Raw genomic sequence first — 115,343 nt, 5'->3', positions numbered from 1 at the left:
GTTCTCCTTGGCATGGCATCGCGGCACGGCGGCGCCGGACGGGACGTCGACTACGTCATGACCATTATCCCGCTGTCCGGCTGCGCCGCGACTCGGTAAGTAAACGGACGAATCCGGCCGGTTATTCCATTCCGCCCCGCAATTCAGTGCCATTCCTCCCATGAGACAGACCGGGAACCCCAAAAAAACGCGGCATGACATTGCTGTCATGCCGCGTTGTGCGACCCGTTGCGCGCGGCAGGCGATGAACCGTCGCCGCGCGCGCCGGCCGGTTACCTCGGCAATGCGCCCGTCACCGCCTGCAGCAGCGTCGACACCGGTGCGAGCGGGTTGTTCGCCGAGTTGTTGCCCGAGTGCGGAGTGACCGACAGGCTCGGCGTGGAACCCAGCGCCGTGCCCAGCGTCGTGCCGGCCGCATTGACGACCGTCGCCGTCGCGTTGCCGCCCGTCGACAGCAGCGAACCGGCTGCCCCCGCCGTGCTGCCCGCCGCGCTCGCGCCCGAGCCGAGCAGGCTGCCGCCCGCTGCAGCCGTCGAACCGGCCGCGCCCGACAACGCGCCGGCCGCCTGCCCGAGGGCCGCCGGACCGTTCGCCAGGGCACCCGTCACCGAACCGAGCGCACCGGTCAGCGCGGCGGCCGGGTTGCTGCCGCCGGTCAGGCCGCTGACGAGGTTCGTGATCGGCGCGATCGGGCTGCTGCCGCCTGCGCCCGACAGCGTGCCGACGACCTGGTTCACGACGCCCTGCACCGGCGCCAGCGGGTTCGTGCCGCCGAGGCTGCCGAGTGCGCCCGTCACCGAACTGACCGCGTTGCTCAGTGCGCCGGCCGGGTTGCTGCCGCCGAGCGTACCGACCACCTGGTTCACGACGCCCTGTACCGGGGCCAGCGGGTTCGTGCCGCCGAGGTTGCCGAGTGCGCCCGTGACCGAGCTGACCGCGTTGCTCAGTACGCCGGCCGGGTTGCTGCCACCGAGCGTGCCGACGACCTGGTTCACGACGCCCTGTACCGGCGCCAGCGGGTTCGTGCCGCCGAGGTTGCCGAGTGCGCCCGTGACCGAGTTGACCGCGTTGCCCAGTGCGCCGGCCGGGTTGCCGCCCGTCGGCAGCGCGTTTTGCAGGCCGCTGACGAGGTTCGTGATCGGCGCGATCGGGCTGCCGCCGCCGGCGCCCGATAGCGTGCCGACGACCTGGTTTACGACGCCTTGTACCGGAGCCAGCGGGTTCGTGCCGCCAAGGCTGCCGAGCGCGCCCGTCACCGAGTTCACAGCGTCCGTCAGTGCGCTGGCCGGGTTGCCGTTGCCGAGCGTGCCGGCGAGTTGCGTGACGGCGCCTTGCACCGGTGCCAGCGGGCTCGACGCGCCACCGATGTTGCCGAGCGTACCCGTGATCGTATTGACCGCGTTGCTCAGCGCACCAGCCGGATTGCCGCTGCCCAGCGTGCCCGTGACCTGGTCGACGACGTTCTGGATCGGCGCCAGCGGGTTCGTGCCGCCAACGTTGCCGAGTGCACCCGTCACCGTGCCGAGGGCGCCGGTCAGTGAGCCGGCCGGGTTGCCGCCGCCAAGCGCACCCGTTACTTGATTCACCACGCCCTGAACCGGCGCCAGCGGATTCGCGCCGCCGCCGACGTTGCCCAGTGCGCCCGTCACCGTACCGATTCCGTTACTCAGCGTACCCGTCGCCGTATTGAGCGCGCCGGTCAGTGCAGCAGCGGGGTTGCCGCCACCGAGCGCTCCCGTCACTTGATTGACGACACCTTGAACCGGCGCCAGCGGGTTCGACCCGCCACCGACGTTACCCAACGCACCCGTGACCGTACCAAGGGCGCCGGTCAGCGCGCCGGCCGGGTTGCCACCACCGAGCGCCCCCGTCACTTGATTGACGACACCTTGAACCGGTGCCACCGGGTTCGACCCACCACCGACGTTACCCAACGCACCCGTGACCGTACCGAGGGCGCCGGTCAGCGCGCCGGCCGGGTTGCCGCCACCGAGCGCCCCTGTCACTTGATTGACGACACCTTGAACCGGTGCCAGCGGGTTCGCACCGCCGCCGACGTTACCCAGCCCGCCCGTCACCGTGCCGACCGCATTGCTCAACGTCCCCGTCGCCGTATTCAGCACGCCGCTCAACGCACCGGCCGGGTTGCCGCCACCGAGCGCTCCCGTCACCTGGTTCACCACGCCTTGTACCGGCGCGAGGGGCGTCACCGCGCCGCCACCGCCGCCGAGCGCGCCCTGCAGCGCGTTCACCGCGCCCGACAACGCCTGCGCCGGGTTGCCCAGCGACGTCTGAATCGCGCCGGCCCCACCCGTCGCAACGGTGACCGAACCCAGCGGCGACGTGCCGGTCGCGGCCAACCCGATCGATACGCTGTTGGTCGGCGGATTCACGACGACTTGCGGAATCGGCAGCGCATCGAGCGGCCCGGCGACAGCCGAACCGGAAACCAGTACCCCGAACACCGTCGTGACCGACAGCGCCACACCCGTCAATTTAAAGTTTTGTCTCATCCTTACCCCATCTCGTTGGCACTACGTTGATAAAGCATGGGGATGGATTGCACGAAGTGTGCCATCCGGATAAAACGGATTGATTCGTTGGCCTATTGCAAGCCAATAACCGTTTTATATGGATTTCCGGGAAAATAAACGGGTCGCGCAGCCGCAATCATCTGACGATAATTGCGTCGGGCGCTCGGATGTAACGTAACGTTTGCGAGGCCGGAAGTAACGTGTTCCGGTACATCCCGGGTCACATCGGAACGTCCGTTGCGAAACGTCGCCGGATGGCCCGGACGGACCACCTGCTGCGCATTTCATCTTCATGAAAATGCATTAATAAATCGCGTGTTTTCTGTTTTGCTTATTTCGCGATTTCTTTCCGGTCAATTGCGCAGATCATTTCCGGCTGCAAGACTTCACTCAATACGGACAGCCGAATGAAAAACTGTGACGGCCGCACACGCGGCGGCCGTCGTATCGCAACGGGCTCAGCCGAAGCGCGCGGGCCGGTACGGATGGGGATCGATGAAGGTCGGCGCGCCCGTCATCATCTCGGCGAGCAGACGCCCGGTCGCGGGGCCGAGCGTGAGCCCGTGGTGACAGTGGCCGAACGCGAACCACAGATGACGATGGCGCGGCGCAGGTCCGATCACGGGCCGCATGTCGGGCGTGCACGGCCGCATCCCGAGCCACGGCGCCGGATCGAGCCGCTCGCCGATGCCGAACGCGTCGCGCGCCAGCGGCTCGGCACGCGCGAGCTGCACGCCGGTCGGCGGCGCGCCGCGCAACGCGATCTCGACGCCGGTCGTGAGCCGCAGGCGGCCGCCTTCCATCGGCGCGACGACGAAACCCTCCTCGGTATCGCACACGGGCACGTTCAGCGGCGCGCGGGTCGGCCGGTAATGCATGTGATAGCCGCGCTTCGCGCGCAGCGGAATCCGGTAGCCGAGCGGCGCGAACACGTGATCGGACCACGGCCCGAGCGCAACCACGGCCGAACGGGCCGCAATCGGCCCATGCTCGGTATCGACCTGCCAGCCGTCGCGCACCTGCGCGAACGTCGTCGCGTCGCCGCGTACGAACGTGCCGCCGTCGCGCTCGAACAGCCGCGCGTACGCCTTCGTGAGGCCGCCGGGGCTCGACACCGTCTTCGGGTCCTGCCAGTGGAATGCGCCGCAGAACGCGTCGCCGATGCCGGGCTCGCGTTCGCGCAACGCGCGCGCGTCGAGCACACTCATCCGCAACCCGTGCGCGTCGGCCACCCGCTGCTGCGCGCGCGTTTCCGCGTCGAACAGCGCGGGCGAACGGAACGCCTCGAGCCACCCGCCGTCATGCACGAGCGGCTGCGCGTCGGTGCGCGCGATCAGCGCGTCGTGCTCGACGACGCTCGCCGCGACGAGCGGCAGCATGTCGCGTGCGGCGGCCGCGAGCCGCTGCGGCGACGATTCACGCCAGAAACGCGCAAGCCAGCCCGCATACGCGGGCAATGCTTTGTAGTCCCAATAGAGATCGACCGAGCGGTTGCGTGCGTAGCGCAGCAGCGTGCCGAGCCGGCGCGGGAACGCGTACGGCACGACCGACGAGCGCTCGATCAGCCCCGCATTGCCGTGGCTCGTTTCCTCGCCGGGCGCGCGCCGGTCGACGAGCGCGACACGCAGCCCGCGATCCTGCAGATGCAGCGCCGACGACACGCCGACGATGCCGGCCCCCAGAACGATGACGTCGAAATCCATGCTTCCCCGTACTGCGTCGAGATTCGGTGCGACGCGCGCCGGCACCGCGGCCGGCGCGCGGCCTGGCTTACTTCGCGACGATGTCGCGCTTGAAATACTTCTGCGACAGCGCGCTCAGCGTGCCGTCCTTCTTCAGCGCGTCGAGCGCGCCGACGATCTTTGCCTGCAGCGCCTTGTCGCCCTTGCGCAACCCGAAGCCGGTGCCTTCGCCGAGCGTCGCGGGATCCTTCAGCGGCTCGCCGACGATCTGGTAGTCGCGGCCGGCCGGCTTGTCGAGGAAACCGTCCTGCGCGGTCTGCGCTTCCTGCACGGCCGCGTCGAGACGACCGGCGACGAGATCGGCATAGATCTGGTCCTGGTCCTGATACGACACGACGTCCACGCCCGCATTGGCCCAGTGCGCCTTCAGGAAATCCTCCTGCGACGAGCCCTGCAGCACGCCGACGTGCTTGCCGCGCAGGCTCGCGGCATCGGGCCGCAGCGGCGAGCCGCGGTGCGCGACCATCACGATCGGCACCACGTAGATCGCCGGCGTGAAATCGATGCTCTGCTTGCGCTTCGCGGTGATGTTCATCGCCGAATTGATCGCATCGAACTTGCGCGCCTGCAGCGCCGGGATCAGCCCGTCGAACGCATTCTCGACCCACACGCACTTCATGTTCAGCTTCGCGCAGACGGCATTGCCGACGTCGACGTCGAAACCCTGCAGCTGGCCGGCCGGCGTCTTGCTCTCGAACGGCGGATAGGCGGCTTCGATCCCGAAGCGCAGCGTGGTCTGTTCCGCGTGGGCGGTGACGGCCGCGCACGCAAGCGCCGCGACGGCGCAGAGGGAAAGCTTCCAGTTCATGACGATGTCCTTCGATTCCGGATTGAGGCGATGAAGACCGTTCGCGCGACGCCGTCGCCGGGCGCCGGATCGGCATGCGATGCATGCCGGCCGCCGGGCGGCAACATGCCGGTCCGCATGCTAAATATAGACTCTTAGTCTACTATAGACTATAGGGGATACGATAATCGTGGCCTCGCTGCTGCCCATCGAGATCCCACCGATTACGCAAAATTCCGTTGATTCATCGAGGTTTTTTCGACTGACGGCGGCTCGGGCCTGTCCTGAAAAGAAAAATTCACCCGACTTCTTTTGTCTATATTAGACTTTTAATCCATCACGAACATCGCCGGACGCCCGCTTTCGAGACTGTCCTGTCCGGCCCCGACCGGAGAAGTTCCATGACGCAACCCGCCCCGACCCTGCCGCTGACCGTCGACGAAGCCGCGGTGCGCGCGGCGCTGCCGTCGCTCGACGTGCTCGGCACGCTGCGCCGCATGTTCGCGTCGCTCGCATCGGCCCGCGCGGTGCAGCCGCCGCAAACCCTCACGCTGTTCCCCGAGCAGGCCGGCGATTTCATCACGTATCTCGGCGCGCTCGCCGACGAGCAAGTGTTCGGCGCGAAGCTGTCGCCATACGTCGTGACGGGCGGCAAACCGATCGTCACGGCGTGGACCGCGCTGATGTCGATGCGCACCGGCCAGCCGCTGATGTGGTGCGACGCGGGGCTGCTGACGGTCGAGCGCACGGCCGGCACGACGGCGCTCGCGGTCGACTGCCTCGCGCCGCGCGACGCGCGCCGGCTCGCCGTGATCGGCGCGGGCGCGGTGGGCCTCGCGCATCTGCGCCATACGGCGGCATTGCGCGACTGGGCATCGATCAGCGTCCATTCGCCCGCGCTCGCCGGCGACCCGGCGCTGCAGGCGACGCTCGCGCGGATCGATCCGCGCGCCCGTGCGGCCGCCAGCGTCGAGGCGTGCGTGCGCGACGCGGACGTCGTGATGCTGTGCACGTCGTCGGGCACGCCGGTGCTCGCCGACGGCATGCTCACGCGCCCTGCGCTCGTCACCTCGATCAGCACCAACGTCGCGCGCGCGCACGAGATCCCGCCGGCATGGTTGCCCGACATGGACGTGTACTGCGACTACCGGCACACGACGCCCGCGAGCGCGGGCGAGATGCAGATCGCGGCGGCCGGGCACGGCTGGACGCCGGAGCGGATCGTCGGCGACCTGCCCGCGCTCGTCGCAGGCACCTGCGCGGCGCCGTCGCGCATGCGTCACGCGTTCTTCCGCTCGATCGGCCTCGGGCTCGAGGACATCACGATCGCACACGCGCTGTACATGCATCTGACGCGCGCATGAGCGGCACGCGCACGCGGGGCCGATACAATGGCGCAACCGCCGCGGCGGCAGCGCGGGGGCGCACGGGCGAGCCGGTGGACGGCACGCCGGCGCGCCGTACCGACGCACCGCCCGGCCCCCGCTCACCCGAGATGGCGATTCCGATGCGCAAGAAGCAATCCCCCGTCAAAGACCTGCTGCTCACCCGCTACGCACCGATCGCCGACGGCATCGCGGCGCTGTTCTTCCCGTACGCGGAAGTCGTGATCCACGACCTGCACGACCAGACCGTGCTGTACCTCGCGAACAACCTGTCGAAGCGCGAGGTCGGCGACGATTCGGCGCTCGAGGAAATCGATCATTCGGCGCGCGAGCGCGTGATCGGCCCGTACGAGAAACTGAACTGGGACGGCCGGCGCATGCGTTGCGTGAGCAACGTGCTGTTCGACGACGAAGGCCGGCCGGCCGGGATGATGTGCATCAACTTCAACATCGCGGTGTTCGACGACGTCCGCGCGACGCTCGACGTGTTCATCAAGGGCGCGGGCATCGTCGCGCAACCGGACGAGCTGTTCCGCGACGACTGGCAGGAGCGCATCAACACGTTCCTGCACGGCTGGCTGCGCGAGCGGCAGGTCGGCCTGAACGGCCTCACGCGCGAGCACCGGCGCGAGCTCGTCGAGGCGCTTTATGCGGAAGGCGCGTTCCGCGGCAAGAGCGCCGCGAACTACGTCGCGAACGTGCTCGGGATGGGGCGCGCGACCGTCTACAAGCACCTGAAGCATCTGAAGGAAACGCAGGGCGACGTGTGAGCGACGTGTGCTGCGGGCGTGGTTGCTTGGTTGCTTGGTTGCTTGGTTGCTTGGTTGCTTGGTTGCTTGGTTGCTTGGTTGCTTGGTCGCCTGGTCGCCTGGTCGCCAAGCTTGCGGCCTTCACTGCTCCCCGCTCGCCGTTCGCCGTTCGCCGTTCGCCGTTCGCCGCTCCCCGTTCACCGTTCACCGTTCACCGTTCACCGCTCCCCGTTCACCATCACCGACATCGGCCCCGCTACCGGTTCGCGCGGTCCGTGACTATGCTTCGTGATACGTCGGGGGCCGGCCCGTTCCACCCGGGCCAGCCCACGGCGTAGCGTCGAAGCACAAAATGCTATAGTCCCGGTTACATTTATTTGCCGCCCCGGACCGCCCATGACGACCACCCCCGCCCCGACTGCCCGCCCGACCCTGACCGTCGAAATCTGGTCCGACCTGATCTGCCCGTGGTGCTGGATCGGCAAGCGCCGCTTCGACGAGGCGCTCGCCGCATTCGCGCACGCGGAGCACGTCGACGTCGCGTTGCGTGCGTACCGGCTGATGCCGGGCCAGCCGGTCGAACCGGTGGAGGCGATGCTCGCGGGCAAGTACCGGATGTCGCCCGCGCAGGTCGACCAGATGTTGCGCCAGGTGACCGACGCGGCAGCGAGCGTCGGGCTGAGCTACGACCTGCCCGGCACGTTCGTCGGCGACACGCTCGACGGCCATCGGCTCGTGAAGCTCGCGGAAGCCACCGGCCGCGCCCATGCGCTGACCGAGCGCCTGTACCGCGCTTATTTCTGCGAGCACGGCTCGCTGTTCGACCATGCGGCGCTGATCGACTTCGCGGTCGAAGCGGGGCTCGAGCGCTCGGCCGTCGAAGCCGTGCTGCGCAGCGATGCATACCGTGACGAAGTCGAGGCCGACATCGCGCGCGCCGCGCAGATCGGCGGACGCGGCGTGCCGCTGTTCGTGTTCGGCGGCCGCTACGCGGTATCGGGCGCGCAGCCGGCCGACGTGTTCGCGCAGGCGCTCGAGCAGGCATGGCGCGACGGCGCCATCGTCGAATTCGCCGGCGACGACGCCGCCGCATGCGGCCCCGACGGCTGCGAACTCCCGCCGCGCGGATAACGTCCGGCGCGGCGCGACACGCGCCGCCGCTACGCGTCGCTCCTGCCACAAACCGGCAGGAAGCGCACGCGAACGACGTCTACAATTCAGCCTTTCAAATAACGATCTGAGAGAAGGCTGCCAGCCCATGACCCACGGGATCCACGGCGAGAAGCGCTGGTACGCGCTGATCGTCCTCTGCCTCGGCGTGCTGATGATCGTGCTCGACAGCACGATCGTAAACGTTGCACTGCCGTCGATCAGCACCGACCTCCATTTCACCGAGACGGCCCTCGTGTGGGTCGTCAACGCCTACCTGCTGACGTTCGGCGGCTGCCTGCTGCTCGGCGGCCGGCTCGGCGACCTGTACGGCCAGCGGCGCATGTTCCTCGCGGGCCTCGTCGTGTTCACGCTCGCGTCGCTCGCCTGCGGCCTCGCGCAATCGCAGACGATGCTGATCGCCGCGCGCGCGGTGCAGGGCTTCGGCGGCGCGATCGTGTCGGCCGTGTCGCTGTCGCTGATCATGAACCTGTTCACCGAGCCAGGCGAACGGGCGCGCGCGATGGGCGTCTACGGTTTCGTCTGCGCGGGCGGCGGCAGCATCGGCGTACTGCTCGGCGGGCTCTTGACGAGCACGCTGTCGTGGCACTGGATCTTCCTCGTCAACCTGCCGATCGGCATCGCCGTCTATGCGATGTGCGTCGCGCTGCTGCCGCGCCTGCGCGCGCCGGCCGGCGCCGCGCGGCTCGACGTCGCGGGCGCGATCACCGTGACCGCATCGCTGATGCTCGCGGTCTACGGGATCGTCGGCGGCAACGAGGCCGGCTGGCTGTCTACGCAAACCGTCGTGCTGATCGGCGCGGCCGTCGTGCTGCTCGCGCTGTTCGTCGCGATCGAGGCGCACGTCGCGCATCCGCTGATGCCGCTCACGCTGTTCGCCGCGCGCAACGTCGCGCTCGCGAACGTGATCGGCGTGCTGTGGGCGGCCGCGATGTTCGCGTGGTTCTTCCTGTCCGCGCTCTACATGCAGCGCGTGCTCGGCTACGGACCGCTGCAGGTCGGGCTCGCGTTCCTGCCGGCGAACCTGATCATGGCCGCGTTCTCGCTCGGGCTGTCGGCGCGGATCGTGATGCGTTTCGGCATCCGCGGCCCGATCGCCGCCGGCCTGCTGATCGCGGCGTGCGGCCTCGCGCTGTTCGCGCGCGCGCCGGCCGACGGCAGCTTCGTCTGGCACGTGCTGCCGGGCATGACGCTGCTCGGCATCGGCGCGGGCGTCGCGTTCAATCCGGTGCTGCTCGCCGCGATGAGCGACGTCGATCCGGCCGATTCCGGGCTCGCGTCGGGCATCGTCAACACCGCGTTCATGATGGGCGGCGCACTCGGCCTCGCCGTACTCGCGAGCCTCGCGGCCGCGCGCACCGATGCGCTCGCGGCGGCACACGCCGCACCGCTCGACGCGCTGAACGGCGGCTACCACGCCGCGTTCGCGGTCGGCGCCGCATTTGCGGCCGCGGCCGGGCTGCTCGGCCTCGCGCTGCGCATCCGCCGCCAGGACGCCGTTGCGGGCGCCGGCCCCGCGATGCATTGACGGCCGGCCGGCCTGTATCGGGGCGAGCTCCGCCCCGCCGCACCCGATGGCCCGCCATCGGCGTTGCGACCCGGCAACGCCGGCACGTCGCCCCGCCCCGCCCGGTCCCGCGCCTGTTCAAACGTTCGTTTGACCCGCCGCGAACGGCCCGTCCGGCCGGCCTCCCCGGCCGATTTTTAACGTAGTCGTACACCGAAGCGCCACTTTTGCGACAATGGCAGACTTTGATGCGCGCGCCGCGGCCGCGCGCCGCCGCCGAACGCCGCATAACCGCCTGCTTCCGATGTCGCTTCCCCATATCGATCTGCTGTACTCCCTGTCCGGCCTGTTCGTCGGCGTTCTCGTCGGCCTGACGGGCGTCGGCGGCGGTTCGCTGATGACGCCGATCCTCGTGCTGCTGTTCGGCGTCCACCCCGCGACGGCGGTCGGCACCGATCTGCTGTACGCGGCCGCGACCAAGGCCACCGGCACCCTCGTCCACGGACTGAAGGGGTCGATAGACTGGCGCATTACCGGCCGGCTCGCGGCCGGCAGCGTCCCGGCCGCGGCCGTCACGCTGTGGCTGCTGCACACGCACGGGATGAACTCGCCCGGCACCGCGCGGATGATCCAGCTGGTGCTCGGCATCGCGCTGCTGCTCACGTCGCTCGCACTGATCTTCCGGCCGCAGTTGACCGCGCTCGCCGCGCGCAACCCGCTCCCGCCGAATCCCGCGCGCACGTTCTGGTCGACCGTGCTGACGGGCGCCGTGCTCGGCGCGCTCGTGTCGATGACGTCGGTCGGCGCCGGCGCGATCGGCGTCACCGTGCTGTTGCTGCTGTACCCGCTGCTCGCGACCGCGCGCATCGTCGGCTCCGACATCGCGCACGCGGTGCCGCTCACGCTCGTCGCCGGCATGGGCCACTGGCTGCTCGGCTCCGTCGACTGGTCGATGCTGCTGTCGCTGCTGCTCGGCTCGCTGCCCGGCATCGTGCTCGGCAGCCTGCTGTCGGCGCGCGCGCCCGAGCGGCTGCTGCGCAACCTGCTCGCCTCGACGCTCGTCGCGGTCGGCGTGCGACTCGTGCTCGCGTAAGCGGCGCGGCTGGCGCCCGCCACGGCAGACATCGCCGTCTTCCCGCCCCTGATGGAAGAGATCGGCACGATTTGTCGGTGGGGAATTTCCGGCAAATCCTCGATACAGGGACATGCATTCCCCTTTCGAGGATCAAGCCGCGGCGAATCTCACGCGGACCCGACAATGCCCCGTCGGTCGACGACTCACGGGCACCGTGGAAGATCACAGCATCGCGAGCCGCATGCGCGATGTGCTGCATGACCGGCCAGCACGCGACGCCGGCACCCCGCCGCAAAAAACAGCCCGACCGGCCTGCGCCGATCGGGCTGTCGTCCATCCGGGGCCTCGCGAACTCGGGCCGCCCGGCGCACGGCCGGGCAGCGCAAGTCGCTCGCGATCCTTACTGCCCCTGCTGCTTCAACTGCTGCTGCTTCATCTGTTGCGTACGCGCCTGCAGTTTCAGCACGCGCTGCAGCGCGGTACGGTTCGCTAGGATCCCGTCGTAGAAGTTGCCGAGGTCGCCCTTCAGCGCGGTCCGCGACGCGTCGTTCAGGTAGATCATGTGGCCCGACGGATAGTTCTTGATCGTCAGGTTCTGCGCCTTGAGCGTCGGATCGAGCGGCATCTGCGCGAGCGTCAGCTCGGTCTGGTGGAACGGCGTGACCGCATCGAAATAGCCGTTCGCCGACAGCACCTTCAGGTCCGGGTTCACGCTCATCGTCGCCGCGAGGTCGCCGGCCGTGTACAGCGTATTGCCGCCGCCCCTGTTCGCGCCGGTCGGGTCGGTGTGGCTGAAGTCCCAGTTGTTGAAGACCTGGTCGTTCAGGTCCACGAACGACGACGTCGACGTGTACTTGAGGTCGGTGTTGATGTAGCTGTTCCACAGCACCGTGTAAGCGCCGCCGACGTTCGTGATCGACGGATCGTTGCTGCCCGAGTTCGGCAGGATGTACGGCGCGATGCCCTTGCCGGTGAAGTTCGCGCGACCGTCGTACTGGCCGATCTGCGTGCCCGGCACGAGCGTCAGGAAGAACGTGTACGGCGGGTTGTCGTCCGACGACGGCACGTTGCCGAGCGCGGCCGGGTTGCCGAACGTCTGGATCAGCGACGTCGGATCCGTGCCGATGTACGAACCCATCTGCTGCGCGGTCTGCAGGTTCAGGTTCAGCCGCACGTTCACGAAGCCGCCGTCCTGCGGGTTCGGCTTCTGCGCGAGCGGCGCGAGCGTGTTGTCCGCGTAGTTGCGGGCCTGCACCATGTATGCGTCGAGATCGGTCGGCGTCGGGTTGAGCGTCGTCTTCTTCCAGTAGAACGCGTCGGCCGCGAGCGTCGGGAAGGTACCAGGCGCGGACAGCGCATTCGCATAGTCGAGGATCGACGACTGCAGCGTGATCCCGTTCAGGTCGATGCCGTCCTCATGCAGCACCCACGACACGACCGCGCTGCGCGCGGTGCCGTACGACTCGCCGTACAGGAATTTCGGCGAGTTCCAGCGCGAGTACTTGGTCAGGTAGCGCTGGATGAAGCGGTCGATCGAGTGTGCGTCCTGGTCGGTGCCCCAGAAATCCTTGTTCTTCGCCGGGGCGATCGCCGCCGAGTAGCCGGTGCCGACCGGGTTGATGAACACGAGGTCGGTGCGGTCGAGCAGGCTGTCCGGGTTGTCGAGCAGCTTGTACGGGGCCGGCGGCGTGAAGTTCGGGAACGACGACTGCAGGCGCTTCGGCCCGTACGAGCCGAGCAGCAGGTAGACCGACGACGAGCCGGGGCCGCCGTTGTAGAAGAACGTGACCGGACGCGGCTTCGACGGGTCCGGATTGTCCTGCGTGTACGCGACGTAGAACATCTTCGCGTTCGGCGCCGACGTGATCGGGTCGATCGTGGTCAGGTGCCCGGTGGTGGCCGTGTACTGGACGGTCTTGCCGCCGATCGTGACCTGGCGGTGCACGACTGCGGCCCCTTCGGTCGAATCCGTGACCGCGTCGTTCGGCCCGGTGCCGTACACGTCGTTGTCGACGTACGGCTGGTCGGCCGGGACGGCGGCCGTTGCATTGGTGCTGGCCGACGTGCTGCCGTTCGACGTCGTCGCGGCTGCCGCGGTGGCGGCGGTCGGGCCCGATCCGTCGTCGCCGCCGCACCCCGTGACGAGCAGCGCCGCGGCCGCGGCTGCGGCGAGCGGCACGCTCAGCGTCGTTCCAAATAGCGCGAAACCGTCTTTCAAGGACTTCAGTGTCGTCATTATTGCCTCTCGAACAGAACGATAAATACCGCCGGTCGCAAAGGATCATTTGCGCCGGCGCTCCGCACCGGGAGCGCATTCGTTTTGCGATGCACCCCGAGTTTTTTACCGGATCGGCGAATACCGACCGGCATGATTTACCCCACCCATATTCCGCGATCGCACAATGGAATCAATTCCATTGCAAACGACGATTCAATAATGCGCGGCACTGCGAATTCGCCCTCAATCATCCGCACGCGCGATAAACCGTAAGCAAAAGCATCCCACGCAAAGCCCGCCGGACAAGGCGCCTTCGCTTCGAACAGACGAACGATTCCCTCGGCAAAATGTCGGTCAATCGCGAAATGGCGACCAACCGCAACTCGAGCCGATTTAATAAAATCGAAAGGATCGATTAACTATACGGAAAGGAATATTGTCTTTACGGGAATTTATTAAATTAAGTTAAAATATCGGCGTATAATAGATTCCGGATTTTCCGCCGTAAAGCGATAATTTGTTACAGCGCATGCTATTCGGACCAAGGGCAATGCGGGACCGATTCCAGACGCTGAAAATAAAAAGCCGGACGAGCGTCCGGCTTCCGTATCGCGGTGGGGCCGGTGCCGTCAGAGCGGCACATCGATCGCGCCCGCGCCGGCCGTGATCGCGTTCGCGCCGGGGGACGCCGAGATCGGCGGCAGGTTCGCGCTCGTCAGCGCCGGCGCGGCGCCCGGCGTGCCGCCGCGCGGCAGCGTGCGGACCACCTGTGACGGCGGCAGCGCGGCACCGTTCTTCAGGTGCCGCCACATCAGGTTCAGCGCCTGCAGGTTGTAGTAGTGGACCGGCACGAAGCGCGTGTCGAAGCCCGCGACGGGCAGGAACGCATCGAAGTGCTGCCCGTTCGTCACCTCGTAGAACACGAGCTGGCTGCGGCCACCTTCACTGATGCCGTTCTGCGCGACGTACGCGCGCGACGCGTGATTCACGGGCACGAGCGCGTCGCTGCGGCCCTGCACGATGATCGCCGGCTTGCCCTGCAGGTTCGCGTTCACGCGCACCGCATCGACATTCGCCGGCATGTCGAGCATCCCGTTGGTCCACAGCTGGCGCAGGCACAGCGCGCCCGCGAAACTCGCGTCGGGCGTCGCGAGCCGGTGGTCGACACCCGCGCCGGTGTTGAACACGAGATTGACGCCTGCCGTCGGCGGCACGCCGTTGCCGAGGCCGAACACGGCCGGCATCGGCGACGCGGCGGGCGGCGCCACCGCGCCCGTCGCCGCATTGGTGGTCGCGAAGCTGAAATTGCACAGGTTGTCGGTCACGCGCGAGCGCGTGTACGCGTTCGCATAGGTGACCGCGATCGCCGGAATCGCCTGCGAATCCCACATCGGCGCCTGCAGCAGGTCGGAATCCGCGAGATAGCCGGCCGCGTGCAGTTGCGCGAGCGCGTCGGCGGCCTGGCTCTGCGTATCGGCCCCCGACACGAACCCGGCGGCGGCGAGCGTCGCGCAGCGCTGCGTGCGGATCGACTGCGTGGTGGCGGCCGGCAGCGCGCTCAGGTACGGCGCGCCCGCGAGCGACGACGACGCGGCCGCACACGGCTCCAGCAGGTTCGCGAGCGTCGCGTAGTCGGCCAGCGGCCGGCCGAACGACGGCACCGGCTGGCCGCCCTCGCGCACGACCGCGTTCGGCGCCATCCGCACGTTGACTTGCGGCTCGCCGACCACGACCGCGGTAATCCAGCGGCGCGTGTCCTGCTCGGCCGCCGCGAGCGCCGCGCCGCCGCCGTTGCTGACGGACGCGGCGATCGTCGTGATGTCGCCCGGGCGGTAGCGCACGCCGTGATGCGAGCCGTCGACGAGCGGTCCGAACTGTTCGTTGAGCGCCCAGTACGCGAATTCGACCGCCTGCAGCGTCGCGTGCCCCCAGTCCTGCTCGGGATTCTGCTGCGAATGCGCATGCTTGAACGCGTAGCGGTTCGGGAAGCGGTTGTTGAACGCAGCCAGGTCGCTGCTCGTCACGTTGGCGGTAAAGAGACTCGCATTGCCGCCGAGCACCGCGTCGGCGAGCGTTCCGTCGATCAGCGTGATCGTGTCGGTGCCGAGCTCGTGCGCGCCGTTGCCGCCGCCCTTGTCGTTGTACGCGACCGCGCAGCCGCGCTTGAGGCCCCACTCGCCGGCCGCCGAGATCGCGCCGTACACACCGCGCGAACCGGACGACGTCGCGGTGACGATGCACGGCTGCGCGGGGTCGAAGCTCGCGGGCACCTGCACGAGCAGCGTCACGTTCTTGCGGCCGCTGCCGTCGTCGGAATACGCGAGATATTCGGTGCCGGGAATCTTGCCTTCGCCGAGCGTGTCGTTGCCGTCGAGGTCGACGTTCGGTCCCCAGAAGCGGCCGTAGCCGCCGTTGGCGCTCATGTCGACGAGCGCGCGGTAGTTCGACCAGATCGCGAGCCGGCGCAGCTCGGCGCTCGTCGGCCGCGACGGATTCGCGAACGTCGGCGCGGTGGCGGCGGCGAGGCCCGTCTTGCCGAGACCGGCCGTCAGCAGATCGTCGCCCGTACCGTCGTAGGCGGTGGTGCGCACGCTGCCGGACACGAACCCGGGCAGCCGGTTGCGTTCGGACGACTCGTCGCCGTTGCAGGCGCCGAGCAACGTGATCGCGGCCAGCGCCGCGCCCCAAAGAATCCGACTGCCCCACCCGTGCGTTGTCATTGCCGCCCTCTCGATATCGTTATCGGTGCGCCGCTGCGTCGTGCGCGGCTCGCGGCCTGTCGGGAAAACGCCGGGCCGCCCAAGGCTTTCCGCCCCGAAGGAAGTTTCCTTGGGGGACGCCCGCTCGGGGGCCTGGCGCGAAGCGGCGGGCCCGGGGGCATTCGAAAGTGCAAACGGGCCCCGGCACGCCGGGGCCCGCGTGAAAGCGGGCGCGCGGCGCTGGCGCGCCGCCGCCCGGCATCATTGCTGCTGAACCGTCAGCTTGTTCGTGACCGACGTCACGCCCTTCACGCCCTTCGCCGCCTCTTCCGCCTTGTCGATCTGTGCCTGGTCGGGCACCGTGCCCTCCAGCAAGATCGCGCCGCCCTTCGAGCGCACGACGATGTTCGCCACGTCGATGCCGCCGGCCTTCGTAATGGCCTTGCGCACCGCGTAGCCGAGCTGGCGGTTGGCCTTCTTCGCGGCCTTGGCCGCCGCCTTCGGCGAGCTCGCTGCCGCGGCCGGCGCTTCGGTGGCCGCCGCATCGCTCGACTGCGCGTACACGCTGCCCGTCAGACAGGCCGCCACGGCCGCAACACCCAACGCTCTCAACACGATCGACTTCATGCTATCTCCTTGTAACTCCGGACCGGCCGTGCACAGTACGGCCGGATACCCCCAAAGGCAGCCGGCCCGCGCGCGAACGGGCGGGACGGCCGATGATTTCCACGGCGATGCGAGAGAGGCGACACGGGCCGGCGGCCGGCGCGCGCGTATGCGGGCCGGCCGGGCCGGACAGCCGCCGGCCGGGCGCGCCCGGTCTCATAACGTGCCGGGTCGTGCGCGAATCGGGCGCGGCTGCGTCGCACAATGTAATCCAGCGCCAGCCGAAGCGCAAAGCTTTTGACGCGTGGCCGCCCGCCATCCGCCCGCGCGCGCGCGTGTCCGCCGCCGCGCGACGGCGCCGGACTCGCGCACGCCGGGCGAAACCGGGTACCATCGCCGCCAGAACGCGCATCGCATGCCTTGTCCGCGACGGCCGTCATCGCTGCGTCACGCCCGTGTCATCCGCCGACTCCATGAAGCCAGCCCGCCCCCGCCCGCCCCGCCGCATCCTCGCCCGCTTCGTCGCGGTGTCGTGGCGCGACCTCGCGCTGTCGATCGGCCCCACCGTGCTGCTCGCGGTCGCGGCGGTCTGGTTCGCGGTCAAGCTGATCCAGCCGGCGCCGCCGTCCACGCTCGTGATTTCGTCCGGCCCGCCCGGCAGCACCTACTGGAACGCCGCGCAGAAATACAAGGCGATCCTCGCGAAGAACGGCGTCACGCTCGACGTCCAGTCATCCGAAGGATCCGCGCAGAACCTCGCGCGGCTGTCGAATCCGGACGCGCCGGTCGACGTCGGCTTCGTGCAGAGCGGCATCGGCCCGAAGGAGCGCGATGAACACCTGGTCTCGCTCGGCAGCATCGGCTACGTGCCGCTCGCGATCATGTACCGCGGGCCGGTGGTCGCGCGCCTGTCCGACTTCAAGGGCAAGCGGCTCGCGCTCGGCGCGGAAGGCAGCGGCGCGCGCGAATTGAGCCTGGCGCTGCTGAAGATGAACGGCATCGTGCCGGGCGGCTCGACCGAGCTGCTGCCGACCGCCGGCGAGGACGCCGCGGCCGCGCTGCTCGACGGCAAGATCGACGCCGCGTTCCTGTCCGGCGACTCGACGCAGATCCCGGTGATGGCGAAGCTGTTCCGCGCGCCCGGCGTGCACGTGTACTCGTTCACGCAAGCCGAGGCCTACGCGCGGCGCTTTCCGTACCTGACCGCGATCACGCTGCCGATGGGCGTCTACGATCTCGGCCTCAACCTGCCGCCCGCCGACATCCACACGGTCGCGCCGACGATCGAGCTGGTCGCGCGCGATACGCTGCACCCCGCGCTGTCCGACCTGCTGATCGAGGCCGCGCGCGAAGTGCACGGCCACGCGACGATCCTGCAGCACGCGGGCGAATTCCCGTCGGCCGTCACGCGCGGCTTCCCGCTGTCCGACGACGCGGGGCGCTATTACAAGTCGGGCAAGTCGTTCCTGTACCGGCGGCTGCCGTTCTGGGTCGCGAGTCTCGTCGACCGGCTGCTCGTCGTCGTGGTGCCGCTGATCGTCGTGCTGATCCCCGGGCTGCGGCTGGTGCCGTCGCTGTACGGCTGGCGCGTGCGTTCGCGCATCTACCGCTGGTACGGCGCGCTGATCGCGCTCGAGCGCCGCGCGCTCGGCGAGCATACGGCCGAAGAGCGCGTCCAGCTGCTCGACGAACTCGACGACATCGAGGAAGCCGTGAACCGGATGAAGATGCCGCTTGCGTACGCGGGGCAGTTCTACGTGCTGCGCGAGCACATCGGCTTCGTGCGCGAGCGGCTCACCGCGCACGATCACGACACCGCATCGGTCACGCCGGGCACACCCGGCGCCGGCGGCCGTGCAGCGGCGCGCGGCGGCGCGGCGGCGCCGGCCGGCGAGCCCCCCCGGGCGACTCCCGGTTCCGCATGAGCGGCCGATCCGCGATCATTGCTGCATCCGCGCGGTTGCATCCGCGCGCCGCCACGTAACATGAAGGCCGCCGCCAGGCGCGCACGCCCCACCCTCTGGAGATCGCCATGACAACCGGCCTCGACACTGCCCAGCCTGCCTGGTTCTTCGACTTCGTGTCGCCGTTCTCCTACCTGCTGCTCGAACAGCACGACAAGTGGCCCGACGTGCCGTTCGACCCCGTCGCCGTGTCGCTGCCCGACCTGCAGCGCCACTGGGGGCAGCGCCCGAGCGCCGACGTGCCGGCCAAGCGCGTGTTCACGTACCGCCACGCGCTGTTTCGCGCCGAACAGCTCGGCATCCGCTTCAAGATGCCGCCCGCGCATCCGTTCGACTCCGACAAGGTGCTGCGCCTCGCGATCGCGCTGCGCGCCGACATCGCGACCGTGCTGGAAATGTTCCGCTTCATCTGGCACGACGGCAACGATCCGTCGACGCCGGACGGGTTCGCGGCGCTGTGCGAGCGCGTCGGCGTCGGGCATGGCGACGAGCTGATCGAATTCGAGGAGACGAGCGCGCAGTTGCGCCGCAACACCGACGACGCGATCGCGCTCGGCGTGTTCGGCGTACCGACCTTCTGGATGAACCAGCAGCTGTTCTGGGGCGAGGACGCGCTGCCGATGGTGCTGTACTGCGCGCGCACGCCGAACTGGCTCGAGTCGCGCGAGGTCAAGCGGATCAGCGTGCTGCCGAAGGGGCGCACCTGATGGCCGGTATCACGCACGGCAACGTGCGGCTGCGGTAAGGTTACGCTTCTCCCGAACACCGCTCGCCGATGGAAGACGACGATCGTACCGCCTCGCTCGATATCTGGCTCGTGCGCGTATTGCGCACGCTGCTGCTCGAGCGCAGCGTCACGCAGGCCGCGCTGCGGCTGAACCAGACCCAGCCCGCGATCAGCACCGCGCTGCGCAAGCTGCGCGAGACGCTGAACGACCCGATTCTCGTGCGCGGCAAATCCGGGATGGTGCCGACCGAGTACGGCGCGTCGCTGCTCGGTGCCGCGTCGCGCGCGCTGCGCGAGGTCGACTTCATCGCGACGCCGCACGGGGACTTCGATCCATCGTCCGCGCGGCGCACGTTCCGCGTCGCCGCGCCCGACTACCTGAACGATTTCTTCATGCCGACGCTGATCGAGCGCTTTCGCGACGCGGCGCCGCATGCGCATCTGGAAATCGACTCATTGAATCCCGCGCTCGATCACGCGGAGGCGCTCGAATCGGGCGCGCTCGATCTCGTGATCGGCAACTGGCCGAAGCCCGACCCGCGGTTCGCGCGCCAGGACCTGTTCTCCGACACGATCGTGTGCCTGATGCGCGACGCGCATCCGCTCGCCCGCGAACCGCTCACGCGCGAAGCGTACGCGTCGGCCGCGCACGTCGCGCCGACGCCGTACACCGGCGACAAGCGCAACGCGATCGAGATCGGCCTCGCCCGCGCCCGCCTCACGCGACGGATCGTGACGACGCTGCCGTACTTCGGCATCGTGCCGCAGGTGCTGCTGCAGTCGGACCTGATCTTCACGACGACGCGCCGCTTCGCGACGCACTACGCGCAGCTGCTGCCGCTCGTCGTCGTCGCGCCGCCCGTGCCGTTCCCGCGCATCAAGAGCTACCTGCTCACGCACCCGCACCCCGATCGCCCGACCGACATCGCGTGGCTGTGTGCGCTGATGCAAAGCGTGTCCGACGAGCTGACGGCCGCACGCGGCCGCAAGCGCTGAAGCGGCGCTGAACCCCCGCGGAATCGCCCGCGCACGATCACGCGGCGCGGCCGCTCAGGCCGTGCAGAAGGTTTCCTGCAGATGGGTCCAGCGCACGACGCCTGCCGCGTCGCGCGCGAACACGGCGGTCGCGCGACGCGCGGGCAGTTCGCCCGACGCCGCCTGCTGCGCTTCGAGATAGGTGAGCACCGCATGCGACGCGTCTGCCGCGAGCACGCGGATGTCCGACAGCGTGATGCGCAGCCCCGGCTTCGCGCCGCCGAGCTTCGCGAACAGCGCGCGCGTGTCATCGCGGTCGAACGCGCGACCGTCGGTCATGATCATCGTGAATTCGGCGGAGAAAGGCGCGAGCAGCGCATCGAGCGCCGCGGGGGAAGTATCGGCGCCGGAGAGCCAGCGCTCGATGACGACGAGGCTCGCATCGAGCGCGTCGAGATAGACCTGATGATCGGACATGGTGCCTGCACGAAAGGACGCGCGGCCCGCTGCCGCGCGATCCGTGCAGTGTAGGCAAAAACGCGCGGACGTGGGTCGGGCGTGCCGGCCCTGATCGTTACCGCGCGCAGCGCGCGTCGTCGCGCAAGCGCCCCGCCGCGGCTGCCTTCGCGTCGGCCACCGGCATGCCCGAGCGGGCCTGCAGCAGTTCCGCGCAGACGGCCACCGCGATCGCGCCGGGCGCCTTGTCGACGATGCCCGCGACGCCGATCGGACATACCATCTCGGTGAGCCGCGCCGGATCGACGCCGCGCGCGGCGAGCCGGCGCTCGAACTTCACGCGCTTGGTACGCGAACCGATCATCCCGAAGTACGCGAAGTCGCGCCGCCGCATGATCTGCACGGCGAGCGAGAAGTCGAGCGCGTGGTTGTGCGTCATCACGAGGAAGTACGCGCCGGGCGGCGCCGCGTCGACGACGGCCTCGGGTATGTCGGTCGGCTCCGGCTGCACGTTCGGCGGGCATTCGTCCGGGAACAGCTCGTCGCGCGTATCGACCCACTGCACGACGCACGGCAATGCGCCGAGCAGCGTGACGAGCGCATGGCCGACGTGCCCCGCGCCGAACAGCACGATGTGCATCGGCGCGGGCGTACCGGTCGCGCGGTTGCGCTGGCCGGTACCCTGCGCGAATGCCGGGGTCGTCGCGGTGCGAAACGAACGTGCAGGCCCGTTCATCTCAACCTGCCTGACCGGCGCGCGCAGCACGCACCGCAGTGATCGCGCGCAGGATCGACTCGCCGGTGGCTGGCGCGTCGAGCGGCGGATTCACCCGGTAGTCGCCGACCGCGGCAATCGCGTCGCGCACCGCGAAGAACACCGAGAACGGCAGCAGCAGCGGCGGTTCGCCGACGGCCTTCGAACGATGGATGCTGTCCTCCACGTTGCGGTTCTGGAACAGCCGCACGTTGAATTCGGGCGGCGTGTCGTTGACCGTCGGGATCTTGTACGTGGACGGCGCATGCGTCATCAGCTTGCCGCCCTTGTTCCACCACAGCTCCTCGGTCGTGAGCCAGCCCATCCCCTGGATGAACGCGCCTTCGACCTGGCCGATGTCGAGTGCCGGGTTCAGCGATGCGCCCACGTCGTGCAGCGCGTCGACGCGCAGCGTGCGCATCTCGCCCGTCAGCGTGTCGATCACGACCTCCGACACGGCCGCGCCGTACGAGTAGTAGTAGAACGGCCTGCCCTGCAGCTTCGACTGATCCCAGTACAGCTTCGGCGTCGCGTAGAAGCCGTCGGACCACAGCTGCACGCGCGCGAGATACGCCTTCGCGATCACCTCGCCGAACGGCACGCTCGCGCCGCCGATCCACACGAAGTCGTTGCCGAACTTCACGTCGGCCGCATCGACCTTGCCGTCGCCGAACTGCTTCGCCGCGAACGCCGCGAGGCGCTCGCGCAGCTGGCGCGCCGCATCCTGCGCGGCCTTGCCGTTCAGGTCGGAGCCCGTCGACGCAGCCGTCGCGGACGTGTTCGCGACCTTGCTCGTGTCGGTCGCCGTCACGCGGATCCGGCCGAAGCGGATGCCGAGCTCGTGCGCGACGACCTGCGCGACCTTCGTGTTGAGCCCCTGCCCCATCTCCGTGCCGCCGTGGTTCACGAGCACCGAGCCGTCGGTGTAGATGTGCACCAGCGCGCCGGCCTGGTTGAAGTGCGTGACGTTGAACGCGATGCCGAACTTCACCGGCGTGAGCGCGATGCCCTTCTTCAGCACCGTGTTGCGTGCGTTGAATTCGCGCACGCCCGCGCGCCGCGCGCGGTAGTCGCTCGTCGCCTCGAGTTCGCCGAGCAGTTCGTGCAGCACGTTGTCCTCGACCGTCTGCCCGTAAGGCGTCACGTTGCGCTCGGTCTTGCCGTACAGGTTCGCGTAGCGCACGTCGAGCGAATCGCGGCCGAGCGCGCGCGCGACGTCGTCGAGGATGTACTCGATCGCGAACGCGCCCTGCGGCCCGCCGAAGCCGCGGAACGCGGTGTTCGACTGCGTGTTGGTCTTGCCGCAATAGCCGGCGATGTCGACGTCGCCGAGCCAGTACGCGTTGTCGAAGTGGCACACCGCGCGCGTCATCACCGGGCCCGACAGGTCCGCCGAGAAGCCGCAGCGCGACGTCATGTCGAGCGCGACGCCGTCGAGGCGGCCGTCGTCGTCGTAGCCGACGTCGAAGCGGTAGTGGAAGTCGTGCCGCTTGCCGGTGATCATCATGTCGTCGTCGCGGTCCGGACGCAGCTTCACCGGACACAGCAGCTTCCACGCGGCGAGCGCCGCGCAGCATGCGAACAGGCCCGACTGCGATTCCTTGCCGCCGAACCCGCCGCCCATCCGGCGGCATTCGACCAGCACGTTGTGCGACGCGACGCCGAGCACGTGCGCGACGAGGTGCTGCATCTCGCTCGGGTGCTGCGTCGAGCAGTACACGTGCATCCCGTCGTCGTCCTTCGGCACCGCGTACGCGATCTGCCCTTCCAGGTAGAACTGCTCCTGGCCGCCGAGCAGCATCTCGCCCGACTCGCGATGCGGCGCGGCGGCGAGCCGCGCGGCCGCGTCGCCGCGCGCGAGTTTCAGCGGCGGGATCACATAGGTTTCGGCCTGGCGCGCTTCCTGCGCGGTCAGGATCGCGGGCAGCTCCTCGTAGTCAACCTGCGCGCGGCGCGCGGCGAGCCGCGCGGTTTCGTGCGACGTCGCGACGACGATGAACATCGGCTGGCCGACGAACTGCACGATGCCTTTGGCGAGTACCGGATCGTCGTGGATGATCGGGCCGCAATCGTTGACGCCGGGGATGTCGTCGGCAGTGAACACGGCGACCACGCCGGGCGTCGCGCGCACCGCGTCGAAGTTCATCGACACGATCTTCGCGTGCGGCTTCGCGGACAACCCGAGCGCCGCATGCAGCGTGCCCGCGACGAGCGGGATGTCGTCGGTGTAGGTCGCGCGCCCGCTCACGTGCAGGTGCGCGGATTCGTGCGCGCGCGAGACGTGCACCTGCGCGGCGTCGGCCTGCGGGTCGAGGGTGTTCAGGAACGGTTCTGCTTGCTGGTTCATGTTCGGTGTTCTCCCTCGTCAGACGCGCGCCGCGTCGTCGGCAACTTCGGCGGCCACTTCACGCACGTTCAGCGCCTGCGGCGGCAGCGGGTCGTGCGGGCGCGTCTCCAGCCAGAATCGGTACATCAGGTTCTTCGCGGTATCGAGGCGATACGCGCTCGTCGCACGCATGTCGGTGAGCGGCTGATAGTCGCGCTCGAGCGCCTGCATCGCGGCCTGCGCGCTGGCTTCGTGCCACTGCGCGCCGTCGAGCAGGCTTTCCGTATGCGTCGCGCGCTTCGGCGTCGCGGCCATCCCGCCGAACGCGATGCGCGGCTCGCGGATCAGCTCGCCGTCCGCGATGAACGCGAACGCCGCGCACACCGCCGAAATGTCGGAGTCGAAGCGCTTCGACAGCTTGTAGGTGCGGAACTGCAGCTTCGCGCGCGCGCCGGTGCGGGTCGGCACCTTCAGGCCGACGACGAATTCGTGCGGCGCCATGTCCTTTTGCTGATAGCCGGTGTAGAGCGCCTCGAGCGGCAGCTCGCGCACCGTGTCGCCGCCGCGCAGCACGACCCGCGCGCCGAGCGCGATCAGGCCCGGCATCGAGTCGCCGATCGGCGAGCCGTTCGCGACGTTGCCGCCGATCGTCCCCGCGTTGCGGATCGGCAGCGACGCGAAGCGCTTCCACATTTCGGTCAGTTCCGGATACGTGCCGGCGAGTGCCGCATAGCCGTCCTCGACCGTCACGCCCGCGCCGATCTCGATCCAGTCGTCGCCGTGCACGATTTGCTGCAGTTCAGCGATCTGGCCGACGTAGATCAGGTCGTCGAGGCGACGCATCTGCTTGGTGACCCACAGGCCGATGTCGGTACTGCCGGCGAGCAGCCGTGCATCCGGGCGCTCGACCTTCAGCGCGGCCAGCGCGTCGAGCGTGCGCGGCGCGGCGAAGCGCGCGCCGTCGAGCGTCGTGTAGTCGAACGTGTCGTCACGCTTGAGCGACGCGAGCGTGCGGGCCAGCGCGGCCGTATCGACCGGTGCCGTGGGCGCCGGCGCACCGAACATCTGCACGGCCGCATCGACGATCGGGCGATAGCCGGTGCAGCGGCACAGGTTGCCGGTGAGTGCATCGGCAATCTCGGTGCGCGTCGGCACGTCCTTCGCCTTCGCGCACGTGCCGGCGCAGCCTTCATGGCCGTGCTTCTCGTACAGCGCCCACATCGACATCACGAAACCGGGCGTGCAGAACCCGCATTGCGAGCCGTGGCAATCGACCATCGCCTGCTGCACCGGATGCAGCGAACCGTCCGGCTGGCGCAGGTCTTCCACCGTCAACAGCGCCTTGCCGTCGAGCGTGGGCAGGAACTGGATGCAGGCATTGACGGCCTTGAACGCGACCGTACCCGTGTCGGTCAGCTCGCCGACGACGACCGTGCACGCGCCGCAGTCGCCTTCCGCGCAGCCTTCCTTGGTGCCGGTGCAGTGCGCATCCTCGCGCAGGTACTGCAGCACGGTGCGGGTGACGTCCGCGCCGCTGACTTCGCGGACCGCGTGACGATGGTAGAAGCGGATCGGCTCACTCATGTCTCTATCGTTCTTCCGGTGGGGGCAAGGCGGCCTGCGCGGGGCGCTCGACCGACGTTTCTCTGACAGTTTGCACGCTATCACCGTCAAATTCCGCAACCCATAGCCCATCACGCATGGGGCCCATATAACTGCCGCGATATGCGCGCCGCGGCCGCCCGGCAGGCGTCGGGCGCGTTGCCCGGCCTGGGTTCCGGCCTGCCCGCAGCGGTCCGTCAGCCATTCTTCGACGATGAAAATGGGTCGCGATTAACTAAATGGTACCTGCGTGAAAACCGGTTCCATGGGAAAATCCCGATTCCGTTTTTCGCCGCTTTCCGTTCCGTTTCGCCCATTCGATCCGACCCCATGTCAACCGATTCCGCCACACCGCCGCGCAGCGGGTTTGCCGTCACGCTGCAAATCGTGTCCGTCGTCTGTTTCACGTTCATCTGCTACCTGACCATCGGCCTGCCGCTCGCGGTGCTGCCGGGCTTCGTCCATGACGACCTCGGCTTTTCCGCGATCGTCGCGGGCGGCGCGATCAGCGTCCAGTATTTCGCGACGCTCGCGTCGCGCCCGCTCGCCGGGCGCTTCGCCGATACGCTCGGGCCGAAGCAGACGGTGCTGCGCGGGCTGATCGGCTGCGGCGTGTCGGGCGTGCTGCTGCTCGTCGCGCTGCTGCTGGCCCACTGGCCGGTCGCGAGCCTCGTGCTGCTGGTCGCGAGCCGGCTCGTGCTCGGCGTCGGCGAGAGCCTGTGCGGCACCGGTGCGATCCTGTGGGGCATCGGGCGGGTCGGCGTCGCGCACAACGCGAAGGTGATCTCGTGGAACGGCATCGCGACCTACGGGGCGCTCGCGCTCGGCGCGCCGGTCGGCGTCGCGATCGCGCACACGCTGAATCCGGCGCTGATCGGCGTGATCGTGATCGCGCTCGCCGCGATCGGCTTCTATCTCGCGCGCCTGATCGCTTCCGTGCCGCTCGTGCACGGCGAACGGATGTCGTATGCGAGCGTGTTCACGCGCGTGCTGCCGCACGGCCTCGGCCTCGCGCTCGGCTCGGCCGGCTTCGGCTCGATCGCGACCTTCGTCACGCTGTACTACGCGGCGCGCCACTGGCCGAACGCCGCGCTGTCGCTGACCGTGTTCGGCACGCTGTTCATCGGCGCGCGGCTGCTGTTCGCGAACACGATCAAGACCCACGGCGGCTTCCGCGTCGCGATCGTGTCGTTCGCGTTCGAATGCTCGGGCCTCTTGCTGCTGTGGCTCGCGCCCGTGCCGCACGTCGCGCTCGTCGGCGCCGCGCTGACCGGCTTCGGCTTCGCGCTGATCTTCCCGGCGCTCGGCGTCGAGGCCGTGGCGCTCGTCCCGCCGGCGAGCCGCGGCGCGGCGCTGTCCGCGTATTCGGTGTTTCTCGACCTGTCGCTCGGCATCACGGGCCCGCTCGCCGGCTATGTGGCCGGTGCGTTCGGTTATCCGCAGGTGTTCCTGTTCGCGGCGGTGGCCGCGGCGGCCGGCGTCGCGCTGTCGATGGTGCTGTACCAGCGGCAGGCGCGGCTCGCGGGGAGCGGCGCGGCGGCTTGAGTCGTGCTGCCGCGCGCGCAACGCCGTTCAACGCAGCAACACGTTGAAGTCGCGCAATACGCGGACGGCTTGAGGATGACGCCGGAGCGGAACGGCGTCCCGGAGCGAGAGCTTGGGTTCGGCACGATCGAAGAGCACGAGGGCTTCCGACGTGTTCAGATGGCGCGACATGTACAGAAAGCCGTCGACCCGCCGCTGATGCCGGTGGACGGCCAGCGACCACTGCTGCGGAACGTCGTACGGCACGATCGTCGACAACGCACCGTCGCCGCCAAGGTTCTTCAGCGGCAAGCCATGCAGGACGGCCACGGCCAACGGCGCACCGTCGAATGAAAGCACGTACCGATCGAGCTCGGTCGTGACGAGCGGGAAACCGCCCAGCACCAGATCGGCGACTTCGTCGTGCAGCACCGTCTCCGCGAATGCGCAATGCAGATCGAAACCGAAATAGCTGGTGCCGAACCGCCGCCGCGGCCGCGGATCGTCGAAGCGGTTGCCGCCGGACTTGCCGAAGTACGGCTCGCCGGTTGCGAATCGCGAGATCCGGACCAGCGCCGCAGGCGCCACCTCGCGGATCGTGAGCGTCGCGCTCGCGAAATGCTTCCCCGGCACCGTCAACACCCGCGCCTCCTAGCGTCCCGCAAACGCTGCGGCCGCACGCTCGACCTCGTCAAGCTTCCCGCGCGACAGCGCGACCAGCGGCGTGACGTTGCCGAGTGACGCCTTGGGTGTCATGAAGAACTGCCATTTGCTCCATCCCGGCAAGGCTCCGAGACGCTGAGTCACCTTCCCGAGCGTCTTGCGATCGATGTCGCCCGCCAGATAGAACGCCGGGTAGTACTGCGCGGCGCCGACGTCGACCGTGAAGATGCGCCCCGACGCCACCGCCTTGCTGAGCGCCTGCCGCGTCATGCCGAGCTCCGTCCAGATCCGTGCGGCCGGCAACAGCCTGCCGTCGGCAACCAGCGCGTGTCGTTCAGCCTGCGCGTGCCGCTCCAGATCGGCGACGGTGACGCCGGTGCGCGTATCGGCCGCCCCCTTCTTCCGGCCGGACGGCTTCCTGTCGCGCGTCGCGGCGGCCGCGATACCGAACGTGATCGTGCCGGCCAGATCGATGACCTGCGCGATGCCTACCTTGAACAGGTGCCCAAGTTGCTCGTCCGACAGCCTGAGCAGCGCACGGGCGCGATCCGGCCCGAGCATGGTTGCCGCGCCGACGGCGCTGCGCAGCGCCTCCTCGGTCTCGATATCGAGAACCGTGGCCGAACCTTCGAGCGCGTGAGCGTGCGTGACCATCATCACCTCCTGATGCAACCGGAGGATCAAGCCTAGTCCCGATTCGAAATCAAGTCAACCAAGTCAACTTTTCCGCGCAATGTCCGGAGAGTGCCTGATGCCCCGGTCAAGCCGTGCGCAGGAACAACCGGCGCGTCAGGTCGAACGCAACGAGATTGCCGGCCAGCACGAGCAGCAGCCCGATCACCGCGAGCGGCGACCACTGGTAGCCCTCGAAGACCGTCGACACGGCCAGCGCGACGATCGGGAACAGCACCGTGCAGTACGCGGCGCGCTCCGGCCCGATCCGCCCGACGAGCGTCAGGTACGCGGTGAACCCGATCACCGAGCCCGGCACGGCCAGATAGACGAGCGCGCCGAGATAGCGCGGGCTCGGGTCGATCATGAACGGCAACCCGGCCACCGCACTGCCGACCGTCAGGATCGCCGCGCCGATCAGCATCGCCCAGCCGTTGGTCGCGAGCGGATGCAGCCCCATCGATTGCATCCGGCTCGACAGCAGGTTGCCGGCCGAGAAGCACATCGTGCCCGCGAACGCGATCGCGAGGCCCGTCCAGGTCGCGTGATCGTCGAGGTGGCCGGCCATCTGCTGCCAGAACAGGCAGGCGATGCCGGTCAGCCCGAGCAGCGCGCCGGCAATCGCGGACGGCCGCAGCGGGCGGCCCATGAACAGCCGGCCGTTGATCGAATTCAACAGCGGCGCGGTCGAGAAGATCACCGCGACGAGGCCGCTCGGCACGACCTGCTCCGAGTAGTAGAAGCACAGGAAATTCAGGCAGAACAACGCGAAGCCCTGCGCGACGAGGTAGCGCCACGCCTCGCGCGGCGGACGCACCGGCCGGCGCATCACGCGCAGCAGCGCGAACAGCACGGCGGCCGCGAGCCAGAAGCGCCACGCGATCGACACGGGCGGCGGCACGGCGCCGAGCTGCCATTTGATCGCGATCCAGGTGGTGCCCCAGATCAGCACGGTGACGAAATAAAGCGACAGGTTCATGGCGGCAACGAAGCGAAACGAGTGAAACGGACTCAGACTGTGCCGCCGCCCCGCCCGCGCGGATTGTCCGGAATTGCGGTCTTTTTCGGGCGGCCGCACGGCGCGCCGCGCGCGCGCTTATACTCGTCGCACCATGAGTCCGCCCCTGTACGCCCCGCCCGCCGATCACGCCGCCGCCCTTGCCGGCGGTGCGATGCCGTTCGGCCTGCACTCGGTGTGCCGCACGCTCGCCGAGGCGAACGCGACGCTCGAGCGCTTCACGTGGCTCGGCGATCATCTCGCGATCGCCGAATGGACGCGCATCACCGACGAAAGCGAGACGATCTACGAACAGCCGGGCCACCACACGCTGTCGTGCTATCTAGACGGCGGCTACCGGACGGAGCGCGAACGCGTGCCGCGCTACGGCGCGCCGAGCCTGCTGTGCGCACTGCCGGGCGACCATGAATCGCGCTGGTGGGTGCGCGGCGAGATGCACTTCATCCACCTGTACTTCCTGCCCGAGCACTTCACGCAGCGCGCGATCCGCGAACTCGATCGCGAGCCGCGCGAGCTGAAGCTCGCCGACCGCACCTATTTCGAGGATGCGCGCGTCGCGGCGCAGTTCCGTTCGCTTGCGCTGGAGCGCTGGGACGATGCCGACGGGCGGCTGCGCGTGAACGAAGCCGCGCACGACGTATTGAGCCTGCTGCTGCGCGGCCAGAGCACGACGCGCACCGACGTGCCGTTCCGCGGCGGACTCGCGCCGGCCGTGCGCCGCCGCGTGCGCGACTACATCGACAGCTACCTGTCGCAGCCGCTGACGCTCGGCGAACTGGCAGAGGTCGCCGCGCTGTCCGAATACCACTTCTCGCGGATGTTCCGGCTGTCGTTCGGCCGCGCGCCGCACGCATGGGTGGCCGAGCAGCGGCTCGCGCGGGCGCGCCTGCTGCTGCGCACGACGGCGCTGCCGCTCGCGCAGGTCGCGGCCGAATGCGGCTACGCGAACGCCGGCCACTTCAGCCATCGCTTTCGCGACGCGCACGGCACGACGCCGAACGCGTACCGGCGCGCGATGCAGGGCGGCTGAGCCCCGCGCGCACCTTCAACGTGCCGGCTGGCGCAGCGCACCCGGCACGCTTCGCCGTCTCCCTGCTTACGCGCCTCGCTGCGACAATTCCTGCTCGAGCGCGGCCACGCCGGCCGGCAGGTCCACCGGCACCTTCAGGTCGATCATCGTGCGGCCGAACGCGTGCAGCGTGCGGAACAGGTTGTGTTCGCGACACTGTTCGCCCATCTGCCCGATCCGCACGATCGGCAGCCCGAACGAGCCCGAGATCTCGACCTGGTACTGCTTCGAGATATGGCCGCACACCATCCCGGGCGTGAGCCCTTCGGGCGTCTCGATCCCGACCACCGAATTGAGCCGGCAGTCCTTCGGCGCATAGAGCGCGAGCCCCATCGCCTCGACGCCCGCCTGCAACGCGAGCGAGCAGCGCAGGTGGCGCGCGAAGCGGCTTTCGAGCGTCTCCGCGCAGACGAGCCGCAGCGCCTCGTGCAGCGCGAGCACGCCCGACACCGGCGCCGTGTAGTGGTAGCCCGCGTTGTGCCAGAAGTTCTCCGCGAGCGCCATGTCGAGGCACCAGTGCGCGTTCGGTTCCGGCCGCTGCTTCATCCGGTCCCACGCGGCGTCCGAGAACGCGATCAGCGATACGCCGGGAATCGACGACAGCCCCTTCTGGCCGCCCGTGATCACCGCATCGATGCCCCACGCGTCCATCTCGAGCGGCATCGTCGACAGCGTGCACACCGCGTCGACGACGACCAGCGCGCCGGCCGCCTTCGCGAGCGCCGCGATGTCGCGCAGCTCGCGGTTCCACACGGTGTTCGACGTCTCGCCCTGCACGATCGTGACGATCTCGGGCCGCTCGCGCGCGATCGCGTCCGCGATCTCGTCGAGGCTCGCGACCGAGCGGTCGGCCACTTCGAGCGTGGCGACGTCGGCGCCGACGCGCGTGGCCATCTCGGCCATCCGCGCGCTGAAGAAGCCGTTGCGGATCGACAGCACGCGCGTGCCGCGCCACGCGAGGTTCGAGATCGCCATTTCCATCGCGGCGGAACCGGGGCCGGCGACGCCGAGCACCCACTTCGTGCGGGTCTGGAACACGTAGCGCGCCATCTCCTTCACCTGCTCGATGATCTTCGCCATCGTCGCGCCGAGGTGGTTGATCACGATCGTGTTCGCCTTCGCGACGGCGGCCGGGATCGGGACCGGGCCGGCCCCCATCATCAGCAGCGGTTCTTCGGGCAGGATCGCGTCGAGCGGCACGACGACGGGACAGGGAATCGGCGAGTAATCGATGGACATGGCTGGTAAAAGAGGAACGGAGAAAACGCTCGGACGTCGTTCGCCGCACGGCACGGCGAACTGATCGATCATTCCGCGTTCCGCGCCCGTGCGCAAGAGGCACGCGCGCCCGGACAGCGTGACGCTGGCCCGGTCGACGGACCGGGCCAGCCTGCCGCGCCCGCGCCGCACGACCGGGTTTCGTATTGCCGCGGCATTGCCGGCCGCATGCGAAACGGTTCCACCGGACGATCGATGCCCGCGATTTTCTCCGGCAATATTGAGACGCGCATCCTGACGCCCGAGTTCAGCATGCCGCATGCATCTACCGGAATACCGGTCACCACGACAAAAATCGCGCGACTGGCATCGGCACACGAAAACCAGACTGGCACAAAAACATCCACTATCGCAGCATCTATTGGTGAGCGATTTCACCCATTACCGCACGACGTCGCATCTAGACCGAATCAACATGTTGATTTATATGAGTAATATTAAAATACAAGGCGGACCTTCCGAATACACACCGGACTAACCCAGGTGCATGCCAGCGCCCCCGATCCGTTAAATCGATACCCGCGATTTCGATTTTACGCAAGCCGCCCCTTTTCTCAGGTTGACGATATCGCTTCCGTAATGAACAATCGTCTGCAGAATCGAAAACCGATTTTTCGAGACGAACGAGACCCGGGGGTTGCGCGACGGTTTTCCAGGTCGTTTGACGAGAAATCCCAACCAAAATCAATCAACCGGGCCAGAAATTCGCGAGCCATGAACCAGATTCAGACCATGCGTGTGTTCGTCTGCGTCGCCGAGCAGCAGAGCTTCCGGCGGGCGGCGCACCATCTAGGCGTGTCCAACGCGCTCGTCACGCGCTCGATCGCGATGCTCGAGTCTCACCTGAACACGCGGTTGATCCACCGCACCACGCGCAACCTGTCGCTGACCGAGGCCGGCCTGCGCTACCTCGACGGCTGCCGTGCGCTGCTCGAGGAATTCGACCACCTCGAGGCATCCGTCGCGCACGCCGTGCGCGAGCCGGCCGGCACGCTGCGCGTCGTCGCATCGGGCCTGCTGTCGCCGCTCGCGCTGACGCCGCTCGTCAGCAGTTTCCGGCACCGCTACCCCGAATTGCGCGTGCAGCTCACCGTCGCCGAGGGGCCGCTCGACGTGCTCGATTCGGGCTACGACGTCGGCATCGTGACCGGCAACCGGCTCGACGGCAACCCGACGCTGATCGGCCACGCGCTCACGCCGAACCCGTTCGTCGCCTGCGCGGCGCCCGCCTATCTCGAACGGCGCGGCGAGCCGCGCGCACCCGACGACCTGCCGGGCCACGACTGGGTCGCGCTCGCGCCGCACCAGCATGCGCCCGCGTGGCGGCTGGTCGGCCACGACGGCGTCACGCATTCGGTCACGGTGCGCCCGACCTGCACGGTCAACCAGCTGGCGCTCGTGCACGCTGCAACCGTCGCCGGGTCCGGCATCGCGGTACTGCCCGAGCCGAGCGTCGCCGACGCACTCGCCACCGGCACGCTGGTGCGGCTGTTGCCCGCTTACCGGATCGACGACCCGGACGCGCAGCTGTCGCTCGTCTACCCGAACCGCCAGTACGTGCCGGCCCGCACACGCAGCTTCGTCGAGCATGCGCTCGAGCATTTCGGCGCGCAGGCGGCCCGCGAGCGGACCGGCTACGGCTTCCTGCACACGCCCGATCGCGCCGAGATCGTCGCGGGCCGGCAGACGGGCCTGCAGTAAACTGCACGCGACAGCCATCGGAGGTGCAGCGTGCGCGTGATCCTGTTCAGCAGCCGGCAGTACGACGACGAATCGTTCACCGCCGCCAATCGGTCATTCGGTTATCGGCTGCACTTCCAGCCGTCGCACCTCGACGCGGAAACCGCGATCCTCGCGCACGGTTATGAGGTCGTCTGCCCGTTCGTCAACGACACCGTCGACGCGGCCGTGCTCGAACGGCTCGCCGACGGCGGCACGCGCCTGATCGCGCTGCGCTCGGCCGGCTTCAACCATGTCGACCTGGCGGCCGCCGAGCGGCTCGGCATCGCGGTCGTGCGGGTGCCCGCGTATTCGCCGCATGCGGTCGCCGAACACGCGGTCGCGCTGATCCTCGCGCTCAACCGCCGGCTGCCGCGCGCGGTCGCACGCACGCGCGAAGGCGACTTCTCGCTGAACGGCCTGCTCGGCTTCGACCTGCACGGCAAGACCGTCGGCGTGATCGGCACGGGCCTGATCGGCCGCGTGTTCGCGAAGATCATGATGGGCTTCGGGATGCATGTGCTCGCACATTCGATGCCGCCGTACGACGACGAACTGATCGCGTACGGCGCGCGCTACGTCGAGCTCGACGAACTGCTGCACCATGCCGACATCATCAGCCTGCACTGCCCGCTGCTGCCGTCGACGCACCATCTGATCAACGCGCAGACGCTTGCGCGGATGAAGCACGGTGCGATGCTGATCAATACCGGCCGCGGCGGCCTGGTCGATGCGCCGGCGCTGATCGGCGCGCTCAAGAGCGGCCAGCTCGGCCATCTCGGGCTCGATGTCTACGAGGAGGAAAGCGGCCTCTTCTTCGAAGATCACTCCGACCTGCCGCTGCAGGACGACGTGCTCGCGCGCCTGCTGACGTTCCCGAACGTGATCGTCACGTCGCACCAGGCGTTCTTCACGCGCGAGGCGCTCGCCGAGATCGCGCACACGACGCTGCTGAACATCGAGGCGTGGCACGCCGGCACGCCGACCAACGTCGTCACGACGGGGCGCTGAGCCACGTCGTTCCGCACGGCGTTGGCGGAGCGTTGGCGCGGCGCCTGAGCGCACGCGATCCATCAACGATTCGTCAATTTATTTCGACTGATGTAACGCCGCGCGCGCGGCGTCTGCTATCGTTGCGCCGACCTCTCCCTGCTTCTGCCGCTCATGCGTTTCGACGACTCCGCCATTGCCGCGGTCTACCGCGCCATCTTCGAACGGCGCGACATGCGCCACTTCACGCCGGCACCCGTCGATCCGGCCACGCTCGCGCGGCTGCTGCGCGCCGCGCACCACGCGCCGAGCGTCGGCTTCATGCAGCCGTGGCGCTTCATCCGCATCACCGATCCCGCGCTGCGCACCGCGATCCATGCGCTGGTCGAGGCCGAGCGCCGCGCAACCGCCGACGCGCTCGGCGAGCGGCAGGACGAATTCATGCGGCTGAAGGTCGAAGGCGTGCGCGAATGCGGCGAACTGCTGGTCGTCGCGCTGACCGACGACCGCGAGCGCCACGTGTTCGGCCGCCGCACGCTGCCGGAGATGGACCTCGCGTCGGCCGCCTGCGCGATCCAGAACATGTGGCTCGCCGCGCGCGCCGAAGGGCTCGGGATGGGCTGGGTGTCGCTGTTCGATGTCGACGCGCTGCGCACGTTGCTCGGCATGCCGGCCGGCGCGAAGCCGATCGCCGTGCTGTGCGTCGGGCATGTCGACGCGTTCTATGCGAAGCCGATGCTCGAGGAAGAGCGGTGGGCCGCGCGGATGCCGATCGAGGCGTGCCTGTTCGAAAACGGCTGGGATGCGTCGGCGGCCGGGGTCGCCGAGGGCAAGGCAACCTCCGACGCGACCTGCGGATCGTCGCCGTCGCCCGAGGTTGCCGCAGCGGACGACCGCTTCGGCTCGACACCCGCCTGCGCCGTGTCCGACCGCTGACGGGACGCACGAAGCGCGGAACGGCCGCTTCGCCGGTCTTGCTCCGACCCGATATTATGGCTCGCTCTCGCTCTCGCCTTCGCCCTTGCCTTGCCACCGAGCGCTGAGCACCGAGCACCGAGCACCGAGCACCGAGCACCGCCAAATCCCACAGTTTGGGCGCACCTTGGCCGTCACCCGTCGCACGCCGGCAACAACCATTTTGGCCCCGAGCATAGGGGTTTTCACTGAAGTAGAATCGCGGCTGATATCTCCTCGCCTCGCCCCTTCCGCGCATGCCGCGCCGATCTCGGGCCGCGGCCTTTTCCGTAGCCCACCGCGATGCCATTACCTCTTTTCGCCCTTGCCGTCGCCGCATTTGGAATCGGTACCACCGAGTTCGTGATCATGGGGCTGCTGCCCAACGTCGCCCGCGACCTCGGCGTGTCGATCCCGGCCGCCGGGATGCTCGTGTCGGGCTACGCGCTCGGCGTGACGATCGGCGCGCCAATCCTCGCGATCGTCACCGCGAAGATGCCGCGCAAGCGCGCGCTGATGGGCCTGATCGGGCTGTTCATCGCGGGCAACCTGTTCTGCGCGATCGCGCCCGGCTATGCGGTGCTGATGGCCGCGCGGGTCGTCACCGCGTTCTGCCACGGCGCGTTCTTCGGGATCGGCTCGGTGGTCGCGAGCAACCTCGTCGCGCCGAACCGCCGCGCGCAGGCGATCGCGCTGATGTTCACCGGCCTCACGCTCGCGAACGTGCTCGGCGTGCCGCTCGGCACCGCGCTCGGCCAGGCGTACGGCTGGCGCGCGACGTTCTGGGCCGTCACCGGCATCGGCATCGCCGCGGCCGCCGCGCTCGCGGTGTGCCTGCCGAAGCACCTCGCGATGCCCGACACCAGCATCACGCGCGAATTCAGCGTGCTGAAGCACCCGCAGGTGCTGATGGTGCTCGGCATCAGCGTGCTCGCGTCGGCGAGCCTGTTCAGCGTGTTCACGTACATCACGCCGATCCTCGAGGACGTGACGGGCTTCTCGCCGCGCCAGGTCACCTACGTGCTGCTGCTGTTCGGTCTCGGCCTGACCGTCGGCGGCACGCTGGGCGGCAAGCTCGCCGACTGGCGCCGGATGCCGTCGCTGATCGCGACGCTCGCGCTGATCGGCATCGTCCTCGCGCTGTTCGCGGGCACGATGCACCTGCCGTTCGCGGCACTCGCGACGATCTTCGTCTGGGGCATCCTCGCGTTCGCGATCGTGCCGCCGCTGCAGATCCTGATCGTCGATCGCGCGAGCGACGCGCCGAACCTCGCGTCGACGCTGAACCAGGGCGCGTTCAACCTCGGCAACGCGACGGGCGCGTGGCTCGGCGGGATGGCGATCGGATCCGGCGTGTCGCTCGTGAACCTGCCGTGGGTCGGTGCAGCGATGGCGGTCGCTGCACTCGCGCTCACGCTGTGGTCGGCGTCGCTCGAACGCCGCCCGGTGAGTGGGCCGACCGGATACGTATGACGCGCGCGCGGCGGCGACGCGCGGCGGCACGGCGCGCGTCCGCGCCCGCGCACCGCCGCGATCGTTGCGCACGCAACCCCATTCGATCCTGACGGCCTTCATGGACCTTTCAGGGGCCACGGTGTAGCATCGCGGCCGATGAAAGCCATTCTCAATCGTGATTTCCTCGCGCTGATCCTCAGCGTCGCGGTGGTCGGTCTCGGCACCGGCGCCACGATGCCGCTCACCGCGCTCGCCTTGACCGAAGCCGGACACGGCACCAACGTCGTCGGCATGCTGACGGCCGCGCAGGCCCTGGGCGGCCTCGCGATCGTCCCGTTCGTCACCGCGCTCGCACGGCGCATCGGCGCGCGCCGCGCGATTGTCGTGTCGGTCGTGCTGCTCGCCGCGGCCACCGCGCTGATGCAGTTCACGTCGAACCTGATCGTGTGGGGCGCGCTGCGCGTGCTGTGCGGCGCGGCGCTGATGCTGCTGTTCACGATCGGCGAGGCATGGGTCAACCAGCTCGCCGACGACTCGACACGCGGCCGCGTGGTCGCGATCTACGCGACCAATTTCACGCTGTTCCAGATGGCGGGCCCGGTGCTCGTCAGCCAGATCGCCGGCGCGACGCACATCCGCTTCGCGCTGTGCGGCGCGCTGTTCCTGCTCGCGCTGCCGGCGCTCGCGACGATCCGGCGCGCGCCGCTCGCCGGCGACGACGCACATCACGCAGCGCACGACAGCTGGTTCGCCGTGCTGCCGCGCATGCCCGCGCTGATCATCGGCACGGGCTTCTTCGCGCTGTTCGATACGCTCGCGCTGTCGCTGCTGCCGCTCTATGCGATGGATCACGGCGTCGCGAGCGCGACCGCCGTGCTGCTCGCGTCGATCATGCTGTTCGGCGACACTGCGATGCAGTTCCCGATCGGCTGGCTCGCGGACAAGCTCGGCCGCGAACGCGTGCACCTCGGCGCCGGCTGGATCGTGCTCGCAGGCCTGCCGCTGCTGCCGTTCGTGATCGCGAACCCGTGGCTGTGCTGGCCGCTGCTGTTCGTGCTGGGCGCGGCGGCCGGCAGCATCTACACGCTGTCGCTCGTCGCGTGCGGCGAACGCTTTCGCGGCGCGGCGCTCGTCACCGCGAGCTCGCTCGTGTCGGCGTCGTGGAGTGCCGCAAGCTTCGGCGGTCCGCTGGTCGCCGGCGCATTGATGGAGCAACTCGGCAGCAACGCGCTGATCGGCGTGCTGGTCGTCTGCGTCGCCGCGTTCGTCGCGGCAGCGCTGTGGGAACGACGCGCCGCGTTGCAGCGCGCGGTCTGACGTTGGCGTTGGCGTTGGCGTTGGCGGTGGCGTTGATGCTGATGCCGATGCCGATGCTGATGCCGATGCCGATGCCGATGCCGACACCGACGCGCACGCTGGCGCAGACTCAAACACCCTGACACTGAAACGCGTGCGCAGCATCACCCACCCGCACGCATCGGCGCACACGCGCGCCACTCGCCGACAAAACGAAAACGGCCCACTTAATGCGGGCCGCCCTGTCCTTCCGGACTACGCGCTACATGTCGCGCCGCGATCCGTCACGCGCCCCGCGCGGGAAGGATCTTGCCGGCACAGGTGCCGAAGCCGACGCGATAACCATCGCCCTGGCACCACCCGGCGAGCGTGAGCTCGTCGCCGTCCTCGATGAACGCGCGGCTGCCGCCGCCGTTCAGCGCGAGCGGCTCCTTGCCGTTCCACGTCAGTTCGAGCAGGCTGCCGAACGAATCCTTCGTCGGCCCGCTGATCGTGCCCGAACCCATCAGGTCGCCCACGCGCGTGTTGCAGCCTGCGACCGTGTGATGCGCGAGCTGCTGCGCCATCGTCCAGTACATGTGCCTGAAGTTGGTGCGGCAGATCGACGTCGCTTCGGCCGCACCTTCGGCGCGCAGCGTCACTTCGAGCGCGATGTCGAATGCATGCTTGCCCGCGTGCCGCAGATACGCGAGCGGCTGCGGCGACTGTTCGGGCTGCGCGACGCGAAACGGTTCGAGCGCGTCGAGCGTGACGATCCAGGGCGAGATCGTCGTCGCGAAGCCCTTCGAGTTGAACGGGCCGAGCGGCACGTATTCCCACTGCTGGATGTCGCGCGCGCTCCAGTCGTTCAGCAGCACCATCCCGAAGATGTGCGCTTCGGCATCCTCGCACGCGATCGGCTCGCCGAGCGCATTGCCGCGGCCGACGATGAAGCCCGTCTCCAGTTCGATGTCGAGCTTGCGGCACGCGCCGAACACCGGACGCTCCTGGTCGGGCAGCTTCAGCTGCCCGTTCGGGCGCCGCACCGGCGTGCCGCTCACGACCACCGACGATGCTCGGCCGTTGTAGCCGATCGGCATCTCCGACCAGTTCGGCAGCAGCGCATTCTTCGGATCGCGAAACATCGAGCCGACGTTGGTCGCATGCTCCTTCGATGAATAGAAATCGGTGTAGCCGGGAATGTCGACCGGCAGGTGCAGCGTCGCGTCGCGCTGCGCGACGAGCGCTTGCGCGCGCAACGCGGCGTCATCGCGCAGTCGCGCGTCGTCGCGCGAAAACAGCGTCGACAGCTGCACGCGCACGCTGCGCCACGCATCGCGGCCGAGCGCGATGAACGCATTGAGCGTCGGCGCGGCGAACACGTCGGCGCCGGCCGGCAGCGTCACGAGGCCCGCACGCGCGAGCGCGGCGAGGTCGACGATCTGGTCGCCGAGCGCGACGCCCGCGCGGCGCGCCGGTTGCTTCGCATCGCTGAAGATCCCGAACGGCAGGTTCTGGATCGGGAAATCGCAGGCGGGATCGTTCGCCGTCTCGACCCAGCTCTTGCGAGCCGGGTCGAGCGTCGCGCGCCAGTCTTGGGTATCGCTCATCGTTGCTCCGGATTGAAGTGTTTCCTGATGCCTTGCCAGCATTCGAAGTAGTCGGCCTGCAGCTGCGCCGTGTCGAGCGCATAGCGCGTCGGCCGGATCAGCGTGCGGGTTTCGAACATGAACGCCATCGTCGCGTCGACCTTGTGCGGCTTCGTCGTGTCGCTCGCCGACGCCTTCTCGAACGTGTCCGCGTCCGGCCCGTGGCCCGACATGCAGTTGTGCAGGCTCGCGCCGCCCGGCACGAAGCCTTCGGCCTTCGCGTCGTACGCGCCGTGCACGAGCCCCATGAACTCGCTCGCGACGTTGCGGTGGAACCAGGGCGGGCGGAACGTATCCTCGGCCGCGAGCCAGCGTGGCGGGAAGATCACGAAGTCGATCGTGTCGACGCCCGGCGTGTCGCTGGGCGACTGCAGCACGAGGAAGATCGACGGATCGGGATGGTCGAAGCTGATCGAGCCGATCGTGTTGAACAGGCGCAGGTCGTATTTGTACGGCGCGTAGTTGCCGTGCCACGCGACGACGTCGAACGACGAATGGCCGATGTCCGCGCGCCACAGGCGCCCGTTCAGCTTTGCGACCAGCTCGAATGCGCCCTCGCGATCCTCGTACGCGGCCTGCGGCGTGAGGAAATCGCGCGGGTTCGCGAGCCCGTTCGAACCGATGGGGCCGAGGTCAGGCAGGCGCAGCAGCGCGCCGAAGTTCTCGCAGATGTAGCCGCGCGCATCGCCGTCCGGCAGCGCGACGGAAAAACGCACGCCGCGCGGAATCACCGCGATCTCGAACGGCTCGACGTCGAGCCGGCCGAATTCGGTCGCGATGAAGAGCCGCCCCTGCTGCGGCACGATCAGCAGCTCACCGTCGGCGCTATAGAAAAAGCGGTCCTGCATTGAGCGGTTCGCCGCGTACAGGTGGATCGCACAGCCGTTCATCGCGGCCGCCGAACCGTTGCCGGCCATCGTCACGAGCCCTTCGACGAAATCGGTCGGCTCGACCGGCATCGGCAGCGGATCCCAGCGCAGCTGGTTCGGCGGCGTCGGCGGCACGTCGGCCGAGTCGCCGAATTCCGACACGAGCCGCTGCGGGCCCGTGAACGGCTCGAACGGCCGGTGCACGGCCGCCGGCCGGATCCGGTACAGCCACGAGCGGCGGTTGTGGCTGCGCGGTGCGGTAAACGCGGTGCCCGACAGCTGCTCCGCATACAGCCCGTACGGCGCGCGCTGCGGCGAGTTGCGGCCGTGCGGCAGCGCGCCGGGCAGCGCCTCGGTCGCGAATTCGTTCGCGAATCCGCTCAGGTAGCCGGCGGTTGCCGGGTTCGACAGGTCAAGCGTCATCGTTTCCTTTCTCCATCAATTCAAGGCGGCGTTCGGCGCCTGCGCCCCGCTGCGCCGCGTGACGCCGGCCAGGCCCAGCACGAACAGCGCCGAGCACAGCACGGGCACCGCGGCCGCATGGAACAGCGCGCCGTTGGTCCAGTTGAGCGCAATCAGTTGTCCGCCGACGAGCGGCCCGAGCACCGAGCCGATCCGGCCGATACCGAGGCTCCAGCCGATGCCGGTCGAGCGCAGCGACGTCGGGTAATACTGGCCCGCGAGCGCGTTCACGGCCGGCTGCCCGCCGACCACGCAGAACCCGCCCGCGAACACGACGAGCAGCAGCCACGGCAGCGCATGCGCGACCGAGCCGATCAGCCCCACCGACACGGCCGCGCACGCGAAGCACGCGAACAGCACGCGCACGAAACCGTAGCGTTCGATGAACCAGCCGAGCGACAGCGTGCCGATCACGCCGCCCGTCTGCAGCACCGTGCCGACGATCACCGCCGTGCCCGGCGAATAGCCCGCGTCGCGCATCACCGTCGGCAGCCAGTTCGACAGGAAGTACAGGTCGATCAGGTTCATGAAGCTGATCGACCACAGCAGCAGCGTGACCGGCAGGCGGCCATGGCGGAACAGCTCGGCGACCGGGGCGCCGCTCACCGCGCGCTCGCGCACGACGAGGCGCGTGTTCGCGTCGATGCCGGCCTGCGGCGCGAAGCGCGCGAGCCAGTCGCGTGCCTGCGCGTCGCGCCCTTTCAGCACGAGGAACTGCAGCGATTCGGGCAACCGCGCGAACATCGCGAGCGTCAGCACCAGCGGCACCGCGCCGCCGACGAAGAACACCGAGCGCCAGCCGAGCGCCGGAATCAGCGCGGCGCTGATGAAGCCGCCGAGCGCGGCGCCGAGCGTGAAGCCGCACGACACGATCATCATCCGCTTCACGCGATGGGCGGCCGGGCTGAACTCGCCCACCAGCGCCATCGCGTTCGGCATGATGCAGCCGAGGCCGAGGCCCGTGACGAAGCGGAGCGCCATCAGCACCGGGATCGAACCCGCGAACGGCGTCGCGAGCATCGTCACCGCGAAGAACAGCGTCGAGCCGATCAGCACCGGGCGCCGCCCGATCCGGTCGGCCAGCACCGACAACCCGAGCGCGCCGAGCAGCATCCCGAACAGGCTCGCGCTGAACACGGGCCCGAGCGCCTGCTTCGGCACGCCCCATTCGGCGATCACGCTCGGCGCGACATACCCCATCGCCTGCGCATCGAAGCCGTCGATCACGAGACACAGCCCGCACAACACGAGCAGCATCCAGTGAAAGCCCGGGCGATGCGTGTCGTCGATCACGCGCTCGACTTCGAGCACGCGCGCGTCGGCCGGCGCCGCGCTCATTGCGCCGCCTCGGCGGCCGGATGCACGGGCGGCGTCACGCCCTGGCGCGCGAGCGCCATCGCTTCGCGCAGCACGTCGGCGTCGCCGATCTGGTTCGCGAGCAGCAGGATCAGCTTCGCGTTGACGAGCTGGCTGTCGGCGTCCGACAGGTCGCGATGCATGTCGATCAGCGCTTCGTAGAACGCGTCCGGATCGGCCAGGCGCGGGCGGGTGTCGAGTCGGGGCATGACGGGTGTCTCCGGTATCGTTGTCGTAGTCAATGCGCGGTTGCGCGTGCGCAGGTCGCACGCGCCAGTGCGTCGGCGATCGCCTGGCGCTCGAGCGTGCGCATCCGTGCGCAGACGTGCTGGTCGGGACGCAGCAGGTAGAACGTGCCGGGCTTCGCGTCGTAGCGTTGCGCGACGAAACCGTCGACGTCCTCCACGACGTCGACGCCGGCCACCGGTTGCGCATGCCCGGCCGGCACGACCAGCACCGGCCGGACCGGCAGCGCGAGGCCGTCGAGCGCCTGCGCGAGCGCGGCGGCGTCGCCCGGCAGCCCGAACAGCATGCCCGCGAAGCCGTCGCCCAGATGCCGCAGCAGCCAGCCGGACGCACCCTGCGCGCGCACCGGCGCTTCGGCCGCCGCCGCGCCCGGCCGCATCGCGCACGCGAACGCGTCGCCGTTGCGGTCCGGCGTGTTCAGCGGCGAATCGGTCAGCACGGCAGGCACCGACAGGCGGCCGCTGTTCACGAGCTTGCGCGCGAATTCGCAGTCGCGCGCAAGCTTCAGCGTCGCGTCGCGGAACACGCGCGATACCGCGCTCTTCGGCGTGATGAAGTCGGTCGAGCGCGTCGAATTGCGGATATTCTCGTCGGCCGCGAACTCGCGCTCGCTCGCGTAGGTGTCGAGCAGGCGGTCGTGCGCGCGGCCGTCGAGCACGAGCTTCAGCTTCCACGCGAGGTTGTCCGCGTCCTGCACGCCGCTGTTCGCGCCGCGCGCACCGAACGGCGACACGCCGTGCGCGGAATCGCCCGCGAACAGCACGCGGCCATGACGGAACGTGTCCATCCGCTGGCAGCGGAACGTATAGACGCTCACCCATTCGAGCTCGAACTCGACGTCCGGCCCGAGCAGCGCGCGCACGCGCGGGATCACGCGTTCCGGCTGCTTCTCGGCGACCGGATCGGCGTCCCAGCCGAGCTGGAAGTCGATGCGCCACACGTTGTCGGGCTGGCGGTGCAGCAGCACCGACTGGTTGCGGTGGAACGGCGGATCGAACCAGAACCAGCGTTCGGTCGGGAATTCCGCCTTCATCTTCACGTCGGCGATCAGGAAGCGGTCCTTGAACGTGCGGCCGCGGCTCTCGAGGCCCATCGCCGCGCGCATCGGGCTGCGCGAGCCGTCGGCCGCGATCACGTATTGCGCGCGCAGCGTCTCGATCCCTTCCGGCGTCTCGACGGTGAGCGTCGCGTGTTCCGCCGACTGCGTGACACCCGTCACCTTGTGCTTCCAGCGAATCTCGAGGTTGGGCAGCGCGAACGCGCGCTCGGCCAGATAGCCTTCGACGTAGTACTGCTGCAGGTTGATGAACGCGGGACGCGCGTGGCCTTCCTCCGGCAGCAGGTCGAACGCATACAGCTGTTCGTCCTGCAGGAACACCTTGCCGACATGCCAGCTCACGCCCTTGTCGACGAAGCGCTCGCCGCAGCCGAGCCGGTCGAAGATCTCGAGCGTGCGCTTCGCGAAGCAGATCGCGCGCGAGCCCGTCGACAGCGTGTCGTCGTCGTCGAGCAGCACGACCGGCACACCCTGCTGCGCCAGGTCGATCGCGGCCGACAGGCCCACCGGGCCCGCGCCGACGACGATCACCGGGTGGAGGGTCGCGTCATCGCCGGCGGCGCGCGTCGCGCGCGGCCGGTAGTCGAACTTCAGCGTCTGGTAATCGATGCTCATGGTCGCCATCCGCTCCTCAACCCTGCCGTGCGCATGCCGGCGCGCGCAGCGTCGTTCCGCTCATGCCCGTTGCCCGCGGCCGCCGCGGCCCGCCCTGTTCCGTCCACTTCCTGTCAACCGCCACGTCTCGCTCCTTGCTTCCTGTTGATCCGATTCGGGAAACGGCACCGCTGCGGGCGCCCGAACGCCGCTTTTCTTGATCGACGACATATTCTTGGATTTACGAATAGTAAAACCAATTACGAATAGTGAAATCAACGTAAACCCTAGCCGCCCGTTCCGGAACGGGATAACCATATGAGCGAAACGCCAAGCCGAGCCGGGCTCGCGCTGCTAATATCGAGAAATGAGGCGGCCCTTTCGGCCGCCATTTTTTCCTTCCCACGCCGATGATTCCGCCCAACATTCCCGAGCTGGTCGTCCGTGCCGGGCAACTGCCGTATCTGCGGGAACACCTTGCGCTCGCCGAGGGCGGCACCGCGTGCGCCAATCTGCCGGAGCGCACGCTCGCGAGCGCCTATGAACCGATCTACGACGTGACGATGCCCGGCGCGCCGCAATCGACGTCGTTCGCGGACGCGATCGAGCGCTACGGCGACGAACTCGGCTTCCAGGCCGTCACGCTGGTCACGGGCACGCCGCACGACCCGGTCGATTCGGCCGTCGACGACCAGACGCTCGTCGCGATCGACCGGCTGTCGCGCGCGCTGCACGCGATCAACTTCTTCGGCGCGCAACGTCACGGGCTGCTGTTCCTGCGCGTGCACGAACGGCTGCTCAAGAGCGTGAAGTACGACCACGGCAAGCATTTCTCGTCGGTGCTGCAGCGCTTCGGGCTACCGACCGAGCGGATCGTGATCGAGCTGCCGGCGGTCGCGGTCGCGCACAAGACCTTCCTCGGCTACCTGACGCGCAGCTACCAGCATCACGGCTTCAAGGTCGCCGACAAGCTGCCCGACCCGGGCCGGATCCTCGCGGTCGAATCGGAGATGGCGCGGCCCGACTACATCAAGATGGATGCAGGCATCGCGCTGCGCGACGGGATGGTGAAGGCGCTGGTCGCGTATGCGCAGCGCGTGCGGATTCCGCTGATTTTCGACGGCGTCGTCGACGAGACGCAGTGCGAGCTGCTGCGCCAGCACGACGTGCGGTTCATGCAGGGGCCGGTGTTCGCGAAGGTCGTCACGGCCTGATTGGCGGTGTGGCTGCCGGCGCGCGGGAGCAGCCGGCGCGTGGAGCGCGCCGCGCAGGATCGTGGATTCGATTCAGCGAGCGGGTTGCGGTGGGGATCGGGATGTCGGCGCGCCTATTCGCGTGCCCGGACACCCCGGCGACGCGCCGCGCGCAGGGCCCGTTTCAGACCGTCTGCCCGAGCCGCTGCGCGAGCGCCTTCAGCTTCGGCCCGACCTGCGTGCGGAACACGTCCTCGTCCATCGACGACGCAGGCCCGCTGCAGCTCAGGATCAGCCAGCGCCCCTCGCGCGGCTCGCGAAACGGCACGGCTGCCGCGTTCACGTCCATGTGCCACGCGCGGAACGAATAACAGCATCCGCCCGCGGAGAATTCGGCCACCGCGTCCTGTGCGGCCGCGACGAGCGCATCCGCTTCGGCCGCACCGCCCGCCGCCCGGTGCAGATCCGCATAGAGCGCGCGGCGCACGTCCTCCGGCTGCACGGCCAGGTACGCGCGCCCCATCGAGCTCGTCAGCATCGACAGCCGCGAGCCGGGCGCCAGCCCGAGCGTCAGCGCCGTTTCGCTGCGGATCGTCTCCAGATAGATCATGTCGAGCCCGTCCCGGCAGCCGAGCGACACGGCCGCGCCGATCTCGCGCGCGAGCGCCTGCATGTGCGGCCGCGCGAGATCGAGGGTGCCCGAGCCGGACAGCAGCGCGTAGCCGAGCGACAGCACGCCGGCGTCGAGCGCATACTTTCCGAGCGTCTCGTCGTAGCGCAGGTAGCCGAGCACGGTCAGCGTGTAGGCGAGCCGGTTCACCGTCGCCTTCGGCAGCCCGGTGCGCTCCGCGAAGTCGCGATTGCCGAGCATCGTCTCGCCGGGCCGGAATGCGCGCAGCAGGTCGAGCCCGCGCGCGAGCGCAACGACGAACTTGCGTTCGTCGATCGTGGTTTCGTCGATGGTTGAAAGCGTCATCTGATGCTACACTGGGTTCGTTTTGCAAAACATTGTTCCGCACAGCGGAACTTCAGTCAAGCGAACTTTAGACATCGGGCCAGGCGGCGAAGCGCCAACCCGGGGCCGACAGGAGATGAAACGATGGCTGCTGCAACTTTTCATTGGGACGATCCGCTGCTGCTCGACCAGCAACTGACCGAAGAAGAGCGGATGGTGCGCGATGCCGCGCACGCGTACGCGCGGGACAAGCTCGCGCCGCGCGTGACCGAAGCGTTCCGCCACGAGCGCACCGACGCCGAGATCTTCCGCGAGATGGGCGAGATCGGCCTGCTCGGCCCGACGATTCCTGAAGAATACGGCGGCCCCGGTCTCAATTACGTGAGCTACGGGCTGATCGCGCGCGAAGTCGAGCGCGTCGACTCCGGCTACCGCTCGATGATGTCCGTGCAGTCGTCGCTCGTGATGGTGCCGATCCACGAATTCGGCTCGGACGCGCAGAAGCAGAAATACCTGCCGAAGCTCGCGAGCGGCGAATGGATCGGCTGCTTCGGGCTGACCGAGCCGAACCACGGCTCCGACCCGGGCAGCATGGTCACGCGCGCGAAGAAGGTGCCCGGCGGCTATTCGCTGTCCGGCGCGAAGATGTGGATCACCAACTCGCCGATCGCCGACGTGTTCGTCGTGTGGGCGAAACTGGAAGAAAACGGCAAGGACGCGATCCGCGGCTTCATTCTCGAGAAGGGCTGGAAGGGACTGTCGGCGCCGGCGATCCACGGCAAGGTCGGGCTGCGTGCGTCGATCACCGGCGAGATCGTCCTCGACGAGGTGTTCGTGCCCGAAGAGAACCTGATGCCGGACGTGAGCGGCCTGCGCGGCCCGTTCACGTGCCTGAACTCGGCGCGCTACGGGATCGCCTGGGGCGCGCTCGGCGCAGCCGAGTCCTGCTGGCACACCGCGCGCCAGTACGTGCTCGACCGCAAGCAGTTCGGCCGCCCGCTCGCCGCGAACCAGCTGATCCAGAAGAAGCTCGCCGACATGCAGACCGAAATCACGCTTGGCCTGCAAGGCGTGCTGCGTCTCGGCCGGATGAAGGACGAAGGCACGGCGGCCGTCGAGATCACGTCGATCATGAAGCGCAACTCGTGCGGCAAGGCACTCGACATCGCGCGGCTCGCGCGCGACATGCTCGGCGGCAACGGCATCTCGGACGAATTCGGCGTCGCGCGCCACCTCGTGAACCTCGAAGTGGTGAATACGTACGAAGGCACGCACGACATCCATGCGCTGATCCTCGGCCGCGCCCAGACCGGCATCCAGGCATTCTTCTGATCATTCGCCTGCACGGCACGGCGCCCTTCGCGTCGCATCGTCGCCGCTGAAACGACACGGCCCGCCCGGCATCGCTGCCGGGCGGGCCGTTTTCATCGACGCGCGTTCGTCACGCGCCGCCGAGGCGGCAGCCGCTCCTTACTTGTTCGGCTGCGGCGTGAGGCGCAGGTACGGGCGCACGGCGTTGAAGCCCTTCGGGAAGCGTTTCTTCAGCTCTTCCGGATCCTGCAGCGACGGCACGATCACGACGTCGTCGCCGTCCTTCCAGTTGCCGGGCGTCGCGACCTTGTAATTGTCGGTCAGCTGCAGCGAGTCGATCACGCGCAACACTTCGTCGAAGTTACGGCCGGTGCTGGCCGGATAGGTGATGGTGAGCCGCACCTTCTTGTTCGGGTCGATCACGAACAGCGAGCGCACCGTCAGCGTTTCGTTCGCGTTCGGGTGGATCATGTCGTACAGCTGCGAAACCTTGCGGTCCGCGTCGGCGATGATCGGGAAACCGACCACGGTCGACTGCGTTTCGTTGATGTCGTTGATCCAGCCCTTGTGCGATTCGACGCCGTCGACCGACAGCGCGATCACCTTCACGTTGCGTTTCTCGAATTCGCCCTTCAGCTTCGAGGTCAGCCCGAGTTCAGTCGTGCACACCGGCGTGTAATCGGCCGGGTGCGAGAACAGGACACCCCAGCTGTCGCCCAGCCACTCGTGAAACTTGATGGGGCCCAGGCTCGATTCCTGCTCGAAATCCGGTGCGATGTCGCCAAGACGCAGACTCATGATGTTCCCTCCTCGAACGATGCTGGTTGAAACCGCGCGCTGGATGGCGCGGGACAGTCCATCAGCTTACGGGAAGCAATGAGACATGCGAACGATTATTACGTTTGATATTCATACTTTTTTGTCATTTTTGCCGGGTGGCGGCGCGGCACGAATGGCGCCAGGGAAACTTTTCGTATCGTCTGAAGCTCTGTTGACGATTACGAGTCGTTTACCATGCAGTCTTGCACTGCCGCCGTTTATTTGTCCCGGCTCGCCAGCGGGCAGGCGTTTCGCTAGGATGTGAACCTGCAGCATGACAGCATGAAGGGAGTTGCAATGTCGGAAATCAACAAGGAGAAACTGATGTCGGATATCAAAACCGTTCTCGCGGACGCCGAGGATCTGCTCAAGCAAGCGGCGAGCAGCACGGGCGACCGTGCGGCCGAACTGCGCGAAAAAGCCATGTCGCGCCTGAAGCAGGCCAAGGAAAAGGCAACCGACGTCCAGGTCGTGGTGGTCGAGAAAGGCAAGAAGGCCGCGCGCGCGACCGACGACTACGTGCACGAGCATCCGTGGACGTCGATCGGCGTCGCCGCCGGCGTCGGCGTGTTGATCGGCCTGCTGATCAACCGCAAGTAACGCGCTCGGCGCCGTTCCGCCCCATGCGCCGCCCGGTGCGGCACATGGGCGCCGAAGCCGGCCGGCGGTTCGCCGCCGGCCAGCTTTGACCTAGACGCTCACTGCGCGCGCAAGCGCCTTATTCATGACGACAGACACCCACTCGCAGCCGTCCGGCCAGGGACCGTTGCGCCGCTTCGTCGGCTCCGCGATCGGCCTGCTGCAGACGCGCCTCGAACTGGTCGGCATCGAACTCGCCGAGGAGAAGGAACGCCTGATGGGCGTGCTGTTCCTCGGGCTCGCGGCCATGATGCTCGCGACGATGGCGCTCATCAGCCTGACCGTGCTCGTCACGATCGCGTTCTGGGACACCTACCGGTGGCAATCGCTCGCGGTCATCACCGCGCTGTACGCGATCGCCGGTATCGCATGTGCGCTGAAGGCGCGCACGGGCCTGCGCGAGGCGCCGACCGTGTTCGAAGCAACGCTCGCCGAGCTCGAGAAAGACCGCGAGGCTTTCCGCGGCAAGCCGTGAACGCAGTCGCGTTCACCCCTCTCACCTACTTCGCCGACGCGCCATGAGCCAGAACGTCACGGGCCACTCGCCCCGCCCCCATTCGTCGCGATCGAAGTGGAGCGCGTCGCAGCATCGCGCGCTCCGCAAGGAATTGCTGATCCTGCGATCCGAGGTCGAGCGGCTCGAGCTTGCCGAAGCCGCCGCCGAAATGCGCCACGCCGTCACGCGCTTCAGCTGGCTCAAGGTGTTCATCCCCGGCCTGTCGAGCGGCAAGTTGAGCCAGTCCGCCAAGAACCTGAACGCGAACCTCGGCCAGCTCGTCAACCAGTATCCGATGCTGAGTTCGCTCGCGTCGCTCGTGCTGGCGAAACCCATTCGATCGCTGCTGCGCGCGAGCGCGGGCCCCGCGCTGAAGTGGGGCACCGTCGGCTTCGCCGCGTGGGAGTTCTACCGGATCTGGAAACAGTCGCGCGATGAACGCGCAATGGCCGCGAACGACGACTGATAGGCAACGACGGGCGTGCACGGCCATCTGGCGGCGCGCGTTTTCCGTGCGTGAACGTGTGAACGTGTGATCGGGCGATCAGCGCACGCCCCAGCATGTCCGCTCCAGTGTCTCGGACGCTGCGTCGCTCGATCCCGTATTGCCTTTCGTGCCGTCCGAACGCAGCGTGAATGCGCCGCATGCATCGGCACGCATCGGGCCTGCCTCGAGCGGGTTCGCAACGAGTTCGTAGACGACCTGCGCATCGTCGCCGACCGATCGCTTCAACCCCACGCGGTAAATCGCCTGCCCGTCCGGCGGTGCCTGTGCGTATGCGTCCGGCAACGTCTGCGGCGCCGGGCCATCGAGCGTTTCGAGATATTGAGCGGCGCGATACAGCGCGGCAACCGCGGACGCGCGATGCATGCGCGCGACATGTTCGCGATACGACGGGACGCCCCACGCGGCCAGCGCGGCGACGATCGCAAGCACGATCATCAGTTCGAGCAACGTGAACGCCGCCGACCGGCGCAGCAATCCACGCGCTTTCATCGATGCACCGCCGCGACGCGACGCCAGCGCTGCGCCACGATGCGTCCGTCGCGCAGCGCGACCTGGCTCTGCAGCCAGACTACGCTCGACGCATGGCCGCCGACACCGCGCGCGGTGACGAGGTAAGCGCGACTCCCTTGCGGACCGACGCCTCGCCAGGCTTCGATCAGGCAACGCGGCGGCTGGGCCGCCATCGGCCAGGAGGCGAACGGCGCGAATGCATCGTCGATGCCCAGCGCGGGCGTACGCCGCCATGCATCCGGCTCGCCGGGTGATAGCGGTTCGTCCATGTACGGCGCCCCGCCGCGAAGCAATCGCGCGGTACAGGCGGCCAGCGCTGCGTCGGCCGCGTGAAATGCAATCAACCGGTCCGACAATGCACGCGTGCGGCGCGATTCCGTCAGCGCGGATTCGAACCATGTACCGGTCAGCGCGGCGACCGCCGCGCCGACAGCGATCACGGCCGGCAGTGCAAGGCCCGCGTCGCGACGCCAGCCGCGGCTGGCGGATGGAAAGCATGCGCGCGTCGTTCTTCCGCTCAGCATGAGGCCCTCACCGCTTGCTGCGAGTCGACGAACGCGACGGCGCGCCCCCCTTGCGCGGCCGGCCGCGATTCGCATCGCAAGCTCGCCGACGAATCCGGTTGCATGGATCATCGCGCTACCTCGTGGTCCTGCGCCGCGTCGCGGACGGGATCCGCGAATGCGACCGCGGCATTGCGCAACGCGACGATTCGATGCAGCACCAGATGCGCGCGATCGTCCCGCGAAACGGCCGTGCGGCCGTCGCAATCGACATGACGCGCGGGCCCGTCAATCGGTTCGCCACGCGCCCGCACGCATACGTGCACGGCGACGACATCGCGCCAGTCGCCGGCGCCCATCGCCTCCGCGTCGACGAACCGCGCGCCTGCGCGACTCAGGTAACGGACCCGCAGTTGATCGATGCCGGACACGACGGGTTGCGGCGTACCCGGGCGCCCGCTTCCCTCGCAGTACAACTCCGGCTCGCCCGTCGACGGGCTGACATGCGCGTCGAAACGGTTTTCCACGAGCGGCCGCTCACCGGGAGCGCCGACACCCTGCCCGAGACAATCCGACACCTGCGCACCAACCGTCGGCCACGTCGACACGGCATCGCCGACATACCGAACCAGCACCGCATCCGACGCTGCGCGCACGGCTTCGCAGCGCACCTGCGCGCCATCGCCTCGCACGCGCCCCGCGGAACAACCGAACACCGGCGGCAGCGACGATGCCCCTTCGACATCGAGCGGACGAAACCCGGCCATCTGGATCTGCTGGCCGATCAGCATCAGCGCGGTCGCGGCCGCATCGCGCATCCGGAACCCGTCTTCCGCGCGCTGCTGCGCGATGCGCTGAGCGTGGTACAGCGCACCGGCCGCGGCAAGCACGAGCAGGCCGACGGTCATCGCGATCAGCACTTCGAGCAGCGTATGCGCGCGGCTGCGGCGATCAGCGTTCGTCCGCATCGGCATGGGCCTCCCGAAACGGTATCCGCACGCACGACGCCGGCTTGACCGTAGCGCCCGCACCTTCACATCGCGTGGAAGTCGCCGCGTAGGCGTTGGTGTCGCGCCAGCCGACCACCACGTAGCGGACACCGGCCGGCCCATCATCGAGCGTCATCGTGCCGCCGGGCAGCGATGCAGCCGCGAGCGCCGCGATGCCGTCGTCGGCGCCCGTCGCTGCGTGCCGGTGCTCGATGCGAGCGTCGGCCAGCCACAGCGCGCGTTCACGCCAGATCGTCGCCCGCTGCGCGCGCGTCATCGCGAGCTGACTGCCGGCCACGGCCAGCATCACGGTTGCGAGCAACGCGATGGCCAGCACCGCTTCGAGCAGCGACGTGCCGCGCATCGACTTGCGCGCGCACTTCATGCCGCGTCGCAACGACCGGCGACGACGCGTGCCCGACCGCCCGCCGCGATCCGGATGCAGCGCGACACGCGTGCGTCTTCGCCGGGCAGCGCACGCTGCGGACGCAATTCGAAACGCCGGATCCCGCCGATCACCTGGCCTGCCGACGGCGCAAATGCCAGATCGTGCGCCGCGCCCGCGATAGCGACGTCGGCATCGCGCGGATAGCGCCGCAGCACGCGCGACCGCCCGTCGAACTGCCCGCTGACGATCCAGCCGCACGACCATTCCGCCGGATCGCACCGCTCGCCGGGCCGCACGCAGTCGCCATCGCGCCCGGCCCTGCACAGCGTGACACGCACGCCGAGACGCGTCGCCTCGGTGCGCGCGAACGACAGCGCACCAAGCAGCGCGAGCGCGCGGGCCTCCACGCGTTCGCGCATGCGCCACTGATCGAATGCGGGTGCGGCGTAAAGTCCGATCGCGGCTGCCAGCGCGATCGCGACCATCAACTCGACGAGCGTGAAGCCGCCGCATCGCATGCGTTTTTCAACACCCTGCCGGTGCAGTCCCATCGCGATCGCCCTCCGTCAACGTGATGCGTCGACTGTAGCGACGCGAGCGAACGCGCGCCATTAGCCGAACGGCCGACTGGCGACATGCGATCGCAGCCGACACAATCGGCGCGAACTGAACCCACGGAGAAGACGATGAACAGACGCAGCGCGTCAGCGCTTACGCGGAGGCTTGGAGGGGGACGCGCGACGGAACTCTTCGATCACGTCGGCAAATTCGGAAACGTCCTCGAACCGGCGATAAACCGACGCGAAACGGACATAGGCGATCGTATCGAGGCCGCGCAGCTCGTTCATCACGAGTTCGCCGAGCTTCTCGCTACGCACTTCACGCTCGCCGGTTGCGAGCAGCTGATATTCGATGCGGGCGACCGCCGCGTCGATCGCGTCAGCCGCAACCGGCCGCTTGCGCAGCGCGAGTTGCATGCTGGCGACGATCTTGCGACGGTCGAATTCCGTGCGGCTGCCGTCCTTCTTCACGACGGCCGGCAGGTTCAGCTCGACCCGTTCGTACGTCGTGAAGCGCTTGTCGCAAGCCGAGCAACGACGGCGCCGACGAATCGCGGCGCCATCTTCGGACACGCGCGAGTCGACGACCTGCGTGTCCTCATGCCGGCAGAACGGGCAGCGCATGCCGGATCAGCGATAGACCGGGAAACGCTTGGTCAGCTCGGCCACTTGCGCGCGCACGCGCTCGATCGTCGCTGCATCTTCCGGGTTCTCGAGCACGTCGGCGATCAGGTTGCCGACCTTCTCCGCTTCCGCCGGTCCGAAGCCGCGCGTCGTCATCGCCGGCGAACCGAGGCGGATGCCGCTCGTCACGAACGGCTTTTCCGGATCGTTCGGGATCGCGTTCTTGTTGACCGTGATGTGCGCCGCACCGAGTGCCGCTTCCGCTGCCTTGCCCGTGATGTTCTTCGCGCGCAGGTCGACAAGCATCACGTGGCTTTCCGTGCGGCCCGACACGATCCGCAGGCCACGCTTGACCAGCGTTTCAGCCAGCACGCGTGCGTTCTCGACGACCTTCTGCTGATATTCCTTGAACTCCGGCGACAGTGCTTCCTTGAACGCCACCGCCTTGCCGGCGATCACGTGCATCAGCGGGCCGCCCTGGATGCCCGGGAAGATTGCCGAGTTGATCTGCTTCTCGTACTCGGCCTTCATCAGGATCACGCCGCCGCGCGGGCCGCGCAGGCTCTTGTGCGTCGTCGTCGTCACGAAGTCGGCGTGCGGCACCGGGTTCGGGTACACGCCCGCTGCGATCAGGCCCGCGTAGTGCGCCATGTCGACCATCAGGTACGCGCCGACCGACTTCGCGATCTTCGCCAGACGCTCGAAGTCGATCTTCAGCGCGAACGCCGATGCGCCCGCGACGATCAGCTTCGGCTTGTGCTCGTTTGCCAGCTTCTCGGCCGCGTCGTAGTCGATGTCTTCCTGTTCGTTCAGCCCGTAGCTGACGACGTTGAACCACTTGCCCGACATGTTCACCGGCGAGCCGTGCGTCAGGTGGCCACCATGCGCGAGGCTCATGCCCATGATCGTGTCGCCCGGCTTGAGCATCGCGAAGAACACGCCCTGGTTCGCCTGCGAACCCGAGTTCGGCTGCACGTTCGCGGCTTCCGCGCCGAACAGCTGCTTCACACGGTCGATCGCCAGTTGCTCGACCACGTCGACGTATTCACAGCCGCCGTAGTAGCGCTTGCCCGGATAACCTTCCGCGTACTTGTTCGTGAGCTGCGAACCCTGTGCGGCCATGACGGCCGGGCTCGTGTAGTTTTCCGACGCGATCAGCTCGATGTGGTCTTCCTGGCGGCGGTTTTCCTGCTCGATCGCTGCAAAGAGTTCGGGATCGACGTTCGCGATGGTGCTTTGGGCTCTGTCAAACATACGGTTTCCGTTAAGTGTGTACAGGTTGACCGGGGCGGCCGAGTACATTGCGCTGCTGGCGGAACCAGCTCGACGTGGCGGAAGAATCCGTATGACGCGAGACGGGACAGCCACCGGCGATGCACGCAACGGCGCACAACGGCTGCCCAGGCGAACGGCAAAAACGGCGCCCCGCGCTTCACGGTGGGATGCTCCACCTTGAACCCGAAGGGTTCTATCGCCAGTCACGCAGGGGTGATGAGCGCGTTAGTTTATTGGATGCGTCATGAATAGGCAACCGCGCGGCAGCGGCTCCGAAACAATAAGGGCCAGACTTTACGCACCCGTGCCGACGCGCTTTGGCGCCTTGCCGCGGTGCGGCAATCTCAGTAGGCTTGCGGGATACTATCCGCTACTTTGTTACCGACCAGGAGCAGCAATGATCGTGTTCGTCACAGGCGCGTCCGCCGGCTTCGGCGCCGCAATCGCCCGAGCCTTCGTCAACGGCGGCCATCGCGTCGTCGCAACCGCGCGCCGAAAGGATCGTCTCGATGCGCTCGCGGCCGAACTCGGCGAGGCACTGCTGCCGCTCGAGCTCGACGTGCGCGACCGCGCCGCAGTAGAAGCCTTGCCGGCCGCCCTTCCCGCCGAATTCGCGGCGCTCGACGTGCTCGTCAACAACGCCGGTCTCGCGCTCGGTGTCGAGCCGGCCCACAAGGCCAGCCTCGACGAGTGGCAAACCATGATCGATACGAACTGCTCGGGCCTCGTGACCGTCACGCACGCGTTGCTGCCCGGCATGATCGAGCGCGGCCGCGGCCATATCTTCAACCTCGGTTCGGTGGCCGGTACCTATCCGTATCCGGGCGGGAACGTATACGGCGCAACCAAGGCTTTCGTCAGACAATTCAGCCTCAACCTGCGCGCCGACCTGATCGGCACGCCGTTGCGCGTAACCGACATCGAGCCGGGCCTCTGCGGCGGCACGGAATTCTCGAACGTCCGCTTCCGCGGCGACGATGCGAAAGCGGCGAACGTCTACCAGAACGTCCAGCCCCTCACGGCCGAGGACATCGCCGACACGATCTACTGGATCGCGACGCGCCCCGCGCACGTCAACATCAACACGATCGAGATGATGCCGGTCGCCCAGGCCCCGGCCGGCCTCACGATCCATCGCGGCTGACGCGGCGGGCGCAGCCGCGGCCCGCCTCCGGCCGGCCTGCGGCATGCTACGCCGTACTACATTCCGTTACGAATCGGTTACGAATCCGGCCTCGGCCTTCCGGTAAAATGCGCGCCATGACTCAGCCTACCCGCTCCCCGGACGCGCACTCCGGCTTCACCTGGCCGGTACGCGTGTACTACGAGGACACCGACGCAGGCGGCATCGTCTTCTATGCCAACTACCTGAAATTCTTCGAGCGCGCTCGCACCGAATGGCTGCGCGCGTGCGGCATCGACCAGCGTCGGCTCGCCGACGACACGGGCGCGATCTTCATCGTCCGCAGCACGTCGCTCGACTACCGCGCTCCGGCGCGACTCGACGACACGCTGACGATCACGAGCCGGCCCGGACGCATCGGCCGCGCCTCGGTGGAATTCACGCAGGAAGCATGGCGTGGCGACACGCTGCTCGTCGCCGGGCACATCCGCCTCGGCTGCGTCGAACAGATCGGCATCCGGCCCGCGGCGATCCCGCCGGTCGTGCTCGACGCGCTGCAACGCGGGCCCGTCATCGACGCCGGGCAGACTGCCGTACTGTCAACGAAGCTCGGATGAGCACCGTTTAGACAAGGCCCATGAACTTGCCTTCCTGAATCGATACTAAGCAAGGTTCGGCGCCAGGCCAGGCCGGCGCGCCGCGCCACACGCATACCGTGCGCCCTCGCCGGACACCCCCGAAGGGACGTTACCCAAACCTCTATGAACACTTCTCAAGACCTGTCGATCATTTCCCTCGTCCTCAATGCGAGCGTGCTGGCCCAGGCCGTGATGGGGCTGCTGTTGCTGCTGTCGCTGATGTCGTGGACCTTCATCTTCCGCAAGTGGTTCGCGATCCGCCGCGCGCGCGCGCAGACCGAACGCTTCGAAAGGGATTTCTGGTCGGGCGGCGACCTGCAGGCGCTGTATCAGAGCGCGGCCAACAACCGTCACACGATCGGCGCGCTCGAGCGGATCTTCGAATCGGGGATGCGTGAATTCCTGAAGGCGAAGGAAAAGCGCATCAGCGACCCGGGCCTCGTGCTCGACGGGGCACGCCGCGCGATGCGCGCGTCGTTCCAGCGCGAAATGGACGTACTCGAAGCGAACCTCGCGTTCCTCGCGTCGGTCGGCTCGGTCAGCCCGTACATCGGCCTGTTCGGCACCGTCTGGGGGATCATGAACTCGTTCCGCGGCCTCGCGAACGTGCAGCAGGCGACGCTCGCGAACGTCGCGCCGGGCATCGCCGAGGCGCTCGTCGCCACCGCGATCGGCCTGTTCGCCGCGATTCCGGCGGTGGTCGCGTACAACCGCTACGCGCACGACATCGACCGCCTCGCGATCCGCTTCGAGACCTTCATCGAAGAGTTCTCGAACATCCTGCAGCGCCAGGCCCAGTAAGGAGCACGCCATGGCAGGAAGCCCCATTCGATCCAGCATGCGCGGCGGCCGCTCGCGCCGCGCGATGGCCGACATCAACGTCGTGCCGTACATCGACGTGATGCTGGTGCTGCTCGTGATCTTCATGGTCACGGCACCGCTCGTCGCCCCATCGATCATCAATCTGCCGACCGTCGGCAACGCAGCACCGCAGGAACAGACGCCCCCCGTCGTCGTCAACATCAAGGCCGACCGCACGATGAGCGTCAAGTACAAGAGCGACGCCGGCGCGACGCAGGAAGACACGATGACCAAGGCCGAGCTCGACAGCTTCATCTCGGCCCGGCAGGCTGACCATCCCGACCAGCCCGTCGTGATCGCGGCCGACAAGACCGTGCAGTACGATGCGGTCATGACCGTGATGTCGGACCTGAAGGCGCGCGGCGTCAAGCGCGTCGGCCTCCTCGTCAAATCGCAATGAACCGGCAGCAATCCACGCGCGGCAACGCCTACCCGTCTCAGCCCCCGCGCGAGCGCGGCACCTGGCGCGCGTTCGCGCTCGCCGCGCTGATGCACGTGCTGCTCGCGCTGTTCCTCTATCACGGCGTGCAGTGGCAGAACAGCACGCCGGCCGGCTCCGAGGCCGAGCTGTGGACCGAGGTGCCCGACGTCCCCGCGCCGCGGCCCGTCGTCACGCCCGCGCCGCCCGCGAAGCTCGCACCGCCCCCTCCCCCGGTCCGGGACGAGCAGGCGGACATCGCGCTGCAGCAGAAGAAACGGCAGCAGGAAGCGGCCGCGCGCGAAGCGCAGCTCGAGCAGCAGCGCCGCGCGCAGCAACTGAAGGCCCAGCAAGAGGAAACCCGGCGCGAGCAGCTCGCGGCCCAGCAGGCTGCCGCGCTCGCCGCGCAGAAGGCCGCCGAGCGCGAACGGCAGAAGCAGGCGGACAAGCTCAAGCAACAACAGCTCGTGGAGCAGCAGAAGCTCGAACAACAGAAACTCCAGCAGCAGAAACAGCAGCAACAGAAGCAGGCGCAGCTGGAAGCGCAGCAGGCAGCGAAGGCCAGGGCCGACGCGGCCGCGAAGGCGAAGGCGGAAGCCCAGGCCAAGGCGAAGGCTGAAGCGACGGCGCGCGCGAAGGCCGACGCGGCAGCGAAGGCGAAGCTCGACCGTGAGCGCAACGCGCGCCTCGCGCAGATGCAGGGCATGTCCGGCGCCGGCGAAGGTGGCGGCGAGGGCCTCGCGAAAAGCGGCACCGGCACGGGCTCCGGCGGCAATGCCGCATCGCCCGGCTATCCCGACAAGGTGCGTCGCCGCGTGAAGCCGAACATCGTCTGGGGCGGCGAGCGCGCGGGTCTGACGACCGTCGTCGCGATCCGCTGCACGCCGTCGGGCGACGTGCTCAGTGTTTCGATCCGCCGTTCGAGCGGAAATTCGGGGTGGGATCAAGCCGTGGTCAATGCGATCCAGTCGTCGGTCCCATTGCCGCCCGATTCTAACGGTCGTACCCCGTCCGACATTACGATTACCTTCAAGGCGGCGGAGTGATCGCAAATGCGCTTACACTCCGTGCGTCGCTGCCGGACGGGAACGAATCGGGTATTTTTACTGTCTCTGCGGTTGCGCAGCGATCCAAGTCACATGGGAAGCAAGAAGCATGAGTTTGATGACGAAACTAGGTTTCAGGGCACTCGTGGCCTCGTGTCTGATTGCGGCCGGCGGCGCCGCTAACGCGCAGGTCAACGTGCTGATCACCGGCGTCGGTTCGACCCAGTTCCCCATCGCCACCGCGAACTTCGCGAACGAGGCAGGCCTGCCGCAGCAGGTCACGTCGATCGTCCGCTCCGACCTCGCCCGTAGCGGCAAATTCACCAACATCGACGCGGGCAGCACGCCCGTGCCCGAGACCGCATCGGTCGATCTCGGCGCATGGAAGGCCAAGGGCGCGAATGCGTTCGTCGCCGGCAGCGTGAACCGCGAAGCGAACGGCCAGTACAAGGTGAACTTCATCCTGTACGACACCGTGAAGCAGCAAAGCCTCGGCGGCCTGTCGCTGACGGCCACCGACACCACGCTGCGCACGGCCGGCCACAAGATCGCCGACTACATCTACCAGAAGCTGCTCGGCGTGCGCGGCGTGTTCGCCACGCGCCTGTCGTACGTGATCAAGACGGGTAACCGCTACCAGCTGCAGATCTCGGATTCGGACGGCCAGAACCCGCGCATCGCGCTGTCGAGCACCGAGCCGATCATCTCGCCGTCGTGGTCGCCGAGCGGCACGAAGGTCGCGTACGTGTCGTTCGAGCGCAAGAAGCCGATCGTCTACATCCATGACCTGCCGACCGGCCGCCGCTACATCGTCTCCGACCAGAAGGGCAACAACAGCGCGCCGGCGTGGTCGCCGGACAGCAACACGCTGGCCGTCGCCCTGTCGCTGACGGGCAATACGCAAATCTATACGGTCAATGCAACCGGTGGCGGTCTGCACCGGCTCACGCAGAGCAGCTCGATCGATACCGAGCCGTTCTACTCGCCGGACGGCCGCTGGATCTATTTCACGAGCGATCGCGGCGGCGCGCCGCAGATCTACCGGATGCCCGCGCAAGGCGAAAGCGCCGGCGCGGCACAACGCGTGACCTTCACCGGCAGCTACAACACCAGCCCGCGCATCAGCCCGGACGGCAAGCTGCTCGCCTACATCTCCCGCACGGGTGGGGGGTTCAAGCTGTACGTTCAGGATCTGCAATCCGGGGCGGCGAACGCCGTCACGAATACCAATCGCGACGAATCGCCGAGCTTCGCGGCAAATGGCCAGTACCTTCTCTACGCGACCCAGTCGGGTGGTCGTAACGTGCTGGCAGCAGTGCCCTCCGACGGCAGCGCGCCGCCGCAAATCCTGTCCGTCCAGGGCGGCTCCGTTCGCGAGCCGTCGTGGGGGCCCTTCATGCAATGACCACAAGGAGAGTAACCATGATGTCGAATAAAGCTCGTCTGGCCCTGGCCGTGATGATGATCAGCGCGCTCGCAGCGTGCAAGTCGGGTGTGAAGCTCGACGACAAGGCCAACGCAGGTGCGATGAGCACGCAGCCGAGCGCCGACAACGTCGCGCAAGTGAACGTCGATCCGCTGAACGACCCGAACAGCCCGCTCGCAAAGCGCAGCATCTACTTCGACTTCGACAGCTATTCGGTGAAGGACGAGTACCAGCCGCTGATGCAGCAACACGCTCAGTACCTGAAGAGCCATCCGCAGCGTCACGTGCTGATCCAGGGCAACACCGACGAGCGCGGCACGAGCGAGTACAACCTCGCGCTGGGCCAGAAGCGTGCGGAAGCTGTCCGCCGCGCGATGGCACTGCTCGGCGTGAACGACTCGCAGATGGAAGCCGTGAGCCTCGGCAAGGAAAAGCCGCAAGCAGCGGGGCACGACGAAGCATCGTGGGCGCAGAACCGTCGCGCCGACCTCGTCTACCAACAGTAAGTAACGGAAGAGTTGCCGTATGACGCACCGTGTATCCTGGCTGCGCATCGCCGCAGCGTTCTGCGTCGTCGGCGCGGCGTGGTCGGCCGCGCCGGCGCACGCCGGCATGTTCGACGACAACGAGGCGCGCCGCGCCGTGCTCGATCTGCGCAGCAAGAGCGACAACCTGTCCAGCCAGCTGTCGGCCGCCCAGCGTACGATCCTCGATCAATCCGGCCGTATCGACCAGCTGAACCAGCAGGTCGCGACGCTGCGCGGCGAGAACGAGGATCTGACGAACCGGCTGACGACGCTCGAACGGCAGCAGAAGGAGTACTACCAGGATCTCGACACGCGGCTCAAGAAGTTCGAGCCGCAACAGGCGACGATCGATGGTGTCGAAGGCACCGTGCAGCCGGGTGAAACGGATGCGCTCAGCGCGGCGCAGCAGCAATTCCGCAACGGCAACTTCAAGGCTGCCGCGGCCTCGTTCCGCAGCTTCATCGCGAAGTATCCGCAGAGCCCGTACCAGCCGACCGCGCAGTACTGGCTCGGCAATGCGCAATACGCGCTGCGCGACTACCGCGGCTCGACCGCGACGTGGCAAGCGATCGTGAGCAAGTATCCGCAGCATCCGCGCGCGGCCGACGCGCTCGTCGCGATCGGGACGAACCAGCTCGAGCAAGGCCAGAAGGCGGCCGCGAAGAAGACGTTCGAGCAGGTCGTGTCGCAGTACGCCGGATCGAACGCTGCGCAGACCGCGCAGGGCAAGATCGAGAGCATCAAATAAATTACCGTGTCGAATTGTTGACAGCCCTTCAATTCGCCGATATAATTTTTTGCTCTTCGGGTCGTTGAGCAAGTTGTCAGCGCAACGGACCGACCGGTTTCAAGAACGTGGGGTGGTAACTCAGTTGGTTAGAGTATCTGACTTTTAATCAGAGAGTCGAGGGTTCGAGTCCCTCCCACCCTACCAACTATCTTTGATAGTGCAATAAAAGCCTCCCGAGTGGAGGCTTTTTTGCGTCTGCTTCCTGCAGTATTGCGCTCGGCATCTCGATGATGCTCGCGCCGCTTTCGACGAAGTCGATCGAACGCGGAGCCGGCGCGTGCCATGCGACACAGGCGGCCCGCTCCGGCGCCCGCTTCGCGTGGCGTCACCGTCACTCCTGAACGGTCGGCGCGGAATCCGCGTCGGTGAAGCGCGGCTTGGCGCGCTGCATGTCGCGCGTATTCTTCTGCACGGTCACCGCACCGAACGAACAGCACGAGCACGAACGACATCGCGTAGAAGCCCTTCTCGCTCGATTGCAGCGTCGCATTGAAGAATGCCGACGACCAGCAGCACGATCGCGAGCAACAGCGCGACCCAGCCGTTGTGTCTTGTTCGAAATCGTTTTCATCGGAATACATTTCGCGCATGGTAGCCGCGTTGCCGCGCCACACGACGATCGCGCTGCCGGTCTTACGTGTCCCGCTGCGCGCGCCGCCAGCGCCCCGGCGTCGTGCCGAGCACCGCACGAAACGCCTTGCCGAACGCCGCCTCGGACTGATAGCCGACCGCCTGCCCGATCTCCGCCTGGCCGCGCTGCGTGTCCTGCAGCAGCGCGCATGCATGCATCATCCGGATCTGCGCGACGAACGCGCCCACGCTCATCCCGGCCTTCTCGCGGAAATGCCGCGCATAGGTCGCGCGCGACATCGCGGATGCCGCGCCGAGCGATTCGACCGTCCACGCTTGCGCCGGCGCCTGCAGCACGGCCTGGACCGACGGGCCGAGCCGCGCATCGGCAGCCAGCGCGAGCCAGCCGGCCGGCACGCGCGCATCGCGGCCGTACGCACGCAACGCGTAGGCGAGCAATGCCTGCCCCAGCGCATTCACGATCGCGCGCGCACCCGGCTGCGCGCTCGATGCTTCGGCACGCAGCACGCTCGTCAGCAGTTGCAGCGACGCGGGCCCCGACGCCGCGCGCAGCCCGACATGCAGCACCCGCGGTAACGTACGCATCAGCAATTCACCTGCGCCGCGCGCATAAATGAAGCGCCCGCAGAGCAGGTCGACGCTCGCATCGGCCGGATCCGCGGGATCGCGATTCGACTTGACCGGCAGCACCGCGCCGCCGGCCGCGCCCGGTTCGCGCAGCGACGCGACCGGCTGCCGCGCGCCGCCACCCCCGACATCGGACAAATCGTGCGGGTCGCCCGCCGGCAGCAGCACGAAGTCGCCGTCGGCCAGCCGCAGCGTGCGCCCGTCGGCCGTGCGCAGCCGGCACGTTCCGGACAGCAGCAGGTGAAACGCCGCCTCGCCGGGCGGCAACGGATCGTGCGGCATCGCGAACGGGCCGTCGAGCAGGCAGCGCACGTCGAGCTCGACATGGCTGCGACCCAGCGACAACAGTTGACTCAATGCGTCCATGAGACGTTTGCGCTAAAAATTGACACTCTAGCGTATCGAAACCCTCAGCGCGAACGCTCAGAATAAGTCCTGCATCGCCCGAGATCGCGGCATCCGCCGCCTGATCCACCTCTTCTCGAAAGGACGCATCATGCTGAACTGGAACGAATACCGGAAGGAACTCACGACGCGCATCGGCGACATCGCGAAGCTCTCGCCCGACACGCTGGCCGGCTACAAGGCGCTGTCCGGCGCCGGCGCCAAGACAGGCCATCTCGACGCGAAGACGCGCGAACTGATCGCGCTCGCGGTGGCCGTCACGACGCGCTGCGACGGCTGTATCGCGGTGCACACGGCCGAAGCCGCGAAGCATGGCGCAACCAAGGAGGAAGTGGCCGAGGCGCTCGGCGTCGCGATCGCGCTGAATGCGGGCGCGGCGCTCGTCTATTCGGCCCGCGTGATGGACGCGCTCGGCGAGTGACGCGCACCTGAAGGGTGCGGCGCCCGCCGCATCCTTCGCGGACGATCGCCGGCGCAGCCGGCCAGCCGGCGGACGCGGCGCGGTCGCGTACGCCGGCGCCGCGAAGTCGGCTACCATGCGCGAGAAGATTCATCGCGAAGGAGCGCTCCATGTGCCGCTGGCTCGCCTATACGGGTAATCCGATCCATCTCGAGACCGTACTGTTTCGCGCGAAGCATTCGCTGATCGACCAGAGCCTGCATTCGGAGCTGGGCGCCACGACCACCAACGGCGACGGGTTCGGCATCGGCTGGTACGGCCGCCCAGAGGAACTGCCGTTCCGCTATCGGTCCGTGCATCCCGCATGGAACGACCGCAACCTGCGCGAAGCCGCGCGCGCGATCCGCTCGCGGATGTTCATCGCGCATATCCGCGCGGCAACCGACACGCCCGTCCAGGAAACCAACTGCCATCCGTTCCGCCACGGCCGCTGGCTGTTCGCGCACAACGGGCTGATTCGCGATTTCCACAAGCTGCGCCGCGACCTGACGATGAAGGTCGACCCGGCACTGTTCCCGACGATCGAAGGGACGACCGACTCCGAACTGATGTTCCGTCTCGCGCTGACCTTCGGCCTCGAGCAGACGCCGCTGCCGGCGCTCGAACGGATGGTCGGCATGGTCGAGGAAACCGCCGCGCGATACCGCGTTGCCGAGCCGCTCAACATGACGATCTGCGCGACGGACGGTGAGCGGATCATCGCGGTGCGCTACTCGAGCGAACGGCAATCGCGCTCGCTGTTCCACAGCACGTCGTTCAAGCATCTGCACGAACTCTATCCGCACAATCCGCGCATCGCGGAAGCGGGCGACGACGCGTTCATGGTCGTGTCGGAGCCGCTCGTCGACTTGCGCGGCGCATGGGAGGAAGTGCCGGAAAGCATGGCGATCGTCGCGCAGGGGGCGGATGTGCAGCAGCGGCCGTTCAATCCGCGGCATAAGTAGGCCGCGACGGCGGGTGCACCGTCAGCCGCGGCGCGTGAGCCGCATGCGGACCGAAGCGAGTTCGGCGGGCAGCCGGCGCGAGCGCTGACGCGACCGCGTCAGCACGGCAAAGCCGAGCCGCTCGTACAGTTCGCGGGCACGCACATTCCGGGTCAGCACGTCGAGCACGATTTCTCGGCTGCGGTCGTCCGGCACCGCACCGGTCTCGAGCGCGTCGCGCAGCAGTGCGGTGAAGATGCCCGTGCCGCGCTGCCGCTCGTCCGTCGCGCAATGCGCGATGAGGATCTGCGCACGTTTCGGCGCCGGAATCTCCGTTTCGAGCACCAGCCCGCGCAGCAACTGGCCGATCGCGCGGCGCACGCCGAAAAAGCGCGCCAGGGCCCACACGACGTGAAGGTCGTCGAACATCGTCCGGCGCCCGTCATGGATGGCCATCACGGCCTGTACCGTGCCGTCGGCGCCGACCGCGACCCGATGCCGGCGCCATGAGAACCGGCCGTGACGCGAGCGGAACGCCTGTTGCAGGAACGCAATGCAGCGCGCGTCGCTTTCACCGAGGAAGAAGCCGAATTCGCCGACACCGGATGCGAACACGAGCGGCGCGCATGCCGCCGCATCGTCCGCGCAAGCGGCGCGAAACGGTGTCGACGCATCGGCATGCGGCGCGTCGAAGGATGGTGCGAGCGCCGCGGCGGGCATCACGTTGCCCGCCCCGCCAGGCGGGCCAGCACGGCGACGGTCCTGCTGATCTGCGCCGGCGCGTGCGTCGAGCAGATGAAGAAACGCAGGCGCGCGGCCTTCTCCTCCACGGCCGGATAGAAGATCGGCTGCACGTTGATCCCTTCGTCGAACATCGCGTTGGCCCACTGCGCGGCTTTCAGCGAACTGCCGGTGATCACCGGCACGACCGCATAGCCGGCGCTCGTGCCGGTGTCGAGCCCGGCGGCGCGCGCCTCGGTCAGGAACTGCCGGCCGCGTGCCTGCAATTGCGCCACCCGCTGCGGTTCGGCCTGCAGGCGTTCGAGCGCGGCCAGCGACGCTTCTGCGAGCGTCGGCGCGAGTCCGACGCTGTAGAGAAAGCCCGGCGCCAGATGGCGCAGCATGTCAACGAGCGGCTGGCAGCCGGCGATGAAACCACCGCAACCGGCCAGCGTCTTGCTCATCGTGCCCATCCACATGTCGACCTGGTCGGGCGCGACCGTGCAATGCTCGCGGATGCCCTTGCCCGTCGCACCGAGCACGCCGAGCGAATGCGCTTCGTCGACCAGCAGGAACGCGCCGTGGCGCGTCTTCACGTCGACGAAACGCTGCAGGTCCGGAAAATCGCCATCCATGCTGTACAGCCCTTCGATCGCGATCAGCACGTGCCGGTATTCGCGCCGCACGCGCGACAGCAGTGCGTCGAGCGCCTGCCAGTCGTTGTGCGCGAAGCTCAACCGCTTCGCGCCGCTCAGCTGCGCGCCCTGCACGATGCTGTTGTGCGCGAGCGCGTCGTGGACGATCAGGTCGCCGGGGCCGAACAGCGCACCGATCACGGTCACGTTGGTCGCGTGGCCGCTCACGAACGCGACGCAATCGTCGGTCTCGTAGAACGCAGCCAGCGCGCGCTCGAGGTCGCGCTGCACCGGACGCTCGCCCGCGACCATCCGGCTCGCGGACGCCGACGTACCATAGCGATCGATCGCGGCCTTCGCCCGCTCGGATACGGCCGGATCGCCGGCGAGACCGAGATAGTTGTAGTTCGCGAAGTTCACGTATTCGCGACCGCCGATCTGCGTGGTCGCGCCGGCGATGCCGTCATGCACGCGGAAGAACGGCGAGTCGACGCGCAGCTTCTCGCCCATCTCGCGCATGATCCTGACCTGCTGATACTGCGGCATCGATTCGAAACGGCTGCGCGCCGACGCGGCCTGTGCCGCCGGTGCAGCGGGCACGCCGGGCGCCGCGACGGCTTCCGTCGCGCGCTCCAGCTGCCGTTTCAGGGCTTTCGCCGCCAGTTGCTGGCGAAGAGTTTCTCCGAGTGCCATTGCTTCGTTCGCGGTTTGCCGCGAATCCGTTACGAGGTATGAGGTGTCGCTTGTCGTTTCAACAGGCGCCGATTCAGGCTTCGGCGAACTCGGCCCACCGCCAGGCATCGCGGTCGGCGAGCAGCGCATCGATCAGCCGGAAATTCATTTCGTGGCTCGGCCGCACCGCGCTCACGCGCGCAAGCAGCGGTGCCCCGGCCAGCGCGAGATCGCCGACCAGGTCGAGCACCCGATGCCGGACGAACTCCTCCGGCAGCCGCATTCCACCGAGCACGCGATTGCCGACGATCGACGCCGTACATGACGGCCGAGCGCCGCGCAGGATCGGCACGCCGCGCACATAGCCGGCGATGATCGCCGGCACGGCCCATTTCACACGCCCGTACGAGCGCGACGGTGCGATTTCGGTCGCAAACGCATCCGGCGTCAGCACGCCATCCCAGTGCATGTCGCCGAAGCCGCGCAAGTCGTTCCGCACGCTCAGCTCGTAGCGCGCGGCCGGCTCGATCCGCATTTCGCGTCGCTGATCGCCTGCGCCGTCCGCGACTACGACGGGCCGCAGCACACGGATGAAGCGCTTCGGCGCATCGAGCGCGAGACGGCCGCATGCGCGGATCGCGTCGACCCACGGCGCGGCGCTGCCATCGAGAATCGGCACTTCCTCCGCATCGAGTTCGACGATCGCGTGATCGATCTCGCATGCGAGCAGCGACGCGAGCAGATGCTCGATCGTGCGCACGCCAACCCCGTCGGCGTTGCGCAGCATCGTGCAAAGTGGTTGAGCGCGACGCAGGGCGGGATCGACTTCGAGCACACCGAGTTCGCGTCCGTTGCGCATCCGCCGAAACACGATCCCGTGCCGGCCGTCCGCCGGCGTGACCGGGTGAATCCGCACCTGCACGCGCCGACCGGTATGCAGACCGTGGCCCGACAACGCGAGTGGCCGCGCCAGCGTTCCCGCGCTCGGCTGCCAACCCGATGGCAGCTTGACTCGAGCGGTCTCCGCGTCGACCGACCCGCCTGCGCCTCTCGATTCGTTCAATTTGAACCCCGCTCGAGCTCGGCCCGCGCTTCGTCACCCAACGCGTGCCGCGCGACCAGCACTTCCGCCAGCTCGTCCGCTGCCGCGACGTTCTCGCCGCCGCCCTGCGCATCGAGCAACTCGACGATGCGCTCGGCCAGCGTATGCACCGTCGCGCCTTCCGCGATCGCCATGATCGACAGCTTGACGCCGAAGGTCTCCTCGACGGCCATGCCGAGCTCCATGCCCATCAGCGAGTCCATCCCGAGATCCAGCACCGACCGGCCGGCATCGACGCGCTCCGGCGACATGTGCAGAATCCGCGCGATCTGGCCGCGCAGCGCCGACTCGACGAGCGCGACGGCCTCGGCCGTCGACAACGTTCGCAATTGCTCCAGCAACACGCGATCCTCGCTCGACGCCTCGACCGCCCCACCCGTTTGCAATGCCGCGTAACGGCGCGCGTGCGCGGCCGGCATGCCGCGCGAGATGGCGCCCCAGTCGAGACGCACGACCGCTTCGCCGGCGCTCCCTTGCACAAGCGCGCGTTCGAGCGCGCCCATCGCCTCGTCCGACGTGATCGACGCACCGCCGATCCGCGACTGCAACGCCTCGCGCGTGTCGGCGTTGCGCGCGAGGAAACCGACGTCCTCGATCGGCCCCCATGCCATGAACATCGCCGGCAGCCCCGCCGCGCGACGATGTGCGACCAGCGCCTCGAGGAAGCCGTTGGCGGCCACATATGCACCCTGCCCCGGATTGCCGAGATAGGTCGTCGCTGACGAGTACACGACGAAGAAATCGAGCGCACATCGCCGCGTCGCGCGATGCAGGTTCCATGCACCGGCCACCTTCGGTTCGAGCACGGCCGCAAAGCGCGCGTCATCGACGTTGCGCAGCAGACCGTCGTCGATCTGCATCGCCGAATGCAGCACACCCTTGAGCGGCGTCCCGCGACGCTCGATCTCTTCGATGAGGGTTTCCAGCGCCGCGCTGTCGGTCACGTCGCATCGTGCGACCGACACGTGCGCGCCGAGCGCGTCGCGCCAGCGATCGGCTTCGGCCTGCATCGCGGCGCCCAGTGCGCCGCCGCGACTCGCGAGTGTCAGGTGCCGTGCGCCGCGCTCGATCATCCAGCGCGCGGTCGCGAAACCCAGCCCGCCGGTGCCCCCGACGATCAGGTACGCCGCCTGCGGGTCGAGCCGCAGGGTCGGCACCGCGACGCCGCGCGTCGGTACCGGCGTGCCCGACGGATAGGTGACCAGCACCTTGCCGATCTGGCGCGCCTGCTGCATGTAGCGGAACGCTTCCTCCGCACGCGCGGCCGGGAACGCGCGGTACGGCAGCGGATGCAGCACGCCGCCCGAGAACAGGTCCATCACTTCCTCGAACAGTCGCGTCGTCAGCGACGGCAGCACGCCCATCAGCTGATCGGCGTCGATGCCGAAATAGCTGATGTTATTGCGGAACGGCCGCAGGCCGATCTGGCTGTTCTCGTAGAAGTCACGCTTGCCGAGTTCGAGGAAACGGCCGAATGGACGCAGCGTATCGATGCTGCGCACCATCGCTTCGCCGGCGAGCGAATTGAGCACGATGTCGACGCCTTCGCCGTGCGTGCGCGCGAGGATCTCGTCGGCGAACGCGAGGCTGCGCGAATCGAACACGCGGTCGACGCCGAGCAGGCGAATGAACTCGCGCTTCTCGTCGCTGCCGGCGGTCGCGAAGACTTCCGCGCCAAGATGTCGCGCGATCTGGATCGCCGCGATGCCGACTCCGCCCGCACCGCCGTGCACGAGCACGCGCTCGCCGCGTCGCAGCCGCGCCAATTCGCACAACGCGTAGTACGCGGTGAAGAATGTCGTCGGGACCGTGGCGGCCTCCTCGAACGACATCGTGTCGGGCTTGCGTGCAATCGCGGTTGCGCGCGTGACCACGCGTGTCGCGAACGATGCCGGCGCGAAACCGAGCACGGCGTCGCCCGGTACGAAACCGTCAACGCCCGGGCCGATCCGGACCACGCGCCCCGACATCTCCATGCCGATCGTCGCGCCCGCGAAGCCCGTCTCGACCGCCTCGTCGGACAGCAGCCCCATCGCATACATCACGTCGCGGAAATTGAGCCCGGTCGCCATCGGTTCGATCTCGACCTCGCCGGCGGCGAGATCGTGTGCTGGCATCGCGAACCATTCGAGGTTGCGCAACGAACCCGGCATGTCGAATGCGAGCCGTGCTCCCGGGTGGTCCGATGCAGGCGGTAGCGCGTTGTCACGCTCGGCCGCCTGCGCAGCCGGCAGCATGCGCGGCACGTAGCGGCCCTGCGGTGCCAGCAGCACTTCCTCTTCGCCATCGTCGCCGAGCAGCGCCATCGCAAGCTGCAGCGTCGGTCGTTCGACGGCCTGATCGACGTCGATCAGACGGATCGGCAGCGTCGGATACTCGTTCGCGATCACGCGGCCGAGGCCCCACAACGTTCCGTGCTCGGGATGCGCCGACGCACCGGCCGCGAACGGCGCACCGCCGCGCGTCACGACGCACAGCCGACCGCGTTCCGACGCGCCCGCCGCCTCGAGATCGCGCACGAGCGATGCCAGTGCGAGCGCGCCGTCGTGCTGCGCATGCATCACGGCCGCACCGTCGGCCGAGTCGAGCGATGCAAGCGGCGCCACGAACACGACATGCGCCGGATGCTCTGCCGGCTGACGCGCCGACCATGCGGCGGCGTCACGCACCGATGCCGATTCGACCCGGCAACCGAGCCGCTCGAGCTCGCCCGCCAAGGAAATGCCGAACGCGTCGTCACCGTCTTGCGCGATCAACCAGTGCGCCGCGTCGCTCGTCGCCATGCGACGCGCGAGATCCGCGTCGTGCGATGCGATAGCCACCGGTTCGTCGGCGAATGGCTTGCGTGCGGCGATGAAGGTCGGCACGCCTTCGAGATCGAGGCCTTGTTCGGTATCGCGCACCACGTCGACGAGCCCGGCGCGTTCACACATCGCGACGATCGCGGCTGGCGCCAGCGTGCCGTACGCACCGGCGGACACTTCGCCGCCGGCCATGCCGAACACGATGTCGGAGAACCGGCTTCGCCGCCCTTCCGTGATGGCGACCAGGCCGCCCGGTGCGAGCCGTTCGGTGATCGCCGTCAGCGCGGCGAGCGGATCCGGGTGATCGCCCAGCATCCGGTTGACGATCACGACGTCGAACGGCGTCGTATCGCAACATTGCGCGAACAACGGCGCGTCGGTCGCAAACGCCAGCGTTCGTACCTGCGCGTGCGCTTCTGCATCGAACCCGGCGAGCTGCTGCTGCGTACCTGCCAGCAGGTATTCGCAGCGACCGGCCGGCACGTCAACGTCGAGCGGTTGCAGCACGTCGCCGCTCGCGGCACCGATCTCCAGCACACGCAAGCGCCGTGCATCCGGCCACGCTGCGATCGCCTGCGTCACGCAGGCGGCGAGCAGCGCGCGTGCATGCGCCCAGGTCGGCGACGCATCGAAGAACTGCTCGACCAGACTGCGCCCGGTCGACGACAGCAGCGCGCGCTCGGACGACGCGTCGCTCAGCACGCGCGGCAACGCCGCGCCGACGTGCGCCAGCAACGTCAGTTCGGCGACATGGGCCGGCGATGCCGCCAGCACGTCGCGCCACAGCGCGTCGCGCGCGGGCATCGCCGCGCAGGCTTCGTCATCGCGAACCAGACGATCGCCGTCGAAACGGGCCAGCCCGTCTTCGACGACGATCTCCGCCAGACGGGCGACCTGTTGCGGGTGCGTGCCCATCGGCAGCCCCGGCTGGGCGAAGACGCCAAGCGCATCCAGCGCGTCGAGCGCATGCAGACCGGCGAGCACGTCGAGCAGCGGCAGCATTTCGGTCAGATGCTGCGTGCGGCGCGCGCGGTCTTCGCGCGCCGCGACATGCGCGTTCGCACGCTCGACGAGCATACCCGGCTGTGGCAGTGCCGCGGCCGTGTAACCGCCCGGCAGCGGCCGCGCCTCGAGCACGTAGGCAAAGCGCGCCGGCGCGCCGTGACGGCGCCCGGCGAGATCGACGCGACGGAAGCGGCACGCGGCAAGGCGCGCGACGATCCTGCCGCTGGCATCGATGAATTCGAACGATGCGACGATCGAATGCGGGCTGCGGCGGTGAATGCGCGCCAGCACGCGACGAATCGATTCGCCGCTCAGGAAATCGACGCGGCCGATCTGGACCGGAACAAATGCCGCATGCGCATCGTCCGGTGCGGCGCCGGCCTGCCCCAGCACCGCGAACAGCGGATGGAAACCGCTGTCCATCAGCGCGGGATGCAGCAGATAGTCCGCCTGCGCACGCGCGTCGGCCAGGACCGTCGGCACCTCGAGCTCGGCAAGCGCGTCGTCGCCCGACACGCACAGCGACCGCACCCAGCGGAACGCCGGGCCGTAGCTGAGGCCGATCGCCGCCGTGCCCGCATACAGCGCGTCACCGGATAGCACCGGACGCGATTGCAGCCGGGCGATCACGGACGCCTCCGGCATGCTGTCCGCATCGAGCGTATTGCCGCTTTCGAGCAGGCGCCCCGTCACGTTCAGGTTCCACGGGCCGTCTGTCATCCGGTCGCGCGTCTCGATCGTAAACGACGCGGTGCGCACGTCGATCGCGAACCGGAACAACTTTGCGTGCTGCGGCTGGAACACGACCGGCATGCGGATCTCGACGTTCTCGATGGCCACATCCGGCGTCCCGAAGAACGTGCGCGCCGCCGCGAGCGCCATTTCGACATAACCGGCACCGGGGAACGCGACGCCACCGTCGACGACGTGATCGGCGAGCATCGCCACGCGCTGTGGATCGAGCTGGTTCTCCCAGGCGAACGCATGCTCGTGCAGGCGATAGCCGAGCAGCGGATGATCGACGCGGCGGTTCACGAGCCCGTAACCTTCGACGCTCGGCACCAGCCAGTAACGCTCACGCTGCCACGGATAGGTCGGCAGCGCGGCGTGCGGCGCGTCGGGCACGAAGCGGTCGAGATCGACGCGCGCGCCTTGCGCAACCGCCGACAGGACCGAATGGGCGAGCATCTCCGCGCTATCGTGCTGGCGCTTGAGCGTCGGCACGACGACGCCCGACGCAACGCGCGCCGCAAGCGTCTGCTTCACGTAGGTGCGCAGGATCGAGTGCGGCGCGATCTCGACGAACACGCGCACGCGATCGTCGGCCAGGCGGGAAATTGCGTCGCCGAAACGAACCGGCTCGCGAATGTTGCGCCACCAATAGCCCGCGTCGAGCGCGGTGCCCGACAGCGTGTCGCCGGTCACCGTCGACACGAATCGCGTATGCGTCTCGCGCGGCGCGAGATCGGCCAGCCCGTCGCGCACGACCGGCTCGATCGCGTCCATGCGGCTGCTGTGGAACGCGTAATCGAGGTCGAGCATCTGGTAGAAATGGCCCGCGTCCGCAAGCGCCGCGCCGATTGCTTCCAGCGCAGCTTGCGAACCGGCGAGCGTCACTGACTCGGGGCTGTTGGTGCCGGCAATTTCGATGGCGGCGCCGAGTTCGAGACGCGCGATCCAGTCGCGCGCCGCGGCTTCGCCGATGCCGGCCGCCGCCATCCTGCCTGCGCCACGCGTGAGACCCTGTGCCCCGCTGCGGATCCGGATCACGCGCACGGCTTCGGCGAGCGTGAGTGCACCCGACGCCCAGGCCGCGGCGATCTCGCCGACACTGTGGCCGACCGCCGCGTCGAAGCGGATGCCGCGCGCGGTCAGCACACGCGTGATGCCGACCTGCATCGCGAACAGCAGCGGCTGCGCGTTCTCGGTCGCGGCAAGCCATGCGGCGTCGACACCTTCGCACATGACTTCGACGAGCGACGCGTTGCCGTCTGCACGCCAGAGCGCATCGACTTCGTCGAGTGCCGCGCGAAACACGGCGTCCTCGCCATAGAGCCGCTTGCCCATCCCGGCCCATTGACTGCCGTTGCCCGCATAAACGAACGCGACCGGCGCGTCGCCTTCGACGGCCTGCCCCTGCACCGCGCACGCCGGCAGCCCGCGCGCCGACGGCTCGGCAAGTGCGGCGAGCGCGGCCAGCCCTTCGGCCCGATCTGCCGGCGCGATGACCGCGCGATGCTCGAGCCACTGGCGGCGCCGTGCGGCGGCAGCCGCGAGTGCGGCCCAGTCGGCACCCGACTGCAGACGTGCGAGATAGCGCGCAGCGACGGCCGCCAGCGCAGCCGGTGAACGTGCGGTGAGGACGAGCGGCGGCAACGGTGCATCGATCCTTGCCGCCGCCTGTGCGGTGGGCGCGGGTGCCGCTGCTTCGGTGATGACGACGTGCGCATTCGTGCCGCCAAAGCCGAACGAGTTGATGCCGATCGTCAGCGGGGCTTCGCCGCGCTCGAGCGGCGTGAACCGATCGACCACGCGCAAGCGGCCCCCGTCGAAATCGATGCCGGGATTCGGCGTATCGAAATGCAGCGAGCGCGGCACCGCACGATGCTTCAGGCACAGCACCGCCTTCAGCAGGCCCGCCATTCCCGATGCCGTTTCGAGGTGCCCGATATTGGTCTTGACCGAACCGATCAGCAGCGGATCGGATTCGGGCCGGCCGCCCGACACCGCATCGATCAACGCACGCGCCTCGATCGGATCGCCGACCGCCGTGCCCGTTCCGTGTGCCTCGAGATACGCGAGCGTGCGCGGATCGATGCCCGCGCGCCGATACACGGCGCGCAGCAGGTCCGCCTGCGTCGCCGCGGCCGGCACGTTGATGCCGCCATGCGAATGGCCATCCGAATTCACGCCCGATCCGGCGATGACCGCGTGGATCGTATCGCCGTCGGCCAGCGCCTGATCGAGCGGCTTGAGCAGCACGAACGCACCGCCCTCGGCACGCACGTAGCCGTCGCCGGTCGCGTCGAACGCACGGCAGCGGCCGCGCGGCGACAGCATCGACGCCTTCGAGAAACTGACGAATCCGAACGGGTGCAGCAGCAGGTTCACGCCGCCGGCCAGCGCCATCGCGGTCTCGCCCGACTGCAGCGCCCGGACCGCCTGATGGAGCGCGACGAGCGAAGACGAGCATGCGGTGTCGACCGACATGCTCGGGCCGCGCAGGTCGAACAGGTAGGACACGCGGTTCGACGCAATGCTGAGCGTGTTGCCGGTTGCCGAATACGGATCGATCGTGTTCATGTCGTCCATATTGCGGTTGCCGTAATCCATGCCCGCCACACCGACGAACACGCCGCAGTCGCGGCCGCGCATCGCAGCCGGACGCACGCCGGCGTCCTCGAACGCCTCCCACGCGAGTTCGAGCAGCAGCCGCTGCTGCGGATCCATTTGCGCGGCCTCGCGCGGCGAGATGCCGAAGAATTCGGCGTCGAAGCCCGCGACGTCATCGACGACGCCCGCGGCGAACGTGTAGCTCTTTCCCGGCTCGCGCTTCGACGGGTGCTGGTAGAACGTCGTACCGAAACGGTCCGGTGGGATGGCGGTCACGGCATCGCGTTCGCTGCACAGGAGTTGCCAGAAGTCGCCGGGACTCTCGACGCTACCGGGGAACCGGCACGCCATCCCGATGATCGCTATTTGCTTGTTCATGCTCTTTCTGCTTTGGCCAGCGCATCGCGATCACACGCGCGCGGCTCGTTCGAATAGGTGATGGCCGACATCAGCAGTCGGCCCAATTCTTCTGCGCGAATATCCTGTCCGCGGGCATCGGCGCTCGCGTCGTTCTTCCAGACGAAATAATCGCTGCGATCGGGCAGGACACCGAGCTTGTCGAATACGCGCCGCAACGCCGGTACGTGATCGCCGTAGAAGCAGACGATCGTCTCGCGGTCGCTTCGCCTCAGATGGTCGAGCAGTCGCTCGATCATCCGGTTCGCGTTATCCAGGTGACGCAGGTAGGCAGTCAGGTCGTGCCACGCGTCGTCTTCGCCGAGCGCATGGTAGCGGGCGGCTTCGCCCGCGGCCACGGCTTCGAGATGCAGTGGCCCGTGATTCTCCATCGTCATCGCGAAGATGAACGCGGGATGCTCGCGCGGTGCGTCCAGCACGTCGATGATCGCGTCGGCGACGGCCGTGTCCGCAACATACTGCCCGGCGCGCGGACGACCGTCGAAGCCGCGGATGTCCATGAATGCATCGAAGTGCATCAGCGGAAACACGCGATCGCGCCCGAAGAAATCCGCGTGGTACGGGTGAATCGCAATCGTCCTGTAGCCACCGCGCCTGAACCACCCCGCAAGCGACGGGCACATCTTGCGTAGAAATGCGTAGGGATAGAAGCGCGCATAGCCGAGTCGTTCGGGCGGTATTCCGGTGAGGACGGCAAACTCCGTGCGCATCGTATTCGCGCCCCATGCGGGAACGACCAGCGTGCCGTGCGCGACCGCTTCGCGGCGTGCACGGTCGAACCCCGCCATCAGCGATGGTGCGACCGCCGACGTCGCGCGCCGGATATCGAAGAACGACTCGCTCTGAATCACGATGACGTCGGGCCTGCGCGGCGGCGAGCCGGCCACGTACTGGCTCGTACCTGCCGCGGCATCGAACGTCTTCAGCGTCGCGGGACGCAGACCATTGAGCAGATACGCGACGAACACCGCGAAAAAACCGTACCGCTGCTGGTCCACCGTCGCATCGAGTGTCAACGGCAAGCGCGCCGCCACGCGCGCGGCAATCAGCAGACAGGCTAGCGCGACGGCGGCGGCAATCGTTCGCGGCGGCGCATCCGCATGGTCGAGCAGGCAACCTGCAACGAGCAGCACGACGCCGGCTGCAATCGCGACCACCTTGCCAACGCTCAGAAACGGCAGATAGAGGCGCGGATGGGCAAACAACTGGCTGAACAGGCTGAGATCGGTAAAGACGAAGGGCTCGCGCAGAGATTCGAACTTCGCGTTGCTGATGGCCGCCAGCAGCGCCACCAGCGCGGCAGCGATGCCTGCGGAAAACACCGGCCGCGACGTGGCCACCAGCACGCACGCCCCGACGAACGACACGGCCAACCCATGCAGAAACACGGCACGCAACGGCCTGCGCAACGGCGCACGCGGCACCGCGACGGCGTCGAGGCCGAACGAGGCGGCCAATGCGATCGCGAAAACGAGTACCAGCGTGCCGGACATGCTAGCGGCCCTCGCGTGGCAAATACGACAGCTTGCCGAGAATCGCATCGGCGACCAGCGCCGGCGCCAGCGTCAACAATCGCATTCCGAGCGCGAGCGTGCCCGGAAACGCGATTTCTGCGCGGCCTGCATGCAGCCTGCGGCGGATATGCCGCGCGGCGCGATCGGCCGACCACATGAACGGCTTGTCGCCGGGAAAGACGTCGCTCATCGCGGTCTTCACGAATCCGGGCAGTACGATCGACATCCGGATGCCGTCGCGCGCCAGCAGGGGCCGCACGGAATCGCCATACGCCTTGATCGCCGCCTTGCTCGCACAATACGCGGGCGAAATCGCCATGCCGCGCAACGCCGCGAGCGAACTGATCATCGCAACGTGGCCGCGACGGCGCGCGCGCATGCGGGCGATCACCGGCAGCACCGCATGCAACGCACCGTACAGATTCGTATCGACCACCACGGTCGTGCGTTCGAGCTCTTCCCAATCGTCGGCATGCGCCAGCGTACTCGCAACGCCCGCGTTCGCGATCAACAGATCGATCGGATGCGCGTCGTCGAACGCGTCCAGCCACGTGCGCAGCGCTTCGGCATCGCACACGTCGACACGACCGCATTCAACAATCGCGCCACGCGCCCGACAGGCCGTCGCCACGTCGTCGAGACGCGCCGCGTCGCGGCCGATCAATCCGACGACGACGCCGGGTACCGCATAGGCCAGCGCCAGCGCGCGCCCGAGTCCGGCCGTCGCGCCGGTGATCACGACATGACGCGGTTCACGCGAACGCATGATTGACCTCCACCCTGGTTGCCTCCAGTCGTCGCACGGCGCCTTCCACCGCCATGTCGATGCCGGTATCCGTATAGAAGTCGCCGTTGATCTGCGTGTGATGAATCACATAATCCAGAAACGCGTGGAACAGGTCTTCGTCAGGCCGTTCGGCATGCTCCCAGAAGCTGTCGAGGCCGCCTTGCCACGTCAGTCCCGGCATGTCGTAGATCGCCACGCCGAGCGCGATCAGCGGGCAATGGTGGTAAAGCGCCGACATCCCGGTCGTACTGTTGACCAGCACCACGCCGCGCGTGTGATCGAGCAGCGTGGGCAAATGGCCGGCGTCGATGAACGACACGCGATCGGCGATGCCGAGCTCGCGCGCAAGCTGCCGGACGCGTCCGCGATAATCGAACGCGCCCGTGTCCAGCGGATGGTTTTTGACCAGCAAGTCGTGTCCGGCGGGCGCGTGCTGCGCGAACGACTGCAGTACGAGGTCGATCGATGCGCGCACGCTTCCGAATGGCGAATGATGGACGATTTGCGCGTCCGCGTTGACCTGGAGCGGAAACAGATAATAGGGCCGGCCGGCGAGCATGCGCCGTGTCACTCGCTCGGCTTCGCGATCGAATATCGGTTGTTTCAGCGCGCGTGTCGCCAGCCCCGCATATTCGACGAAGCCGTTGCGCGGACGATGGCTGCGATAATTCGGGAAACGGGACCGATATAGTGTATTGGCCGCACGATAGCGCATGTCGTGATACGCACGGACGGCCAGTCGATATCCTGTGGCGTGCCCGAGATCGCGCGGCGGCGTTACGCTGCGCTGATCCAGATACCACGCCGGATCGCGCGGCAGCAGCGAACGCCCATTGACCCCGTGGCGCTCAAGCGTCAGCCAATGCGGACGCACGTAACCTTCCTCGAATACATGCGCGGCGACGCCGTGATCGCGGGCGACAGGATGCACGGGCCGGTGAATGGCCCGGCAGTCGCCGAACAGGATCACGTCCGTCACGTCGCCGGTTCGCAGCGTTGTCGCATACCACGCGGCAAGCTCGTCTGGATGCGCGGTGTAATCGCTCGCAGCGCCATTTCCGGAATAGACCAGGTCTCCTCCACAGAAATTTATCCTGCGAACGCGATGGCCGCGACCCCGCAACGCATCGGCCAATCGGCTAAAGAACGGCGATGCCGTGCCTTGCAGAACCAGAAAAGAGCGTCGCATTATTAATAAGATTTATCATTTTTCAATATTTTTACGCACACACACGAAATGAACGACGATGCGCCGGCAGTTGAATCGCCACCCCTGCCCCGATTTTTTGCCCCGGATTTATAGATGAACGATTGTATCGTTTTACGAGATAACGATACAACCTCGGCGCTCCGAAATGCGGTATAGCTGATTTGCGTTATCGGACACTGTCGGCACCATTCCCGGATGGCCGCCGGCTAAAGCTTCGCGAGCCAGCGCTGCAGTGACATGTACAGCTTCTTGCGCGCCGAAATCCGATATTCCGAGTAAGTCGTCAGCGCCCACATCTTGACTTTCCCGGACTGCTGCTTGAGCCGATTTCGCTTCAGCTTGCCCTGCCCGGTCGACTGCCGCTGCGCGTGCAGTAATGCAATTGCGTATTGGGCATCGATTACGGTCCGGGATACCGGATGGACATAGCGCGGATAGCGCAGCAGCGTCCCGGCAATCAGCTCGTCGAGCGTTAGCCGGCGATTGCGGCGCGACCAGACCGGATGGGTGTACGTCCCGTCGCCAGCGCCCGGCATGCGGTCGGTGCCTGCCGATACGTTTGCGAACACGTCGTGCGTCAGCCCCCAGCCGGCATAAAACGGCGCGCCGTAGCAGACGACCCGCTTGCCACGCAGCAGCGCCTCGAAGCCGGTCAACGACGTCATCGTATGCACTTCGTCGGCCTGCTCGACGCAGGCGATCACGTCGGATTCAGGCGCCACGGCGTCGGCAAGTCGCCGGGCTTCGTGCAGTGGCACCGCACCCGCGCGATTTCCGCTGACGACGTCGGGATGCGGCTTGAAGACGATGAACGCATCGGGATGGGCGGCCCGCACGCTCGACAGCAACCCGAGATTCGTGGAGATCCACGGTGAGCCGGTCCGGATCGATGCATCATCCTCGACCTGCCCCGGCACCAGAATCACTTTCGCGGGGCGCGGCGACGGTAGCGCGACGCCGCCGTTGCCGACGTTGTACTTGCCAATGCGGGCGTCGACGAGCGCCGCCCGCACGGTGCGAGCCTCAGCGAGTTCCGCATCGTCGAAGCCACCGCGCTCGAGGATCGCTTCCAGTCGGGACGGCGTGCGCGGATCGAAGTAGATGCCGAGATCGTCGATCACGAGCGAGAGCGGCGCGATGAGATTCGAGCCGAGACCGACAGAGCGGATGAACCCGTCCTCCATGCGAAGCACCGGCAAGCCCAGCTCCTGCGCGGCGGCAGCAACATCGGGACGCCGGGCACCCCACAGCACGACGCGCCGCGATGCGTCAGGCGGCAGACGCCGCAGCGCCGCCGGCGAATCGACGAAACGCACGCGAGCGCCACCGTGCCGCAGAAACGGTGCGACCACGCTGCGCTTCCATAGGCTCAGCCCGACGCACACGAGTTCGCCTCTCGTCACCTCGTTCAGCCGGCGTTGCTTCGCGAGATGGGCAATCACGTCGAAGATCGTGCCACGGCTGCCGGTTTCGGGATCGATGTAACGGCAATAGCGCAGGTACGCCGCATCGAACAGCTGATGCAGCGTCGCGCTACCGCGGCGATCGGCAACGATCGGTGCGTCCGCGTGACGATCGTCGGTGAGCCCCCAGCCGGCGTACCACGGCAAGCCGAACGTCATGACCGGCTTGCCGCACAGCAGCGCCTCGAAACCCATTTGCGACGAAACGGCATACACCTTGCCCACCCGCTTCAGCAGCGATGGCGGACTGACGTCGGCCGGCAGCAGACGCACGCGCGGATCGCTGAATGACGCGTCGACGAGATAGCCGGCCTTCTTGCCGCACATCACGTCAGGATGGGTCTTGATCCAGACCGGCTTGCCGGGGTTTTCGATGAGCGCGGCGGCAAGCATCGCGCGGAACGACGATTCGTCGGCACCGCCGAGGCGGACAGCGACGTCCCCGCGAGTCTGGTCGATGACCAGGATCGCGTCGTCGCGCCAGTCGTCGGGCGGGACGAAATCGGGCGCGTGGTTGTATTTGGACAAGCCGTGGCGGACGATCAGAGACATCGCGCGGCCGGCTTCGTTCCGCGAGGCATCGGTACGGTCGCCCTCAAGCGCGGCGGCTTCCTTCACGAGCATCTCGAGACGGGACGGACGGCTGGCGTCGTAGTAGATGCCGAGATCGTCGATGACGATCGACAGGGCAGTGTCGCCGAGCACGCCGAGGGAGACGGAGCGGAGGAAGCCGTCTTCGATGCGCAGCACGTCCACGCCGGCACGCAGCGCCCATGCCTGGGCGCGCTGGCCGCTTTCGCGCAGGCCCCAGCCGAGAATGCCTGATACGCCGGATCGCTGCCATGGAAAGCCGCAGGCAACAATACCGTCGAGCCAAGGGGTCCGGCCGCACCATGCCCACAGGCCAACGCTTTGAATCGGAACGATCCAGCGCGGCGGACGGGTCATGATTCCACCCCGCTGCGCGTCCCGGCGTGCCCGATGGAACGTTCGGCACTCGTGAGCGGCATCGCAAACAGCACCTTCAATTGTTGTACCAGGCAACGCGCATACGGCCGGCGGGCGTAGTGATGATCGAACCGGCGGGGATGGTGCCAGGAACGCTTTACCAAGCCATCCGCCCCGAGCGCATACGGACTTGAATCGAGGTACGGAATCCCGTGCGTACAGCAAAATCGCTCGATACGCGCATTGAATTCCCGCGCCAGCTCGGTTCGCTCGCGCTGTGTTGCCGACACCTGCTGACGTACCGCGGCCGTCTCGTCGCGCGGCGCGGCCTGGTCCGCCAGCGTCGGCAACGGCGCGCTGAGTACAGCGACCCGGTGGGCCGCCGCTACTTCGGCGATGAAATCGCAATAGTTGCGAACCGCCTCGTCAAGCAGAACTGGAATCGGACACGCCCGAAATTCCACCAGTTTCCAAAGCGAATAGGCGGTATCGACTTCACCGAGATTGAGCAGCACCCAATCATGTCTCGACGAGTGAAGCCGGTTCGTGAAACGCAGTAATGCGGACGTGATCGAATGACGGTTGTCGATGCCGATCGCAGTCGCGCCCGGGACGTATTCGATGTCGAACTGCGCGTTCGGCAATCGCAATGCGAACCAAGCGTGCTCGAACACACGAACGTGAGAATCCCCAAGAACCAGTACGCGCAGCAGCGGTCGCTCGCATACAAGCGCCGCGCATCGCCGCCACACGCGCAACAGAACAGGGTCGCGCAAGCGTTGCATCTTCGTGCTCACTGCCCCAGCACCTCGGCAATTTGGCGGAGGCGATGCTGCCACGTATGGTGCTTCGCCACAAACTCCGCACCGGCGCGTGCACGCTCGAGATCACTGCTGGACGGGCCACCCCGCAGACGCGCAAATAGCTCGCGCGCCTCGTCCTCGCTGCGTACGACATGGCAGAAGTCCGCGAACATCGCATCGACCGACCGCGCCGGCGTTGTTACGGCAATTCCGCCGCAACCGAGAATCTCGACCAGGCGCCGCGAAAACATGGTCGGCGAGTCCTCGACCGTATTCACGTTCAGGGACACGACGTAGTCGCGGTACATCTGGGCCGTCTGTTCGTGTTGGACTGCATGCTGCACATCGAGGCCTTCAAGCGCTGGAAATCGATAGTGCGACGCCTTGCGGCTCGAATTGCGGTCGACGACGGTCAGGCCCAGACCACTACCGCAGGCCGCGCCGAACAGCACGTCCTGCCACGCGCGCCGACGCGCGTGATTCTCGCTGCTGTAGCTGCCAACGAAATTCGCACGCCGGAATTTGAAATCGAAGCCGGTAAAACCGTGCGTCCTGGGCTGAATCGCGAACATCAACGTGTGAACCGATGCCTGCTCGCCCATCACCGCCTTGTAGCGTGACACGGCATTGGCGTCCACCGTAAACACGTGGTCGAACAGCTTCGCACTATCCACGAAACGATCGAAGTGAACCGAGTCCTCCTTGTTCCAGAACACGGTCGGAATACCACGGTCCCTCGCGGCCTCGACCAGCCGAATCAACGCGTGGTTCGTCCGCTCCGGGCGTTCCGGATAGGCGGCGATCTTGTACTTCCAGCGATCGCGCAGGCCGGACCACGCCGACTCGACGAGCAGGTAGTCGGGACGCGCGAACGCCAGTCGCCAGCGGTAATCGTAAGGGCCGACCGGAATGATTCGACCGTCGAATACCAGACTCGACGATGTCAATCCATCTGCAACCAGCGCGATGGTCGGATACGTTTCAATGCTCAATCTTTATAACCATTAACTATCGGATGCAGGAAACCGAAGCCTCGTCACACCGGCCGTGTGGCAACGGATCACGCCACTTTCTCCAGTACCAGTACCCCGTCGAACAGGCTGCCGGACTCCTCCTCGATTCCGAAATACGCCAGCGCGCGCAGCTTCCCGCCGCGGAATGCAACCGAAAATCCGTCTTCCGGGACCGGGTTACCCTTGAATCGGCGTGCAAGATAGCGAGCGACGTCCGGATGACGACCCTCCTCAGCCCTGCTCGGAAACGGAACCAGAAAGCACGCACCCACCGGGTGAGACTCCGTCGCTTCGCCGAGGCCGGTCGAGCAGAACTTCGCGAACTCCGAATCGGATGGACGCGGCAAGGCGGTCCACGACCGCTGGAGTAGCGATTCGAGCTTCGACGCGAGCGATGCGCGTTGCACCGACTCCCGCACGAAACGCCATTGCGTAAGTTTCATGCGTGGCTTCTGACTTTCGCGCGGTTCGGCTTGCGGAACGACGTCGCGCTCGGCATCCGGATCCTTCTGGACGAGTTGCAGCGCGTCCAGCGTGCTGTCGTACGCGATGAATCGCTGCGGCTTGAAGCCGACGCTGCGCTTGAACAGGTCAATCCCAAGACCGTCGTCCCTGACATACAAATAATTTATCGACTTAACCCACGGGAATTTCTCAATCAGCTCCTTTACTACGTAGAACACGTTGAGATTCATGACACCATTCTTCACATGCTCTTTGTGACAGAGAATGTGATTAATCTGCGCGAATTCCCCGTACATGAAGAGACTGATGTACGAAACGAGACGCCCCTCATGCAAGATGCCGAAGAATCTTTCCGTATGATACTCACATCCAACCGAACTCGGCCTCAACACAAATACCGGCGGATTGGAATAGTAATAATCCGGGATAGGACGTCCCTGCCGCATCGGATCAGAAGTACGAATCTCGTAAATATCCTGATCAAAATCCTTGTGACTCCCGTCGAGAAAATGGTACCCAAGGCGGCTAGCCTTCTGGATCATATTTCTGGACTTGTCGCCAATCGATCTCAGATACTCCTCCACCGTATCGGGAAGAGTCAGGAATGCAGGACTTGCCTTTTGCAGGCTAGCCGGCAAAAGCTCGCCACTCGGCGCTTCCACGAACACCGGTTCCCGCCCATACTTCTCAACGGCATGCCGGGTTGCATATGCGTCCATAGACTCGAACCACTTGTCACAATGAACGACGCACTCTGGCCCACATCGATGTTTTTTGAGCAACAGGTTGGCGCGCAGCGTCGGCTCGCGCGTAATATTAACCGGACGCCCCTCGTGTTGATTCTTTTCCATCAACATGGAACTGACGAGCTTGACATCCTTCGATTCTAAATTCACATCGAAAAGTAACACAGGCTCATCAAAGTTCCAGGTCAGCACTTTGAACGACGTGACCTTGGCATTGACCGCAATCTCCGTCTTGAGTTGGTCACCTTGAATATCGTTCTTGAGGTAGCGAAAATATCCGACCTTCGACTTCAAGTAACCCATCGCCTGCATCCCGGCTTCGTCCAGTTCCTCGCCGTCGACGATCAACAACAGATTTCGGTTGCCGATCAGCTCGCCATTGACGATGGCACTCAACTTGATGCGTGCCGCGCCACTCCCTCGAACACCGACATCCAGCCCCGGGCGTCCTTTCTGCAGAGTCACTCTTTCGGCATACCACACTGTATTCTGCTCGATTTCTTCGTGGCGAAACTTTCTCCCGGCCAGTCGAAATCTGTCCCGAAAATATTTTACAAAGCCCACGCCGTTCTCCCTCTGGTCAGAAACGCGTCGATCGCCTGACCGAGCTTGCGTTGAATACCGCCCCAGGTTTTCGAGCAAATTGTTATAGTATGCATCTACATAATGGAACGGACTTTTCCCCCATCGATGATCCACAGCTCCTACCAATAGCGATGGATCGACCTTCAGGAACTGCTCTTCATTAAGGTCTGCACGCATCCGCGCGTACTGCCTGCGCAGAAATGCATTTGCGCGCTCGATATCGTCGCGAGAATACGCTGGCATAAAGCTCGTGCCATCAGAGCAGGCCTGACTCCAGAAAACTGCGTTGACGACCACTTTTCCGAGATGGCCACGTGCGTCCAACGCGGCAACCAGCTTACGCCAACCGTCTTCCCAAAGGTCGAAAAATTCGTCAGTAAACGGCTTTATTATTGTTCCACGACGCGAATTCGGATCAAATCCGGAAGAAAGCAACTCACCAGAAATCGTACATCGCGCTCCATGTGCGTCCACGAACAGACTGAAACGCTCATCTATCAAATCGATCAACAGAAGATCGTATTCACCAGCCTCCAGCATTTCAGCAAGGCCATGCTCGATATCGGATCGAACCATTCTACGTTGGAATGGCGACGCAATTGCGTCGAAATCGACATCATCGATCATTCCACGTGAAAACACCGTTGCCAATGAACTGCGCGCGTGGTAACCAACCAGCTCGTACCCGGAAGCTTGCAAATATTGATCACCAAACGCATCTCGACTAACGCAACTCCCATGAATCAACAGTTTTGGGTTACTGCGCGCCATCAATCTTTCCTCGTTTACCTTTATTTTTCGCCATTCAATCACGCAGCTGCTTGAGCTAAAAAACGATCCAAACGTTTGCCTCAACCAGCACACACGAAATTTCAATAGCCTTTCATGCCCAAATCGAACGAGACCGGAAACACGGGTCCACCGCAGTCGACATCGATTATCGACACGATCGTTCAATGTTCGAACATGCGCCAACCGCGGATTCTATCCTCAACCCGTGCCCTGCAGACATCTATGCTGACATGCAGCATCCGAAACAAATCGCGCGCTCCGAAATGTATCGAATGCCGCACCCGCGGGCAGAGAGTCCCTTTCAAACGGGTCATCGCTCCCAATGCCCCCGATCAATCGCGAAAACGGGCGATCTCGCGCTCGATCACCAGTTCGTGACCGCTTTGCCGCCGTACGCGGCGCGCCGCTTCGACACTCATCGCCGCAAACCTGTCTGGGTTCTCAGCCAGGGCCAGCATTGCGTCGGCAATCGCATCCGCATCCTCTGCCGGCGCGAGCACGCCGCAGGTTGCGTCGACGAATTCGGGAATCGCCGCGACGCTGTTCGTAACAGGCACAAGGCCTGATGCCATCGCTTCGTCACGCGAAACGCCCTGCGTGTCCATCCGCGACGGACACAGGAAAATTCCGTATTCCTTATGCAGGTCGGAAATCTCGCCTTGCGTCAGAAAGCGCCGCTCGATTCTGACGTTCGGGAATGCGCGAAGCGGCTCGACCGTCTCGTCGAACAGGACACCATCGCCGACCAGATGGAATTGCATCTCGTTGAAGCCCGGCTTGTCCGAGAGCGCGAGAATCGCCCGCACGCTCAGATCATTGCCGTACACCTTCGATGCATACGGCCGTATCGAAAGCACCTTCTTTCGAAGTTCGGCATCTTTCTCGACGTAGTTGAACCGTCCGGTGTCGATCGGATTGTGGATGACGCTGTATGCGTCCTTCGGCAGCACCACACCGAGGTCCTCCATCGCCGTCGTCGCGAGATATTCCGAAACGAAGACAAGATGCAGCGACGTCGGACGTTCGTTCAACACGTCTCGCCAAAATGCGAGACGCTTCTCGCTCTTTGCAGCAGCAGCAGTGCGCTGCTCTGCGTCGTCATAGAGGAACGCCCGGCGCTCGAAGCTCTGAATGTCGGCACCATGCACCCACACGACGATCTTCATGCGGTCCGCGTACTGTTTCAGTACCTGCCACATTGCCTCGTCGAGGAAATGGACGAGCACCGAATGGTATCGGCCCGCCTCCAGCAATCGATTCAGGACCTCGGCACCGCCCGTCATGACGTCGACGTTTTCGAATTCCTGGTACTCCGCCATCTGCTCGGCGCGGAAACGGAATACGTCGCTACGCACACCGTGTGCCCGATAGGCGCGCACCCGGCTGTGGACGAATCCGTTGCGATAGAGATCGTCATACGACGGGTAGTGATTCGTCAACACAAGGTGCTGCCCTTGCGCGAACACATCAGCCGGCAGAAGCGACCGGTGGCCGAGCAGCAACGACTGAATGCGCGCGGAGCCGCCCGCATACACGCGCAGGCCAAGCCGGAGGTACGCAGTGTTCGCGGGGAGTTCGACATCGTGGTTCCGGTTAGCGGCTTTGACCACGTGGCCGATTCGTACCTTTGTACTGTCGAGAAACAGCACGGTGATCTGAAGATTCAGGCCCGGCGTGGTTTCCAGATGAAACCGAAAATGGCCATTGTCGACTGAAAGCGCCGCCGGCTCGAAATCCCGGTCTGCATACCAGTACTCGTGCTTGCCGTCCGGCAATGCTGAATCGACCTGCAGGCAGCCGCTGCGCTCGACCATCGACACACGGCTGTTCGAGGGTGGCTTCGTCAGCATTGATGCAAGGTCGCTGCCACGCAGTTGCGGAAGCGCGGCGCTGTCGACCTTCTCCGCTTCGATCGCTTCCGCTCGCTTCTGGATTTCTGCCAGTGTCAAGCCCTGGTCAGCCAGGGCCGCATCGTCGACGGCCGCACGACCGGCATCATCGAGCGCGACACCGCTGCGGCAGTAGTTGAATTCGTCGACGGCGAAGCTTGCCTCGCTCTCGAACTGCGCCGTGTACGGTTCCCTCATCCATTCGCGTAGCGTGACGCCTGGCAAGGTATCCAGACGCGCGATGCCGGCTCGTGCCGGCACGCTCCGAACGTGCGTGTACGCCACTTCGCCCCGTATCAGCGAAAGGCCCTTGCTGCCCGACCACACAAACTGCGCGACCTTGCCGATCGCAAGTGCATTCGAGTAACGCGTGGCCAGCGCAAGGTCAGTCAGGTAATGCTCACCGTAATGATCGTCCGCCACCATGACCGACACCCATGCGGCCGACGACGCGAGCGTCGGGAGCGTCACGGTGTCCGATTCGAGCGCAGACAGCACGCGTACGGCATCCCCATCAGGAATGCCCGTCGGGCTGAACTGCTCGGGTACGATGAGCACCAACGTCTTCGCTTCGTAGCGTTGTCGCGCGAACGATCGCAGAATGCGATCCGCCTGCAGCTGATCCTTCGCATAGCCGATCACGACGATCTGCGGCAGCAACGACGGCAGTTTTTCCTCGCTGACCTTCGAGATCACGTAAGCGAGCCGGTCCTGATAGGTATGCTCGCGCATGACCTTGCGCAACGCTGCGAGACGAAGCTTGCGCGTGCCGACGTCATCGCCGCCCAATGCGTCGAGTCGTCGCCGGATTTCCGCCCCACTGTCGCTCGTCACGACCAGGTCGCCGAACATCAGACGCACGCCCCGCGAGAAATTGCTGACCGTGATCGTGTTCGATGCCAGCAACTCGAAGACACGACGTGCGAACATCGATTGCGACTGCTTGATCGAGTTCAGATTGATCGCGTACTTGTAGCCCTTGTATGCCTTGTCGATTTCCGAGTATGGAAGATTGCCGACGATGAACGGCTGATACTCCTCCGGGAACTGGTAACTCGCATCGTTTTTCCCGTAGTTTCGGTCATAAATCTCCAGCGGTCGGTACTCGGGCAGATTCACGATGAAGTTCCCGAGATCCCGCGTCCGCTCCGGATACCGAACGTAGTAGGCGCCTGCGAAGCAGAACGCGTCTTTCCGCTCGTACTTCTCGATCGGGTTGTTGACGATCGGCTGCGCAGCGAACGGCAGCAGATAGACGCGTTCGTGCCCCAATGCGGACTTGTATCGATGAATGCAGTCGATATCCGTCGTGAAGACAAAATCGAACAGCTTCGCAGTGGAAAGGAAGGTCTCGAAGTGGACAGGGTCTTCCTTGTTCCAGAAGATCGTCGGGATCTTGTGATCGCGACACCACTGGACGATGCCGACGACCTCCTGACTCATGTGGCCGACCTTGTTGCCCCAGAGATCGTCCTTGCCTCGCCATGCCGATTCGATGAACAGCATGTCCGGGTTGAACGCACTCAGCTCGGTCTGCCAATGTGTCGGTGTCAGTTGCAGCAGATTGCATTCAGGATCGTACGAACCGAACGTAAATTCGTCCATGATCGCCGCCACCTTGAGCTGCTTCATGCGATGCGCAAGCTGTTGTCCGTTGTCGTCGTGCAACCCCTGCAATCGTGCGCGCGCGGCCTCCGCCACATGCTCGACGATTTCGATTCGCCGCGGGCCGGAAAGACCTGGCACGGCGGGGTTCGTTTGCACCGTCTTGTGTCCATTCAGGATTTTCTCGTTGCGCCGCTGCTTGGACAACTTGTGAATCGCCCACAGCTTGCCTGGCAGCGCGAAAAATCCACCCCATGACTTGGTACCGAATATCAGCGCATGTCCCAGCTGAAACGACAACGTGTTCTTGGTGCGCAACACCTGCTGATTTGCCGCGATCACCTGCTGGCGAAGGCGCTCAATATGTGCGTTCGCTTCCGTCAACGCGACCTTGTGGCGAACGGCATCCAGCTTGAAACGCTCGAGATTGGCGACGCTCGCCTTGCTTTCCGATCGCAGAACCGAAAGCGTCGACCGGAGTTCTTGCCGCCCAGCCTCGAGGTTGCCGCGCTCCGCTTGCAGCGCGTCGATTGTTTGCCGAAGCGATTCAAGTCCGTCAGCATGCAGTTGTTCCTTCTGCTTCGACAGTTCGCGTGCCGCTTCGATTTCGGTGGTCAACTGCCCGATCGTCTCGTTGCGCCTGGCGAGTTCGCTCTCGAGCGCGTCGATGACGCGAGATAAACGCGCAACCTGATCGGTGTGCTCGCGCGCCGCCGATGCGAGTGTGTCGATCGTGATTTCGGCGTCGGCGCGATATTCCTCGAATTCCGTTGTTTCGCGCTCACGCAATGCACTCAATGCGTCGTTTGTTGAAGCAAGCTCGGCAATCCTGCGGTTCTGCCAGACGTCGTCCTCCAATCGTTGCGCGAGTTGCTCCTCGAGGTCCGCACTATTGCGACGTGCAGCCTCTTCGACGTCGCGCAGCCTTTGCATCTCCATGCCCAGTTGCGCGATCGTCTCATCCCGGTTCGATCGCTCGGCTCGCAAGGCGACACATTGCTCGGCATACTCGTCGCACTCCTGTCTCAACGCTGCCAGTTCTCTGATGCGCTGGTCCTCGAAATTCACCAGGGATGTATTCAGCGCATCGATTTCCGCATTAAGCCGAACGATTTCGCTCGACTGGCTCACGCTCAGTTCTCGCAGCGTAATGATTTCTGCCGTCAGATTCGCACGCTCGCGCCCGGCCTCCACTTCAGCCGCATGATGCGCAATCCGCTGCTCATTCAGATCAGCCGACAGTTTCTCGGAACGAGACACGAGATTGGCTTGTCTCGCATTCAGCGACGTCAGCTGTTTCTGCAAGCGTTCGCGATCGGCCTGAACCCGGCCCAGCTCTGCGGCAAACGTCGCTGCGCGCATTTCAAGGACGCGGCTATCACTGACTGCACCATGGAATTTCGCTTGCGCGTCTTCCAGTTGACACCGGACGGTTGCCGTTTCTTCGCGCAGTCTTGCCAGTTCCGCCGACGTGCGTGACTGCAGATCGGCCCCCCATTGCTTCCAGTCGTCGAGACGCTCCTTGTTGCTCGCCTCCGCTTGCGCCGACAGCGCCTGCCTGACCGCCAATTCGTGCTTGGTCTCCGTCAGGCGTCGTTCATATTCGGACGCCGCATCCCGCGCTTCGGTCAGCTCGTGGCGGGCACCGTCGAGCGTCGCCAGATTCTTTTCCATCTGCGACTTGAGTCCGGCAACCCGCTCCGCCGCACTTCGGTGATCGGCACTTACCGCGTCAAAGCGTTGCTTGAGCGCTGTCAGATCCGCTTCGAGCGCAAGCTTGTCGGCAGTCAGATCGCTGACCCGCGACTTGTATAGCGCGACCTGTTCGGTCGCCGAGCGGTATTTCTTGTTCGCGTCGCCGAGCCGCTGCTGGGCCTCGTGCAATTGAAACCCGGTATGGTAAATACCTTGCGCGACTGCGTGACTCAATCGGGAATGAAGCTGCTCGGGCGTTGTCTGGTCGTTCGGTACGAACAGGTGCGTCGGCGTCGCGTTGAATGTTTCCCAATAGCCGTAGCCGAGCCCAGCGAGATGGGCGGCGACGTCGAAGAACTGATGTTCGTCGAGACACTCGACGTAGATCAGCGGACGATGCTTTTCCAGCAGCTTCGACGCACCACGCAGCACGTCCAGCTCCATTCCCTCGACGTCGATCTTGATCAGCTTGACGGGCGCATCGAACGCAAGCGAGTCGAGAGCGACGATGTCGATGTCGCCCTCTCCCACTTTCACGGACTGCGCGCCAATATTGTCGAGGTGAATTTCGGCGAACCGGCCTTTTCCGTTCGCCGCACCGACCGCACATTGCCGTACGGTCACTCGGTCGCCGGCCCCGTTCTCGTCGATGCTCCGGCGCAGCGCGTCACAAAGCTCCGCATTCGGTTCGAATGCGATGACTTCGCTGCCGGACACCATGGCCATGTATAGCGCATGATTGCCGATATTCGCGCCGACATCGAGAACCAGTTGCCCAGGCTGCACCCGCGAAGCCATGTCCTCGAGCATCGAGAGTTCGTAGGGGCGGCCCTCGCTGATGATTCTGCCCTGGATATAGTCGGTCGTCGCGTGAGGAAGCAGTATCCTGTAATACGTGTCTCCGACATGCAGTTCGCAGTAGCTGTCGTCTGATTCGACATTCACGCTCATACCGACTTCCTTACCTCGTTATCGTTCGAATTCGCCCGTCCGCCATGCCCAGCAGACGGGCGCTGAAGCCGTCTCAGGCCCAAATACCCTTTGCATCGACGAGTCGCTGGTCCGCACGCAGCTCAGGCTTGATTTCCTTGAAGTGCGCGTGGTCTACGAGCATGACGAGTACGTCCGCCTGCTTCACCTCATCATCCCGTTCCCCCAGCTGTGCGCCACACGCACCCAACTCCTCCGGAATCGCTTCGATGTGCGGTTCGACGGCCACAACCTGCCCCGGATATGCTGCGGCGAGCTTGCGTGCAATGTCGAGAGACGGGCTTTCGCGCAGATCGTCGATATTGGGTTTGAACGCGAGCCCGAAGCACGCGATCCTGATATTCCTCAACGATTTGCCGCCCTCGCAGAGTGACTCGATCTGCTCGCGGACCTTGTTGATCACCCATTGAGGTTTCGAATCGTTCACCTCACGCGCCTGTCGAATCAACCGCGCCTGGGCCGGCGTCTTGTTGACGATGAACCACGGATCGACCGCAATGCAGTGTCCGCCGACGCCCGGGCCAGGTTGCAGGATGTTGACCCGCGGATGATGATTCGCGATGCCGATCAATTCCCAGACATTGATCCCGAGCTTGTCGCAGATCAGCGAGAGCTCATTCGCAAACGCGATGTTGACGTCGCGGAACGCGTTTTCCGTCAGCTTCGACATCTCGGCCGTACGAGCATCGGTGATCAGCAGTTGGCCTTCGACGAACGTACGGTAGACCACTTGCGCGCGTTCAGCGGACGCACGGTTCACGCCGCCGATCACACGATCGTTCTCGATCAGCTCGCGGATAACCTGCCCGGGCAGCACACGCTCCGGGCAGTAGGCAACCCATACGTCGCATTCGTCCTGGTCCTTGCTCGGGAACGCAAGGTCCGGACGCGCTTTCGCCAGCCATTCGACCATTTTCTCGGTCGTGCCGACCGGCGACGTCGATTCGAGAATCACGACGTCGCCTTTCTTCAGAACCGGCGCGATCGATTCGCTCGCAGCCTTCACGTACGACAGATCGGGTTCGAAATCACCGTGGAAAGGCGTGGGCACGGCGATCATGAACGCATCTGCAGCCTCCGGACGTGTCGTTGCCCGCAGCCATCCTTCCTTGACGGCGGCGTGGACAACGATATCGAGCTCCGGTTCGACGATGTGAATGTCGCCCCGGTTGATCGTGTCGACTGCATGCTGGTTGATATCAACACCGATTACCTTGATCTTGCGCGAAGCGAGGACCGCGGCGGTCGGCAAACCGATGTAACCCAACCCGATGACGGAGATAGACTGGATGGAATGTTTCACGGAACGTCCTTGATAATGTGATGGCTGGCGACAAGTCATCGACTTGCCGCTCATGACGGGTCTGCAGACAAGCGGCACGCTTGTCCCGCATGCGGAATTACCCGGCGAGTGCCCGCGCGGTGTCGGATGCGGCGGCGATGCGCTGCGCGTCGCTGCGATTGCCACCGCCGGCGAGTTGGTCGACGATGCGCTCACACGCGCGCCCATCCCCGTAAGGGTTGTGCGCGCGCGCCATTTCCTCGTAGCGCATCGGGTCGTCGAGCAATTCGCGACAGGCCGCGACAATTCGACTGCTATCCGAGCCAACCAGACGAACCGTTCCGGCTGCGACCGCTTCAGGCCGCTCCGTCGTATCACGCATCACAAGCACAGGCTTGCCGAGCGACGGCGCTTCCTCCTGAATCCCGCCCGAATCGGTGAGGATCAGCGTGGCACGAGACATCAGATAGACGAACGGCAAATAGTCCTGCGGATCCAGCAGGTGAACGTTCGAGATGCCGGAGAGAATCTCTTCAGCCGGCTGCTTGACCTGCGGATTCAGATGAACCGGATAAACGAAATCGACGTCCGCATAGTGCGCGGCCAGTTGACGGATCGCCTGACAGATATTCCGAATTCCGTCCCCGAAGTTCTCCCTCCGATGTGCGGTAACGAGCACCATGCGGCGCCCATCTGCAAGCGCCGGAAACGCGTCGCGCATCTGGCGCCGGAGTACCTGATCGTGCTCGAGCCTGCGCGTCACTCGCAGCAGCGCGTCGATAACGGTATTGCCGGTCACGATGATGTCCTCGTCGCGAACACGTTCGGCGATGAGGTTCTCGCGCGACGCCTCGGTCGGTGCGAAATGAATGTCGGCGAGTTGACCTGTCAGCTTGCGATTGCCTTCTTCGGGCCATGGCGAGTACATGTCGCCGCTACGCAGTCCGGCTTCGACGTGACCCACCTTGATCTTCAGATAGAAGGCCGCCAACGCGCTCGCGAACGTGGTCGTCGTATCGCCGTGCACGAGCATGTAGTCCGGCCGATAGGATGCGAGAACGGGTGTGATCTCGTTCACGATGTCGCACGTAATCGACTGGAGCGTTTGCCCCGCCTTCATCAGGTTCAGGTCGTAATCCGGCTTTATCTCGAAAAGTTCGAGAACCTGATCCAGCATCTGCCGGTGTTGTGCGGTGACGCATACACGACACTCCACACCCGGCTTCCCCCTAAGCGCGTGTACCAGCGGCGCCATCTTGATCGCCTCCGGCCGCGTGCCAAACACGGTCAGAATTTTCATGTTAATTATGTTGCTTTTATTTTATGAGCCCCCAAAGGAGCAATCTGCCGGTGCGCTCGTGCCAACGAGCAGCCCGCGGCCCTCTCGGCGTCACATGACACACCTTCCACGCGTCATGTGACATGCTGCAACCATCACCAGAAGATCAGCTTCGCGGCTACCGCCATCTGATACAGGATCTGCGTAATCCCGCGCGTGATCTCGATAGTCTTCGACCTCACCTTCGGCAACACCATGAGTTCATCGCCGGCCTCGACCTTCGTACCGCTGTCGGCCAATTCAGCCTTGCCGTTCTGATGGATCACGATGATCTTGCTGTTGTCGGCTTTCTGCGTGTACCCGCCGACGTGCGCAACATAGTCACTTGCCGTCATGCCCGATTGCCATTCAACCGCGTTCGGGAAGAGCACCTCTCCATGCACCATGACGACACTGGTTCTTTCGGGGATGTTGATGACATCGCCATCCTCCAGAATCACGTTGCCCATTGTCTGCTCGTTGAGAACGACCTGTCCCTTGAACTCGGTCTTACTCGCGAGCGCAGCAAACTTCGTGATGTTCTCGGCTTCCTTCGAGCGCAGATTGGCCTCCTCGCTCGTCGCAGATGGCGCGGACAACGCCGCCTCCTGAAGCTTCTGCAATTCGACAGCCAGCATTTCCTTTTGCCGTTCCGCTACCGACTTGCGGAACAACTGGGCCTCGTCCACGCGTGACAGCGGATTTGTGTGAATCTGGCTCAGTACCTGCGCCATCGTCGAACCATACGGGAGCACCAATGCGTGCTGTCCGGAATGGGCCCCCTCGACACGCACCTGAATCGTGCCGGCATAGCGATCCGAGGTGACCATGAGTTGATCGCCGTCGTTGAGCCTGACGTTCGACGCGTTTGAAATCGCGTAATACTCGGTGGTCCGCTCGGTGCCCTGGCGACGCACGATGCTGACATGCGTTGCGCCCGGTTTCGGACGCGCGACCGAAAGTGCCTGTTGAAGCGTTATGACCGGCGTGGCGAACTCGAAGTCGTATGCGTTGTAGACCTCGCCTCGCACCGTGAAGACGTGTTCGCGCGGTCCGACGACGATCACGTCACCGTCGCTCAGTTGCAACTGATCGATCTCGCCATTCAGCAAGAAGTCGTACAGGTTGAAGCGCTTACGCACCACCCCGCCGCGCTTGACCAACACGTCGACATAGCTGCCTCGGTCGACGTCGACACCACCGGCCTTGTCGAGGTAGGACAGGATGCTCTCCGACGCGATGCCACCATACATGCCCGGCTGCTTCACATATCCAGTGACGAAAACCTTCACTGGCTGCGCGACATCAAGGCTCGCATAAACGTTCACGTTTGCCTTGTAAACCTTGCGTACTTCATTCAGCACGCGCCCGTTCAAATCGGCATTCCGAACGCCGGCGACGGTGACTGGCCCGACATTCGGCACGAAGATATTTCCTTGCGGATCGACGGTCAGCTGGCCGTCGAATGCGAAAGCACCCCACATCCGTAGCGTAACGGCGTCTCCAATGCTGACCTGATAACCCGGATTGAATCCGGTCCCCCGACTGTTGTGGAATGTCCCGCCAAACAATTGCGAGCCGAACATGCTGTTCGGCGCCTGCGGGGCAACACCGACGTCGACCGGGCTCGGAGCCATGGTTCCGGCTCCGCCTTGCTGACGCGACACCTTTCCGCCTTGAAGCATCATCGACCCGGCCGCTACGTCGTCGGGGTTGTACCCAAAGCCCGTCGATGCGGCACCGCGCTGCCCACCGTCGGCAGCGGCTCTGGACGACGTCGAGCCACTATCGCTCTCGGTTCCCGAGAGCCCGAACAGCGTATCGCTGATCCCGGCCCAACCCGCGGTGCTCGCGGTGCCCAGCATCAGGGCAATCAATGCCTTTCGGCCTCTTGATAGATTGATCATCTCAATATTTGCGTTGTCGATGCCTGCTTGCATTCGCTACCCCGTCAGCGGCAACGACGCTATCCCAGCCATTCAATTTCGTTCGAACTGCCCCCCAACCCAAAATCCCGGCAGCAGTCGTATCTGTTTCACGTCCGGTGATCTTCGATAATCGCTTGCGCCAGTCTCACAACACCGAACAGCAGCAACAGTCCAACAACTAGGGACATCATGACGTGAAGCCTGCGCGGGTACTCGGCCTCTTCCGGCAGGCTGGGCGTCACGATCACGGACAGGCTCTTTGCCTTGTGCCCCGATTCGATCCGGGCCTTTTCGAAAGTCGACAGCGATACTTTGTACAGATCGGTCGCGAACTGGAGTCGGGACTTGAGTTCCGCGTACTGCGCCGCCGTACGGTTCATCTTGCCGTCGCCTGGTGCACTGAGCTTGGCCCTCTCGACGGCAATCTGCGCGACCAGCGCCGATAGAGCGTTACGCTTGGCTACGACCGGCGGCGCATCGTCATTCATGTACGTCTGCAGGTTGCGCAACTCCGCTTCGAGTTCGGCCTGCTTCGTCTGCATCTCGACCACCATGCGCCCCCCGGCTTCGGCACTCGCCGTCGGGTCCAGCATGCCGGTCTTGTTTTCGAATGCGATCACCGCATCGCGTGCCGTCTTGACTTCGTCATACGAGCGATCGACTTCCTCACGCGCAAACAGCATGTCATTGCGGGAAATGCGATGCGACAACTCGTTCAGGAAGTTCTCGCTTTCGCTCAGCAACGTCCGATTGAACGTCTGCGCAAAAGCCGGCGACAACCCTTGCGTCCGAATCGTCAAAAGCCCCGTCTTGTCGTCTACGTCAACGCTGACACGCCGCAGGTAGTACTTCAGCGCTTCCTCTCGCGTGGCGCGCGGCGAGAGCCGGTTGAGCAAGTCGAGCCCGACATGGCCAAACGCGTCCTTCAGGTGCAGCCGCGCATCCACTTTCGCCAACATGTCGGGCGATTCGATGTACTGCTTGAGCACGACCGCGTCGTCGCGTGACGATGCATCGCCCCCTCCGCCAAGCAACGCCTGGATATTCAGCCCCGTCCCGACGGAGCGCCCGGAGTCCTTGACGAGCACCTGCGATTCACTCACGTAGCGATCCCGTGAAACCAGCCCCAGATACAACCCGCAAACGACAAGCGGTACCGCGACAAGCGCCACCTGCAGCCGATGCCCCCGCAGCTTCCCCAACCAATCAGACATTGTTTTCTTGCTTGTAAACTTCGATTGCCTCATTCACGTCGGGGTAGTACGTGACTTTCCCGTTGCCGATCAGCAATCCGACATCGCAGACCCGACTCACCTCGTCGAGGCCGTGCGACACAAAAATGAACTGGCTGACGGCGCGCCTGGCCATCATCAACGCCTCGCTTTTTTTTCTAAAGACGGCGTCGCCGACCGCCGTCACCTCGTCAATCACGTAGTAATCGAAGTCGAACGCCATCGACAGCCCAAAGCCCAATCGCGCTCGCATGCCTGTGGAGTAGCTGCGGATCGGCATGTCGAAGAACTTGCCGAGTTCGCAGAAGTCCGCGACAAACTGCACCTTTTCCGCCAGCTCGCCCTTGCTCGCGTACAGGCGCGCGACGAACTTGACGTTCTCGCGCCCCGTCATGCTGCTTTGAAACCCGTTCGCGAGACCAACCGGCCACGAAATGCGCCGGTTCGTCACCACCCGGCCGCGATCGGGCCGATCGATACCGCCAATGATGCTGAGCAGCGTGCTCTTGCCAGCGCCGTTACGCCCGATCAAACCAATACTCTTCCCCGATGGCACTTCGACATTGACGTCCTTGAACACGTAATGTCGACCCGACGGGGTTTTATACGATTTCGTGAGATTCTCGAGTCGAATCATGATCGCAGCAGGGAAGGTTCACGCGCCTTGTACAGGGCCATGCCGGCGAACATAACGACAAGTGCACAGAACGCCGGGTATGCAAGACCGACGTTTTCGACCGCGTATGCCGGTACGATCGTATGCCGCAGCAACTCGAGAAGATGAACGAGAGGATTCCACAACACCCAACCGCGGTATTCCGCCGGAATGGTCGTCAGCGGATACATCACCGCACTCGCAAAATAAAGGGGACGCATGAACAACGGGATGACCTTCTCGACGACCGGGAGTTCATGACCGATAACCATGAAGATGATGCCGATACCCAGCCCGAACAGCACAAGTACCGCCCAAATTCCGGCAAGTTCCGGAATATCACCCAATTGAACCGGCTGCCCGCCAAGACCGAGAATAACCAGCAATACAACCAGGACAACAGCACTGATAATGCATTCGAGACCCGCACGCGCAATCAATGTGTCCAGCGGGTGCACCGGACGATAGCTCAGCAGTCCAAGGTTGGCCTCCAGCGCGTTCAACGAGCGTAGCGCGATGTTGATGAACATGAAGTACGGCACCAGGCCGCAGATGAGAAATACGGGAAACGAGATACCGGGCATTGTATGTTTCGCAATCAGCCCCAGGATAGCGAACAACACGAGCATGTGAACGACAGGCTCGAGAAACACCCACAGATAGCCGAGCCGATGCTTGCCGAACCGGGTCTTCAGTTCGCGCAAAAACAATGCATAAACGACTCTCCGCTGAATAGCAAAGGCTTCACCCAGCCTGGAATCTCCGTTTGGCGACTCTACCATACCCAACCCCGGTCCTTCTTTTATCGTTTGCGCCCCGTGCGCGGCGGAATTTTTTTGCCCCACGCTCCTGAATTTTTTAAATCACCTCAAACTACCGAGGCGCCGCATTGTACCAGCTTACATGCAAGAAAACTTCCTTACTTTTAACTCTGTTAACGATTTTCTACATGCTTTCCATTCCGCGCCGCATCTCCGTATGGCAGTAAAAACTACCTTTTCTCCGTCACGTAATGCAGATTCGGAAGTTATCCCCCGATGCCCTGTAAAATACGGTAATAATCAGACTAGTTTCCCCCCTTAAACTGCCAGATTCACGTCACCCGGGAGCCCCCATGCTGAACCTTGAAACCGCCCAGCAATTCCTGATGACACGCGGCCTCGACTTCGGCCTGAACCTCCTCGCCGCGATCGCGTTGTGGTTCGTCGGCCGCTGGGCGATCCGCATCGCTACCCGCCTGCTCGGCAAGGTCGTGCGCCGCAGCGGCAAGGTCGACCCAACCCTCACCGATTACCTGACCTCCGTCGTCAGCGTGCTGCTCACGATCCTGCTGATTCTCGCGATCCTGCAGATCTTCGGTGTTCAGACCACATCGTTCGCCGCCCTTCTCGCCGGCCTCGGCCTCGCGATCGGCACGGCCTGGGGCGGCCTGCTCGCGCATTTCGCGGCCGGCGTATTCATGCAGGTGCTGCGGCCATTCAAGATCGGTGACGTGATCAACGCGGGCGGCGTCACCGGCACGGTGAAAGAACTGGGCCTGTTCGGCACGACGATCATCACCGCCGACAACATCGTGACGATCGTCGGTAACAACAAGATCTTCTCGGACAACATTGCGAACTACAGCGCGACGTCTTACCGCCGCGTCGACCTGACCGCGAAGATCGCGAACGGCGTAGATGCGGTCGACGCGATCAATCGCCTGAAGGAAGCGGTGCAGAAGATCCCGAACGTGCTGACCACGCCGGCTCCGGACGTCGGCGTGCTGCAGTTCACGCCGGAAGGCCCGCTGCTGTTCGTGCGTCCGTCCACGCAGCCGGCGAACTACTGGCAGGTGTACTGCGACACCAACCACGTGATCCTCGACACGTTCCGCGACGCGCAGTACCCGACGCCGGAAACGCCGATTTCGCACCGTAACGCCTGAGGCGCACCCCTTCATCAGACAAAAAAGTGCGGCACAATGAATGAAATACCCCCGAAGTCGGATGCCGATCCAACTTCGGGGGTATGGCGTAGCGAGAATTGGGTGCGGCGGCATTGGCATCGCACAAACACGACGCCCATTACCCGCAAGCCGGATGAAGGACCGGCGCCCCCGTCCGTCAATCAGCCGGTGCGTTCCATGAGTTTTTCACTTCGTGCTTGTTCGCGCCGCGCTCCACCATCAGCGGCGTGGCCACGTTCGCTGCCGTGCTGTTGTTGAATGTCGCGTCGCCACCGCCTGCGTAGAAGCCACGGCTCACTCCGCCTACCCTGTCGACATTTACGGACTCCACTGTGAGATGTGTGGTTCTGTTGTTTCCAAATACACCGTAGTCGACCGTATTGAAAGTTTTGCCATCGCGCACCGTAACGACCGACGGATTGTTTGCGATCGTAATACCGGCACCACCGGTGTTTCTGATGTCGAATCCGCTGACCAGATGCGCGGTTCCACCACTGATGTAGATGCCTTCCTGGCCCGTCTTGTCAATTCGAATGTTTTGAAGCACCGATCGTCCGACATCGTCAAGGGAGATGCCGCGTTGCGGCGCTGCGCCGAGCAGGGTCACGGACTTTGCGGTGAACCGGTCGACGTAGTAGGACCTCAACACCGCGGCATCCGGTGCCCGTTCGGAATTGGTCAATACTCCGTCAACATACAGGCTATTGATCATGCATTTCACGTTGGCGTCTCCTGCCGATGTCCCGGTTATGTCGACCGCAGGTACTGACCCGCCGCTGAAACGAATATTGCCCAGCACAACATCTGCAACAGCCGGCCCCGTGCTCGATGCACCCACCTCGATTCCACGCCAACAATCCTGAAATTGAGCGTTCGCCACGGAAAAGCGCGAGATTGACGCTTTCGCTCGTACTGCTGCGAATCTCGTTCCGACGGCGTAAATGTCCTCCACGAATAGCGAATAGCACTTGCCGTACATGTCGATCGCGCCAATGCCGTTGTTTTGCATGTCGCGGTCGTCGTAGTAAGCAGGCGATCGCCCGACGCCGCGAAGGGTTGTTTTTCCATACAACGCGACGCGAGGCTGGCCTGATTTCCTGTAATCGCTGCCGTAAAACGTGCCAACCAAGGCAGTCGCTGCATATTGTCCGGTCGTCAGCGACGTGGTCCATTCCGCATGGAAATCGCGTGCGTTGAAGTGCACGTAATCCATGACCAGTACGTAGGTCGGCGCATAGCCGAGGGCCGTCGGCGTAGACGGATCGCCCTTGCCTTTGCCGATCATCGTGTCAGAGAAGCTCGGATTTCGCAGATAGACGTGTGTTTCGTAGCGCGTCTGGACATTGTCGCCACGAAACACCAGGTATCCACTGGTACCGTTCCTGAATACCGCGTTTTCCAGGATGATGTTCGTCGGAGCGCCGGTAATAACTGCCGACGGATGAGTTTTCAGAAAGAAACCGGTCGGCTCGACTTGAACCTGATTTTCCCTGTTCCCGTCATAGACCGGATTGCCGGTAAATCCGATCGTCAACCCCGGCGCATCGACCTCGAACATGGCCGCACCGGCTGACCAATAGCTGCCCGACTGCGCATCCGTACCAGCCTTCCGCTTGAACATGGAGCCCGGCGCGCAAACAAAATGTGCCGACTTCGTCATGCTGACGTGGCTTACTACATAGGTCCCAGGCGGAACAACGAAACGCCCACCTGCGTTCGCCGCCGCCTGAAATGCCGCCGTATCGTCACTCACACCGTTGCCGGTCGCACCGAATTGCTTGATGCTGGTTCCGGTGCCGGGGATTGTCTTGAGCACATTCGCAGACATCTCGTCAGCCAGAGCGCCCTTGAATCCAGCCAACGTTGTCCCGCCGAGCGCCACACCCGCGAGTCGTGCGAGAACACTACGCCTCATTTCATTCATGCTTTCACCGTTTTCGGATTGATCGCGGCATTCGTGCCGACCGGTATTGCACCGTGCCCAGTCGCGTTTGGCACGGCGGTTTCGTTAACGAAGCCATAGAGAAATGGAAGCAAGTGACACGTTGAAGAACCCTTCAGCAAAGCGCCATCGTTGCAATAGGCCAGATGGCCTGAATCGCTTTCATGAACGTGAACCCTTGTCGGACACCATTCCGGTCACCTTCGCGAACCCGGCCTTGGCTTTTGACAATAACTCGCATTCAAGCGTGACCTGGCGATTCTCGCAGCGCCGGCGCGGCAACGCTGCGCGTTCCGCCGAATGCTTTTCCGTCGCGCCGTATTCGGCGTGGGTGACTCAACCGCAAATTGCGCATGCTCGGGTCGAATTCCCTGGCCGATCAACAATCTGTTGCCGATACTTCGGTGCGTAGGGCGGTCGATATTTGGACACGATCCGCAACACCTCCATTACAGGATAGATCGAATCCACGAAAGCCGGTCATATCCACTAAACGGCAAAGCGTTTCTGGCATCGAACACTTGCGCGACACGTTGGTTCGCTACATCCGTTACTACAACCGCGTGTACATCAAGCACAAACTGAAAGGGCTGAGTCCCGTGCAGTACGGAACTCAGCCCTCGGGCGCCTGATCTTCAATTGTCCAATTTTCAGGGGTCAGGTCATGAACCGGCCGCGCTTTTTATTGCTTCTGACAACCGGCTGGTATCAACGCCCGCCCGTCTTCTGTGTATCGTTCGAATGACGACCGCGCACGAGCTTCCACAGCGCGCCTATCGCGACCGGCACGACGGCCGCGCCGATCCCGGCCAGCACGATCACATTCAGGTATTGCCGAATGAACGGGATGTTGCCGAAGAAATAACCGAGCAGCACCAGCAGCAGCACCCAGAGCAACGCGCCGACCACGTTGAACAGCTGGAAGCGCGCGACGCTCATCGACGACGCGCCGGCGACGAACGGTGCGAACGTGCGCACGACCGGGATGAAGCGCGCGAGCACGATCGTCTTGCCGCCGTGCTTGTCGTAGAACGAGTGGGTCTTCTGCAGCGCCGCGCGATCGAGGAAGCGCTCGAGCACCGGGATATGCGTATTGAACACCTTCGGCCCGACCCAGCGGCCGATCAGGTAGTTCACGGTATTGCCGGCAATCGCCGCGACCAGCAGCAGCACGATCAACCCGCCGACGTTCATGTCGCCCGTCGCCGCGAACGCGCCGCCGATGAACAGCAGCGAATCGCCCGGCAGGAACGGCAACACGACGAGCCCCGTCTCGCAGAACACGATCAGGAACAGCACCAGATACACCCACGCACCGTACTGCCGGATGAAGTCGCCGAGGAACGCGTCGATATGCAGGACCAGGTTGACGAAATGAAGCAGCGTATCCAAATGCGATTCCTCGAAGGCGAAAGGGCCGGAGCGGCCGAAAAGCGGAAGTGCCCGCCGGACAAGGCGGTGCGCGGAACGCAGTCATCATACCGAAACTACCTTAAGGCTCCGTGAAAAAAACGTAAGCGGCCCCGGCCACGGCATCCGCCGCCGCCTCGCTATAATTCGGCCATGTCCGAAATCACCGAAACGGCCGCAGGCGCCGTGCCCACGCCCGCCGCGCGCCCGCTGCGCGCGATCCAGCCCCTGCCCGACCAGCTGATCAGCCAGATCGCCGCCGGCGAGGTGGTCGAACGCCCGGCGTCGGTCGTCAAGGAGTTGCTCGAGAACGCGATGGACGCCGGCGCAACGACGCTGCGCATCGTGCTCGAGGAAGGCGGGGTCAAGCGCATCTCGATCACCGACGACGGCTGCGGGATTCCGCCCGACGAACTGCCGCTCGCGCTGATGCGTCACGCGACGAGCAAGATCCGCTCGCTCGAGGAGCTCGAGGCGGTCGCGACGCTGGGTTTCCGTGGCGAAGCGCTCGCGTCGATCGCGTCGGTCGCCGAGATGTCGATCACGAGCCGCACGGCCGAGGTCGCGCATGCGACGAAGATCGACGCGACCACGGGCGCGCTGTCGCCGGCCGCCGGCGCGGTCGGCACGACGATCGAGGTGCGCGAGCTGTACTTCAACACGCCCGCGCGCCGCAAATTCCTGAAAAGCGAGCAGACCGAGTTCGGCCACTGCCTCGAAATGATCCGCCGCGCGGCGCTCGCGCGGCCGGACGTCGCGATCTCGGTGCTGCACAACGGCAAGGCCGTCGAGCACTGGAACGCGACCGAACCCGCACAGCGCGTCGCGAAGATCCTCGGCGACGGCTTCGCGACCGCACACCTGCCGCTCGACGAGCAGGCCGGGCCGCTCGCCGTCTACGGCTGCGCGGGCCTGCCGACCGCGAGCCGCGGCCGCGCCGACCAGCAATACTTCTTCGTCAACGGCCGCTTCGTGCGCGACAAGCTGCTCACGCACGCGGTGCGCGCGGCGTACGAGGATGTCCTCCACGGCGACCGTTACCCGTCGTACGTGCTGTTCCTCGATCTGCCGCCCGAAGCCGTCGACGTGAACGTGCACCCGTCGAAGATCGAGGTGCGGTTCCGCGATTCGCGCTCGATCCACCAGTACGTCTTCCACGCGGTGCAGCGCGCGCTCGCGCGCCATGCAGGCGCGTCGCCGGAAACTACAGCGGGGGGCCATGCCGCACAACTCTCACCGGCGCCGAGCGGCCCCGCGTCGTTCCTGAATACGCCGCTCGGCCAGGGCGCTGCCACCGGCGCGGGCGGCAGCGGCTTCTCGTCGCCGTCGTCCTCGTCGTCGTCGGGCAACACGTGGATGCGCCAGGCGCGCATGACGCAGGGCACGCTGCCGGTCGCGCAGCCGCTCGCGCTCTACGACGCGCTGTTCGGCCGCAAGGACACGGGTGCGGGCACGCCGGACGGCACGACGATCGTCGCGCGCGACGCGGCCGATGCAGCGGCTGCGCAGGCCGGGCCGCTGTCGGGCTTCGTCGCATCGCCGCTCGCCGCCGCCGCGCACGACGAGCAGCCGCTCGGCTTCGCGCTCGGCCAGATCCACGGGATCTACGTGCTCGCGCAGAACGCGCACGGCCTCGTGATCGTCGACATGCACGCGGCGCACGAACGGATCCTGTACGAACAGTTCAAGAACGCGCTCGCCGACCGCACGGTCGCCGTGCAGTCGCTGCTGCTGCCGATCTCGATGACGGCGACGCCGGTCGAGATCGGCACGGTCGAGGAAGAACGCGACACGCTCGAATCGCTCGGCTTCGACCTCGCGGTGCTGTCGCCGACGTCGCTCGCGATCCGCGCGGTGCCCGCGCTGCTGAAGGACGCGGACCTGCAGTCGCTCGCGCGCGCGGTGCTCGCCGACCTGCACGCGTTCGGCGGTTCGCGCGTGCTCACCGAACGCCAGCACGAGCTGCTCGGCACGCTTGCGTGTCACCACGCGGTGCGCGCGAACCGGCGCCTGACGCTCGACGAGATGAACGCGCTGCTGCGCCAGATGGAAGCGACCGAACGCGCCGACCAGTGCAATCACGGCCGACCGACGTGGTATCAGCTCACGCTGAACGATCTCGACCGTTTGTTCATGCGCGGCCAATGAGCGTCTTTCCTTCCTCCCGCCCGACGACGATCGCCTGCCTGCTCGGCCCCACCGCCTCCGGCAAGACGGCCGCCGCGCTGGCACTCGCGACGCGCCGGCCGATCGAGATCGTCAGCGTCGATTCGGCGCTCGTCTACCGCGACATGGACATCGGCACCGCGAAACCGACCCGCGACGAGCGGGCGCGCGTGCCGCACCACCTGATCGACGTCATCGACCCGGCCGACGCGTATTCAGCCGCCGAATTCCGCGCGGACGCGCTGCGCCTGATCGGCGAGATCGCCGCGCGTGGCCACACGCCGCTGCTGGCGGGCGGCACGATGTTGTATTACAAGGCGTTGACGCAGGGGCTGAACGATTTGCCGACCGCCGACCCGGCCGTGCGCGCGGAACTCGACGCCGACGCCGCCCGCGACGGCTGGCCGGCACTCCACGCGCGGCTCGCGCAAGTGGACCCGGAAACGGCCGCGCGCCTCGCGCCGAACGATTCGCAGCGCATCCAGCGCGCGCTCGAGATCTTCATGCTGAGCGGCCGGCCGATGTCGGCACTGCTCGCCGCGCCACCACGCGCGGACGACGAAGCGGCCCGCTACCGCTTCGTGCCGGTCGCGCTCGAGCCGTCCAACCGCGCAGTGCTGCACGCACGGATCGAGCAACGCTTCGACGCGATGCTCGACGCGGGCCTCATCGACGAAGTCGAGCGGCTGCGTCGCCGCGATGATCTGCATCTCGGCCTGCCGTCGATGCGCTGTGTCGGCTACCGGCAAGCATGGGAGTTCCTCGACGGCATCACCGACTACCGGACGATGCGCGACAAGGGCATCTTCGCGACACGCCAGCTCTGCAAGCGCCAGCTGACATGGCTGCGTGCGATGCCGGAGCGGATCGTCGTCGACTGCGTCGCGCCTGACTCCACCACGCAGGCGGTCGACGCGCTGGAGCGCGTGCTCGACGGCGTCGCAGCAACTTGACGGACCCGCAATATAGGCATCGACTGATCCGTTATTGCCTGATTTCTGCGGGTTAAGGCCTTGGCTGTTCGCCCCTCTCTCGCCATTTCACAGGATCAGTGAAAGAACTGCGCCGTAGTATGGTCGCGTTACTCGTCATGCGCGGCCACGTGCTATCGCTCGGTGGCGCGCGAAGCCCGATCCTGCAAATGACAAACCCGCCGCAGGCAAAATGCGCTGGCCACCCAGACGAGAAAGAAATAGAATCGTAAGGTATCGGGCGCACATTTCAAACACCACCGAGAAATCCATAGACGCCTCGCGCCTTGGATCCGACCAAACAAATGAACATAGAAAAAATTGACATCCGCTTTGACTCAGACGTTGTAACCTTCAAAGTCACACACGAAAGCGGCGATAAAGAAGATATTAAATTTGCATACTACCTGCACAAGGACGGCGACCGGATCCACGTAGAGTGGTACAACGACAGCCCGGAATTCAGCTTCAAAACAAACGGTGAACCTGGCTATTACCGAGCCACATGCTTCATACGCGCCAGCGATGGAACTGCGGTTATGAAAACCTCACGACCGGTATTCCTTAATCCCGATATCGTGACGGACGGAGACGTACAAGGCAAAGATTTGAAATCAGCCTTTGTTTTCATGAGCGATAATTGGGAAGTTCCGATGCTGTATTACCCAAGCACGGAAAACAAACTGTTCGTTCTCACGCCATCGGCAGTCGATCGGGTTACACACCAACTCCCGATCTTTACCCGCTTCACTTGGGCAGCCCAAGGACTGTTCCCTGGCAAGGTACTTTGCATCTCCGATCCGACTCTTGCGCTGCATGACCAACTTGAACTAGGCTGGTGCTTGGGATCTGCTTCGTCCGACCTGACTGGCGACATCGCACGATTCATCACCGATTACGCCCGATCAGTGGGCATTCCCAACAAGAATATTGTTATTTGGGGGTCCTCTGCCGGCGGCTTTTCCGCATTGTCAATTGCCGCCAGAATTGAAAACTCGACCGCAGTTGCAATAAACCCACAAATCGAGCCGCTTCGCTTTTTCAATACCAAGCAAGTCGATCTGGTCAAATCGATTGTATTCCCAAAAATCTCGGATGAAGAAATACAGATCCAATACAAGGAAAGAATCAACGCCCTCGAGTTAAAAAATAACGGAAGGAAATTTAAAAGCGTTTTGATTCAGAACATCCTGGACACCCACCATTTTGATGTTCACTCGAAGCCCTACTGGGAAGGCATTGGCGGTCAAGTAGCAGAAGGCTGGTCTGAGAGCGGCGGAGATTTGGCGTATTTTTATAGCGACCCGCGCGGTCATATTGCCGAGCCCGAATCGATGATTCCGGAGATTGTAGCCAAATGCTTCCCGTCGGCATAGTTACATGGATTCAGTCGTGCGCGATGCACGGAGATTGACCGGAGCCTGCCTAGCCCCTGCCATGCCCCGCGTTTCACGAAGATGCGTAACTGGGGGGTGCCGATCTGGTTGGCCGCCGGACTGCGCAGGTGTCGCCCAATATAACCGTGAATACACCACACCACATGTCGACCGGGGTGTGGCCAGCCGCCGTGACTACTGCCGGGTAGCATACAAGCCGTACCGCCGAGTAGTTCACGCGCTCCCCGTCACGAGATTCGCGTCGCGCGCGAGCTGCCAGCGGCCCTCCGATTTGCGGAAGATCGTCAGCGTATGGCCGGAGCGGCGCACCGCGTCGCCGTCCGGGGGCGTCACGTCGATCTCGATGAAATTGCGCATGTAGGCCCAGTCACCCATCACGCGCAGTTCGTCGATCCGGTAACGGCTGTCGACTTTCGGCCCGTTGCCCGTCGCCGCGTTCGCGTCGCGCGACGCAGCCGCGAACGCGGCCTTGTCGAACGGCGGCTGGCCGGCCACCATGAAGATTGCGTCGTCGGCGATCAGGTCGAGCACGGTCGCCAGATCGCCGCGCCGGCTAGACAGGAACCAGGTTTCCACCAGATCGCGAATCGCACGTTCGTCTTCGGTCATCGTCGTTCCTCTTTCGGGCCGCCCGCCAAAACGCCAACGGCCACGCCAGAAAAAAAGCCGCCCGGATCGACTCCGGGCGGCTTTCCTTGCTGCATCCTGCGTGCGCTGCGTCAGACCACGACCGTCTGCGCCTCGCCTTCGCGGCTCGCACGCACGGTGCCGATCTTCCACACCTGTTCGCCGGCGGCCGTCAGGTCGGCGATCGCCGCGTCGGCATCGGCTGCCGAGACGATCACGGCCATCCCGATCCCGCAGTTGAACACGCGGTGCATTTCCGCGTCGGCGACGCCGCCGTGCTCCTGCAGCCACTTGAACAGCGGCGGCAGCGGCCACGCGTTCTGGTCGAGCTCGGCCGTGAGGCCTTCGCGCAGCACGCGCGGAATGTTCTCGACGAGGCCGCCGCCGGTGATGTGGGCCATGCCCTTCACCGACAGCTTCTGCATCAGCGCGAGCAGCGGCTTCACGTAGATGCGCGTCGGCGCCATCAGCGTGTCGGCCAGCGAGCGGCCGTGGAAATCGGCCGACAGGTCGGGGTTCGCGCGCTCGATGATCTTGCGCACGAGCGAGAAGCCGTTCGAGTGGATGCCGCTCGACGCGAGGCCGAGCACCACGTCGCCTTCGGCGATCGTGCTGCCGTCGATGATCTTGCTCTTCTCGACCGCGCCGACCGCGAAACCGGCCAGGTCGTATTCGCCGTCCGGGTACATGCCCGGCATTTCGGCCGTTTCACCGCCGATCAGCGCGCAGCCCGACAGTTCGCAACCATGCGCGATGCCCTTGACGACGGTTGCGGCCGTGTCGACGTCGAGCTTGCCGCACGCGAAGTAATCGAGGAAGAACAGCGGCTCGGCGCCCTGCACGAGGATGTCGTTCACGCTCATCGCCACCAGATCCTGGCCGACGGTGTCGTGTTTGTTCAGATGAAACGCCAGCTTGAGCTTGGTGCCGACGCCGTCGGTGCCCGACACGAGCACGGGCTCCTGGTACTTCTTCGGCACTTCGAACAGCGCGCCGAACCCGCCGATGCCGCCGAGCACGCCGTCGCGCAGGGTTTTCTTCGCAAAAGGCTTGATCTTGTCGATGAGCGCGTCGCCCGCGTCGATGTCGACGCCTGCGTCGCGGTAGGACAGACCTTGGGCGTCGGGAGCGGATTTCGGAGGATTCATGGGGGAATGCGAGAAGGTCGGTAAAATGCGATTTTACCCGAAGCCGGCCCGTTGGCCGGAATTCCCAGCACCGAATCGTCAGGGATTGCATCTTGGTCGACACGTCCCCGTTTTCATCGCCCCGCGAGCCGCGCCGGAAACCGCGCGCCGCCGTGCGTGCGGCCGCGTGTTCAGGCACCGGAGCAGCCCCCCGCGCGTGCCCGGCGTACGGCACGCGTTTCATCAACCGACCTGCATTGTGACTGTTGTGTCCCGTCAACTGACGCTCGATCTCGGCACGCCGCCGCCCGCCACGTTCGACAACTTCATCATGAATGAGGAGAACGACGAGCTCATCTCGCGGCTCCAGAAGCTCGACCTCGCGCTCGCGGCGGGGCCCGTGCCGGACCGGTCGTTCTACATCTGGGGCGAGCCCGGCAGCGGCCGCACCCACCTGCTGCAGGCGCTCGTGAGCGACGCGTCGTACGGCTACGCGCGCTACCTGACGCCGCAAAGCCCGCTCGGCGCGTTCACGTTCGACCCGCGCATCGGCATCTACGCGATCGACGACTGCGACAAGATGAGCGACACGCAGCAGGTCGCGCTGTTCAACCTGTTCAACGAGGTCCGCGCGCACCCGTCGAGCGCGTTCGTCGCGGCGGGCCCCGCGGCGCCGCTCGCGCTCGACGTGCGCGAGGATCTGCGCACGCGCCTCGGCTGGGGGCTCGTGTTCCACCTGTCGCCGCCGTCCGACGCCGGCAAGATCGCCGTACTGAAGCTCGCGGCGAAGGAGCGCGGGATCGCGCTCACCGACGACATCGCCGCTTACCTGCTCACCCATTTCCGCCGCGACATGCCGAGCCTGATGGCGCTGCTCGACGCGCTCGACCGCTTCTCGCTCGAGCAGAAACGCGCCGTCACGCTGCCGCTGCTGCGCCGGATGCTGGCCCGCCCCGGCGACGACATCGCACCACCGGGCACAGGCCCGAACCGCTTCGAGTAAAATGCGCTTCCATGACTAATCTGGCACTCTTTGACCTCGATCACACGCTGATCCCGACCGATAGCGACCACGAATGGGGCCGCTTCATGGTGAAGCTCGGCATCGTCGACGCGGAAAGCTTCTCGCGTCAGAACGATCAGTTCTTCGCCGACTACAAGGCCGGCAAGCTCGACATCCATGCGTACCTGTGCGCGATGCTCACGCCGCTCGCGAAGTATTCGCGCGCGCAGCTGGCCGAATGGCACGAGCAGTACATGCACGAGGTGATCCGCCCCGCGATGACGCCCGCCGCGCTCGAACTCGTGCGCAAGCACCTCGATGCCGGCGACCTGTGCTGCGTCGTGACCGCGACCAACGAATTCATCACGCGTCCGATCGCGACCGCGTTCGGCGTCGACACGCTGATCGCGTGCGAGGTCGAAACGACCGACGGCCATCCCGACTCGCCGTACACGGGCCGGCCGACCGGCACGCCGAGCTATCGCGAAGGCAAGATCGTGCGCACCGAAGCGTGGCTCGCGTCGCTCGGCAAGCACTGGGACGACTTCGAACACAGCTACTTCTACAGCGACTCGCACAACGACATCCCGTTGCTCGAGAAAGTCACCGACCCGATCGCGACCAACCCCGACGACACGCTGCGTGCGCATGCAAGCGACCGCGGCTGGCGCATCCTCGATCTCTTCTGAACGTCGTGATCAAAAAATTCATTCGCAAGCTGCTCGGCCAGGACGGCGCCGAACACACGTCGCCCGTCGAGGCGCCCGCCGTCGAAACGGCCCCTGCCCCGCGCCCCGCGAAGGGGAGCCGCGGCGGCGGCGCCAAGAAGGCGCGCAGCAACCACGAGCCGACCGTCGTGCCGGCCAGCGTGCACCAGATCGATCCGTCGCTGATCTCGCGAAACGCCGTGCGCGTGACCGACACACTGCAGCAGGCGGGCTTTCGCGCGTTCATCGTCGGCGGTGCCGTACGCGACCTGCTGCTCGGCATCGCGCCGAAGGACTTCGACGTCGCGACCGACGCGACGCCGACCGAGGTGCAGCGCCTGTTCCGCCGCGCGCGCCTGATCGGCCGCCGCTTCCAGATCGTCCACGTGCAGTTCGGCCAGGAACTGATCGAGGTGTCGACGTTCCGCGCGCTGGTCGACGCGCCGCCCGAAGCCGCCGCGGCCGAGCCGCCGAAGCGCCTGAAGCGCGACGAGCTCGATCGCCGCACGCACGCGGTGGACGCGAGCGGCCGCGTGCTGCGCGACAACGTGTGGGGCGAACAGCACGAAGACGCCGCGCGCCGCGACTTCACGATCAACGCGATGTACTACGACCCGTCGACGCAGACGGTGCTCGACTACCACGACGGGATGGCCGACATGCGCGCCCGCCTGTTGCGGATGATCGGCGACCCGGCCACGCGCTTCCGCGAGGATCCGGTGCGGATGCTGCGCGTCGTGCGCTTCGCGGCGAAGCTCGGCTTCGAGATCGAGCCGCACACGCGCGAGCCGATCAACGCGCTCGCCGACCTGATCAACAACGTGCCGGCCGCGCGCCTGTTCGACGAAATGCTGAAGCTGCTGCTGTCGGGCCATGCGCTCGCGTGCCTGCAGCAGCTGCGCAAGGAAGGCCTGCACCACGGGCTGCTGCCGCTGCTCGACGTCGTGCTCGAGCAGCCGCAGGGCGAGAAGTTCATCACGCTCGCGCTGAACAACACCGACGCGCGCGTGCGCGCCGGCAAGCCGGTGTCGCCGGGCTTCCTGTTCGCGACGCTGCTGTGGCACGACATGCGCCAGCGCTTCGAGCAATACACGGCGGAGGGCGAAATCCCGGTGCCGGCGCTCCATCGCGCGATGGACGACGTGCTCGACATGCAGACCGAGAAGCTCGCGATCCACAAGCGCTACTCGGCCGACATGCGCGAGATCTGGGGCCTGCAACTGCGCCTCGAAAAACGCTCGGGCCGCAGCGCGATGCGGCTGCTGGAACACCAAAGGTTTAGAGCGGGGTATGATTTCCTCCTGTTACGCTGCGAATCCGGCGAGCTCGATGCGGAAGTCGGACAGTGGTGGACGGATTTCATCGAAGGCGACGCGGCCGCCCGTGAGGCACTCCTCACGCAGGGCGGCTCGAAGGAAAAATCGCCCCGCAAGCGGCGCCGCCGCGGCGGTGCGCGAAACCGCAAGCCGGGCGAAGGCGCCGCCGAGCAGGCGCCGGACACCGCGGGCGGTTCCGACGACTGACGCGCTCGCCGGCGAACGACGTAGGAAGTGAAGCCATGACGGTTGCATATATCGGACTGGGGGCGAATCTCGGCGATGCGCGCCAGACCCTGAAGGACGCGGTGGTGTGCCTCGCGCAGCAGCGCACCATCTCGATCCTCGGCAAATCGAGCCTGTATCGCACGGCGCCCTTCGAAGCGGGCGGCGACGATTACTACAACTGCGTCGTCAAGCTCGACACGACGCTGTCGGCCCGGGAGCTGCTCGCGCTCTGCCAGAAGATCGAACATCACTTCGGGCGCGAGCGCCCGTATCGCAACGCGCCGCGCACGCTCGACCTCGACATCCTGCTGTTCGGCTCCGATTCGATCGACGAACCCGACCTGATCGTCCCGCATCCGCGCCTCACCGATCGCGCATTCGCGCTCGTGCCGCTCGTCGAAATCGAACCGGCGCTCGACATCCCCGCGCGCGGCCGCGCCGATGCGTTCCTCGCCGCCGTCGCCGATCAGCGCGTCGAGAAGGTGCAGACCTGCCAATGCCTGATGCAGAAGGCCCTTGCCGCCGGCGCTGACGCCGACAAGAACCCCTGCCGATGAACACCACTCCGCTGACCGTCACCGCGCCCGACCTGCGCGCCCCGCATCGCTACCTCGTGATCGAAGGCCCGATCGGCGTCGGCAAGACGACGCTCGCGCGCCTCTTCGCCGAGCGCTGGTCGATGCAGGCGCTGCTCGAACGACCGCAGGACAACCCGTTCCTCGAACGCTTCTATCGCGACACCGCGCGCTATGCGCTGCCCGCGCAGCTGTCGTTCGCGCTGCAGCGCGCGCAGCAGGCGCGCGAACTGATCGGCGCGCTCGATACAGGCCGGCCCGTCGTCGCCGATTTCATGCCGCAGAAGAACGACATCTTCGCGCGGCTGAACCTGCCGGAAGACGAATGGCAGCTGTACCGGTCGATCGCGACGCACCTCGACGTGCCGCAGGCACCCGCGCCCGATCTCGTCGTCTACCTGCAGGCGAGCCCCGAGGTGCTGTTCTCGCGCATCCAGAAGCGCGGGCTGCCGATGGAGCTGCAGATCAGCGACGCGTACCTGCGCTCGCTCGTCGATGCATACAACGAATTCTTCTATCACTACGACCGCACGCCGGTGCTGACGGTCGCAGCCGAACACCTGAACCCGCTGGATTCCCCCGAAGACCTCGCGCTGCTGATCGAGCGCATCGACTCGATGCGCGGCCGCAAGGAATTCTTCGTCAAGGGCGAGACGACGCGCTGACGCGTCCTCGCCTGTCGTTCCTCCCCATCGAACCGGATTTCCCATGACCTATCTCCAGGAATCGAGCCGGCCTGCCGTCACGGTGCCGAAGCTGCAGGCAATGCGCGAAGCCGACGAGAAGATCGCGATGCTCACCTGCTACGACGCGAGCTTTTCCGCGCTGCTCGATCGCGCCGGCACCGACGTGCTGCTGATCGGCGATTCGCTCGGCAACGTGCTGCAGGGCCACACGACCACGCTCCCGGTGTCGCTCGACGACATCGCGTACCACACCGCATGCGTCGCGCGCGTGCAGCCGCGCGCGCTCGTCGTCGCCGATCTGCCGTTCGGCACGTACGGCACGCCGGCCGAGGCGTTCGCGAACGCGGTCACGCTGATGCGCGCCGGCGCGCAGATGGTGAAGCTCGAAGGCGGCGAATGGCTCGCCGACACGATCCGCTTCCTCGTCGAACGCTCGGTGCCGGTGTGCGCGCACCTCGGCCTCACGCCGCAGTCGGTGCATGCGTTCGGCGGCTTCAAGGTGCAGGGCCGAACGGAAGCCGGCGCCGCGCAGCTGCTGCGCGATGCGCGTGCGATCGAAGATGCGGGCGCGCAACTCGTGGTGCTCGAGGCGGTGCCGACGCTCGTCGCGTCCGAAGTCACGCACATGCTGCAGATCCCGACGATCGGCATCGGTGCGGGCCTCGATTGCTCGGGTCAGGTGCTGGTACTGCACGACATGCTCGGCATCTTCCCCGGCAAGCGGCCGCGTTTCGTGAAGGATTTCATGCAGGGCCAGCCGAACATCCAGGCGGCCGTCGAGGCGTATGTGAGCGCGGTGAAGGACCGCACGTTCCCGGGCCCGGAACACTCGTTCTGACGCGGGACGGGCGTGCCGTGGCGCGCGGTCGGCGCTTGCTGCGGCACACTCGCTGACGTGGCC

General features: G+C 65.9%; 91 protein-coding genes, 1 tRNA gene, 2 pseudogenes and 1 riboswitch. Of the genes and pseudogenes, 42 read left to right on the top strand and 52 right to left on the bottom strand.

What is annotated here, in order from left to right; translation table 11 throughout:
- Nucleotides 1-272: 272 nt before the first annotated feature.
- From U5A56_RS01495 to U5A56_RS01485, 3 genes are all read right to left on the bottom strand, one after another.
- A complete protein-coding gene (locus tag U5A56_RS01495; RefSeq protein ID WP_321920773.1) occupies nt 273-2,513 on the bottom strand; it encodes a hypothetical protein in 2,241 nt (746 codons plus the stop codon).
- Nucleotides 2,514-2,992: 479 nt separating this feature from the next.
- Nucleotides 2,993-4,237: an FAD-dependent oxidoreductase gene (locus U5A56_RS01490; protein ID WP_321920772.1), complete on the bottom strand. Its 1,245-nt coding sequence runs from the start codon at nt 4,235-4,237 to the stop codon at nt 2,993-2,995.
- A gap of 67 nt (nt 4,238-4,304) precedes the next feature.
- Nucleotides 4,305-5,084: an ABC transporter substrate-binding protein gene (locus tag U5A56_RS01485; protein WP_124522832.1), complete on the bottom strand. Its 780-nt coding sequence runs from the start codon at nt 5,082-5,084 to the stop codon at nt 4,305-4,307.
- A gap of 380 nt (nt 5,085-5,464) precedes the next feature.
- Between U5A56_RS01485 and U5A56_RS01480 the strand changes: the two genes are divergently transcribed.
- From U5A56_RS01480 to U5A56_RS01460, 5 genes are all read left to right on the top strand, one after another.
- On the top strand, nt 5,465-6,427 hold the full coding sequence (locus tag U5A56_RS01480) for an ornithine cyclodeaminase family protein (protein ID WP_321920771.1): 963 nt from the start codon (nt 5,465-5,467) through the stop codon (nt 6,425-6,427).
- The gene (locus U5A56_RS01475; RefSeq protein WP_321920770.1) at nt 6,424-7,218 is read left to right on the top strand and encodes a transcriptional regulator; all 795 of its coding nucleotides are present in this window, start codon (nt 6,424-6,426) and stop codon (nt 7,216-7,218) included. Before U5A56_RS01480 ends, U5A56_RS01475 begins: the two co-directional genes overlap by 4 nt.
- A 375-nt stretch (nt 7,219-7,593) precedes the next feature.
- Nucleotides 7,594-8,328 carry a DsbA family oxidoreductase gene (locus U5A56_RS01470; RefSeq protein ID WP_321920769.1) on the top strand — a complete coding sequence of 245 codons (735 nt, stop codon included), beginning with the start codon at nt 7,594-7,596 and terminating at the stop codon, nt 8,326-8,328.
- A 127-nt stretch (nt 8,329-8,455) separates the two neighbouring features.
- Entirely contained in the window at nt 8,456-9,895 is a 1,440-nt protein-coding gene (locus U5A56_RS01465) for a DHA2 family efflux MFS transporter permease subunit (RefSeq protein WP_321920768.1), read from the top strand.
- A gap of 283 nt (nt 9,896-10,178) precedes the next feature.
- Entirely contained in the window at nt 10,179-10,967 is a 789-nt protein-coding gene (locus U5A56_RS01460; RefSeq protein WP_044844146.1) for a sulfite exporter TauE/SafE family protein, read from the top strand.
- Nucleotides 10,968-11,349: 382 nt separating this feature from the next.
- Here the strand turns inward: U5A56_RS01460 and U5A56_RS01455 are convergent, their stop codons facing one another.
- From U5A56_RS01455 to U5A56_RS01445, 3 genes are all read right to left on the bottom strand, one after another.
- The gene (locus U5A56_RS01455; RefSeq protein WP_321920767.1) at nt 11,350-13,185 is read right to left on the bottom strand and encodes a S10 family serine carboxypeptidase-like protein; all 1,836 of its coding nucleotides are present in this window, start codon (nt 13,183-13,185) and stop codon (nt 11,350-11,352) included.
- A gap of 611 nt (nt 13,186-13,796) precedes the next feature.
- Nucleotides 13,797-15,887 (bottom strand): D-(-)-3-hydroxybutyrate oligomer hydrolase, encoded by a 2,091-nt coding sequence (locus tag U5A56_RS01450; RefSeq protein ID WP_321920766.1) that lies wholly within the window; start codon nt 15,885-15,887, stop codon nt 13,797-13,799.
- Nucleotides 15,888-16,127: 240 nt separating this feature from the next.
- On the bottom strand, nt 16,128-16,493 hold the full coding sequence (locus U5A56_RS01445; RefSeq protein ID WP_321920765.1) for a BON domain-containing protein: 366 nt from the start codon (nt 16,491-16,493) through the stop codon (nt 16,128-16,130).
- Nucleotides 16,494-16,945: 452 nt separating this feature from the next.
- Here U5A56_RS01445 and U5A56_RS01440 point away from each other — a divergent pair, with 452 nt between their 5' ends.
- The 3 genes from U5A56_RS01440 (at nt 16,946) to U5A56_RS01430 (ending at nt 20,159) form a co-directional block, all read left to right on the top strand.
- Nucleotides 16,946-18,397, top strand: a complete 1,452-nt coding sequence (locus U5A56_RS01440) for a TAXI family TRAP transporter solute-binding subunit (protein WP_321920764.1) — start codon at nt 16,946-16,948, stop codon at nt 18,395-18,397.
- A gap of 107 nt (nt 18,398-18,504) precedes the next feature.
- On the top strand, nt 18,505-19,143 hold the full coding sequence (locus U5A56_RS01435) for a 2-hydroxychromene-2-carboxylate isomerase (protein WP_044844125.1): 639 nt from the start codon (nt 18,505-18,507) through the stop codon (nt 19,141-19,143).
- 68 nt (nt 19,144-19,211) lie between these two features.
- The gene (locus U5A56_RS01430) at nt 19,212-20,159 is read left to right on the top strand and encodes a LysR family transcriptional regulator (protein ID WP_044844124.1); all 948 of its coding nucleotides are present in this window, start codon (nt 19,212-19,214) and stop codon (nt 20,157-20,159) included.
- A gap of 54 nt (nt 20,160-20,213) precedes the next feature.
- On the opposite strand, the gene U5A56_RS01425 is transcribed toward U5A56_RS01430, so the two are convergent.
- From U5A56_RS01425 to xdhA, 4 genes are all read right to left on the bottom strand, one after another.
- Nucleotides 20,214-20,615, bottom strand: coding sequence for a polyketide cyclase (locus U5A56_RS01425; protein WP_044844123.1), 402 nt, complete (start codon nt 20,613-20,615; stop codon nt 20,214-20,216).
- 97 nt (nt 20,616-20,712) lie between these two features.
- Nucleotides 20,713-21,330: a xanthine dehydrogenase accessory protein XdhC gene (gene xdhC / locus U5A56_RS01420; protein WP_321920763.1), complete on the bottom strand. Its 618-nt coding sequence runs from the start codon at nt 21,328-21,330 to the stop codon at nt 20,713-20,715.
- 1 nt (nt 21,331) lies between these two features.
- Entirely contained in the window at nt 21,332-23,695 is a 2,364-nt protein-coding gene (xdhB, locus tag U5A56_RS01415) for a xanthine dehydrogenase molybdopterin binding subunit (protein ID WP_321920762.1), read from the bottom strand.
- An 18-nt stretch (nt 23,696-23,713) separates the two neighbouring features.
- Nucleotides 23,714-25,258, bottom strand: a complete 1,545-nt coding sequence (gene xdhA / locus U5A56_RS01410; protein WP_321920761.1) for a xanthine dehydrogenase small subunit — start codon at nt 25,256-25,258, stop codon at nt 23,714-23,716.
- Between the two features lie 348 nt (nt 25,259-25,606).
- Here xdhA and U5A56_RS01405 point away from each other — a divergent pair, with 348 nt between their 5' ends.
- On the top strand, nt 25,607-26,821 hold the full coding sequence (locus U5A56_RS01405; protein ID WP_044844119.1) for an MFS transporter: 1,215 nt from the start codon (nt 25,607-25,609) through the stop codon (nt 26,819-26,821).
- A gap of 27 nt (nt 26,822-26,848) precedes the next feature.
- Here the strand turns inward: U5A56_RS01405 and U5A56_RS01400 are convergent, their stop codons facing one another.
- The 3 genes from U5A56_RS01400 to U5A56_RS01390 all read right to left on the bottom strand — a co-directional run bounded on the left by U5A56_RS01400 (nt 26,849) and on the right by U5A56_RS01390 (nt 29,114).
- Complete coding sequence (locus U5A56_RS01400) at nt 26,849-27,442, bottom strand: RES family NAD+ phosphorylase (protein WP_321920760.1); 594 nt, start codon at nt 27,440-27,442, stop codon at nt 26,849-26,851.
- Between the two features lie 9 nt (nt 27,443-27,451).
- A complete protein-coding gene (locus U5A56_RS01395) occupies nt 27,452-28,117 on the bottom strand; it encodes a hypothetical protein (RefSeq protein ID WP_415749080.1) in 666 nt (221 codons plus the stop codon).
- Between the two features lie 106 nt (nt 28,118-28,223).
- Nucleotides 28,224-29,114 carry a DMT family transporter gene (locus U5A56_RS01390; RefSeq protein WP_044844117.1) on the bottom strand — a complete coding sequence of 297 codons (891 nt, stop codon included), beginning with the start codon at nt 29,112-29,114 and terminating at the stop codon, nt 28,224-28,226.
- 133 nt (nt 29,115-29,247) lie between these two features.
- Between U5A56_RS01390 and U5A56_RS01385 the strand changes: the two genes are divergently transcribed.
- Nucleotides 29,248-30,183: an AraC family transcriptional regulator gene (locus U5A56_RS01385; protein WP_321920758.1), complete on the top strand. Its 936-nt coding sequence runs from the start codon at nt 29,248-29,250 to the stop codon at nt 30,181-30,183.
- 66 nt (nt 30,184-30,249) lie between these two features.
- Here U5A56_RS01385 and U5A56_RS01380 read toward each other — a convergent pair whose 3' ends face one another.
- Nucleotides 30,250-31,461, bottom strand: a complete 1,212-nt coding sequence (locus U5A56_RS01380; protein ID WP_124488721.1) for a pyridoxal-phosphate-dependent aminotransferase family protein — start codon at nt 31,459-31,461, stop codon at nt 30,250-30,252.
- 753 nt (nt 31,462-32,214) lie between these two features.
- Here U5A56_RS01380 and U5A56_RS01375 point away from each other — a divergent pair.
- The 5 genes from U5A56_RS01375 (at nt 32,215) to U5A56_RS01355 (ending at nt 37,935) form a co-directional block, all read left to right on the top strand.
- A complete protein-coding gene (locus tag U5A56_RS01375) occupies nt 32,215-33,201 on the top strand; it encodes a LysR family transcriptional regulator (protein WP_124571663.1) in 987 nt (328 codons plus the stop codon).
- Between the two features lie 30 nt (nt 33,202-33,231).
- The gene (locus tag U5A56_RS01370) at nt 33,232-34,230 is read left to right on the top strand and encodes a 2-hydroxyacid dehydrogenase (protein WP_321920757.1); all 999 of its coding nucleotides are present in this window, start codon (nt 33,232-33,234) and stop codon (nt 34,228-34,230) included.
- 153 nt (nt 34,231-34,383) lie between these two features.
- The gene (bluB, locus tag U5A56_RS01365; protein WP_321920756.1) at nt 34,384-35,145 is read left to right on the top strand and encodes a 5,6-dimethylbenzimidazole synthase; all 762 of its coding nucleotides are present in this window, start codon (nt 34,384-34,386) and stop codon (nt 35,143-35,145) included.
- 321 nt (nt 35,146-35,466) lie between these two features.
- Complete coding sequence (locus tag U5A56_RS01360) at nt 35,467-36,636, top strand: MFS transporter (protein ID WP_124551394.1); 1,170 nt, start codon at nt 35,467-35,469, stop codon at nt 36,634-36,636.
- A 138-nt stretch (nt 36,637-36,774) separates the two neighbouring features.
- Entirely contained in the window at nt 36,775-37,935 is a 1,161-nt protein-coding gene (locus U5A56_RS01355) for an MFS transporter (RefSeq protein WP_321920755.1), read from the top strand.
- 263 nt (nt 37,936-38,198) lie between these two features.
- On the opposite strand, the gene fahA is transcribed toward U5A56_RS01355, so the two are convergent.
- Genes fahA through U5A56_RS01330 form a run of 5 tightly spaced genes read right to left on the bottom strand, consistent with a single transcriptional unit; the run spans nt 38,199 to nt 44,156 of the window.
- Nucleotides 38,199-39,503 carry a fumarylacetoacetase gene (gene fahA / locus U5A56_RS01350; RefSeq protein WP_044844109.1) on the bottom strand — a complete coding sequence of 435 codons (1,305 nt, stop codon included), beginning with the start codon at nt 39,501-39,503 and terminating at the stop codon, nt 38,199-38,201.
- The gene (gene hmgA, locus U5A56_RS01345; RefSeq protein ID WP_321920754.1) at nt 39,500-40,834 is read right to left on the bottom strand and encodes a homogentisate 1,2-dioxygenase; all 1,335 of its coding nucleotides are present in this window, start codon (nt 40,832-40,834) and stop codon (nt 39,500-39,502) included. The genes fahA and hmgA overlap by 4 nt, the downstream gene beginning before the upstream one ends.
- 15 nt (nt 40,835-40,849) lie before the next feature.
- On the bottom strand, nt 40,850-42,211 hold the full coding sequence (locus tag U5A56_RS01340) for an MFS transporter (RefSeq protein WP_321920753.1): 1,362 nt from the start codon (nt 42,209-42,211) through the stop codon (nt 40,850-40,852).
- Nucleotides 42,208-42,438: a DUF2783 domain-containing protein gene (locus U5A56_RS01335; protein WP_044844106.1), complete on the bottom strand. Its 231-nt coding sequence runs from the start codon at nt 42,436-42,438 to the stop codon at nt 42,208-42,210. The genes U5A56_RS01340 and U5A56_RS01335 overlap by 4 nt, the downstream gene beginning before the upstream one ends.
- A gap of 29 nt (nt 42,439-42,467) precedes the next feature.
- Nucleotides 42,468-44,156 carry an FAD-dependent oxidoreductase gene (locus U5A56_RS01330; RefSeq protein ID WP_321920752.1) on the bottom strand — a complete coding sequence of 563 codons (1,689 nt, stop codon included), beginning with the start codon at nt 44,154-44,156 and terminating at the stop codon, nt 42,468-42,470.
- A 380-nt stretch (nt 44,157-44,536) separates the two neighbouring features.
- Between U5A56_RS01330 and U5A56_RS01325 the strand changes: the two genes are divergently transcribed.
- Nucleotides 44,537-45,340 (top strand): EAL domain-containing protein, encoded by an 804-nt coding sequence (locus U5A56_RS01325; RefSeq protein WP_044844104.1) that lies wholly within the window; start codon nt 44,537-44,539, stop codon nt 45,338-45,340.
- Between the two features lie 163 nt (nt 45,341-45,503).
- Here U5A56_RS01325 and U5A56_RS01320 read toward each other — a convergent pair whose 3' ends face one another.
- Nucleotides 45,504-46,295 carry an IclR family transcriptional regulator gene (locus tag U5A56_RS01320; protein ID WP_321920751.1) on the bottom strand — a complete coding sequence of 264 codons (792 nt, stop codon included), beginning with the start codon at nt 46,293-46,295 and terminating at the stop codon, nt 45,504-45,506.
- Nucleotides 46,296-46,418: 123 nt separating this feature from the next.
- Between U5A56_RS01320 and U5A56_RS01315 the strand changes: the two genes are divergently transcribed.
- Nucleotides 46,419-47,606, top strand: coding sequence for an acyl-CoA dehydrogenase (locus tag U5A56_RS01315; RefSeq protein ID WP_044844102.1), 1,188 nt, complete (start codon nt 46,419-46,421; stop codon nt 47,604-47,606).
- 138 nt (nt 47,607-47,744) lie between these two features.
- Here the strand turns inward: U5A56_RS01315 and U5A56_RS01310 are convergent, their stop codons facing one another.
- On the bottom strand, nt 47,745-48,383 hold the full coding sequence (locus U5A56_RS01310) for a peroxiredoxin (protein ID WP_034182833.1): 639 nt from the start codon (nt 48,381-48,383) through the stop codon (nt 47,745-47,747).
- A 318-nt stretch (nt 48,384-48,701) separates the two neighbouring features.
- Between U5A56_RS01310 and U5A56_RS01305 the strand changes: the two genes are divergently transcribed.
- The 3 genes from U5A56_RS01305 (at nt 48,702) to U5A56_RS01295 (ending at nt 50,005) form a co-directional block, all read left to right on the top strand.
- Nucleotides 48,702-49,004, top strand: a complete 303-nt coding sequence (locus tag U5A56_RS01305; RefSeq protein WP_006754606.1) for a DUF883 family protein — start codon at nt 48,702-48,704, stop codon at nt 49,002-49,004.
- A gap of 124 nt (nt 49,005-49,128) precedes the next feature.
- Entirely contained in the window at nt 49,129-49,518 is a 390-nt protein-coding gene (locus U5A56_RS01300; protein WP_044844100.1) for a phage holin family protein, read from the top strand.
- 43 nt (nt 49,519-49,561) lie between these two features.
- Nucleotides 49,562-50,005, top strand: coding sequence for a DUF3318 domain-containing protein (locus U5A56_RS01295; protein ID WP_124488708.1), 444 nt, complete (start codon nt 49,562-49,564; stop codon nt 50,003-50,005).
- Nucleotides 50,006-50,083: 78 nt separating this feature from the next.
- On the opposite strand, the gene U5A56_RS01290 is transcribed toward U5A56_RS01295, so the two are convergent.
- From U5A56_RS01290 to glyA, 7 genes are all read right to left on the bottom strand, one after another.
- A complete protein-coding gene (locus U5A56_RS01290) occupies nt 50,084-50,536 on the bottom strand; it encodes a type IV pilin protein (protein WP_321920750.1) in 453 nt (150 codons plus the stop codon).
- Nucleotides 50,533-51,081: a hypothetical protein gene (locus U5A56_RS01285; protein WP_321920749.1), complete on the bottom strand. Its 549-nt coding sequence runs from the start codon at nt 51,079-51,081 to the stop codon at nt 50,533-50,535. The genes U5A56_RS01290 and U5A56_RS01285 overlap by 4 nt, the downstream gene beginning before the upstream one ends.
- A 107-nt stretch (nt 51,082-51,188) precedes the next feature.
- Nucleotides 51,189-52,028 carry a PilW family protein gene (locus U5A56_RS01280; protein ID WP_321920748.1) on the bottom strand — a complete coding sequence of 280 codons (840 nt, stop codon included), beginning with the start codon at nt 52,026-52,028 and terminating at the stop codon, nt 51,189-51,191.
- On the bottom strand, nt 52,012-52,434 hold the full coding sequence (locus U5A56_RS01275) for a hypothetical protein (protein ID WP_321920747.1): 423 nt from the start codon (nt 52,432-52,434) through the stop codon (nt 52,012-52,014). The genes U5A56_RS01280 and U5A56_RS01275 overlap by 17 nt, the downstream gene beginning before the upstream one ends.
- On the bottom strand, nt 52,431-52,988 hold the full coding sequence (locus U5A56_RS01270; protein ID WP_321920746.1) for a GspH/FimT family pseudopilin: 558 nt from the start codon (nt 52,986-52,988) through the stop codon (nt 52,431-52,433). The genes U5A56_RS01275 and U5A56_RS01270 overlap by 4 nt, the downstream gene beginning before the upstream one ends.
- A 153-nt stretch (nt 52,989-53,141) precedes the next feature.
- Nucleotides 53,142-53,621 carry a transcriptional regulator NrdR gene (gene nrdR, locus U5A56_RS01265; RefSeq protein ID WP_006760615.1) on the bottom strand — a complete coding sequence of 160 codons (480 nt, stop codon included), beginning with the start codon at nt 53,619-53,621 and terminating at the stop codon, nt 53,142-53,144.
- A 6-nt stretch (nt 53,622-53,627) separates the two neighbouring features.
- Complete coding sequence (glyA, locus tag U5A56_RS01260) at nt 53,628-54,875, bottom strand: serine hydroxymethyltransferase (RefSeq protein WP_321920745.1); 1,248 nt, start codon at nt 54,873-54,875, stop codon at nt 53,628-53,630.
- A gap of 137 nt (nt 54,876-55,012) precedes the next feature.
- A riboswitch (ZMP/ZTP riboswitch) is annotated at nt 55,013-55,113 on the bottom strand.
- A 180-nt stretch (nt 55,114-55,293) separates the two neighbouring features.
- Between glyA and U5A56_RS01255 the strand changes: the two genes are divergently transcribed.
- From U5A56_RS01255 to U5A56_RS01215, 9 genes are all read left to right on the top strand, one after another.
- Nucleotides 55,294-56,040 (top strand): SDR family NAD(P)-dependent oxidoreductase, encoded by a 747-nt coding sequence (locus U5A56_RS01255; RefSeq protein ID WP_321920909.1) that lies wholly within the window; start codon nt 55,294-55,296, stop codon nt 56,038-56,040.
- Between the two features lie 107 nt (nt 56,041-56,147).
- Nucleotides 56,148-56,636: a tol-pal system-associated acyl-CoA thioesterase gene (ybgC, locus tag U5A56_RS01250; protein WP_044844093.1), complete on the top strand. Its 489-nt coding sequence runs from the start codon at nt 56,148-56,150 to the stop codon at nt 56,634-56,636.
- Between the two features lie 144 nt (nt 56,637-56,780).
- A complete protein-coding gene (gene tolQ, locus U5A56_RS01245; protein ID WP_010091489.1) occupies nt 56,781-57,458 on the top strand; it encodes a protein TolQ in 678 nt (225 codons plus the stop codon).
- 10 nt (nt 57,459-57,468) lie between these two features.
- On the top strand, nt 57,469-57,918 hold the full coding sequence (tolR, locus tag U5A56_RS01240) for a protein TolR (protein ID WP_124487921.1): 450 nt from the start codon (nt 57,469-57,471) through the stop codon (nt 57,916-57,918).
- Nucleotides 57,915-58,982, top strand: a complete 1,068-nt coding sequence (gene tolA / locus U5A56_RS01235) for a cell envelope integrity protein TolA (protein WP_321920744.1) — start codon at nt 57,915-57,917, stop codon at nt 58,980-58,982. The genes tolR and tolA overlap by 4 nt, the downstream gene beginning before the upstream one ends.
- Before the next feature lie 109 nt (nt 58,983-59,091).
- Nucleotides 59,092-60,387 carry a Tol-Pal system beta propeller repeat protein TolB gene (tolB, locus tag U5A56_RS01230; RefSeq protein ID WP_044844090.1) on the top strand — a complete coding sequence of 432 codons (1,296 nt, stop codon included), beginning with the start codon at nt 59,092-59,094 and terminating at the stop codon, nt 60,385-60,387.
- 17 nt (nt 60,388-60,404) lie between these two features.
- Nucleotides 60,405-60,914, top strand: a complete 510-nt coding sequence (gene pal / locus U5A56_RS01225; RefSeq protein ID WP_044844089.1) for a peptidoglycan-associated lipoprotein Pal — start codon at nt 60,405-60,407, stop codon at nt 60,912-60,914.
- Nucleotides 60,915-60,933: 19 nt separating this feature from the next.
- Nucleotides 60,934-61,683: a tol-pal system protein YbgF gene (gene ybgF, locus U5A56_RS01220; protein ID WP_124487923.1), complete on the top strand. Its 750-nt coding sequence runs from the start codon at nt 60,934-60,936 to the stop codon at nt 61,681-61,683.
- A 109-nt stretch (nt 61,684-61,792) separates the two neighbouring features.
- Nucleotides 61,793-61,869, top strand: a tRNA-Lys gene (locus U5A56_RS01215).
- Nucleotides 61,870-62,056: 187 nt separating this feature from the next.
- On the opposite strand, the pseudogene U5A56_RS37110 reads toward U5A56_RS01215, so the two are convergent.
- A pseudogene (locus U5A56_RS37110) lies at nt 62,057-62,265 on the bottom strand (YiaA/YiaB family inner membrane protein); the annotation flags it as partial.
- Between the two features lie 93 nt (nt 62,266-62,358).
- The gene (locus U5A56_RS01210; RefSeq protein ID WP_321920743.1) at nt 62,359-63,309 is read right to left on the bottom strand and encodes an AraC family transcriptional regulator; all 951 of its coding nucleotides are present in this window, start codon (nt 63,307-63,309) and stop codon (nt 62,359-62,361) included.
- A 130-nt stretch (nt 63,310-63,439) separates the two neighbouring features.
- On the opposite strand from U5A56_RS01210, the gene U5A56_RS01205 reads away from it, so the two are divergent.
- The gene (locus U5A56_RS01205; RefSeq protein WP_044844086.1) at nt 63,440-63,769 is read left to right on the top strand and encodes a carboxymuconolactone decarboxylase family protein; all 330 of its coding nucleotides are present in this window, start codon (nt 63,440-63,442) and stop codon (nt 63,767-63,769) included.
- 149 nt (nt 63,770-63,918) lie between these two features.
- Nucleotides 63,919-64,752 (top strand): class II glutamine amidotransferase, encoded by an 834-nt coding sequence (locus U5A56_RS01200; protein ID WP_044844085.1) that lies wholly within the window; start codon nt 63,919-63,921, stop codon nt 64,750-64,752.
- A 21-nt stretch (nt 64,753-64,773) separates the two neighbouring features.
- Here the strand turns inward: U5A56_RS01200 and U5A56_RS01195 are convergent, their stop codons facing one another.
- The 18 genes from U5A56_RS01195 to U5A56_RS01110 form a co-directional block, all read right to left on the bottom strand.
- A complete protein-coding gene (locus U5A56_RS01195; protein ID WP_044844080.1) occupies nt 64,774-65,451 on the bottom strand; it encodes a GNAT family N-acetyltransferase in 678 nt (225 codons plus the stop codon).
- Nucleotides 65,451-66,779 carry an aminotransferase class I/II-fold pyridoxal phosphate-dependent enzyme gene (locus tag U5A56_RS01190; RefSeq protein WP_321920742.1) on the bottom strand — a complete coding sequence of 443 codons (1,329 nt, stop codon included), beginning with the start codon at nt 66,777-66,779 and terminating at the stop codon, nt 65,451-65,453. Before U5A56_RS01190 ends, U5A56_RS01195 begins: the two co-directional genes overlap by 1 nt.
- A gap of 73 nt (nt 66,780-66,852) precedes the next feature.
- Entirely contained in the window at nt 66,853-67,821 is a 969-nt protein-coding gene (locus tag U5A56_RS01185) for a UDP-3-O-acyl N-acetylglycosamine deacetylase (RefSeq protein WP_321920741.1), read from the bottom strand.
- Nucleotides 67,818-75,380, bottom strand: coding sequence for an SDR family NAD(P)-dependent oxidoreductase (locus tag U5A56_RS01180; RefSeq protein WP_321920740.1), 7,563 nt, complete (start codon nt 75,378-75,380; stop codon nt 67,818-67,820). The genes U5A56_RS01185 and U5A56_RS01180 overlap by 4 nt, the downstream gene beginning before the upstream one ends.
- A complete protein-coding gene (locus tag U5A56_RS01175; protein WP_321920739.1) occupies nt 75,377-76,912 on the bottom strand; it encodes an LTA synthase family protein in 1,536 nt (511 codons plus the stop codon). The genes U5A56_RS01180 and U5A56_RS01175 overlap by 4 nt, the downstream gene beginning before the upstream one ends.
- A gap of 1 nt (nt 76,913) precedes the next feature.
- The gene (locus U5A56_RS01170) at nt 76,914-77,699 is read right to left on the bottom strand and encodes an SDR family NAD(P)-dependent oxidoreductase (protein WP_257768807.1); all 786 of its coding nucleotides are present in this window, start codon (nt 77,697-77,699) and stop codon (nt 76,914-76,916) included.
- On the bottom strand, nt 77,686-78,909 hold the full coding sequence (locus U5A56_RS01165) for a capsular biosynthesis protein (protein WP_321920738.1): 1,224 nt from the start codon (nt 78,907-78,909) through the stop codon (nt 77,686-77,688). Before U5A56_RS01165 ends, U5A56_RS01170 begins: the two co-directional genes overlap by 14 nt.
- A 227-nt stretch (nt 78,910-79,136) precedes the next feature.
- A complete protein-coding gene (locus U5A56_RS01160; RefSeq protein WP_321920737.1) occupies nt 79,137-81,341 on the bottom strand; it encodes a capsular polysaccharide biosynthesis protein in 2,205 nt (734 codons plus the stop codon).
- Nucleotides 81,338-82,138 (bottom strand): SGNH/GDSL hydrolase family protein, encoded by an 801-nt coding sequence (locus tag U5A56_RS01155; RefSeq protein ID WP_321920736.1) that lies wholly within the window; start codon nt 82,136-82,138, stop codon nt 81,338-81,340. The genes U5A56_RS01160 and U5A56_RS01155 overlap by 4 nt, the downstream gene beginning before the upstream one ends.
- Entirely contained in the window at nt 82,135-83,136 is a 1,002-nt protein-coding gene (locus U5A56_RS01150) for a glycosyltransferase family protein (RefSeq protein ID WP_321920735.1), read from the bottom strand. The genes U5A56_RS01155 and U5A56_RS01150 overlap by 4 nt, the downstream gene beginning before the upstream one ends.
- Before the next feature lie 68 nt (nt 83,137-83,204).
- Nucleotides 83,205-85,724, bottom strand: coding sequence for a DUF6270 domain-containing protein (locus tag U5A56_RS01145; RefSeq protein ID WP_321920734.1), 2,520 nt, complete (start codon nt 85,722-85,724; stop codon nt 83,205-83,207).
- Nucleotides 85,725-86,077: 353 nt separating this feature from the next.
- Nucleotides 86,078-91,885 carry an FkbM family methyltransferase gene (locus U5A56_RS01140; RefSeq protein ID WP_321920733.1) on the bottom strand — a complete coding sequence of 1,936 codons (5,808 nt, stop codon included), beginning with the start codon at nt 91,883-91,885 and terminating at the stop codon, nt 86,078-86,080.
- A 73-nt stretch (nt 91,886-91,958) separates the two neighbouring features.
- On the bottom strand, nt 91,959-93,266 hold the full coding sequence (wecC, locus tag U5A56_RS01135; protein ID WP_321920908.1) for a UDP-N-acetyl-D-mannosamine dehydrogenase: 1,308 nt from the start codon (nt 93,264-93,266) through the stop codon (nt 91,959-91,961).
- 58 nt (nt 93,267-93,324) lie between these two features.
- On the bottom strand, nt 93,325-94,506 hold the full coding sequence (wecB, locus tag U5A56_RS01130) for a non-hydrolyzing UDP-N-acetylglucosamine 2-epimerase (protein WP_321920732.1): 1,182 nt from the start codon (nt 94,504-94,506) through the stop codon (nt 93,325-93,327).
- Nucleotides 94,507-94,640: 134 nt separating this feature from the next.
- Entirely contained in the window at nt 94,641-96,464 is a 1,824-nt protein-coding gene (locus U5A56_RS01125) for a polysaccharide biosynthesis/export family protein (RefSeq protein ID WP_321920731.1), read from the bottom strand.
- Between the two features lie 95 nt (nt 96,465-96,559).
- Entirely contained in the window at nt 96,560-97,666 is a 1,107-nt protein-coding gene (locus U5A56_RS01120) for a lipopolysaccharide biosynthesis protein (RefSeq protein ID WP_321920730.1), read from the bottom strand.
- Nucleotides 97,659-98,321 carry an ABC transporter ATP-binding protein gene (locus tag U5A56_RS01115; RefSeq protein ID WP_124604848.1) on the bottom strand — a complete coding sequence of 221 codons (663 nt, stop codon included), beginning with the start codon at nt 98,319-98,321 and terminating at the stop codon, nt 97,659-97,661. Before U5A56_RS01115 ends, U5A56_RS01120 begins: the two co-directional genes overlap by 8 nt.
- Entirely contained in the window at nt 98,318-99,121 is an 804-nt protein-coding gene (locus U5A56_RS01110; protein WP_321920729.1) for an ABC transporter permease, read from the bottom strand. Before U5A56_RS01110 ends, U5A56_RS01115 begins: the two co-directional genes overlap by 4 nt.
- A gap of 332 nt (nt 99,122-99,453) precedes the next feature.
- On the opposite strand from U5A56_RS01110, the gene U5A56_RS01105 reads away from it, so the two are divergent.
- Nucleotides 99,454-100,266 (top strand): mechanosensitive ion channel family protein, encoded by an 813-nt coding sequence (locus U5A56_RS01105; RefSeq protein ID WP_321920728.1) that lies wholly within the window; start codon nt 99,454-99,456, stop codon nt 100,264-100,266.
- A 178-nt stretch (nt 100,267-100,444) separates the two neighbouring features.
- Here U5A56_RS01105 and U5A56_RS01100 read toward each other — a convergent pair whose 3' ends face one another.
- Nucleotides 100,445-102,211, bottom strand: a complete 1,767-nt coding sequence (locus tag U5A56_RS01100; protein ID WP_321920727.1) for a right-handed parallel beta-helix repeat-containing protein — start codon at nt 102,209-102,211, stop codon at nt 100,445-100,447.
- 536 nt (nt 102,212-102,747) lie between these two features.
- Here U5A56_RS01100 and U5A56_RS01095 point away from each other — a divergent pair.
- Nucleotides 102,748-102,861, top strand: a pseudogene (locus U5A56_RS01095) (IS3 family transposase); the annotation flags it as partial.
- Between the two features lie 76 nt (nt 102,862-102,937).
- Here U5A56_RS01095 and U5A56_RS01090 read toward each other — a convergent pair.
- A complete protein-coding gene (locus U5A56_RS01090; protein ID WP_321920726.1) occupies nt 102,938-103,621 on the bottom strand; it encodes a DedA family protein in 684 nt (227 codons plus the stop codon).
- A gap of 171 nt (nt 103,622-103,792) precedes the next feature.
- On the opposite strand from U5A56_RS01090, the gene mutL reads away from it, so the two are divergent.
- The 3 genes from mutL (at nt 103,793) to U5A56_RS01075 (ending at nt 108,152) form a co-directional block, all read left to right on the top strand.
- Nucleotides 103,793-105,787, top strand: a complete 1,995-nt coding sequence (gene mutL, locus U5A56_RS01085; protein WP_321920725.1) for a DNA mismatch repair endonuclease MutL — start codon at nt 103,793-103,795, stop codon at nt 105,785-105,787.
- Nucleotides 105,784-106,758 (top strand): tRNA (adenosine(37)-N6)-dimethylallyltransferase MiaA, encoded by a 975-nt coding sequence (gene miaA, locus U5A56_RS01080; protein WP_321920724.1) that lies wholly within the window; start codon nt 105,784-105,786, stop codon nt 106,756-106,758. Before mutL ends, miaA begins: the two co-directional genes overlap by 4 nt.
- A 323-nt stretch (nt 106,759-107,081) precedes the next feature.
- A complete protein-coding gene (locus U5A56_RS01075) occupies nt 107,082-108,152 on the top strand; it encodes a hypothetical protein (protein WP_321920723.1) in 1,071 nt (356 codons plus the stop codon).
- A 234-nt stretch (nt 108,153-108,386) separates the two neighbouring features.
- Here U5A56_RS01075 and U5A56_RS01070 read toward each other — a convergent pair whose 3' ends face one another.
- Nucleotides 108,387-108,782, bottom strand: coding sequence for an SgcJ/EcaC family oxidoreductase (locus U5A56_RS01070; protein WP_321920722.1), 396 nt, complete (start codon nt 108,780-108,782; stop codon nt 108,387-108,389).
- Between the two features lie 110 nt (nt 108,783-108,892).
- Nucleotides 108,893-109,948, bottom strand: coding sequence for a phosphoribosylformylglycinamidine cyclo-ligase (gene purM / locus U5A56_RS01065; protein ID WP_014897998.1), 1,056 nt, complete (start codon nt 109,946-109,948; stop codon nt 108,893-108,895).
- A 247-nt stretch (nt 109,949-110,195) separates the two neighbouring features.
- Here purM and hda point away from each other — a divergent pair, with 247 nt between their 5' ends.
- Genes hda through panB form a run of 6 tightly spaced genes read left to right on the top strand, consistent with a single transcriptional unit; the run spans nt 110,196 to nt 115,280 of the window.
- A complete protein-coding gene (hda, locus tag U5A56_RS01060; protein WP_044844057.1) occupies nt 110,196-110,930 on the top strand; it encodes a DnaA regulatory inactivator Hda in 735 nt (244 codons plus the stop codon).
- A gap of 11 nt (nt 110,931-110,941) precedes the next feature.
- The gene (locus U5A56_RS01055; protein ID WP_044844056.1) at nt 110,942-111,619 is read left to right on the top strand and encodes an HAD family hydrolase; all 678 of its coding nucleotides are present in this window, start codon (nt 110,942-110,944) and stop codon (nt 111,617-111,619) included.
- 5 nt (nt 111,620-111,624) lie between these two features.
- On the top strand, nt 111,625-113,160 hold the full coding sequence (pcnB, locus tag U5A56_RS01050) for a polynucleotide adenylyltransferase PcnB (protein WP_044844055.1): 1,536 nt from the start codon (nt 111,625-111,627) through the stop codon (nt 113,158-113,160).
- A 35-nt stretch (nt 113,161-113,195) separates the two neighbouring features.
- Complete coding sequence (folK, locus tag U5A56_RS01045; protein ID WP_044844054.1) at nt 113,196-113,738, top strand: 2-amino-4-hydroxy-6-hydroxymethyldihydropteridine diphosphokinase; 543 nt, start codon at nt 113,196-113,198, stop codon at nt 113,736-113,738.
- Nucleotides 113,735-114,421 (top strand): deoxynucleoside kinase, encoded by a 687-nt coding sequence (locus tag U5A56_RS01040; protein ID WP_321920721.1) that lies wholly within the window; start codon nt 113,735-113,737, stop codon nt 114,419-114,421. The genes folK and U5A56_RS01040 overlap by 4 nt, the downstream gene beginning before the upstream one ends.
- A 43-nt stretch (nt 114,422-114,464) precedes the next feature.
- The gene (panB, locus tag U5A56_RS01035) at nt 114,465-115,280 is read left to right on the top strand and encodes a 3-methyl-2-oxobutanoate hydroxymethyltransferase (RefSeq protein WP_321920720.1); all 816 of its coding nucleotides are present in this window, start codon (nt 114,465-114,467) and stop codon (nt 115,278-115,280) included.
- Nucleotides 115,281-115,343: the final 63 nt, after the last annotated feature.

Source organism: Burkholderia sp. BCC1998 (assembly GCF_905339875.1).
GTDB lineage: Bacteria > Pseudomonadota > Gammaproteobacteria > Burkholderiales > Burkholderiaceae > Burkholderia.
The sequence above is the reverse complement of the archived record's forward strand: the minus strand, read 5'-3'. Positions and strand labels throughout refer to the sequence as shown.

Excerpts from the sequence above, each read along its gene's own strand:
- U5A56_RS01495 (WP_321920773.1), bottom strand. The coding sequence starts at position 2,513 with ATGAGACAAAACTTTAAATTGACGGGTGTGGCGCTGTCGGTCACGACG.
- U5A56_RS01490 (WP_321920772.1), bottom strand. The coding sequence starts at position 4,237 with ATGGATTTCGACGTCATCGTTCTGGGGGCCGGCATCGTCGGCGTGTCG.
- U5A56_RS01485 (WP_124522832.1), bottom strand. The coding sequence starts at position 5,084 with ATGAACTGGAAGCTTTCCCTCTGCGCCGTCGCGGCGCTTGCGTGCGCG.
- U5A56_RS01480 (WP_321920771.1), top strand. The coding sequence starts at position 5,465 with ATGACGCAACCCGCCCCGACCCTGCCGCTGACCGTCGACGAAGCCGCG.
- U5A56_RS01475 (WP_321920770.1), top strand. The coding sequence starts at position 6,424 with ATGAGCGGCACGCGCACGCGGGGCCGATACAATGGCGCAACCGCCGCG.
- U5A56_RS01470 (WP_321920769.1), top strand. The coding sequence starts at position 7,594 with ATGACGACCACCCCCGCCCCGACTGCCCGCCCGACCCTGACCGTCGAA.
- U5A56_RS01465 (WP_321920768.1), top strand. The coding sequence starts at position 8,456 with ATGACCCACGGGATCCACGGCGAGAAGCGCTGGTACGCGCTGATCGTC.
- U5A56_RS01460 (WP_044844146.1), top strand. The coding sequence starts at position 10,179 with ATGTCGCTTCCCCATATCGATCTGCTGTACTCCCTGTCCGGCCTGTTC.
- U5A56_RS01455 (WP_321920767.1), bottom strand. The coding sequence starts at position 13,185 with ATGACGACACTGAAGTCCTTGAAAGACGGTTTCGCGCTATTTGGAACG.
- U5A56_RS01450 (WP_321920766.1), bottom strand. The coding sequence starts at position 15,887 with ATGACAACGCACGGGTGGGGCAGTCGGATTCTTTGGGGCGCGGCGCTG.
- U5A56_RS01445 (WP_321920765.1), bottom strand. The coding sequence starts at position 16,493 with ATGAAGTCGATCGTGTTGAGAGCGTTGGGTGTTGCGGCCGTGGCGGCC.
- U5A56_RS01440 (WP_321920764.1), top strand. The coding sequence starts at position 16,946 with ATGAAGCCAGCCCGCCCCCGCCCGCCCCGCCGCATCCTCGCCCGCTTC.
- U5A56_RS01435 (WP_044844125.1), top strand. The coding sequence starts at position 18,505 with ATGACAACCGGCCTCGACACTGCCCAGCCTGCCTGGTTCTTCGACTTC.
- U5A56_RS01430 (WP_044844124.1), top strand. The coding sequence starts at position 19,212 with ATGGAAGACGACGATCGTACCGCCTCGCTCGATATCTGGCTCGTGCGC.
- U5A56_RS01425 (WP_044844123.1), bottom strand. The coding sequence starts at position 20,615 with ATGTCCGATCATCAGGTCTATCTCGACGCGCTCGATGCGAGCCTCGTC.
- xdhC (WP_321920763.1), bottom strand. The coding sequence starts at position 21,330 with ATGAACGGGCCTGCACGTTCGTTTCGCACCGCGACGACCCCGGCATTC.
- xdhB (WP_321920762.1), bottom strand. The coding sequence starts at position 23,695 with ATGAACCAGCAAGCAGAACCGTTCCTGAACACCCTCGACCCGCAGGCC.
- xdhA (WP_321920761.1), bottom strand. The coding sequence starts at position 25,258 with ATGAGTGAGCCGATCCGCTTCTACCATCGTCACGCGGTCCGCGAAGTC.
- U5A56_RS01405 (WP_044844119.1), top strand. The coding sequence starts at position 25,607 with ATGTCAACCGATTCCGCCACACCGCCGCGCAGCGGGTTTGCCGTCACG.
- U5A56_RS01395 (WP_415749080.1), bottom strand. The coding sequence starts at position 28,117 with ATGGTCACGCACGCTCACGCGCTCGAAGGTTCGGCCACGGTTCTCGAT.
- U5A56_RS01390 (WP_044844117.1), bottom strand. The coding sequence starts at position 29,114 with ATGAACCTGTCGCTTTATTTCGTCACCGTGCTGATCTGGGGCACCACC.
- U5A56_RS01385 (WP_321920758.1), top strand. The coding sequence starts at position 29,248 with ATGAGTCCGCCCCTGTACGCCCCGCCCGCCGATCACGCCGCCGCCCTT.
- U5A56_RS01380 (WP_124488721.1), bottom strand. The coding sequence starts at position 31,461 with ATGTCCATCGATTACTCGCCGATTCCCTGTCCCGTCGTCGTGCCGCTC.
- U5A56_RS01375 (WP_124571663.1), top strand. The coding sequence starts at position 32,215 with ATGAACCAGATTCAGACCATGCGTGTGTTCGTCTGCGTCGCCGAGCAG.
- bluB (WP_321920756.1), top strand. The coding sequence starts at position 34,384 with ATGCGTTTCGACGACTCCGCCATTGCCGCGGTCTACCGCGCCATCTTC.
- U5A56_RS01360 (WP_124551394.1), top strand. The coding sequence starts at position 35,467 with ATGCCATTACCTCTTTTCGCCCTTGCCGTCGCCGCATTTGGAATCGGT.
- U5A56_RS01355 (WP_321920755.1), top strand. The coding sequence starts at position 36,775 with ATGAAAGCCATTCTCAATCGTGATTTCCTCGCGCTGATCCTCAGCGTC.
- fahA (WP_044844109.1), bottom strand. The coding sequence starts at position 39,503 with ATGAGCGATACCCAAGACTGGCGCGCGACGCTCGACCCGGCTCGCAAG.
- hmgA (WP_321920754.1), bottom strand. The coding sequence starts at position 40,834 with ATGACGCTTGACCTGTCGAACCCGGCAACCGCCGGCTACCTGAGCGGA.
- U5A56_RS01340 (WP_321920753.1), bottom strand. The coding sequence starts at position 42,211 with ATGAGCGCGGCGCCGGCCGACGCGCGCGTGCTCGAAGTCGAGCGCGTG.
- U5A56_RS01335 (WP_044844106.1), bottom strand. The coding sequence starts at position 42,438 with ATGCCCCGACTCGACACCCGCCCGCGCCTGGCCGATCCGGACGCGTTC.
- U5A56_RS01330 (WP_321920752.1), bottom strand. The coding sequence starts at position 44,156 with ATGGCGACCATGAGCATCGATTACCAGACGCTGAAGTTCGACTACCGG.
- U5A56_RS01325 (WP_044844104.1), top strand. The coding sequence starts at position 44,537 with ATGATTCCGCCCAACATTCCCGAGCTGGTCGTCCGTGCCGGGCAACTG.
- U5A56_RS01320 (WP_321920751.1), bottom strand. The coding sequence starts at position 46,295 with ATGACGCTTTCAACCATCGACGAAACCACGATCGACGAACGCAAGTTC.
- U5A56_RS01315 (WP_044844102.1), top strand. The coding sequence starts at position 46,419 with ATGGCTGCTGCAACTTTTCATTGGGACGATCCGCTGCTGCTCGACCAG.
- U5A56_RS01310 (WP_034182833.1), bottom strand. The coding sequence starts at position 48,383 with ATGAGTCTGCGTCTTGGCGACATCGCACCGGATTTCGAGCAGGAATCG.
- U5A56_RS01305 (WP_006754606.1), top strand. The coding sequence starts at position 48,702 with ATGTCGGAAATCAACAAGGAGAAACTGATGTCGGATATCAAAACCGTT.
- U5A56_RS01300 (WP_044844100.1), top strand. The coding sequence starts at position 49,129 with ATGACGACAGACACCCACTCGCAGCCGTCCGGCCAGGGACCGTTGCGC.
- U5A56_RS01295 (WP_124488708.1), top strand. The coding sequence starts at position 49,562 with ATGAGCCAGAACGTCACGGGCCACTCGCCCCGCCCCCATTCGTCGCGA.
- U5A56_RS01290 (WP_321920750.1), bottom strand. The coding sequence starts at position 50,536 with ATGAAAGCGCGTGGATTGCTGCGCCGGTCGGCGGCGTTCACGTTGCTC.
- U5A56_RS01285 (WP_321920749.1), bottom strand. The coding sequence starts at position 51,081 with ATGCTGAGCGGAAGAACGACGCGCGCATGCTTTCCATCCGCCAGCCGC.
- U5A56_RS01280 (WP_321920748.1), bottom strand. The coding sequence starts at position 52,028 with ATGCGGACGAACGCTGATCGCCGCAGCCGCGCGCATACGCTGCTCGAA.
- U5A56_RS01275 (WP_321920747.1), bottom strand. The coding sequence starts at position 52,434 with ATGAAGTGCGCGCGCAAGTCGATGCGCGGCACGTCGCTGCTCGAAGCG.
- U5A56_RS01270 (WP_321920746.1), bottom strand. The coding sequence starts at position 52,988 with ATGGGACTGCACCGGCAGGGTGTTGAAAAACGCATGCGATGCGGCGGC.
- nrdR (WP_006760615.1), bottom strand. The coding sequence starts at position 53,621 with ATGCGCTGCCCGTTCTGCCGGCATGAGGACACGCAGGTCGTCGACTCG.
- glyA (WP_321920745.1), bottom strand. The coding sequence starts at position 54,875 with ATGTTTGACAGAGCCCAAAGCACCATCGCGAACGTCGATCCCGAACTC.
- U5A56_RS01255 (WP_321920909.1), top strand. The coding sequence starts at position 55,294 with ATGATCGTGTTCGTCACAGGCGCGTCCGCCGGCTTCGGCGCCGCAATC.
- ybgC (WP_044844093.1), top strand. The coding sequence starts at position 56,148 with ATGCGCGCCATGACTCAGCCTACCCGCTCCCCGGACGCGCACTCCGGC.
- tolQ (WP_010091489.1), top strand. The coding sequence starts at position 56,781 with ATGAACACTTCTCAAGACCTGTCGATCATTTCCCTCGTCCTCAATGCG.
- tolR (WP_124487921.1), top strand. The coding sequence starts at position 57,469 with ATGGCAGGAAGCCCCATTCGATCCAGCATGCGCGGCGGCCGCTCGCGC.
- tolA (WP_321920744.1), top strand. The coding sequence starts at position 57,915 with ATGAACCGGCAGCAATCCACGCGCGGCAACGCCTACCCGTCTCAGCCC.
- tolB (WP_044844090.1), top strand. The coding sequence starts at position 59,092 with ATGAGTTTGATGACGAAACTAGGTTTCAGGGCACTCGTGGCCTCGTGT.
- pal (WP_044844089.1), top strand. The coding sequence starts at position 60,405 with ATGATGTCGAATAAAGCTCGTCTGGCCCTGGCCGTGATGATGATCAGC.
- ybgF (WP_124487923.1), top strand. The coding sequence starts at position 60,934 with ATGACGCACCGTGTATCCTGGCTGCGCATCGCCGCAGCGTTCTGCGTC.
- U5A56_RS01210 (WP_321920743.1), bottom strand. The coding sequence starts at position 63,309 with ATGGACGCATTGAGTCAACTGTTGTCGCTGGGTCGCAGCCATGTCGAG.
- U5A56_RS01205 (WP_044844086.1), top strand. The coding sequence starts at position 63,440 with ATGCTGAACTGGAACGAATACCGGAAGGAACTCACGACGCGCATCGGC.
- U5A56_RS01200 (WP_044844085.1), top strand. The coding sequence starts at position 63,919 with ATGTGCCGCTGGCTCGCCTATACGGGTAATCCGATCCATCTCGAGACC.
- U5A56_RS01195 (WP_044844080.1), bottom strand. The coding sequence starts at position 65,451 with ATGCCCGCCGCGGCGCTCGCACCATCCTTCGACGCGCCGCATGCCGAT.
- U5A56_RS01190 (WP_321920742.1), bottom strand. The coding sequence starts at position 66,779 with ATGGCACTCGGAGAAACTCTTCGCCAGCAACTGGCGGCGAAAGCCCTG.
- U5A56_RS01180 (WP_321920740.1), bottom strand. The coding sequence starts at position 75,380 with ATGAACAAGCAAATAGCGATCATCGGGATGGCGTGCCGGTTCCCCGGT.
- U5A56_RS01175 (WP_321920739.1), bottom strand. The coding sequence starts at position 76,912 with ATGTCCGGCACGCTGGTACTCGTTTTCGCGATCGCATTGGCCGCCTCG.
- U5A56_RS01170 (WP_257768807.1), bottom strand. The coding sequence starts at position 77,699 with ATGCGTTCGCGTGAACCGCGTCATGTCGTGATCACCGGCGCGACGGCC.
- U5A56_RS01165 (WP_321920738.1), bottom strand. The coding sequence starts at position 78,909 with ATGCGACGCTCTTTTCTGGTTCTGCAAGGCACGGCATCGCCGTTCTTT.
- U5A56_RS01160 (WP_321920737.1), bottom strand. The coding sequence starts at position 81,341 with ATGACCCGTCCGCCGCGCTGGATCGTTCCGATTCAAAGCGTTGGCCTG.
- U5A56_RS01145 (WP_321920734.1), bottom strand. The coding sequence starts at position 85,724 with ATGGCGCGCAGTAACCCAAAACTGTTGATTCATGGGAGTTGCGTTAGT.
- U5A56_RS01140 (WP_321920733.1), bottom strand. The coding sequence starts at position 91,885 with ATGAGCGTGAATGTCGAATCAGACGACAGCTACTGCGAACTGCATGTC.
- wecC (WP_321920908.1), bottom strand. The coding sequence starts at position 93,266 with ATGACTTGTCGCCAGCCATCACATTATCAAGGACGTTCCGTGAAACAT.
- wecB (WP_321920732.1), bottom strand. The coding sequence starts at position 94,506 with ATGAAAATTCTGACCGTGTTTGGCACGCGGCCGGAGGCGATCAAGATG.
- U5A56_RS01125 (WP_321920731.1), bottom strand. The coding sequence starts at position 96,464 with ATGCAAGCAGGCATCGACAACGCAAATATTGAGATGATCAATCTATCA.
- U5A56_RS01120 (WP_321920730.1), bottom strand. The coding sequence starts at position 97,666 with ATGTCTGATTGGTTGGGGAAGCTGCGGGGGCATCGGCTGCAGGTGGCG.
- U5A56_RS01115 (WP_124604848.1), bottom strand. The coding sequence starts at position 98,321 with ATGATTCGACTCGAGAATCTCACGAAATCGTATAAAACCCCGTCGGGT.
- U5A56_RS01110 (WP_321920729.1), bottom strand. The coding sequence starts at position 99,121 with ATGGTAGAGTCGCCAAACGGAGATTCCAGGCTGGGTGAAGCCTTTGCT.
- U5A56_RS01105 (WP_321920728.1), top strand. The coding sequence starts at position 99,454 with ATGCTGAACCTTGAAACCGCCCAGCAATTCCTGATGACACGCGGCCTC.
- U5A56_RS01100 (WP_321920727.1), bottom strand. The coding sequence starts at position 102,211 with ATGAATGAAATGAGGCGTAGTGTTCTCGCACGACTCGCGGGTGTGGCG.
- mutL (WP_321920725.1), top strand. The coding sequence starts at position 103,793 with ATGTCCGAAATCACCGAAACGGCCGCAGGCGCCGTGCCCACGCCCGCC.
- miaA (WP_321920724.1), top strand. The coding sequence starts at position 105,784 with ATGAGCGTCTTTCCTTCCTCCCGCCCGACGACGATCGCCTGCCTGCTC.
- U5A56_RS01075 (WP_321920723.1), top strand. The coding sequence starts at position 107,082 with ATGAACATAGAAAAAATTGACATCCGCTTTGACTCAGACGTTGTAACC.
- U5A56_RS01070 (WP_321920722.1), bottom strand. The coding sequence starts at position 108,782 with ATGACCGAAGACGAACGTGCGATTCGCGATCTGGTGGAAACCTGGTTC.
- purM (WP_014897998.1), bottom strand. The coding sequence starts at position 109,948 with ATGAATCCTCCGAAATCCGCTCCCGACGCCCAAGGTCTGTCCTACCGC.
- U5A56_RS01055 (WP_044844056.1), top strand. The coding sequence starts at position 110,942 with ATGACTAATCTGGCACTCTTTGACCTCGATCACACGCTGATCCCGACC.
- folK (WP_044844054.1), top strand. The coding sequence starts at position 113,196 with ATGACGGTTGCATATATCGGACTGGGGGCGAATCTCGGCGATGCGCGC.
- U5A56_RS01040 (WP_321920721.1), top strand. The coding sequence starts at position 113,735 with ATGAACACCACTCCGCTGACCGTCACCGCGCCCGACCTGCGCGCCCCG.
- panB (WP_321920720.1), top strand. The coding sequence starts at position 114,465 with ATGACCTATCTCCAGGAATCGAGCCGGCCTGCCGTCACGGTGCCGAAG.